At 70.1% G+C, this 113387-nt stretch carries 98 protein-coding genes, 7 pseudogenes and 1 riboswitch (1 of these 106 running past the window's edge); of the genes and pseudogenes, 49 read left to right on the forward strand and 56 right to left on the reverse strand.

The genetic code is table 11. The annotated features are described in order from the left end of the window. Window positions 1–632 (forward strand): IS3 family transposase (locus AB0I23_RS08400; protein WP_359108054.1); only part of this gene is annotated, 632 nt, incomplete at its 5' end. 320 nt (window positions 633–952) lie between these two features. On the opposite strand, the gene AB0I23_RS08405 is transcribed toward AB0I23_RS08400, so the two are convergent. Then, a complete protein-coding gene (locus AB0I23_RS08405) occupies window positions 953–1885 on the reverse strand; it encodes an aminoglycoside phosphotransferase family protein (RefSeq protein WP_359108057.1) in 933 nt (310 codons plus the stop codon). Between the two features lie 747 nt (window positions 1886–2632). On the opposite strand from AB0I23_RS08405, the gene AB0I23_RS08410 reads away from it, so the two are divergent. Further along, window positions 2633–3643, forward strand: a complete 1011-nt coding sequence (locus AB0I23_RS08410) for a metallophosphoesterase (protein ID WP_359108059.1) — start codon at window positions 2633–2635, stop codon at window positions 3641–3643. A 710-nt stretch (window positions 3644–4353) separates the two neighbouring features. Then, window positions 4354–4626 (forward strand): DUF6225 family protein, encoded by a 273-nt coding sequence (locus tag AB0I23_RS08415; RefSeq protein ID WP_359108061.1) that lies wholly within the window; start codon window positions 4354–4356, stop codon window positions 4624–4626. A 956-nt stretch (window positions 4627–5582) separates the two neighbouring features. On the opposite strand, the gene AB0I23_RS08420 is transcribed toward AB0I23_RS08415, so the two are convergent. Beyond that, a complete protein-coding gene (locus AB0I23_RS08420; RefSeq protein ID WP_359108063.1) occupies window positions 5583–6659 on the reverse strand; it encodes a glycerophosphodiester phosphodiesterase family protein in 1077 nt (358 codons plus the stop codon). A gap of 532 nt (window positions 6660–7191) precedes the next feature. Here AB0I23_RS08420 and AB0I23_RS41625 point away from each other — a divergent pair. Then, a complete protein-coding gene (locus tag AB0I23_RS41625; protein WP_436846895.1) occupies window positions 7192–7983 on the forward strand; it encodes a S1 family peptidase in 792 nt (263 codons plus the stop codon). Here AB0I23_RS41625 and katG read toward each other — a convergent pair. Beyond that, entirely contained in the window at window positions 7890–10121 is a 2232-nt protein-coding gene (gene katG, locus AB0I23_RS08430; RefSeq protein WP_359108065.1) for a catalase/peroxidase HPI, read from the reverse strand. The genes AB0I23_RS41625 and katG overlap by 94 nt on opposite strands. 33 nt (window positions 10122–10154) lie before the next feature. Further along, a pseudogene (locus tag AB0I23_RS08435) lies at window positions 10155–10593 on the reverse strand (Fur family transcriptional regulator). Between the two features lie 159 nt (window positions 10594–10752). Here AB0I23_RS08435 and AB0I23_RS08440 point away from each other — a divergent pair. Beyond that, window positions 10753–11163: a Fur family transcriptional regulator gene (locus tag AB0I23_RS08440; RefSeq protein WP_359108067.1), complete on the forward strand. Its 411-nt coding sequence runs from the start codon at window positions 10753–10755 to the stop codon at window positions 11161–11163. Between the two features lie 192 nt (window positions 11164–11355). Then, window positions 11356–11508: pseudogene (locus AB0I23_RS08445) on the forward strand (MerR family DNA-binding transcriptional regulator); the annotation flags it as partial. A gap of 548 nt (window positions 11509–12056) precedes the next feature. Here the strand turns inward: AB0I23_RS08445 and AB0I23_RS08450 are convergent. Further along, complete coding sequence (locus AB0I23_RS08450; RefSeq protein ID WP_359108069.1) at window positions 12057–12317, reverse strand: hypothetical protein; 261 nt, start codon at window positions 12315–12317, stop codon at window positions 12057–12059. Window positions 12318–12719: 402 nt separating this feature from the next. Continuing rightward, a pseudogene (locus AB0I23_RS41630) lies at window positions 12720–12863 on the reverse strand (IS701 family transposase); the annotation flags it as partial. Window positions 12864–13221: 358 nt separating this feature from the next. On the opposite strand from AB0I23_RS41630, the gene AB0I23_RS08455 reads away from it, so the two are divergent. The 5 genes and pseudogenes from AB0I23_RS08455 (at window position 13222) to AB0I23_RS08475 (ending at window position 16452) form a co-directional block, all read left to right on the forward strand. Further along, window positions 13222–14136 carry a class I SAM-dependent methyltransferase gene (locus tag AB0I23_RS08455; protein WP_359108071.1) on the forward strand — a complete coding sequence of 305 codons (915 nt, stop codon included), beginning with the start codon at window positions 13222–13224 and terminating at the stop codon, window positions 14134–14136. Window positions 14137–14147: 11 nt separating this feature from the next. Continuing rightward, a pseudogene (locus AB0I23_RS08460) lies at window positions 14148–14335 on the forward strand (transposase); the annotation flags it as partial. A gap of 54 nt (window positions 14336–14389) precedes the next feature. Beyond that, window positions 14390–15382: a dihydroxyacetone kinase subunit DhaK gene (dhaK, locus tag AB0I23_RS08465; RefSeq protein ID WP_359108420.1), complete on the forward strand. Its 993-nt coding sequence runs from the start codon at window positions 14390–14392 to the stop codon at window positions 15380–15382. 48 nt (window positions 15383–15430) lie between these two features. Beyond that, on the forward strand, window positions 15431–16045 hold the full coding sequence (dhaL, locus tag AB0I23_RS08470; RefSeq protein WP_359108072.1) for a dihydroxyacetone kinase subunit DhaL: 615 nt from the start codon (window positions 15431–15433) through the stop codon (window positions 16043–16045). Beyond that, on the forward strand, window positions 16042–16452 hold the full coding sequence (locus AB0I23_RS08475) for a PTS-dependent dihydroxyacetone kinase phosphotransferase subunit DhaM (protein WP_359108073.1): 411 nt from the start codon (window positions 16042–16044) through the stop codon (window positions 16450–16452). Before dhaL ends, AB0I23_RS08475 begins: the two co-directional genes overlap by 4 nt. Window positions 16453–16527: 75 nt before the next feature. Here the strand turns inward: AB0I23_RS08475 and AB0I23_RS08480 are convergent, their stop codons facing one another. After that, on the reverse strand, window positions 16528–19956 hold the full coding sequence (locus AB0I23_RS08480) for a phosphodiester glycosidase family protein (protein ID WP_359108422.1): 3429 nt from the start codon (window positions 19954–19956) through the stop codon (window positions 16528–16530). A gap of 222 nt (window positions 19957–20178) precedes the next feature. Here AB0I23_RS08480 and AB0I23_RS08485 point away from each other — a divergent pair, with 222 nt between their 5' ends. Together AB0I23_RS08485 and AB0I23_RS08490 are read left to right on the forward strand one after the other, a co-directional pair. Further along, window positions 20179–20676: an NUDIX domain-containing protein gene (locus tag AB0I23_RS08485; RefSeq protein ID WP_359108075.1), complete on the forward strand. Its 498-nt coding sequence runs from the start codon at window positions 20179–20181 to the stop codon at window positions 20674–20676. Window positions 20677–20993: 317 nt separating this feature from the next. Then, the gene (locus AB0I23_RS08490) at window positions 20994–22277 is read left to right on the forward strand and encodes an MFS transporter (protein ID WP_359108423.1); all 1284 of its coding nucleotides are present in this window, start codon (window positions 20994–20996) and stop codon (window positions 22275–22277) included. On the opposite strand, the gene AB0I23_RS08495 is transcribed toward AB0I23_RS08490, so the two are convergent. The 3 genes from AB0I23_RS08495 to AB0I23_RS08505 are packed head-to-tail and all read right to left on the reverse strand — an operon-like array spanning window position 22260 to window position 24009. Next, window positions 22260–22661 (reverse strand): glycoside hydrolase family 6 protein, encoded by a 402-nt coding sequence (locus AB0I23_RS08495; RefSeq protein ID WP_359108076.1) that lies wholly within the window; start codon window positions 22659–22661, stop codon window positions 22260–22262. The genes AB0I23_RS08490 and AB0I23_RS08495 overlap by 18 nt on opposite strands. Before the next feature lie 20 nt (window positions 22662–22681). After that, window positions 22682–23623 carry a M48 family metalloprotease gene (locus AB0I23_RS08500; protein WP_359108078.1) on the reverse strand — a complete coding sequence of 314 codons (942 nt, stop codon included), beginning with the start codon at window positions 23621–23623 and terminating at the stop codon, window positions 22682–22684. After that, window positions 23620–24009: a BlaI/MecI/CopY family transcriptional regulator gene (locus tag AB0I23_RS08505; protein ID WP_359108425.1), complete on the reverse strand. Its 390-nt coding sequence runs from the start codon at window positions 24007–24009 to the stop codon at window positions 23620–23622. The genes AB0I23_RS08500 and AB0I23_RS08505 overlap by 4 nt, the downstream gene beginning before the upstream one ends. Before the next feature lie 207 nt (window positions 24010–24216). On the opposite strand from AB0I23_RS08505, the gene AB0I23_RS08510 reads away from it, so the two are divergent. The 3 genes from AB0I23_RS08510 to AB0I23_RS08520 are packed head-to-tail and all read left to right on the forward strand — an operon-like array spanning window position 24217 to window position 26179. Then, a complete protein-coding gene (locus tag AB0I23_RS08510; protein ID WP_359108080.1) occupies window positions 24217–24885 on the forward strand; it encodes a DedA family protein in 669 nt (222 codons plus the stop codon). After that, a complete protein-coding gene (locus AB0I23_RS08515; protein ID WP_359108081.1) occupies window positions 24885–25487 on the forward strand; it encodes a phosphatase PAP2 family protein in 603 nt (200 codons plus the stop codon). Before AB0I23_RS08510 ends, AB0I23_RS08515 begins: the two co-directional genes overlap by 1 nt. Beyond that, window positions 25484–26179 carry a phosphatase PAP2 family protein gene (locus tag AB0I23_RS08520; RefSeq protein WP_359108083.1) on the forward strand — a complete coding sequence of 232 codons (696 nt, stop codon included), beginning with the start codon at window positions 25484–25486 and terminating at the stop codon, window positions 26177–26179. The genes AB0I23_RS08515 and AB0I23_RS08520 overlap by 4 nt, the downstream gene beginning before the upstream one ends. 436 nt (window positions 26180–26615) lie before the next feature. On the opposite strand, the gene AB0I23_RS08525 is transcribed toward AB0I23_RS08520, so the two are convergent. Together AB0I23_RS08525 and AB0I23_RS08530 are read right to left on the reverse strand one after the other, a co-directional pair. Continuing rightward, window positions 26616–28103 (reverse strand): FG-GAP repeat protein, encoded by a 1488-nt coding sequence (locus AB0I23_RS08525; RefSeq protein ID WP_359108085.1) that lies wholly within the window; start codon window positions 28101–28103, stop codon window positions 26616–26618. A 37-nt stretch (window positions 28104–28140) separates the two neighbouring features. Beyond that, entirely contained in the window at window positions 28141–28278 is a 138-nt protein-coding gene (locus AB0I23_RS08530) for a hypothetical protein (RefSeq protein WP_359108087.1), read from the reverse strand. A gap of 111 nt (window positions 28279–28389) precedes the next feature. Between AB0I23_RS08530 and AB0I23_RS08535 the strand changes: the two genes are divergently transcribed. From AB0I23_RS08535 to AB0I23_RS08545, 3 genes are all read left to right on the forward strand, one after another. After that, window positions 28390–28536: a hypothetical protein gene (locus AB0I23_RS08535; RefSeq protein WP_359108089.1), complete on the forward strand. Its 147-nt coding sequence runs from the start codon at window positions 28390–28392 to the stop codon at window positions 28534–28536. Window positions 28537–28765: 229 nt separating this feature from the next. Then, a complete protein-coding gene (locus AB0I23_RS08540) occupies window positions 28766–29302 on the forward strand; it encodes an XRE family transcriptional regulator (protein ID WP_359108091.1) in 537 nt (178 codons plus the stop codon). A gap of 302 nt (window positions 29303–29604) precedes the next feature. Then, complete coding sequence (locus AB0I23_RS08545; RefSeq protein WP_359108092.1) at window positions 29605–30486, forward strand: RNA polymerase sigma factor SigF; 882 nt, start codon at window positions 29605–29607, stop codon at window positions 30484–30486. A 428-nt stretch (window positions 30487–30914) separates the two neighbouring features. Here the strand turns inward: AB0I23_RS08545 and AB0I23_RS08550 are convergent, their stop codons facing one another. The 3 genes and pseudogenes from AB0I23_RS08550 to AB0I23_RS08560 form a co-directional block, all read right to left on the reverse strand. Next, a complete protein-coding gene (locus AB0I23_RS08550) occupies window positions 30915–31823 on the reverse strand; it encodes an NAD(P)-dependent oxidoreductase (RefSeq protein ID WP_359108094.1) in 909 nt (302 codons plus the stop codon). 67 nt (window positions 31824–31890) lie between these two features. Next, window positions 31891–32010, reverse strand: a pseudogene (locus AB0I23_RS08555) (adenosylcobinamide amidohydrolase); the annotation flags it as partial. A gap of 206 nt (window positions 32011–32216) precedes the next feature. Then, window positions 32217–32414, reverse strand: a complete 198-nt coding sequence (locus AB0I23_RS08560) for a hypothetical protein (protein ID WP_359108454.1) — start codon at window positions 32412–32414, stop codon at window positions 32217–32219. 216 nt (window positions 32415–32630) lie between these two features. Here AB0I23_RS08560 and AB0I23_RS08565 point away from each other — a divergent pair. Further along, window positions 32631–32951, forward strand: a pseudogene (locus AB0I23_RS08565) (PRC-barrel domain-containing protein); the annotation flags it as partial. Window positions 32952–33059: 108 nt separating this feature from the next. Here the strand turns inward: AB0I23_RS08565 and AB0I23_RS08570 are convergent. The 7 genes from AB0I23_RS08570 to AB0I23_RS08600 form a co-directional block, all read right to left on the reverse strand. Further along, window positions 33060–33854, reverse strand: a complete 795-nt coding sequence (locus AB0I23_RS08570; protein ID WP_359108096.1) for an ABC transporter ATP-binding protein — start codon at window positions 33852–33854, stop codon at window positions 33060–33062. Further along, window positions 33851–34945: a FecCD family ABC transporter permease gene (locus tag AB0I23_RS08575; RefSeq protein WP_436846896.1), complete on the reverse strand. Its 1095-nt coding sequence runs from the start codon at window positions 34943–34945 to the stop codon at window positions 33851–33853. Before AB0I23_RS08575 ends, AB0I23_RS08570 begins: the two co-directional genes overlap by 4 nt. Then, on the reverse strand, window positions 34942–35982 hold the full coding sequence (locus AB0I23_RS08580) for an ABC transporter substrate-binding protein (RefSeq protein WP_359108098.1): 1041 nt from the start codon (window positions 35980–35982) through the stop codon (window positions 34942–34944). Before AB0I23_RS08580 ends, AB0I23_RS08575 begins: the two co-directional genes overlap by 4 nt. 63 nt (window positions 35983–36045) lie before the next feature. After that, window positions 36046–36233: riboswitch (cobalamin riboswitch) on the reverse strand. Window positions 36234–36316: 83 nt separating this feature from the next. Beyond that, window positions 36317–37540 (reverse strand): beta-ketoacyl-[acyl-carrier-protein] synthase family protein, encoded by a 1224-nt coding sequence (locus AB0I23_RS08585; protein ID WP_359108100.1) that lies wholly within the window; start codon window positions 37538–37540, stop codon window positions 36317–36319. After that, window positions 37537–37797 carry an acyl carrier protein gene (locus AB0I23_RS08590; RefSeq protein ID WP_359108102.1) on the reverse strand — a complete coding sequence of 87 codons (261 nt, stop codon included), beginning with the start codon at window positions 37795–37797 and terminating at the stop codon, window positions 37537–37539. Before AB0I23_RS08590 ends, AB0I23_RS08585 begins: the two co-directional genes overlap by 4 nt. A 282-nt stretch (window positions 37798–38079) precedes the next feature. Then, window positions 38080–39945: an acyl-CoA dehydrogenase family protein gene (locus tag AB0I23_RS08595; RefSeq protein ID WP_359108104.1), complete on the reverse strand. Its 1866-nt coding sequence runs from the start codon at window positions 39943–39945 to the stop codon at window positions 38080–38082. Between the two features lie 76 nt (window positions 39946–40021). Beyond that, a complete protein-coding gene (locus tag AB0I23_RS08600; RefSeq protein WP_359108106.1) occupies window positions 40022–41251 on the reverse strand; it encodes a beta-ketoacyl-[acyl-carrier-protein] synthase family protein in 1230 nt (409 codons plus the stop codon). Window positions 41252–41616: 365 nt separating this feature from the next. Here AB0I23_RS08600 and AB0I23_RS08605 point away from each other — a divergent pair, with 365 nt between their 5' ends. Then, complete coding sequence (locus AB0I23_RS08605) at window positions 41617–42918, forward strand: hypothetical protein (RefSeq protein WP_359108108.1); 1302 nt, start codon at window positions 41617–41619, stop codon at window positions 42916–42918. Between the two features lie 46 nt (window positions 42919–42964). Here the strand turns inward: AB0I23_RS08605 and AB0I23_RS08610 are convergent, their stop codons facing one another. The 10 genes from AB0I23_RS08610 to AB0I23_RS08655 form a co-directional block, all read right to left on the reverse strand. Further along, entirely contained in the window at window positions 42965–43927 is a 963-nt protein-coding gene (locus tag AB0I23_RS08610; RefSeq protein ID WP_359108110.1) for a carbohydrate kinase family protein, read from the reverse strand. A gap of 14 nt (window positions 43928–43941) precedes the next feature. After that, the gene (locus tag AB0I23_RS08615; protein ID WP_359108112.1) at window positions 43942–44373 is read right to left on the reverse strand and encodes a hypothetical protein; all 432 of its coding nucleotides are present in this window, start codon (window positions 44371–44373) and stop codon (window positions 43942–43944) included. A 29-nt stretch (window positions 44374–44402) separates the two neighbouring features. Beyond that, window positions 44403–45917 (reverse strand): glycoside hydrolase family 32 protein, encoded by a 1515-nt coding sequence (locus tag AB0I23_RS08620; protein WP_359108114.1) that lies wholly within the window; start codon window positions 45915–45917, stop codon window positions 44403–44405. Between the two features lie 2 nt (window positions 45918–45919). Next, window positions 45920–46948 (reverse strand): ABC transporter ATP-binding protein, encoded by a 1029-nt coding sequence (locus AB0I23_RS08625; RefSeq protein ID WP_359108116.1) that lies wholly within the window; start codon window positions 46946–46948, stop codon window positions 45920–45922. Next, window positions 46945–47946 (reverse strand): ABC transporter ATP-binding protein, encoded by a 1002-nt coding sequence (locus AB0I23_RS08630; protein WP_359108118.1) that lies wholly within the window; start codon window positions 47944–47946, stop codon window positions 46945–46947. Before AB0I23_RS08630 ends, AB0I23_RS08625 begins: the two co-directional genes overlap by 4 nt. A gap of 3 nt (window positions 47947–47949) precedes the next feature. Beyond that, window positions 47950–48897 carry an ABC transporter permease gene (locus AB0I23_RS08635; protein ID WP_359108120.1) on the reverse strand — a complete coding sequence of 316 codons (948 nt, stop codon included), beginning with the start codon at window positions 48895–48897 and terminating at the stop codon, window positions 47950–47952. 23 nt (window positions 48898–48920) lie between these two features. Beyond that, a complete protein-coding gene (locus AB0I23_RS08640) occupies window positions 48921–49898 on the reverse strand; it encodes an ABC transporter permease (RefSeq protein ID WP_359108122.1) in 978 nt (325 codons plus the stop codon). Between the two features lie 82 nt (window positions 49899–49980). Further along, entirely contained in the window at window positions 49981–51672 is a 1692-nt protein-coding gene (locus AB0I23_RS08645) for an ABC transporter substrate-binding protein (protein WP_359108124.1), read from the reverse strand. A gap of 68 nt (window positions 51673–51740) precedes the next feature. Next, window positions 51741–52766, reverse strand: coding sequence for a LacI family DNA-binding transcriptional regulator (locus AB0I23_RS08650; protein ID WP_359108126.1), 1026 nt, complete (start codon window positions 52764–52766; stop codon window positions 51741–51743). Between the two features lie 182 nt (window positions 52767–52948). Beyond that, window positions 52949–53212: a type B 50S ribosomal protein L31 gene (locus AB0I23_RS08655; protein ID WP_277324506.1), complete on the reverse strand. Its 264-nt coding sequence runs from the start codon at window positions 53210–53212 to the stop codon at window positions 52949–52951. A gap of 368 nt (window positions 53213–53580) precedes the next feature. On the opposite strand from AB0I23_RS08655, the gene AB0I23_RS08660 reads away from it, so the two are divergent. Continuing rightward, window positions 53581–53769, forward strand: a complete 189-nt coding sequence (locus AB0I23_RS08660) for a hypothetical protein (RefSeq protein WP_356332274.1) — start codon at window positions 53581–53583, stop codon at window positions 53767–53769. Window positions 53770–53917: 148 nt separating this feature from the next. Here the strand turns inward: AB0I23_RS08660 and AB0I23_RS08665 are convergent, their stop codons facing one another. Both AB0I23_RS08665 and AB0I23_RS08670 read right to left on the reverse strand, forming a co-directional pair. After that, a complete protein-coding gene (locus tag AB0I23_RS08665; RefSeq protein ID WP_359108129.1) occupies window positions 53918–54802 on the reverse strand; it encodes a hypothetical protein in 885 nt (294 codons plus the stop codon). 84 nt (window positions 54803–54886) lie between these two features. Beyond that, window positions 54887–55768 (reverse strand): ABC transporter substrate-binding protein, encoded by an 882-nt coding sequence (locus AB0I23_RS08670; protein WP_359108131.1) that lies wholly within the window; start codon window positions 55766–55768, stop codon window positions 54887–54889. Window positions 55769–56210: 442 nt separating this feature from the next. Here AB0I23_RS08670 and AB0I23_RS08675 point away from each other — a divergent pair, with 442 nt between their 5' ends. After that, window positions 56211–56423, forward strand: a complete 213-nt coding sequence (locus AB0I23_RS08675) for a GNAT family N-acetyltransferase (protein ID WP_359108133.1) — start codon at window positions 56211–56213, stop codon at window positions 56421–56423. Window positions 56424–56543: 120 nt separating this feature from the next. Here AB0I23_RS08675 and AB0I23_RS08680 read toward each other — a convergent pair whose 3' ends face one another. Next, a complete protein-coding gene (locus AB0I23_RS08680; RefSeq protein ID WP_359108135.1) occupies window positions 56544–57170 on the reverse strand; it encodes a GNAT family N-acetyltransferase in 627 nt (208 codons plus the stop codon). A gap of 208 nt (window positions 57171–57378) precedes the next feature. Here AB0I23_RS08680 and AB0I23_RS08685 point away from each other — a divergent pair, with 208 nt between their 5' ends. Both AB0I23_RS08685 and AB0I23_RS08690 read left to right on the forward strand, forming a co-directional pair. Beyond that, entirely contained in the window at window positions 57379–57735 is a 357-nt protein-coding gene (locus AB0I23_RS08685; protein ID WP_359108137.1) for a YciI family protein, read from the forward strand. Continuing rightward, window positions 57735–59021 (forward strand): RNA polymerase sigma factor, encoded by a 1287-nt coding sequence (locus AB0I23_RS08690; protein ID WP_359108139.1) that lies wholly within the window; start codon window positions 57735–57737, stop codon window positions 59019–59021. The genes AB0I23_RS08685 and AB0I23_RS08690 overlap by 1 nt, the downstream gene beginning before the upstream one ends. 491 nt (window positions 59022–59512) lie before the next feature. Here AB0I23_RS08690 and gyrB read toward each other — a convergent pair whose 3' ends face one another. Further along, window positions 59513–61564 (reverse strand): DNA topoisomerase (ATP-hydrolyzing) subunit B, encoded by a 2052-nt coding sequence (gene gyrB / locus AB0I23_RS08695; protein ID WP_359108141.1) that lies wholly within the window; start codon window positions 61562–61564, stop codon window positions 59513–59515. Window positions 61565–62706: 1142 nt separating this feature from the next. On the opposite strand from gyrB, the gene AB0I23_RS08700 reads away from it, so the two are divergent. The 3 genes from AB0I23_RS08700 to AB0I23_RS08710 all read left to right on the forward strand — a co-directional run bounded on the left by AB0I23_RS08700 (window position 62707) and on the right by AB0I23_RS08710 (window position 64056). Then, complete coding sequence (locus AB0I23_RS08700) at window positions 62707–63144, forward strand: hypothetical protein (RefSeq protein WP_359108143.1); 438 nt, start codon at window positions 62707–62709, stop codon at window positions 63142–63144. A gap of 172 nt (window positions 63145–63316) precedes the next feature. Continuing rightward, a complete protein-coding gene (locus AB0I23_RS08705; RefSeq protein WP_359108145.1) occupies window positions 63317–63727 on the forward strand; it encodes a hypothetical protein in 411 nt (136 codons plus the stop codon). A gap of 104 nt (window positions 63728–63831) precedes the next feature. After that, entirely contained in the window at window positions 63832–64056 is a 225-nt protein-coding gene (locus AB0I23_RS08710; protein WP_359108147.1) for a recombinase, read from the forward strand. Here AB0I23_RS08710 and AB0I23_RS08715 read toward each other — a convergent pair. From AB0I23_RS08715 to AB0I23_RS08730, 4 genes are all read right to left on the reverse strand, one after another. Then, window positions 64047–64637 carry a DinB family protein gene (locus AB0I23_RS08715; RefSeq protein ID WP_359108429.1) on the reverse strand — a complete coding sequence of 197 codons (591 nt, stop codon included), beginning with the start codon at window positions 64635–64637 and terminating at the stop codon, window positions 64047–64049. The genes AB0I23_RS08710 and AB0I23_RS08715 overlap by 10 nt on opposite strands. 265 nt (window positions 64638–64902) lie before the next feature. Then, window positions 64903–65097, reverse strand: a complete 195-nt coding sequence (locus AB0I23_RS08720; RefSeq protein WP_359108149.1) for a hypothetical protein — start codon at window positions 65095–65097, stop codon at window positions 64903–64905. Window positions 65098–65401: 304 nt separating this feature from the next. After that, window positions 65402–65842, reverse strand: coding sequence for an SRPBCC family protein (locus tag AB0I23_RS08725; protein ID WP_359108151.1), 441 nt, complete (start codon window positions 65840–65842; stop codon window positions 65402–65404). Window positions 65843–65997: 155 nt separating this feature from the next. After that, on the reverse strand, window positions 65998–66969 hold the full coding sequence (locus AB0I23_RS08730) for a LysR family transcriptional regulator (protein WP_359108153.1): 972 nt from the start codon (window positions 66967–66969) through the stop codon (window positions 65998–66000). Between the two features lie 80 nt (window positions 66970–67049). On the opposite strand from AB0I23_RS08730, the gene AB0I23_RS08735 reads away from it, so the two are divergent. Beyond that, window positions 67050–68288 (forward strand): MFS transporter, encoded by a 1239-nt coding sequence (locus AB0I23_RS08735; RefSeq protein ID WP_359108155.1) that lies wholly within the window; start codon window positions 67050–67052, stop codon window positions 68286–68288. A gap of 2 nt (window positions 68289–68290) precedes the next feature. Here AB0I23_RS08735 and AB0I23_RS08740 read toward each other — a convergent pair whose 3' ends face one another. The 3 genes and pseudogenes from AB0I23_RS08740 to AB0I23_RS08750 all read right to left on the reverse strand — a co-directional run bounded on the left by AB0I23_RS08740 (window position 68291) and on the right by AB0I23_RS08750 (window position 70410). Next, complete coding sequence (locus AB0I23_RS08740; protein ID WP_359108157.1) at window positions 68291–68608, reverse strand: cupin; 318 nt, start codon at window positions 68606–68608, stop codon at window positions 68291–68293. Window positions 68609–68659: 51 nt separating this feature from the next. Beyond that, window positions 68660–69054: pseudogene (locus tag AB0I23_RS08745) on the reverse strand (alpha-glucosidase); the annotation flags it as partial. 159 nt (window positions 69055–69213) lie between these two features. Next, window positions 69214–70410, reverse strand: coding sequence for a S8 family peptidase (locus AB0I23_RS08750; protein WP_359108158.1), 1197 nt, complete (start codon window positions 70408–70410; stop codon window positions 69214–69216). A gap of 499 nt (window positions 70411–70909) precedes the next feature. Here AB0I23_RS08750 and AB0I23_RS08755 point away from each other — a divergent pair, with 499 nt between their 5' ends. Both AB0I23_RS08755 and pgm read left to right on the forward strand, forming a co-directional pair. Continuing rightward, window positions 70910–71644 carry a 4'-phosphopantetheinyl transferase family protein gene (locus tag AB0I23_RS08755; RefSeq protein WP_359108160.1) on the forward strand — a complete coding sequence of 245 codons (735 nt, stop codon included), beginning with the start codon at window positions 70910–70912 and terminating at the stop codon, window positions 71642–71644. 46 nt (window positions 71645–71690) lie between these two features. Next, window positions 71691–73331 carry a phosphoglucomutase (alpha-D-glucose-1,6-bisphosphate-dependent) gene (gene pgm, locus AB0I23_RS08760; RefSeq protein WP_359108162.1) on the forward strand — a complete coding sequence of 547 codons (1641 nt, stop codon included), beginning with the start codon at window positions 71691–71693 and terminating at the stop codon, window positions 73329–73331. A 99-nt stretch (window positions 73332–73430) separates the two neighbouring features. On the opposite strand, the gene AB0I23_RS08765 is transcribed toward pgm, so the two are convergent. Next, window positions 73431–73589, reverse strand: a complete 159-nt coding sequence (locus AB0I23_RS08765; RefSeq protein ID WP_359108164.1) for a hypothetical protein — start codon at window positions 73587–73589, stop codon at window positions 73431–73433. 226 nt (window positions 73590–73815) lie between these two features. On the opposite strand from AB0I23_RS08765, the gene AB0I23_RS08770 reads away from it, so the two are divergent. Genes AB0I23_RS08770 through AB0I23_RS08780 form a run of 3 tightly spaced genes read left to right on the forward strand, consistent with a single transcriptional unit; the run spans window position 73816 to window position 77960 of the window. Then, window positions 73816–76170, forward strand: a complete 2355-nt coding sequence (locus AB0I23_RS08770; protein ID WP_359108166.1) for an FHA domain-containing protein — start codon at window positions 73816–73818, stop codon at window positions 76168–76170. 15 nt (window positions 76171–76185) lie between these two features. Beyond that, window positions 76186–76875: a hypothetical protein gene (locus AB0I23_RS08775; protein ID WP_359108168.1), complete on the forward strand. Its 690-nt coding sequence runs from the start codon at window positions 76186–76188 to the stop codon at window positions 76873–76875. Then, window positions 76875–77960: a serine/threonine-protein kinase gene (locus tag AB0I23_RS08780; RefSeq protein WP_359108431.1), complete on the forward strand. Its 1086-nt coding sequence runs from the start codon at window positions 76875–76877 to the stop codon at window positions 77958–77960. Before AB0I23_RS08775 ends, AB0I23_RS08780 begins: the two co-directional genes overlap by 1 nt. A gap of 186 nt (window positions 77961–78146) precedes the next feature. On the opposite strand, the gene AB0I23_RS08785 is transcribed toward AB0I23_RS08780, so the two are convergent. Further along, a complete protein-coding gene (locus AB0I23_RS08785; protein ID WP_359108170.1) occupies window positions 78147–79427 on the reverse strand; it encodes a streptophobe family protein in 1281 nt (426 codons plus the stop codon). A gap of 144 nt (window positions 79428–79571) precedes the next feature. Between AB0I23_RS08785 and AB0I23_RS08790 the strand changes: the two genes are divergently transcribed. Beyond that, window positions 79572–80906 carry a DUF6777 domain-containing protein gene (locus AB0I23_RS08790; protein ID WP_359108171.1) on the forward strand — a complete coding sequence of 445 codons (1335 nt, stop codon included), beginning with the start codon at window positions 79572–79574 and terminating at the stop codon, window positions 80904–80906. 52 nt (window positions 80907–80958) lie between these two features. Beyond that, window positions 80959–83037, forward strand: coding sequence for a SpoIIE family protein phosphatase (locus tag AB0I23_RS08795; RefSeq protein WP_436846897.1), 2079 nt, complete (start codon window positions 80959–80961; stop codon window positions 83035–83037). 497 nt (window positions 83038–83534) lie between these two features. On the opposite strand, the gene AB0I23_RS08800 is transcribed toward AB0I23_RS08795, so the two are convergent. Together AB0I23_RS08800 and AB0I23_RS08805 are read right to left on the reverse strand one after the other, a co-directional pair. Then, the gene (locus AB0I23_RS08800; RefSeq protein WP_359108173.1) at window positions 83535–84197 is read right to left on the reverse strand and encodes a response regulator transcription factor; all 663 of its coding nucleotides are present in this window, start codon (window positions 84195–84197) and stop codon (window positions 83535–83537) included. After that, window positions 84194–85369 carry a sensor histidine kinase gene (locus AB0I23_RS08805; protein ID WP_359108175.1) on the reverse strand — a complete coding sequence of 392 codons (1176 nt, stop codon included), beginning with the start codon at window positions 85367–85369 and terminating at the stop codon, window positions 84194–84196. Before AB0I23_RS08805 ends, AB0I23_RS08800 begins: the two co-directional genes overlap by 4 nt. 207 nt (window positions 85370–85576) lie before the next feature. Between AB0I23_RS08805 and AB0I23_RS08810 the strand changes: the two genes are divergently transcribed. Both AB0I23_RS08810 and AB0I23_RS08815 read left to right on the forward strand, forming a co-directional pair. Then, entirely contained in the window at window positions 85577–86497 is a 921-nt protein-coding gene (locus AB0I23_RS08810) for an ABC transporter ATP-binding protein (RefSeq protein ID WP_359108177.1), read from the forward strand. Next, a complete protein-coding gene (locus AB0I23_RS08815) occupies window positions 86494–87348 on the forward strand; it encodes an ABC transporter permease (protein ID WP_359108179.1) in 855 nt (284 codons plus the stop codon). The genes AB0I23_RS08810 and AB0I23_RS08815 overlap by 4 nt, the downstream gene beginning before the upstream one ends. 325 nt (window positions 87349–87673) lie before the next feature. Here AB0I23_RS08815 and AB0I23_RS08820 read toward each other — a convergent pair whose 3' ends face one another. Beyond that, window positions 87674–88360 (reverse strand): lamin tail domain-containing protein, encoded by a 687-nt coding sequence (locus AB0I23_RS08820; RefSeq protein ID WP_436846898.1) that lies wholly within the window; start codon window positions 88358–88360, stop codon window positions 87674–87676. Window positions 88361–88822: 462 nt separating this feature from the next. Here AB0I23_RS08820 and AB0I23_RS08825 point away from each other — a divergent pair, with 462 nt between their 5' ends. Both AB0I23_RS08825 and AB0I23_RS08830 read left to right on the forward strand, forming a co-directional pair. Next, on the forward strand, window positions 88823–89461 hold the full coding sequence (locus AB0I23_RS08825) for a TetR/AcrR family transcriptional regulator (protein WP_359108181.1): 639 nt from the start codon (window positions 88823–88825) through the stop codon (window positions 89459–89461). A gap of 55 nt (window positions 89462–89516) precedes the next feature. Continuing rightward, the gene (locus tag AB0I23_RS08830) at window positions 89517–91217 is read left to right on the forward strand and encodes an acyl-CoA dehydrogenase family protein (RefSeq protein ID WP_359108182.1); all 1701 of its coding nucleotides are present in this window, start codon (window positions 89517–89519) and stop codon (window positions 91215–91217) included. 598 nt (window positions 91218–91815) lie between these two features. Here AB0I23_RS08830 and AB0I23_RS08835 read toward each other — a convergent pair. The 3 genes from AB0I23_RS08835 to AB0I23_RS08845 form a co-directional block, all read right to left on the reverse strand. Then, entirely contained in the window at window positions 91816–92928 is a 1113-nt protein-coding gene (locus tag AB0I23_RS08835; RefSeq protein ID WP_359108184.1) for an XdhC/CoxI family protein, read from the reverse strand. 5 nt (window positions 92929–92933) lie between these two features. Then, the gene (locus AB0I23_RS08840; protein WP_359108185.1) at window positions 92934–93125 is read right to left on the reverse strand and encodes a hypothetical protein; all 192 of its coding nucleotides are present in this window, start codon (window positions 93123–93125) and stop codon (window positions 92934–92936) included. Window positions 93126–93406: 281 nt separating this feature from the next. Continuing rightward, on the reverse strand, window positions 93407–93706 hold the full coding sequence (locus tag AB0I23_RS08845) for a DUF1876 domain-containing protein (RefSeq protein WP_359108186.1): 300 nt from the start codon (window positions 93704–93706) through the stop codon (window positions 93407–93409). A 269-nt stretch (window positions 93707–93975) separates the two neighbouring features. Here AB0I23_RS08845 and AB0I23_RS08850 point away from each other — a divergent pair, with 269 nt between their 5' ends. Both AB0I23_RS08850 and AB0I23_RS08855 read left to right on the forward strand, forming a co-directional pair. Continuing rightward, window positions 93976–94818, forward strand: coding sequence for a PP2C family protein-serine/threonine phosphatase (locus tag AB0I23_RS08850; protein WP_359108187.1), 843 nt, complete (start codon window positions 93976–93978; stop codon window positions 94816–94818). Window positions 94819–94901: 83 nt separating this feature from the next. Further along, window positions 94902–95897 carry an MASE1 domain-containing protein gene (locus AB0I23_RS08855; protein WP_359108435.1) on the forward strand — a complete coding sequence of 332 codons (996 nt, stop codon included), beginning with the start codon at window positions 94902–94904 and terminating at the stop codon, window positions 95895–95897. A gap of 15 nt (window positions 95898–95912) precedes the next feature. Here AB0I23_RS08855 and AB0I23_RS08860 read toward each other — a convergent pair whose 3' ends face one another. Then, the gene (locus tag AB0I23_RS08860) at window positions 95913–97178 is read right to left on the reverse strand and encodes an FAD-binding protein (RefSeq protein WP_359108190.1); all 1266 of its coding nucleotides are present in this window, start codon (window positions 97176–97178) and stop codon (window positions 95913–95915) included. Window positions 97179–97501: 323 nt separating this feature from the next. Here AB0I23_RS08860 and AB0I23_RS08865 point away from each other — a divergent pair, with 323 nt between their 5' ends. Further along, window positions 97502–99052 carry a sugar transferase gene (locus AB0I23_RS08865; RefSeq protein ID WP_436846902.1) on the forward strand — a complete coding sequence of 517 codons (1551 nt, stop codon included), beginning with the start codon at window positions 97502–97504 and terminating at the stop codon, window positions 99050–99052. A gap of 111 nt (window positions 99053–99163) precedes the next feature. Here the strand turns inward: AB0I23_RS08865 and AB0I23_RS08870 are convergent, their stop codons facing one another. After that, the gene (locus tag AB0I23_RS08870; protein WP_359108200.1) at window positions 99164–100147 is read right to left on the reverse strand and encodes a GDP-L-fucose synthase family protein; all 984 of its coding nucleotides are present in this window, start codon (window positions 100145–100147) and stop codon (window positions 99164–99166) included. Between the two features lie 112 nt (window positions 100148–100259). On the opposite strand from AB0I23_RS08870, the gene gmd reads away from it, so the two are divergent. Genes gmd through AB0I23_RS08895 form a run of 5 tightly spaced genes read left to right on the forward strand, consistent with a single transcriptional unit; the run spans window position 100260 to window position 107824 of the window. Continuing rightward, complete coding sequence (gene gmd / locus AB0I23_RS08875; protein WP_359108202.1) at window positions 100260–101273, forward strand: GDP-mannose 4,6-dehydratase; 1014 nt, start codon at window positions 100260–100262, stop codon at window positions 101271–101273. Then, on the forward strand, window positions 101270–104053 hold the full coding sequence (locus AB0I23_RS08880) for a LamG-like jellyroll fold domain-containing protein (protein WP_359108204.1): 2784 nt from the start codon (window positions 101270–101272) through the stop codon (window positions 104051–104053). Before gmd ends, AB0I23_RS08880 begins: the two co-directional genes overlap by 4 nt. After that, complete coding sequence (locus AB0I23_RS08885; protein WP_359108437.1) at window positions 104053–106305, forward strand: LamG domain-containing protein; 2253 nt, start codon at window positions 104053–104055, stop codon at window positions 106303–106305. Before AB0I23_RS08880 ends, AB0I23_RS08885 begins: the two co-directional genes overlap by 1 nt. Beyond that, a complete protein-coding gene (locus AB0I23_RS08890; RefSeq protein WP_359108206.1) occupies window positions 106302–107000 on the forward strand; it encodes a hypothetical protein in 699 nt (232 codons plus the stop codon). Before AB0I23_RS08885 ends, AB0I23_RS08890 begins: the two co-directional genes overlap by 4 nt. After that, complete coding sequence (locus AB0I23_RS08895) at window positions 106997–107824, forward strand: glycosyltransferase family 2 protein (protein ID WP_359108208.1); 828 nt, start codon at window positions 106997–106999, stop codon at window positions 107822–107824. The genes AB0I23_RS08890 and AB0I23_RS08895 overlap by 4 nt, the downstream gene beginning before the upstream one ends. A gap of 22 nt (window positions 107825–107846) precedes the next feature. On the opposite strand, the gene AB0I23_RS08900 is transcribed toward AB0I23_RS08895, so the two are convergent. Further along, on the reverse strand, window positions 107847–109013 hold the full coding sequence (locus tag AB0I23_RS08900) for a glycosyltransferase (protein ID WP_359108210.1): 1167 nt from the start codon (window positions 109011–109013) through the stop codon (window positions 107847–107849). A 106-nt stretch (window positions 109014–109119) separates the two neighbouring features. Between AB0I23_RS08900 and AB0I23_RS08905 the strand changes: the two genes are divergently transcribed. Further along, a complete protein-coding gene (locus tag AB0I23_RS08905) occupies window positions 109120–110634 on the forward strand; it encodes a hypothetical protein (RefSeq protein WP_359108212.1) in 1515 nt (504 codons plus the stop codon). Here the strand turns inward: AB0I23_RS08905 and AB0I23_RS08910 are convergent. Together AB0I23_RS08910 and AB0I23_RS08915 are read right to left on the reverse strand one after the other, a co-directional pair. Further along, entirely contained in the window at window positions 110603–111847 is a 1245-nt protein-coding gene (locus tag AB0I23_RS08910) for a hypothetical protein (protein WP_359108214.1), read from the reverse strand. The two genes, AB0I23_RS08905 and AB0I23_RS08910, sit on opposite strands and share 32 nt — an antisense overlap. Then, on the reverse strand, window positions 111844–113387 hold the 3' portion of the coding sequence (locus AB0I23_RS08915) for a lipopolysaccharide biosynthesis protein (protein ID WP_359108216.1). 151 nt of this gene lie beyond the right edge of the window; only the last 1544 of its 1695 coding nucleotides appear in the window; its start codon lies beyond the right edge, outside the window; its stop codon occupies window positions 111844–111846. The genes AB0I23_RS08910 and AB0I23_RS08915 overlap by 4 nt, the downstream gene beginning before the upstream one ends.

A 113387-nucleotide genomic window follows, 5' to 3' on the forward strand; every position in this document is an offset into this window, starting at 1 on the left:
GGATCATGCGCGAGCACCGGATCGCCGGCCACACCCGGCGCACGGGCCGCCGCAGCCTGACCAAGCAGGACACCAAGGCCGCCCCGGCCCCCGACCTCGTCGGCCGCGACTTCCACGCCGACCGCCCCGGCACGAAAATCGTCGGGGACATCACTTACATACCGACTTCCGAGGGCTGGCTCTACCTCGCCGGCTGGCTCGATCTGGCCACGCGCGAGGTCATCGGCTACTCGATGGCCGACCACCACCGCGCCGAGCTGGTCGTCGACGCCCTCGACATGGCCGCGAACCTCGGCCGTCTGCAGCCGGGCTGCGTGATCCATTCGGATCGAGGATCGGAATACACCTCGACACAACTCCGCGATAAAATAGGCGAGTTGGCTGGCCGCCAGAGCATGGGCAGGACCGGGATCTGTTACGACAATGCCGCGGCCGAGAGTTTCTGGGCCGTCCTCAAAGAGGAGATCGGCACCCGCTTCTGGCCCGACCGGGCCACCGCCCGCGCCGAGATCTTCACGTTCATCGAGACCTTCTACAACCGCCGCAGACTGCGCAAGCACATCCACTGGGGCTACCTCACGCCCCACGAGACACGCCTGCGTTTCCAGCAAGACCAGGACCTCGCGGCATAACAAGATCGTGTCCAAGATCACGGGGAAACTTCACGTCGCCAGGAGAACTCGTTTTCGCAGGAGGCGAATCCAGCCCTGGCGAACATCAGGCGCTTGAGCATCTTGATACGGTTGACGTGTCCCTCGGCGACGCCGGAGTTCCAGGGCAGAGTGAGGCCGGCTTCAGCCTCCTGCGCAGCGCGTTCTCCTTGGGTGAGAGGCAGCAGTGGCGTGAACAGGGACTCCTGTTGGCGGATTTCGCCGCTTGAAGTCCGGCCGCCGGCCTCGTCACCGGCGTGCCCCCGCCCGCGCCCGCGCCCGCGCCCCCGCCCGATAACCTTCTACGAACGTTCCGTGAGCAACTCCGCCAGGCGGTCTGCGAAATCCGTGAGCCAGTCCAACCGTGATCCACTGCGGGCAATCCGGAATCCGTGACGGCGGCCCCAGAACGCAGCCTGAACGGCATGGAACTGGGCCCACCGCTGGACGCGCTCGCGATCGAGTTCCGCAGCCTCGGCGAAGACGTCCAGGATGCGGTGCACAGCCGTGCGCAGGTCATCCGCTTCGAGGAGCGTCAACGCGCGAGATCTGAGCAGCGTGCCGCCGTCGTAAGCGGGATCTCCTGCGTACCCCTTGGGATCCACGGCCAGCCATGGCTCACGATCGGCGCGCAGGATGTTTCTGGCATGGAGATCGCCGTGAATGAGGACGTCCGGCTGGACACGGCCCAGCTCTCGGACGGTCGCCATAGCTGCGTCCATCACCTGACGCGACAGTGTGTGTGTCAGCTCCTCAGCATCCTTGCAGAGATGCTCCTCCCAAGTGTCGGCCTGTTCCCACAGCCGGGGCAGGCCAGGCGGCGCGGGGATGGCCAGTCGTCGATTGATCCGCCCTGCGACCGTCGCAATCTCATCGCCGTCTTCGACCTCCGCCAGGGTCGATGTTTGGACCCGCTCGAGCAGCATTGCGAAACGAGCGTCGTCGCGCTTGTGCAGCAGGACGGCTCCGCGCCCGCCCCACGCCGTGAATGCGTCCGGCTCATGGACGTTGCCGGGATGCGGAAACGAAACTTTCAGCACAGCGGTCCCCCCGCCCCGCCGCCACACCGGGACGATGACTCCTACACCCCCGTGCATGACCTCGCCGTCCGGCACGCACCCCCAGCGCCCCAGCAACTCGTCCACGATCCTGGGCAGTTCGGCGAGCCACGCCGCTCCGGGTTCTCCTTCTCGCTCAATGGTGCTGCGCGCGAACGCGCCTGGTATCCCGATCATCCGGGCACCGTACTCTCAGTTACAGCTCCACAGAACCTGAGCCAGAGCCAAAGTCGACGCCGGATGCCTGTATGTCCCTGGCCCAGCCTGGATGACGGTGGGCGACCCGATCAAACCGCCCCGTGAGGCGCGCGGCCGTCTGGACATAGAACTCTTCGAACACACGGTGACGGTGATCGCACAACCAAGCGCGGCGAACACGCGTCTTCCGCCACCAGTTCAGCCTCACGGCCCGCTGAGCGCTGAAGGCGTTACCCAACAGGGCCTGGGCCCGCACGCCATAGTGAGGTGGGTGGTGTGCTCAGCTTCCGTCGGCTCCCGCGGCCCTGGCCGCGAGCCGTCGGCGGCCATGTCGCCGATCACCCTCAGTCCCGCGCAACCGTACCGAGCCGTTGGGCAGCCCAGGTCTCCGCGGTGGTCATGCCCCACGCTTCCGATTCGGCGGCAAGAGTTTCACCTGATGCCCCGCAGGCTGAGCTTGTTCTTTGACTTCCGTCCATCGGCCGAAGGCTGAAGAACCAGAGGTGGGTCCGCACGTACTGTGGCCGACCACGACTCACGCGCGCCGGCTCGCGCTTGCTGCTGATCCGCGCAGCAGCACGCCGAACCAGCCACACCTGACCTTGCGTCACACCCGATCGACCACCGCGATAATGGCGAACGTTCATCCCCGCTCTGCCCGATCGTCGCACGTCAGTTCATGCGCTCGCACTCGGATGGGTCCACCCATGACCAGGAGGACTCGCGATGAAACCGTGGCGCCGCGCCGCATCCGCCGTACTGTCCGTCAGTGCGCTGGCACTGGCTCTCTCGACCGGGCCGGCAGCTGCCAAGGAAGCCCCCTTCACCTTTGCCGTGATCGGTGACGTCCCCTACGGCGACGCCCAGATCGCCAACTTCCCGAACGTCGTCAACCAGATCAATGCCGACCCCGATGTGAAGTTCGTCGATCACCTCGGTGATATCAAGAACGGTTCGACGGTCTGCAGTGACACCTACTTCCAGCAGATCAAGTCGGACTTCGACCAGTTCAAGGATCCGCTCGTCTATACCGTCGGCGACAACGAGTGGACCGACTGCCACCGGCCCAACAACGGTGGGTACAACCCGCTCGAGCGCCTGGCTGCGATCCGGCAGGTTTTCTTCCCTCAGCCGGGGCGGACGCTCGGGCAACACAGTGTGCACGTGGTCTCGCAGGCTGACCAGGGCTACCCGGAGAACGTCCGGTACACCCGGTCCGACGTGGCATTCGCCGCTCTGCACATCGTCGGCAGCAACAACAGCCTCGCCCCGTGGACCGGCAACACCGTGCCCACAAAGGAACAGGCCGCTGAGGTAGCCGGACGCGTCAACGCCGTGCTGCAGGAGATCCACAAGACCTTCGACGCGGCCAAGGACGACCACAACAAGGCCGTTGTCCTGCTCACCCAGGCCGATATGTTCGACCCGACGGTGGCCAACCCGGCCTTCGCCGACTACTCCGCCTTCCAGTCGATCGTCGAGGCGATCGCCAAGGAGTCGGCCACGTTCGGCGGCCCGGTCTACCTCTTCAACGGGGACAGCCACGTCCGCAACAGCGACAAGCCGCTGGACGCCGGCTCCAAGTGGCTCTCCTTCTACGGGGTCAGCACCGCCGCGCCGAATCTGACCCGGGTCACTATCGACGGGTCGACCGACGTCAACACCTGGCTGAAGGTGACCATCAACCCCGGGGACAAGGATGTCCTGAGCTGGACCCGGGTGCCTTTCACGTCCTGACCGGCCAGTGGGCGCGGTCCGCGCGGGAGTAGCTGGACCGATGCGCACCCTCGGCGGCGGTGAGCCGGCCGCCGAGGGTGCGCAGCGTGGTGGCCTGCGGGGCGCGGCGACGGGGCCTGTTGCCTGACAGCCCCGACCCGCCGGACGCGTCCGATTCGGCGAATCCGTGCGCTTTCGTGTGGGACCTGCTTCAGCAGCGGGATTCGCGGGTGTGTCGGCCTGCTGGATGCTGCTCATCAGCTTGGCGGCCCATCAGGTGATGCCGCCGTCATGCTGGTCCCGCTGGCCGCGGCCCGGTGGGCGCGGCCCCGGGCGACCGCGGGCTGGGAGCTCGCGAACAGGGCCGCGCTGCGGCAGGGCGTCCCCGGGCTGCTGGGGCCACGAGGGCCGGTTTTCCGCGTGTCGTCAGGCCCGGCGAGCCCCGCTCCGCAGTAGCGGCTGGACGATCGGCGACCGTGCCACGGACGCCGATGGTCCACTCCGGACGTCAACCACCGCAGCCGTACGAGTCTGCGTTCACCGTACGAGGATTGACACGGGAAGCCCCTTCCCATTTGCGGCTGTCAACACAGTTCTGACCGGGACCCCATCACGGTGTCTCCCTGCGGGTGGTCCGTTCCTTGCCTCACTTTTGCACCGGTTCAGCGCTTTGGCCCGATAAGCAGCCGTGTCTCCGCCTGCAGGACAGCTCACTGCGGCACCCTGTCAGCATGGCCGACACCTTCGAGCACGCCCCTCAAATCTGGAACGCCGCACAGCTGCGCGACGCCCTCAAAGACCTGCCCGATGACGCACCCATCCACATCGGTGTGGCAAGCGACCCCGGCGACTTCGACGGGTACCGCGGCTTCGTCCTTGTCGATGCCCATCAGGTGGAGAACTGGTGGCCGGCGACTTCCGTCACGCCGGAACGCACCGAGACGGAGAAGGCGCTGACGCTGTTCGCCGACTGGGAACCGGACAGGTACGACCATCTCGACTGAACCTACCGCGTTCCCACCGGACCGCCAGATACCGCTGCTGTACTCGCCGGACACGCCCACACGGGGAGGAGCAGCCCCGTGGATCTGAACCATGAACCGCAGACCATTGCCTACGCGGCCACCGAAGAGATCCGGACCCTCAACCACCGCACCCTGGGCGCTGCCTCGTTCCACGCCCGGTCCGGCATCTCTGGCATATCCGCCTGCATGGTCACGGGGGAGGCGGGAGGGACTCTGTACGAGCACAGCCCTGGTGTCACGTGTGTGTGTCTGCCCTTTACGGCTGCCACGGAAGTAACGTCGCGTCATGGCGGGGAGCGTAGAAACCGGAATGGCAGATCCCCCGGGACGCGACGCAATTTGCCCGATCGTGATCGCCTGGACTGCGGCCGGCAGCTCAGAGGCGGATGACGGCCCGGACGCGGCGACCGCGGCGGTGACGAGAAGCGTGGTGACGGTGTCGAGAGCGGTCCGGCCGGGCCGATAGCCCCACTCCCCCAGGTGCGTGCGTTGCGACACCTCCGGCCCACGGGGTCGACTCGAGGTTCCAGTGAGCGCCGCGCCGGTTCCGCATCCCCACATGCGCCGTGGCTTTGCCATCCCCGGGCCAGGGCCGACCGCCTCATAGGTGGCCGTGTCCGGGCGCGAAGCAGGACGGGACGGGCGCATCCCGCGGGGCGTGGTGCGGGCCCGGTGCCGACGCTCCATGCCCGCACCGGACCTGCACGGGTTCTGATGTTCAACCGACTTGAGATCAGTACGCTGCCACCGGGGCCCGGTGGCCCGGCACCACACGACTTGCCGCACGTGCGCGACCGAGGACGACGTCTCGGTCACTGCGCAGAACGCGGTGGCCGCCCTGTCGTGAGCAGTGGCGCCATCTCGCTGTGACTGCGTACGCCCCCGGAGCAACGGCGCTCCGGGATGCATACGCGTCTGTGGCGTGCCGCCACGCGTCAGTGGTGGTGCGGCGCGGGGTAGTCCTTGGGCAGGCGCATACCGCGCTCGGCCATGATCTCCCGCACGTGATCGGGGTAGTTGGTGATGATGCCGTCGACGCCCATGTCCATCAGCGCCTCGACGGTGGCGTTGTCGTCACAGGTCCACGGGATGACCTTCAGGCCGCGGGCGTGGGCCTCGGAGATCATCTTCTCGTCGGGGTAGAAGCGGAAGTTCGGGTCCGCGATGGTGCCGTTCTGCGGGAAGCCGTAGTTGGGGGAGAGCGCGGTGACACCTGGGACGGCGGAGGCGGCCTTGACGAAGTCGCCGTCGTAGTCGTCGGCGTCGATGCCGCCCAGCCACGGGGAGGCGCCGGGCTTGCCGACCTGGAGGAAGTCGTAGTTGGTCAGCGCCACCAGCGGGTAGGACGGTGCGAGCTTGTGCATCTCCTTCAGCGCACCCCAGTCGAAGGACTGGATGCTGACCTGCCGCTCGATCCCCGAGCGGTGGATCTCCTCATAGACGCGCCGGACGAACAGCTCGCGCGGCGCGGTCTGCTCGGGCGCGCCCGCCTCGACCTTGGTCTCGATGTTGAGCTTTACCTGCTTGGCGTTGTAACTCTTGACGAGGTTGAGGACATCCTTGAGCTCCACCATCCGGAAGCCCTTGACCTGCTCCTGCTCGGGGAAGCCGGGCAGTTGCTGGTAGCCGCAGTCCATAGTCTTGACCTGGGCCAGCGTCAGGTCCTTGATGTACTTTCCGACGTACGGGTACATCGGGTCGTCCGGCGTCACCGGCCCGGTGTCCTTGCACTTCTGGGCGCTGATCTGCCGGTCGTGGTTCACGACGACCTTCTGATCCTTGGTGATCTGGGTGTCCAGCTCCAAGGTGGTCACTCCGAGACGCAGGGCCTTGCCGAAGCCCTCCAGGGACTCCTCGGTGGTCATGCCGATGCCGCCGCGGTGGGCTTGGAGGTCGAAGTGGGTCTGCTGGGGCGGAATGTGGCCGTTGTGAGCCGTGGCTGCCTGGGCCGTCGCGGGGACCACGAGCGCGGGTACGACGGCCAGCGCGGCAACTGCATGCCGGAGGGACATGGAGACCTCATGTACATCGGAGGACTGGACCCTGTGACGCTAAGCCACAGTTCCAGCCCGTACGAAGCCCAGGCGTGAGGACTTCGTGAACGCCCAGGAAACTGTTGTTCACCGGACGCCGGAGCCAAACGGATCATCCTGGTCAGGACGACACTGATACGAACCGCCCCTGTCCCGCTTCCGACCGGTCCGGGGCACCAGCGCGAACACCTCGTCCACATCGAAAACATCGAACAGACGGGAGACCTCAGTCACTGCTGCTGAGGCCAGCACAATGGGAGGGCCGTCGAAGCCGTGCATTCCTGTGCTTCGGACGACGGCGTTTCGACACAGTTGCGACACCCGACTCCGACGGAGTCCCCGGCCGGCCTGCCGCTTCCGGTTGAGCCCGGCCACAATCTCGTTGAGTTGTGCGACGCGTTGTTGTGCACGGGCGGGCCGGTGACGACGCTGGTCGATCTCGTGCTTGCACCGGAACACCGTCGCCGCCCTGCGCCCCGACCACGTCCCTGAGCCGAGAGGTCCCAGGCTCATGCACCCGGGGTACGCCCAGAGCGAGGACGGCACCCCCAACCGGAACGACCTCGCGCTGGTACGCCTGGACCGCCCGGTCGCCCAGAAGCCCGTCCGGATCGCGAAGCAGGCGGGACCTGTGGGAACTCCCACCCGCATTCTCGGCTTCGGTACCGCCGTCGAGGGCGATTACCCGGAGAAGTGGGTGTTTCCGGAGCGGCTCCGGCAGTTGGACACCAGCAGGGGATCCGAGGCCGAATGCTTCGATCGAGCCGGGAGCACCCGGCTGTGCACGGTGAGCCTGAAGCCGGGTGCCATGGCGTGCAACGGGGACTCCGGCGGCCCGCAGTTGCAGCGCGCGAGGAACGGCCGCTGGGAGCTCATCGGTACGACATCGGGCAACGGTGACCCCGACCCGACCTGTTCGACCGGGCCGGGCCTCTACACCAACGTGCCGGTGTACTCGCACTGGATCCGGAAGACGGTCCACCCGTCCGGCCGACCCCCAGTAGGCGGGCAGGTCCCGGGACCGGGTGTGAATCCCGGGACCGCGCCCGCGGTACCGTCCGGGGATCGGCCAACCGCGCGGGGCACGCTCAGCGGTGCGCCCCCTGTTCGACCGCGAGTCTCGACGTCGCGCTGGAGGCGGACGATGTCGAGATCCTTCGGACTGAGGATGTCCAGGTCGGCCGGCGTCGGCCGACCTGGACGTCATGATCAGACGAGGTCGAACCGGTCGAGGTTCATCACCTTGTCCCACGCCGCGACGAAGTCGTTCACGAACTTCTCCTTCGCGTCATCGCTTGCGTAGACCTCCGCGAGCGCGCGCAGCTCGGAGTTCGACCCGAAGACGAGGTCGGCGCGGGTGCCGGTCCACTTGACCTCGCCCGTGGCGGCGTCACGGCCCTCGAACGTGTTCGCGTCCTCGGACGTCGCCTTCCATGTCGTGCCCAGGTCGAGCAGGTTGGCGAAGAAGTCGTTGGTCAGGGACCCGGGGGTCGTGGTGAAGGCGCCGAGCGACGACTGCTGGTAGTTCGCGCCCAGGACGCGGAGGCCACCGACGAGGACCGTCATCTCGGGCGCGCTCAGGGTCAGCAGGTTCGCCCGGTCGATCAGCAGGTACTCGGCCGGCAGCCGGTTGCCCTTCCCGAGGTAGTTGCGGAACCCGTCGGCGGTCGACTCGAGCGCGGCGAACGACTCCACGTCGGTCTGCTCCTGCGACGCGTCCACGCGGCCCGGTGTGAAGGGCACCTCGACGTCGAAGCCGGCGTCCTTGGCGCCCTGCTCGACGGCCGCACCACCGGCGAGCACGATCAGATCGGCGAGCGAGACCTGCTTGCCGCCGGTCCGGGAGGCGTTGAATGCCTCCTGGATCGCCTTCAGGGTGCGCAGCACCGTCGCCAACTGATCGGGGTCATTGCCCTCCCACCCGCTCTGCGGCTGAAGGCGGATGCGCCCACCGTTGGCGCCGCCGCGCTTGTCGCTGCCACGGAAGGACGAGGCCGACGCCCACGCGGTGGACACGAGCTGGGACACCGACAGGTCCGAGGCGAGGATCTGGCCCTTGAGGGAGGCGATGTCCCCGTCGTCGATGAGCTCGTACGTCACCGCGGGGAGCGGGTCCTGCCACAGCAGCGTCTCGGCCGGGACCTCCGGGCCGAGGTAGCGCACGATCGGGCCCATGTCGCGGTGGGTCAGCTTGAACCACGCGCGGGCGAAGGCGTCCGCGAACTCGTCGGGGTTCTGGAGGAAGCGTCGCGAGATCTGCTCGTAGGCCGGGTCGAACCGGAGCGAGAGGTCGGTCGTCAGCATCGTCGGGGCGTGGCTCCTCGACGGGTCGTGGGCATCGGGGACGGTGCCGGCCCCGGCGCTGTCCTTCGGCCTCCACTGATTCGCGCCGGCGGGGCTCTGGAACAGCTCCCACTCATAGCCGAAGAGGATCTCGAAGAAGCTGTTGTCCCAGGTCACCGGGGTGTTCGTCCAGATACCCTCGAGACCGCTGGTGATCGCGTCGCCGCCCCGGCCGGTGCCGAAGGAGTTCTTCCAGCCGAGGCCCTGCTCCTCGAGCGGGGCGGCCTCGGGGTCGGGGCCGACATTGTCCGCCGGGCCCGCCCCGTGGGTCTTGCCGAAAGTGTGACCGCCCGCGATCAACGCGACCGTCTCCTCGTCGTTCATCGCCATCCGGCGGAACGTCTCACGGATGTCGCGGGCAGCGGCGAGCGGGTCCGGGTTGCCGTTCGGGCCCTCCGGGTTGACGTAGATAAGGCCCATCTGGACCGCGCCGAGGGGGTTCTCCAGCTCTCGCTCGCCGGTGTAGCGTTCGTCGCCGAGCCAGGTGGTCTCGGGACCCCAGTAGACGTCCTCGTCGGGCTCCCACACGTCCGCACGGCCGCCGCCGAAGCCGAAGGTCTTGAAGCCCATCGACTCCAGGGCGACGTTGCCGGTGAGAATCATGAGGTCGGCCCACGAGATGCTCTGGCCGTACTTCTTCTTGACCGGCCACAGCAGGCGGCGGGCCTTGTCGAGGTTTCCATTGTCCGGCCAGCTGTTGAGAGGGGCGAAGCGCTGCTGGCCGGCGCCGGCGCCACCGCGGCCGTCGCTGATCCGGTAGGTGCCCGCGCTGTGCCATGCCATCCGGATCATGAACGGGCCATAATTACCGAAGTCGGCCGGCCACCAGTCCTGCGAGTCCGTCAGTACTTCCGCGATGTCCCTCTTCACGGCCGCGAGGTCGAGGCGATTGAACGCCTCGGCGTAGTCGAACTCCTCGCCGAGGGGGTTGGCCACGGCGGGGTTCTTGGCGAGGATCTTCAGATTGAGCCGATCCGGCCACCACTGGCGGTTTCCGCCGCCCTGAGTCGGGTGCGGGGCGCGCCCGTGCGCGACGGGGCAGCCATCTCCGCCCTCCGTTGTCGCGTCTACGACGATTGCGTCATGGTTCTCAGACATGGGAATCCTTCCGGACTGGGCGGATCACGGTGCTCAGGAACTGCGGGCGGTGGGACAGTCGGGGCACAGGCCCCAGTGAATGACCTTGGCCTCGTCGATCGAGAAGCGGTGGTCGTCCAACGCGACGGTCAGGCAGGGCGTCACGCCGACCGCGCAGTCGACGTCGGCGACGACACCGTACGACCGGCACACGACGTGGTGGTTGTCCCCCGAGGCGTCCCTCGAACCGGGTCGGCCTGCCGGCCTGTTCGATGCGGCGTACGAGTCCCGCCGCGGTGAACGCGTGGAGAGCCTCGCACACGACGTGCAGGGAGACAGGGCCCACGCGATCGCGCGCCCTGGAGGCGATCGCCTCGACGCCGAGGTGGTCACCGTCCCGGACGGTCTTGAGCAGCGCGACGCGGGCGGCCGTCACCCGCAGAGCGGCACCGCGCAGCTCCTCGGCGGTGGTCCCGTCACGTCTCTGTCTCATGCCGTGCTGAAGTCTTCCTGTCCCTTGGCTGTCGCCCAAACCGATCCTACGATGGACAGAGTCCAAGTCAAGAAGCGCGCCAACTCCATATCAAATCGGAACCCGGACGCCCGCTGGTAAAATTCCGGTATCCCACCGAACCTGAATAGGTGAACCGATATGAGTGACCTGCTGGAACGACTGCGAGGGAGTGGCTGGCGAATGACCTCCCAGCGGCGTGTCGTTGCGGAGGTCCTCGACGGTGACCACGTGCATCTCACGGCCGACGAGGTGCACGCCCGCGCGGCACAGCGGCTGCCCGAGATCTCCCGGGCGACCGTCTACAACACCCTGGGCGAGATGGTCTCCCTCGGCGAGGTCGTAGAGGTCTCCACCGACGGCCGCGCCAAGCGCTACGACCCCAACGCACACCACCCGCACCAGCACCTGGTGTGCTCCAACTGCGGCACCATCCGCGATGTCCACCCGACCGGCAATCCGCTGGCCGACCTCCCGGCGGTGGAGCGGTTCGGCTTCATGGTGTCCGAGGTCGAGGTCACCTACCGCGGGCTGTGCCCATCCTGTGCCTAGATGAGTGAGCCCAAGGGCTCGTGGCCATGGGCCGCCGGCGAGCGATGGCACATGTCGCTGCCATCGCTCGCCCAGCGCGTGCAAGGCCTGCCCGTCGTCCCGGCGGTCAGCGGAAACCACGTGCCGCGTGCTCAGCAACTCGGAGGACGTCTCGGTCGGGGGCCCATCTGGGGGGACAGCCTTGAGTTTCCAGTGTCTGAAGACAGCAGAGTTGGGGACATGGACGTGACGACCCTCAACTCGATCGGGGAGCTTTGCCGGCGGACCGGCTTGCCCGTGAGGACCATCCGGTTCTACTCCGATTCGGGGGTGGTAGCGCCGGCCACCCGAAGTCCCGCCGGTTATTCGAAGAGGCGCACGATCCCAGGGTGGACCGGTACTGGCCGGCCTGACCGATCCGGCAGCGGACGGCGGGACCTCGCCCCTTCCCGCGTCGCTGATGCCGATGCCCCGGGGCCCTCGCAGGTTCCGGGGTATCGGCATGTACCGAACGGTCAGCGCCGGGTCATGGGGCGGCCCAGAAGCAACTCCGACGCTATGCCCTCGAACACCTTGGTCTTCGCGCCGGCGGCCTCCACCGCGCCGTGCAGATGAGGTGCGCCCCCCCGGGAGCGGGTTGGTGAACTCCTCCCGGACCACGTCCTGGTAGCCGTTGTTCCTCGCCTGGCGTTCGGTTCCCCCGCGGGCCCGGCCGGAGTCGGCGATGGCTGTGAGGGCCCGTTGCCTCCCCTGCCGGGGCCACAGCGCGGATTGCGCCGCAGGCCGGTGATCCGCTCCGGCCTGCGGTGCTGGATGACGAACACGATCCTCGGCGTGCTCACGGATGTGCCCTTCTGGCCGTTTTCCGGTGCCCCGCTGCGGAGAGCTGCCCTGCGGCCTGGGTACGTACGCGCTCACTTCTGGCCGAGCTTGATGCGTCCGGTCAGGTCACCGACCTCGCTGGCGAGTTTCCGCACAGGGTCGGCGAGGGAGACCAGTGCGGACTCGATATCGACCGTTGCGGCTGTGTACTTGTCCACGATGGCCGCGTGCTCCAGCCGTGCCCATACGGCGGCTTCGGCCACCAGGGCGTCGCGCTGGGGACTGGCGATCGGGTGCTGGGTTGCCTTGGCGAGCAATTCGCGGGCCTGCCGGCCCGGGGCGCTGTCAGTCATGACCGGAATCCTTCCAGCGGGCCCGAGGCGACATGCGGGTTTCGGACGGTGGACACCACGAGCCGTGCGCCCTGCACCTGTTGTCCGGGTCACCCGCGTGTTCGAAGGTTCGCAGTTCCCCGCGCTCCTCCCTCCCTTCGAGGTCGGCGATCCGGTGCTCGGCGCCCTCCCAGGCCTTGGGGCCGGTTCGGACGTGGCGCCGGGGCGTCCTTGCTGGTCCGAAGCCCCCGATCCGGTGGCCGGTTTCGCGACCGGGCTGGGCAACCCCTGCCGACGACTTGGTTGCCTTGACCGGCAATCGCGCTGCCCGACGGGAGGCCACCGCAGAAGTCGGCGGCGGCCGACGTGGCCGGGCTGATCCGGGACGTCCGTCGGCTGACCGCCGATCAGGTTCGGCAGGTCAGCGAGATGGCGGAGTCCATACGACAGGAGTGACCGGCTCAAGTCGCCCCCATGCGCGCTTCGCCGGGGCGGCTTTGCAGCGTCGGGATCCTCCGTCCAGGACCTGGGCAGATACAACTCCCGGTCCACCAGGACCCGCCCCCGGTCGTGGTCGGCGAACTGGCACGCGACAGGCATTGCCCGGTCAGGGGTGGTGGGCTGCTTGCATACAAGCTGCCGCGGTGCGGCGAGTACGGCGCTCGCCACGCGGCCACATGAAGCCGACATCATCCACGCTCGAATCCAGTAGAGGAACGCCGGCCCAACACCATTCATCCGGAGTGTGACGGCCGGGGAAATCCTCGAATCCATCACCGGTTCTCGCCGAGCATCTCCGGCGAACGACGTTAATATCGCGACCCGTCCATCCGACTGAGACCGCGAGGTACCCGTGGCGCCCCTCAGCAAGCTCTACCTCCAGCTCGACGACGTTGAACTTCCGGACACAATCCCTTACTCCCAGGTGAGCACATGGGAATTGCGCTTTCTCTACCTGTTGGGGCGCCATCACCTGACTGGAGAGGGCAAGGTGATCGAGCTCGGGTCGGGCGGCGGCGGATCGACGTACGCGCTCGCACTCGGTCTGAGAAAGAACCCGGACTTCGACAAGAAGACCGACAAGCTGCACGCGTACGACTTCTTCCGGGTCGGGAAGGGCACCTTCGCCTCCGAGAAATTCTTCTCGGCCGGGGTCGCACCCGAGGACACCAACTCCTTCCTCGACGACTTCAAGGACAAGCTGAAGCCATTCATCGACTTCATCGAGCTGCACCCCGGTGACATCTGGCAGACCTCAGACCCCGAGGACCACAGCCCCATCGAGCTCCTGCACGTCGACATCGCCAAGACGGCGCGGGTCCACCGCTGTGTGGCCGAGCGCTTCCTGCCCCGCCTGGTGCCGGGCTCCGTGCTGCTGCACCAGGACTTCGCCAGCCCCCGGCTGCCGTGGCTGCACTACAGCACCGGTCTGCTGCTGCCGTACATCGAGATCGCCGGGCCGCCCATCCGCTCCACACTGGCCTTCGAGGTGATCAAGCCCATCCCGCAGGACGTGCTGCAGGCCATAGCCGCGGACGCCTTCGACACCGACGAGAAGCTGAAGCTGATGTCGGCCGTCCAGGATGTCGTCGACCGGGACTACACCGACGGGATCCCGTTCAAGGCCGTGATCGAACTCGCCAAGGCCTATGTCGCCCACTACGAGGGTGACCACCGCCGCGCCTGGAAGATAGCCAGGCCGCTGGCCTCGAACGAATACCTGAGCCGGACCCGCAAGGACCACTTCGCCCAGTTGGAGATGGCACTGAACGAGGCCGAGCCCAGCGACGGATCCTCCGGTCTTGCCCGGCTGGTCAAGAAGGTGACGCGCAGGGCATAGTCGCCCGGGCGGTGACGGAGGCGCCGAAGCGCTCTTGGGGTGGTGGCCGTCGCCGGCACGGAGACCGGGAGGTGCCGGCCGCGATCACCGTCGTGGCGATCACGGCTGTACCTGGGCACAGGCCCCGCCCGTGTTCGGCCCATCCGGAGCTCACCGCCAGTTCACTGAATGGTCGCGTGCCCGGGTATGGGCGAAGCTGCAAGGAGAAAGACATAGGGCAGAGCCACATTGCCAGCGTTGCCAGGAGATACCCATGAGGATGCTGATCAACGTCCCCGAGACCGTCGTAGCGGACGCCCTGCGCGGCATCGCCGCCGCCCACCCCGAGCTGACCGTGGATGTGGACAACCGTGTCGTCGTACGACGTGACGCGCCCGTCGCCGGAAAGGTGGGGCTCGTCTCCGGGGGCGGATCCGGTCATGAGCCGTTGCATGCCGGGTTCGTCGGGCCCGGGATGCTGTCCGCCGCCTGTCCCGGGGAAGTGTTCACGTCGCCTGTTCCGGACCAGATGGTGCGCGCCGCAGCCGCTGTCGACAGTGGTGCGGGGGTGCTGTTCGTCGTCAAGAACTACACCGGCGACGTGCTGAACTTCGAGATGGCTGCCGAGCTCGCCGAGGACGAGGGCGTGCAGATCGCCAAGGTGCTCGTCAACGACGACGTGGCGGTGACGGACAGTCTGTTCACGGCGGGGCGACGGGGCACGGGTGCGACGCTGTTCGTCGAGAAGATCGCCGGGGCGGCGGCCGAGGAGGGTGCGCCGCTGGAGCGGGTGGCGGCCATCGGCCGGCAGGTGAACGAGGCGTCGCGGAGTTTCGGGGTGGCGCTGAGCTCCGTCACCACGCCGGCCAAGGGCTCTCCCACCTTCGATCTGCCGCCGGGCGAGCTCGAACTGGGCATCGGTATCCACGGCGAGCCGGGGCGGGAACGGCGTCCGATGATGACGTCGGGGGAGATCGCGGACTTCGCGGTGGACGCGATTCTGGAGGATCTGCGGCCGGACAATCCGGTGCTCCTGCTGGTCAACGGGATGGGGGCGACGCCGCTGCTGGAGCTGTACGGGTTCAATGCCGAGGTGCAGCGGGTGCTGTCCGAGCGGCGTGTAGTCGTGGCTCGTACGCTCGTGGGGAACTATGTGACCTCGCTCGACATGGCGGGCTGTTCGGTGACGCTCTGCCAGGTGGACGAGGAGCTGCTGCGGCTCTGGGACGCGCCGGTCGAGACGCCCGCGCTCCGCTGGGGCCGTTGAGCAGAGCCCGTACGCCCATGACGTTGTTCCAGGGACAAGGAGATCCATGTGCTCGACGCCGACTTCTTCCGCCGGTGGATGGTCACAGCCGCGGCCGCTGTGGATCGTGAGGCGGACCACCTCACCGAACTCGACTCGGCGATCGGGGACGCCGATCACGGCAGCAATATGCAGCGCGGATTCGCCGCGGTGACCGCGGTACTGGAGAAGGAGGATCCGCAGACACCGGGGGCCGTACTGCTCCTTGCGGGACGGCAGTTGATCTCGACGGTCGGCGGGGCGTCGGGGCCGTTGTACGGGACACTCCTGCGGCGTACGGGAAAGGCGCTGGGCGATGTGCCCACCGTGACGGATCAACAGCTGGCCGAGGCGTTCGTCGCGGGTGTCGCCGCCGTGGGGCAGTTGGGCGGTGCGCAGGCCGGGGACAAGACGATGCTCGACGCTCTGCTGCCGGGCGTGGAAGCGCTCGGCACGTCGTACGCCGCTGCCCGGGACGCGGCCGAGGCGGGTGCGACCGCGACCGTACCGATGCTTGCGCGCAAGGGCAGGGCCAGCTATCTGGGTGAGCGCAGCATCGGGCATCAGGATCCGGGGGCGACGTCGTCCGCGCTGCTGATCGCCACGCTGGCGGAGTCGTACGAGCGCAGTGGAGGCGGCTCGTGAGCGAGGAGAAGCAGGTAGGGATCGTTCTGGTGTCGCACAGCGGGCCAGTGGCCGAGGCGGTGGCCGCGTTGGCCAAGGGGCTGGCAGCCGGTGGTGCGACGGCGCCGGTGGCCGCGGCCGGCGGTACGCCGTCGGGTGCGCTCGGGACCAGTGCGGAGCTGATCGCCGAGGCGGCCCGGTCGGTCGACGGCGGCGTGGGCGTCGCGGTACTGGTCGACCTGGGCAGTGCGGTGCTCACGGTCAAGGCGATGCTGGCCGCGGGGGACGAACTGCCGGACGGGGCACGGCTGGTGGACGCGCCGTTCCTGGAGGGCGCGGTCGCCGCACTGGTCACGGCGTCGGCGGGCGGTGATCTCGCCGCGGTGGAGGCCGCGGCGACGGAGGCGTACGGCTACCGCAAGCTGTAGCGGACCGGGAGTACGGGATCCCGTACCCGGTTCGTGGGACCGGGTACGGGACCGACGTGGGGTGCGCGTGTTCCGTCAGGCTGCCGAGGCGGTGCCCGCCGCGGCGATCCGGATCCGGGTCTGTTGCGTCGTGCCGTTGACCGTCACCGCGAGCGTGATCGTGCCCGTCCGAAGCGCCGTGAGGGTGCCGGTGGACGGGGCGAAGGCCGCCGTGTGCCGGTGGCGGGCGCCGTCCCGGTCACCGATGTGGACGTTCGGTGACCCGGTCCAGTCGGCGGCCAGCGGGAACGCGACCGGGACACTGCGGGCGCCCTGGGTGACGGTCGCCGTAAACCTCGTGGCGTGTCCCGCGCCGAGCACCGACGGGGCATCGAGTGTCAGTGCGTCAACATGTGCCCGGGTCTGCACCGAGACCCAGTCGGGCGCGCCCTGCCACGGCTTCTCCCGCGCGGCGGCCTGTTCGCCGGGCGAGACGTGGTCCGCGCCGACGAGGGACCAGCCGGTGAAGCCGCCCTCGTCCGCCGGTCCGGCCGGCCCCTTCCCGGAGTTGCCGTTGATCAGATACGGCACGCCGTCGACGTGCGAGGCGTGGAAGACCCCGACATGGCTGCCGATGAACGCGGCGCCCTTGCCCGTCGTACGGCGGAAGTCGGCGAGCCACTGTTCGAGCAGGGCCGCCTCCTTGCGGTCCCCGAGCTGGCTGCCCTTCTGGACGGTCGGGTCGCGTGGCGGGACGTGCTCGATCAGCATCACCGAGTCGACGTCCGGGTCCTTCGCCGCCGCGTCGAGCTGGGCGCGCACTTCCTTGATCTGGGTGAAGCCCCCGCCGCGCAGGGTGAGACTGGAGGTGTCGAGCGTGATGAACCGGGTGCCCTTGTGATCGAACGTCCGCTGGGCGGGACCGAATTGGGTGACGAAGTTGTCGATTTTCCCGCCCATCACTTCGTGGTTGCCGGGCACGTAGTACCAGGGCAGCGAATCGCCCAGTTCTTCGGTCAGGATCTGGCGTGCGAAGGCGAGGTCCGCGGGTGATCCCTCGTCGACGAGGTCGCCGTTGATGACCAGGAAGTCGGGCCGTGCCGCTTTGATCTCGCGCAGGGTGCGCCGTGCCTGGGTGACGATGGCGCTGTCGGGGTCGCGGGCCACGAACTGGGCGTCCGACATCACCGCGAACTGCCAGTCCCGGTGTTCGGTGACCGCGGCCGGATCGATCAACGGGTCTACCGTCGCGGACTGTTCGGGCAGGTCGACGGTGGGCGGCACCTGGGCGGTGAGGTCGTCGATGACGATCGCACCGGTGTACTGCTGGGCGGCCGCCGTCTCGGCGAGGTAGAAGCGGTACACCCTGAGCGGCATGGCCGCGCCCGCCGGCACGGCGAAGGTGACCTGCCGCCAGCCGGTCCAGGTGACGTACGGTCCGCGGAGCAACTGGTCGGAGCCCGCGGCGTCCTTGAGGTGCAGCGTCGGCCAGGCGCCCTTGCCGTCGCCCTTGATCCAGAGCTTGAACGACTGGGGCTGTCCGGGCACGGTGACCGGCTGGGGCGGGGTGGCGTACGCGGCGCGCGTCGCGGTCGACCGGGTGAAGTCGTAGGTGAGTTCGAGCCCGGTGCCGGTGTGGCCGTCGGGTGTGGCGGAGAGGGATCCGCTCGCCCGGGCCTGGCTGAACTTCCAGGACCCGGCGTCGCCGAAGTCGGAGACCGCCTGCTCGGCGAGGCCGACGCTGACGGCGAGGACGGTGGTGGTGCCCGCGACGGTCGCCTTGATCCGTCCGGCGCCGCTGCCGGTGCGTGAGGTGACGGTGAAGTTGCCCTTGCCGTCGTCGCGGATGTCGAAGAGCGCGTGGTCGTAGTCGAGGGTGACGTCGCGGGGTTCGACGGGGGCGCTGGTGCCGTGCGCGTCGAGTCCGACGACGCCGAAGGTACCGGTGGCTTCGGCGTTCGCGAGGCCCACCCGCTGTGTGGTCGGCTCGATCCGGGCCAGCGTGTCGAGGACGGTCAGTGCGGTGCTGCCGCGGGCGGATCCCTGTTCGGCGCGTGCCTCCGTGGTGCCGCTGTGGCGTGCCGTGAAGAGCCCGTTGCCGTCGACCGTACCGACGTTGTTGCGGGCGGTGCGCCAGTGCGGGGTGCCGGTGGCCGGGCCGTACGTCTCGTCGTATCCGATCGCGGTGAGGCTGCGGGTGAGTCCGGGGAAGACCCGCTCGGGGTGGCCGCCCTTGACGGGGTCGGTGCCCGGTGCGGTAGCCGCCGGGGTGCGGGTCTCGACCCAGAAGCCCTTGAGGCGTCCGCTGCCGTCGGGGGCGGTGAGGGCGAGGCCGTTGGGTACGGTGCGCTCGGTGCCGTCGGACGGGCTGTTCTCCACCTGCAGCGCGTCGCTGCCGGGTGCGCGGGCGACGAGGGTCGAGGAGCCGCCGCCGTCCAGGTTGAGTGCGCTGTACGAGCCTGCGCGCCGCATCATCCGGCCGAGTTCGGTGAGTGTGACGCCGCCGCTGTCGGCCTGCCGGCCGTCGATGGTGAGGATCTGCATCGTGCGGCCGTCCTGGGAGAAGCCGACGGCGGTGCGCGGGGCGGCGGTGTCGTTGCCCTCCCCGTCGTGGTTCTGCGCGACGCCGTCGACGACGAGGAGTTCCCGGCCGCCGACGGCGGTGCGGGGTACGTCTCCGCTGTCGGTGCGTGCCCGGTAGGTCAGCGACACGGGGTCGCCGGGCCGGAGCGACGTGAGTGCGGCGGCTCCGGCCTCGCGTCCGACAAGGATCGTGGTGTCGTCGGGGACGGCGCCCGAACCGGGGGTGCCCGACACGGAGACGACCTTGCCGTCGCGTACGACCGCTTCGGCGACCGGAGTCGCCTTGTCGACAGTGAGCGCACGGTCGGCGGTACCCCAGGCCGAGGTGTACGCGCCCACTCCCCCGCTCGGCACATTGGCGGCGTTGTACGCGGCGAGCGGCCGCTGCCCGGAGGGCACAGTGAGTGTGCCCTCGAAGTACAGATTCAGAATGCGGCCCGCGCTGCCGGGGCCGATGCCGACCGCCCGGTTGACTCCGGGCGCGGGTGACTGGACGGGCGCGCCGTCCTTGATACCGACACCTTCGGGCGCACCGGTCTGGTTGATGTCGAAGAAGTCGGCGTTGATCGCGGCAACGGTCCGGCGGCCGGGGCCCGCGTCGTGTCCGGCGGCGAGTTGCGAGACCGTGCGCCGGTCGGAGACCTTGCCGGTGGAGAGGTAGTCGGCCTGCACGCCACTGCCGTCGAGGTCGACGGAGAGGGAGTCGACACGCAGCCACTTGTCGGATTCGAGCCGGTCGTACGAGTTGAGGCGGACTCCGGGGGCGATCGGGCGCGAGGTGCGGGCGGTCTCGATGCCGTCGCCGTCCACGACGGATCGGGAGTCGCCCGCCGCGTTGCTCGCCGCCGGTGGGGCGACGGGTCTGAGGACTTCGGCGGAGTTACGGGGACGGGGGTCGGGGGTCGTATCGGCGACGGCGGGGACGATGGCTCCCACCGTCATCGCGGACACCGTCGCGAGCAGCACGAGCGGACGCGTTGCTTTGCCGACTATGCCAGGGCCCACAAATCCTCCTGGAATGACGATGGTTGCGCGGGCAGTAAGCGCTGTCGGCGGACAGCATGGCCGCGCGTACTGCCACGCACCAGAGGGCCTCCGGAACCTCAGGGGAAACAGGGTGCGTCGACTCGATGACACCCGTGATCATCGGGGAGACTTGACGGCATGTCGTCTCAGAAGCGCAGTGCGGGTCTTCTCCTGTTCCGGTCGGTGGACGGTGGCGCCGGCTTCGAGGTGTTCCTCGGGCACATGGGTGGCCCCTTCTGGGCGGCCCGCGAGGCTGCCGCGTGGACGGTCCCCAAGGGTGAGTACGGGCCCGGGGAGGAACCCGAGGCAGCTGCCCGCCGCGAGTTCGAGGAGGAGTTCGGCCGTCCGGCGCCGGACGGGGACTGGGTACCGCTCGGTGAGTCCCGCCAGACCGGTGGCAAGACGGTGGTGGTGTGGGCTCTGGAGGGTGATGTCGATCCGGCCCGGGCCGAGCCGGGGACGTTCACCATGGAATGGCCCCGGGGGTCGGGCGTGCAGCGGGAGTTCCCGGAGATCGACCGGTTCGCCTGGTGCACACCGGAGGAGGCGGCGGAGCGTCTCGTCGCGGGCCAACGGGTCTTCGTCGACCGACTGCGGGACCATGTGAGCGGCGGGCAGGCGCCGGACGGACCCTGAGCCGCTACGCACGGGCCGCCCCGGTCGCGGAACGGCGATAGGGAAACGGCGTAGCCGAAAGGGCGTTGGGACTCGCGGGTCACTTCCGTTGTTCACCGGCCGTGGTGGCGGGCAGTGTGCGCCTCGCGCTCTGCCCCGGGTCGGCGATCGAGGATCCGCCGTTCAACCGGGGGAAGGTCCCGGCTGCGGCCCGTCACAGCCCTCGGCCGAAGTGGCGAGAAAGCACAGCCGCGCGCCACCTGACACCCTCACAGAACAACGTGTTGACCTGCAGAAATCGGGTGTGCGTCGCACAAGTCCCCCATACGCTCCACGATATGTCTGAACCCGCCGCCAACGGACCTTCATCGGAAGGGTCACGCCCGCTGTGGCGTGACCGCAACTTCGGCATCTTCTGGGCGGCGCAGGCCCTCTCGGTCGTCGGGGACTCGTTCGCCCTGATTGCGCTGCCGCTGTTGGTGCTGCACGCGACGGGATCCGTGGCGCAGATGGGCTTGCTCACCGCCGTAGCCGGCGCGGCCTCGCTCCTCGCAGGGGTTTTCGCCGGGGTCGTGGTGGACCGTATGGACCGCAGGAAGCTGCTGATCGCCAGCGATGTCGTCCGCATGGTGCTGTACGCACTGATACCGCTGGTATGGACGTTCGGCCCGCAGACCTGGCTGCTCTACGTGCTGCTGCCTCTGGGTGAGGCTGTCGGGATGCTGTTCTCCGTCACGTACGTCACCGTCGTCCGGAGCCTGGTGAGTGGCCGGCGGATCACGGAGGCCAACGGCAGACTCAACGCCACGGCCGCGGCGGCTGGGGTGATCGGCCCGCTGTGCGCGGGCGTGGTGGCGGGTTGGTTCGGCCCGGCAGCGGCTGTCGGCGTTGATGCGGCGAGCTTTGGCGTGTCGGCAGCCTGCCTGAGCTTCGTACGGTTCCCGGGCGGCACGCGCGCGGCTTGGACCAGCGCGGCGCCGGAAGCAAAAGCGGCTCGGCCGAGGCTGCGGGACGACCTGCTGGCCGGGGTGACCTTCCTGCGCCGACACCCCGTGCTGCGGGCCTTGACCCTCCTTCTGACCGTCTTCAGTTTGCTGACTCTCGGCCTGAACGACCTGCTCATCTACCACCTCAAGCACGACCTCGGTCAGAGCGACAGCGCGGTCGGAACCGTCTTCGCAGCCGGAGCGATGGGCACGATCACCGGAGCCCTCCTCGTGGCCCCGGTCCGCCGCAGGCTCGGCTTCGGCGCAACATGGATCGGCACCGTTGCGGTCTGCGGGCTCGCCGTGGCGGGCATCGGCCGGGCCGACAGCGTGGCAGGCACTGCCATCTTGACCGCAGCATTCCTGGGCTGCACCAGCATGGCGGGCACGTGCTCGATGTCCTTACGCCAGGAAGTGACGCCTGAGCACTTGCTGGGGCGGGTGACCTCGGCGTTCTGGACCATCCATTATTCGGCAGCCCCGGTCGGCGCGGCCGTTCTCACCTGGGCCGCACAGCGCCATGGAACGGCCCCGGTGGGTCTGGCCGCCGGCGTCTGCTGCCTGCTCGTCGCGGCAGTGGCTCTGCTTTCCCCGGTCCGCCGGCCCCGTCCGGAGGGGTCACCTGGCCACCCCTGACCGGCATCGCGCATGGTCCGGAGAACCTCGGACGGCGTGCCCGTACGGCCGGACGTCCCGCGGATCAACGGTTCGACAACACTCGCTCGGTCTCAGGCCGTGCGCACCGCGAGCGCGCCGAACCCGTGGGCAGTGAAAGCACTCGGCTTCGGCCTGGCCGACGCGTCGGCCGGGCCGGGCGTCGTGGCTGCCGATGCCGCGGGTGACGGCGTCGATCCATGCCTTGTACTCGGCCGTGTCGGACGCCCCGCCCGCCGAGTAGGTGGCGCAGTCCCGGCCCGGGATGGTGCAGAGGGCGGGCACGGGCACCGCGTGCCGCCGCGTCGCGTCGCCCCGCGAGGGCTGCCGGCTTCTGGGGCGGATGGGAGCACGTGCGCCACGCACTCCGCAGGCGGCTCGCGCGGTCAGCGCTGGTGGACCTCGCCCTGTGCGATCTCGATGCTGCTGTGCAGATCGTTCGTCGCTTCGAGCGCGGCGGACCCGGACAGGATCAGGCAGGCCAGCAGCGCGGCCGCGGCCGCACGGCCGACGCCCGGCCGGTGGGTGGCCCGGCCGAGCAGCGCCGCGACCCGGCGCGGCACCGGGCCCGCTGCGGCGGCGAGCGCCACGCGGGGGCGCGCCCGCACCCCTTCCGCCGCCCGCGCCGCGAGGGCGGCGCGGCCGATCGCGCGCGCGGCGACCCGCCGGTCGCCGACGGCGGTGGCCGCCGCCTCGTCGGCGCAGCGCTCCAGGGCGTAGCCCATGGGTGCGCGCAGCGAACGCAGGGCGGGATGGCAGAGGGCGGCGAGCTCGGCGGCGGCGAGAAAGAGGTGGTGCCGACCCGCAAGATGGGCACGCTCGTGCGCAAGCAGGGCGTCGCGTTCGGTGGGGTCCAGGGCGCGCAGCATACCGGTGGTGACGACGATCCGGCCGGGGCTGCCCGGGAGCGCGGGCAGCGCGTAGGCGTCGGGGCGGCTGTCACGCAGGACGGCCAGTTCGCTTCCGGAGCAGTCGGCCGACTGTCCGGCGCGCCGCAGCTCCACCCAGTGGCGGCGGGCGGTACGAACGACCGCGGCGGTGCAGCCGGCCAGCATGACCATGGCGGCGAGGGCGAGCGGGACGGCCACGGCGGCGGGCGCGTCGGCGAGCGGCTTGACGAGTTCACCGACCGTGGCGACCGTGGACAGCTGGGTCGCGCCGGGCACCACCAGCAGCACCAGGGCGAGCGTGCTGCACAGGGCGAGACCCACGGCCGTCGAGGCGAGCAGCCGCACGGCACGCAGGGGCGGCAGGGCGTCCGCCAGCCGGCGGGCGGCGGGAACCGCGACGAACGGCATGAGCAGCGGGACCCATACAGCGTAGATCATCGGGCGTCTCCGTCGAGCAGTTCCCGGAGCAGCTGCTCGTCCTCGTCGGTGAGCTGCGAGACGAATCGGGCCAGCACAGTGCTGCGGTCCTCTTCCTTCTGCAGTTCGCTGTGCATCCGGCGGGCGGTGAGGCCGGGCGCGTCCTCGGTGGGGGTGTAGGCGAAGCCGCGCCCGGCGCGGGTACGGGCGACTGTGCCCTTCTCGTACAGCCGGGTCAGGATCGTGGTGACGGTGGTGCGGGCGAGGGGCGCGCCGAGGGCGGCCTGCACCTGTCCGGGGGTGAGCGGGGCGTCGGCCGCCCACAGAGCCGCGAGAACGGTGGATTCCAGCTCGCCGGCCGGTCGCCGTTCCGGCGCCGAAGAGGGCTCCGGTGCCGGGCCGGGCACCGGAGCGAAAGCCTGGTCCGGCTCACTGTCCGGCCCGGGGGTCGGCTCGCCGGCCGCGCGAGGGTTCGGATCCTCGCTCGATATCCCCTGCACCTGGAACTCTCCTCCCGCTCCGAGCGTCTACAGTGACATAGACCGTCTACAGCACTGTAGTCAGTCGGGCGTCCCGTCGGTGCGCCCAGTCACCATTATGGGAGGCCTTCCGCCGTGTCCGTATCCTCACTGGCGGCCGTGCCGCAGGCAGTGAACCTGCTGGACGCAGGGTCGCTGCTCGCCACGTTCGGCGCGCTCGGCATCGCGGTCGTGCTGTTCGCGGAGACCGGGCTGCTCGTCGGCTTTTTCCTCCCTGGCGACTCCCTGCTCTTCACGGCGGGACTGCTGAGCGTGCCCGGCGGCCACGGGGCGGTCCACCTCTCATTGTCACAGGTGCTCATCGCTGCCGTGGTCGGCGCGCTCCTCGGCGCGCAGACCGGGTACTGGATCGGGCGCCGCGGCGGTCGCACTCTGCTGGCCCGGAGCCGGGCCAAGCGGCTGCACGAGGGCGCCGCCCGCGCCGAGGAACTCCTCGAACGGTACGGACACGCGCGCGCGATCGTGCTGGCGCGCTTCGTCCCCGTGGTGCGTACGGTGCTCAACCCGCTGGCCGGGGCTCTCAACGTACCGGCCCGGATCTTCACGGTCTGGCAGATCGTCGGCGGACTGGTGTGGACCGTCGCACTGGTGCTCGCCGGCTACGGACTGGGGTCGTCGGTACCCAATGTCGACCGCTATCTGCTGCCGATCATCGCCGTCGTGGTCATCGTCTCCCTGATCCCCCTCGCCGCCGAGCTGATGCGCTCGCGCGGCCGCCGCACCGCTGAAGGGGACCCCAGCTGATGCTGCTCGCCTCTGCCGCCACCTCCCTCGACGGTGGCCTCTACACCTGGATCACCGAGCTCGCCCAGCGCTCCCCCGCCGCACTGGACTCCGCGATCCGCGTCTGGTCCGACGTCGGTCTCGCGCTCTTCGCCCTGCTGATGCTCGCCGCCTGGTGGCGGTCCCGCTCCGACGCCCCCGCCCGCCTGGCAATGGCGCTGTGTGCACCCCTGGTCGTGGTGGCCGCCTACGTGGCAAACGACCTGCTGAAGATGGCCGTCCATGAACAGCGGCCCTGCCAGACCCTGCACGCGGTCACAGTGGAAGCGTGCCCTCCGCTCGGCGACTGGTCCTTCCCCAGCAATCACGCCGCCATCGCCGCAGCCGCGGCGGTCGCGATCCTGCTGACCGACCGCCGGCTCGGTGCCATAGCCGTGCCCGCGGCGCTGCTGATGGCCGCGTCCCGGGTCTGGATCGGTGTGCACTATCCGCATGACGTGCTCATCGGGCTGGTCACCGGCGCGCTCGTGGCCTGGCCACTGACCATCGCCGCCCGGCGCTGCGCCCCGGTCGTGGTGCGGCTGCGCGAGACCAAGCTGCGCCCGCTGGTGGCGGCGCGGTGACCGAGGACGCGGCAGCCGGGCGCCGGTCTGTTGCGGGCCCGGTCGAACCCCGTATCCGTACGGCGCTCGGGGCCGTACTGATCGGGTTCGTCGGTCTCCTCGGCCTGACCGTGGTCGTTCTCACGGCCCGGCACGGGGCCGTGCTGCCCGTCGATCGGGCCGTGCACGCATGGTCCTTGCACCACCGGCCCTCCGCCCTGGTCTCGGTGGCCAGGGCGGTCACGGCGACGGGTACGGGCGTGTTCCCGTACGCCGCCGCAGTGGCCGCCGGACTCATCGCGGGCCGGGACATGCGCCGCCGTCTGGGGTACGCGACGGGGGCCCTGGTCTTCCTGCTGCTGGGGCAGGCACTGCGCTACGGGCTGATGGAAGCGATCGGCCGGTCCCGCCCGCCGGTGGCCGACTGGGCGACGCACGCCTCGGGGTTCGCCTTCCCGTCCGGGCACGCGACGACGTCCGCTCTCATGGCAGGCCTGCTGGTGGCGGCGATCGGCCACCGGGCGTGCGGGAGCCGGGCCGGCGGCATCGCCGCCGTCCTGCTCGGCTGCTGGGCCGCGGCCGTCGGGCTGAGTCGGGCTCTGCTCGGGGTGCACTGGGTGACCGATGTGGTGGCCGGCTGGCTGTTCGCCGCGTTCTGGCTGGGACTCGGGGCCACGGTGATACGGACGGCCCTGCCCGCACACCGCAGGTGACCCGCCGGTCCCGGTCCCACCCTCACAGGGGTCCGGTGCGATGCCCCGTCCGCCGGTCGTGCCTCTCGTCCGAGCCAACCGCGTCAAGCGTCCGCCCAGTCCTCGTCCGGAACGGCCTGCCGTCGGGTGAGCCGGGCAATGCGGAAGAGCTCTGGTCGCCGGAGCCCTTCAGTGCCCTCAGGACAGTGTTCGCCGGCACGGAGGCGGTCCGTGGCCTGTCCCGGTGAGTTCGGCACGGCGCTCGAGCGACGTGCCACGAAGGCCCTCGCTGCCGCACGGGAAGCGTCCTCCGGGAGGCCGCGCTGCGCTGCCAGTGCCTCAAACCATCTGCCCCGCACGCCGAACAAGCAGGGGGACGCATGATCGCCCGGACCGGTCCTCGCTGTTGATCACCAGCGTCGCCCACGCTGGTGATCAAGACAGTCGGCGGTCGTGGCTAATTGAACGTCGAACCGAGCTGCGCGCGCGTCGCGACCGTGCCGAGCGTGCCCGCGCCGAAGGTGAACGAACCGGTCGGCGTCACCCCGGAGGAGGTGGACCTGAACACCCACACCGAGCCGGCGTCGGCGTTCTCGCCGGGTGCGCCGACGATCAGCTCGGCGCGACCGTCGGCGTTGGTGTCGACCAGTTTGGCGGCCGCGCCGAAGCGGTCGTTGTTCTCCGCGACGCCGGGTACCCCCGACGTGTCCTGCGAGTAGCTCTTGGCGCCCTTGCCGGTGAGGCCGAAGGCCGTACCGCGCAGGATGACGACCGAGCCGGCCTGGTTCTTGCCGTCGAAGTCCTCACCCGGAACGCCGATCGACACGTCCTCGTAACCGTCGCCGTTGATGTCGGCGACCTGGACGGATTCACCGAATGCGTCGTTGTTCTCGGCGACACCCGGGATGCCCGCGCTGTCCTGGTTGAAGACCTTCGCCCGAGTACCGACCGGGCCCGACCTGCCGCCGGGGACGTAGGTGATCATGCCGCCGAGGGCGGTCGGTATCCCCAGGTCGCTGTCGTAGCCGTCGACCGCCCGCCCCACGACGATGTCCTCGATGCCGTCGTTGTTCACATCGCCGATGTCGAGGCTCTCACCGCCCTGGAGCCAGCGGCCGTTCGCACCTTTGACCGAATCGGGTCCGGTCAGTCCCGCTTTCGTGCCCGTCCAGTAGCGGATGTGCCGCCAGTCGTACTCGTCGAGGGAGTTGACCACCGCGGCAAGGTCGGCCACCCCGTCGCCGTTGATGTCTCCCGTGGCGAGGTCCAGGAGTCGCATGTCGTCCGTGTCGGTGATCCGGACCGTGCTCTGCGCGGAGCCGTCGCGGCCGAACGGCCCGGACAGCACGCGCAGATTCAGGTAGTTCTCGACGCCGACGACGTCCAGGTCGCCGTCCCCGTCGAAGTCCCCGGCCCTGACCGTGTTCCCGAGCCTGTCGTAGGACCCGTCGCCGACAGCCAGTGTCACGGAACCGGAACCCGACAGCCCCTTCGCGCCGCCCCAGATCACCGCGAGCGAGCCCGCGTCGGTGACGGTTCCGACATCCTCGCCGGAGGCGCCGATGACCAGATCCGCGTACCCGTCGCCGTCCAGATCACCGGTGGTGACCGAACTTCCGTACCCGTCCCCGGCCTCGGCGACGCCGGGAATGCCGGCGCTGTCCTGGTGGAACACCTGCTTGGTCGAAGTCTTCAGGCCCGTGGACGAGCCGTACATCACGGCCACATATCCGGCCTTCGCCTTGCCGCCGACGGTCGCCGAGGGCACGGGGATCGCCACATCGGAGTATCCGTCGCCGTTGAAGTCGTCCGGAAGTTCCATGCCGGGGGCGGCACGGCCGGTCGCGCTCCCCTGCGCGTGCGCGACCACAGGGGCGGTCACGGCGCTGCTCACCGCGAGCACGGTGACGAGTCCGAGGTTCCATCGCAGCGCACGTCTGTTCATGCCACTCCCATTGCTCTGTGCGGTGCATGAGTCGGGGTCAGTAGGTAGAGGCCGCGCCGAAGCAGGCCGGGGTCATGCCCGTGCCGACCGTGCCGCCGGGCGAGAAGGAGCAGGTGGTGATGCCGGAGGCGGTGGAGCGGAAGCCCCAGACCGTAGTCAACAAGACCAGCAGCACGGGCAAACGGTTGTACGCCTTCCCGTCACCTGCCGTTCGACCACCGCCGCCGCGCAGCCAGGCCTCCCCACGGCCGCGACCCCTGACAGGCGCGGCGCGGAAGGGGTGCGCGTGGCCCGAACACGCCGGCCGGAGCGTGAACCGGAGCCGGCCGCGGTGGACCAACTGGTCCACAACCCGGGCGATCTCGCGCGGGACGTGAACTGGGTGACCACCTCTTCGCGGCTCGGCACCGGGGGCTGCCGTTCACGCGGTTGAGCACAATGAATCCGGATCGAGCGGCACAGGAGCAGCTCGGAGCCGTCCCGCGGGCCCGACGGGCGGGGCTCGGGGCGGGCCGCCCGGATGCCGTGGACCCGCTGGTCTTTCCGGATCTCCACGCGCCGGTCAGCAGTCGCCCTGCGGGTGCGAGCCGAGGCCGAGTACGTCGAGCCGGCCTGCCCGCCCCCCACATCCGCCGGGCGCCCGGCAGCCCGGCGCGGCGACGGTGCGCGCGTCGCCGGCCGGAAACCTCAACCGCCGCCGCCTGGGCCGCGGTTGGAGTCTGCGCGAACAGCCCGCAGGCGACCGGCGTCAGCAAGGGACTGCTGTCCCGGATCGAGCGTGCCGAAGCCAATCCGACCGTCGACATGCTGGTGCGATCGCCGATGTACGGGACACCGGTTGCACGGATCTCCTGCGCCGGCCCCTGCTGCGGCCGGAGATCAACCGCGCCTCGTCGCTGGACGGACCGGATGAGGAGACCTCGGTCAATCGGCTGTTCGCCGACCATGAGCTGGGCCGTATCGAGATCTGCCGCACCCGTCCGCACCTTCACGCGCAGAGCCGGATCAGCTCGCACGGCGCGGACTCCGTGGAGTACGTGCTGGTGACGTCCGACCAAGGGACACTGGTGGTGGACGACGTCCCGTATCTGCCGGAGACGGGAGACGCGGCGCACTTCTCAGGGCTCAGCAGCCACTACTGCACGACGCGGGACTCCCCCGCCGTCACCCACACCGTCGTGGGATACCCGCGCGGCTGACTGCCCCCGCTGCCCCATCCGGAATCGATTTCGACCCAACTGCCTATCATTACATGTCGGTCGGCCACATTCCGCCGCCTGCTGTGGCAGTCTGATAGTGGCCGTCCCACCGGGCTCCCCCGTACCGGTGGGGCGGTTCTGTGTTCTCCCGCTCCTCACCTGCACAGTTGTGGCACCGGAACACGAACTTTCCCGGCCATTCGCACCGATTGGCCGGATCGACTCGTTCTCTCACGCATGGGTGCCCCTGCCGGGGGCAGGCGCATACACCTCATGGCCTACGACCAGGGGAGCGTGACAAGATGACGGCGCACAGTGCGCGGACGGCCGGTGCAGACGCCCCGGGCATGACCGGCTCCGCGAGCGAACTTCCGTGGATCGAGGATGCGGGGACGGTCACCCCGAAGGATGCGCGGGCTCTGTCGCGGCTGTTCTTCGAACGCCTCCAGCTCCTCGAGGAGGGCACCCCCGCCCATCAGTACGCCCGCAACACCCTCATCGAGATGAACCTCTCGCTCGTCCGGTTCGCCGCGGGCCGGTTCCGGAACCGCGGCAGCGGCGACATTGAGGACATCGTCCAGGTCGGCACGATCGGGCTGATCAAGGCCATCGACCGGTTCGACCTGTCCCGCGAGGTGGAGTTCACCTCCTTCGCGGTGCCGTACATCGTCGGTGAGATCAAGCGGTTCTTCCGCGACACGAGCTGGGCGGTCCATGTGCCCCGCCGAATGCAGGAGTTGCGGGTCGACATCGCCAAGGCCAAGGAGTCACTGGCCGCGGAGCTCGACCGCGACCCCACCGTGCCGGAGCTCGCCGAACAGCTCGGGATCGGCGAGGACGAGGTCGCCGAAGGGATCGTCGCCGCCAACGGCTACACCGCAGGATCACTGGACATGCCGTCCGATCCGGCGGGCGCGGGACGGCTCCACCCGCCGGGGCGGACGCTCGCCGACGCCCTCGGCGCCCCGGACCCCGGCATGGAGACGGTCGAGAATCTGCACGCCCTCGCCCCACTGCTGGGCCACCTCGACGCGCGCGAGCGGCGCATCATCGACATGCGCTTCGGTCAGGAGATGACGCAGTCGCAGATCGGCGTGGAGCTCGGTATCTCCCAGATGCATGTGTCGCGGCTGCTCAGCCGGATCCTGCGGAAGCTCCGCAGCGGCATGTTCGTCGAGGAGTGAGCGGCGAGGCATGGGGTGCGAGGAGTGAGCGGCCCGACGTCGTCGGGGCCCGCACATCACGTCCGAACGAAATCAACCGCGTCCCGGGCAACCACTGCCAGCCGTCCGGACCGGTCTCCGCAGACCTGCCTGCCTCGGAACAACAGCCCAGGTCACAGGCGCATCGTTCCGTACGGAAAGGCTCCGTCATGACCTCCGCGCCCGCCATGGACACCTCCGACGCCCCTCGCACCTCCGTCACCCTCCACAAGCTCGGCAGCCGTACCGGCGGCGTCGTGTCGGGTGTGCGGCTCGGCGGGGATCTCGAACCCGCCGTCATGGCAGCCGTCCGCGACGCGGCCGGGGGGGACACGAGCGCGCACCACGTTCCCGGCGTTCGGCGGAGCCACCCGGAGCGTGGCCCCGGCACCCGCCGCGACCGGGGACGATCAGTCGTCGTCCTTCTCCGCGGGGCGACCCGCGTAGTAGGTGGCGATCATGTCCTCGCCGCCGTGTCCCGCCGCCTCCGCTCGCTCGAACCGGGCCGCCGAGGCGGCGACGAGGTCCAGCGTCACCCCGGCCTGTTCGGCGGCTGCGAGGATGAGGCGGGTGTCCTTGAGCGCGGTGGAGAGGGCGAAGCTGGGGGTGAGGTCCCCGGAGAGGACCGCCGCGGACTTGCCCTGGAGATACGCGGAGTCCAGCGGGCCGCCCTTCATGACATCGAGGAACGACTGCGGGTCGATGCCCAGCCCCTCCGCAAGGTTCAGGCACTCGGCGACGCCGCCCACCATGTTGATCACCCAGGTGTTGACCACGAGCTTCAGCCGCGAGGCCGCGCCCGGTGATTCACCGACCCAGACGGTTCGCTGACCGATCGCGTCGAGCACCGGGTCCACGGACGGGCGGACGACGGACGGGCCGGATACGAAGACGGTCAACGCGCCCTGTTCCGCGGGCTGTTTGGTACCGGAAACCGGGGCGTCGAGATAGACGAGCCCCAAGTCCGCCGCCCTCTGGGCGAGTTCGGTGGTGGCATCGATCCCGACGGTGGAGCTCTGCAGCAGGACCTGGCCGCGGTGCACTCCCGACGCGGCGGCAGTGAGCGCGGCCGCCACGGAGAGTCCGTCGTTCAGCATCGTCACGATGACGTCGGCGCCGCGTACGGCTTCCTCCGCCGTTTCGGTGACCGTGGCGCCGTCGGCGGCGAGGGGGGCCGCCTTGGCCTGCGTACGGTTCCAGGCGCGGACGTCGAGTCCGGCGCGGAGCAGGCTCCGGGCCATCCCGGATCCCATGATCCCGGTGCCGAGAACGGCCACGGTCGGCCGCTTCGGGATGGTGTTGGCAGGGGTGGACGTCATGAGAGCAAGGGTCCCTTCGTCGGCGCGTGGGCGGTGCGAGGTCAAGGGTGCCGCAGTGCGCTTCCCGTACGGCGGTGTGCACGGCTCGGGCGAGTCGCGATCCCCACGTCGAGCGCGGGCCCGCGAACGGTTCCCCGGCCGCGCCGGGTCCAGGCTCCGGTGAGGCGATGCACACCGGTCCGTGGGGGTTGCGAGCTGCTGTCGGTTTGCTGAGCGAACCCGCCCACTCACAAAGGACCGTGCCCACGAAGGGCCGTCGCCGAATGGGAAGCGAAAGCGGGGAACCAGTGCATCCAAAACCGTTCGGGATGCGCCCAGAACGCAGCAGTGGGTCCAAGAGGATGATGCACCCCCGATGGCACAGCAGGACCACGGTCGGAAACGGCCTGTCGATCATATGCGGAAGGGGCGGCACGGCTCCGTGCGGATGAAGCTCAGCGGGATGCGGCCGATGAGCATCGCCACGAGCGCGCCGACCACGGACGTGTTGGCAAAGACGCCGAGTTCGGAGATCATGTCGATGCCGATGACGGCGGTACGGTCGGCGCACCGTTCGGCCGAACCGCCCGAGGTAGCCGTCCGCGATCCCACGTAATGCCTCCACACCGTCACGACCTCACTCGAACGGCCCAACGCCGGGTCTGTTCCCCCACCACCGGCATCGCACGCTGCCGCCCCGGACGCGACGGGCCACCGTTCCGGGCCGGGAAGTTGCATCGTCCCTCCGGGTGGGGCGCGATGGAAGCCGGACGTGCCCGCCTTGGTGGAGCAGCCCACAGGACGCGCCCGGGCGAGGAGGAACCGGTCATGGGAACCGCTGACGGTTTCACGGATTCCAAGGAGCTCGACGGCCTGACGGTGTACGACACCGAGGGCGAGAAGGTCGGCACCGTGGGACGGGTGTATCTCGACGACGCCACCGGCCGACCGGACTGGATCACGGTGAAGACCGGCCTGTTCGGCATGAGGGAGAGTTTCGTGCCCCTGGACGGCGCTCGCCGGGTGGGCTCCGATCTGCACATCCCCCATCGGAAGGACCGCGTGAAGGGCGCCCCCAGGGTGGACGCGGATGCGCATCTCTCCGTCTCCGAGGAGGAGGAGCTCTACCGTCACTACGACCTCACCAGGTGAGTTCCGCGCCCCCTCTCGGCGACCGGGCAGGCAAGGGCCCGGTAGCGGACAGGCCAGGGGGCGGACCCGCACCGTACCGGTCCGCCCCCTGCTCCGTATGTCCTGCTACTCCGCCCGTCCGGGCAGAAATCGCACCGAGGGACGCCCGTCCGGGCCGTCCTGGGTGACCACCGCCCGGACCCGGTACACATCCGCGATGAGTTCCTCGGTGATCACCTGCTCCGGGGCACCGGCGGCCACCACTCGCCCCTCCTTCATGACGACGATCCGGTCGCAGAACATCGCGGCCAGATTGAGGTCGTGCAGGGCGATGACGCCGGTGACGGGCAGCGAGGTGACCAGGGACAGCAGCTCCAGTTGGTGCTGGATGTCGAGATGGTTCGTCGGCTCGTCCAGCAGCAGTTCACGCGGCTGCTGCGCCAGTGCGCGGGCGATCTGGACACGCTGGCGCTCGCCCCCGGAGAGCGTGTGCCAGAACTGGTCGCCGCGGTCGGCGAGACCGGTGCGTTCCAGCGCCTCGCGTACCGCGTCGTCGTCCGCGCGGCTGGGCGCCGACCAGGCGCGGCGGTGCGGGATGCGGCCGAGCCCCACGACGTCCCGGACGCTCAACTCGACCTGGGTATCGGCATGCTGGTCGACCACGGCAACCCGCTGCGCGACGGTGCGCCGGCCGATCGCGGCGAGCGGTTCGCCGTCGAGGGTCACCACGCCCGCCACCGGCGTGAGGACGCCCGCGAGCACCCGCAGCAGCGTGGACTTGCCCGAGCCGTTCGGTCCGATGAGCCCGACGGTCGCGCCGGGCGGCGGGACGAGCGAGACCCCGTCGAGGACGAGACGGCCGCCCGCCTCCCGGGAGACCCGCTCGGCGCGCAGACCCGCGGCGGTGCCGATGGGTGTCATGTGGTCCTCCGGGTGCGGTACAGGACTGATACGAACGCGGGTACGCCGATGAGGGCGGTGACGACGCCCACCGGCACCTCCTGCGGATCGAGGACGGTCCGGGCGAGCGTGTCGACCCAGACCAGGAACACCGCCCCGGCCAGTGCGGTGACCGGGAGCAGCCGCCGGTGCCCGGAGCCGGTGAGCGCCCGGGCGGCGTGCGGCAGCACCAGCCCGACGAAGCCGATGGCGCCCGCCGAGCTGACGAGCGCGGCGGTCAGCAGCGCGGTCGCGCAGAGCAGCACGATCCGGGTGCGCCCGACATTGACTCCCAGGGCGGCGGCCGCGTCCTGCCCGAAGGCGAAGCCGTCGAGCGTACGGGCGTGCCCCAGGCAGATCAGCAGGGTCACACCGAGCACAGTGGTGCAGACCCATACATCGGTCCAGCCGACCCCGCTGAGCGAACCGAGCAGCCAGAACAGCACACCGCGGGTCTGCTCGGCGTCGGCCGAGGTCATCACCACGAAGGAGGTCAGCGCGGAGAACAGCTGCATGGCCGCGACGCCGGAGAGGACGACCCGGTCCGTCGTACCGCCGAGCGTGTGGCTGAGCAGCATCACCAGGGCGAACGAGCAGAGCGCCCCGACGAATGCCCCGGTGGAGATCGACACCGTTCCCCCGCCCACCCCGAGCACGACGACCACGACCGCGCCCGTCGACGCCCCGGAGGAGACCCCGAGGACGAACGGGTCGGCGAGCGGATTGCGAAGCAGGGACTGCATGACCGTGCCGCACACCGCGAGCCCGGCGCCGCACACGGCGGCGAGCAGGGTGCGGGGCATGCGCAGGTTCCAGATGATGCCGTCCCGGATCGGGGTGAGCCGCGCGTCGCCCACGCCGAGATGGGCGGCCACCGCGGACCAGACGTCGGCGACGGAGATCCGGGCGGGGCCGATGGTGACGGCGACGGCGACGGACAGCGCGAGCAGGGCGACGCCCGCGCCCCACAGCACACCGTCGCGCAGCCCCCGTGCGTCACCGGTCCGGCGGTGCGTTTCGGTTCCGGGTGGCTGCTCCGTCCGTACCGCCGCGGTCCGTCCGGTGTCCGTCACCCGGCGAGCCCGAACGTCCGCAGCCCGGCGGCGACCTGTTCCAGGCCCTCGACCGTCCGGATGGACGGGTTCATGGCCTGGCCGCTGAGCAGCACGTACCGCCGGTGTTTGACCGCGTCCATGTACTTCGTCGCGGGGTTGGACTCCAGGAACTCGATCTTCTTCGCGGCGCTCTCGGCGGTCTGTGCCCTGCGCGTCAGATCGCCGATGACCAGGACGTCGGGATTGCGGTCGGCGACGGTCTCCCAGCTGATCTGCGGCCATTCCTCATGGGTGTCGTCGAAGACGTTCTTTGCTCCGAGTTCCCTGGTGATGACGCCGGGTGCGCCGCAGCAGCCCGCCAGGTAGGGGGCCTTGGAGTCGGAGAACCAGTAGAGGAGGGTGGCGTCGGAGGCGTCGATGCCGTCGGTGGCCTTCCTCACCCGCTCCTGCAGCCGGGCGACGAGCTCCTCGCCGCGCTTCTGGACGCCGAACACCTCGGCCAGGTCGCGCACTTCACCGTAGACGCTGTCCATGGTCAGTGCTTCGGTACGGGCTCCGTCGCCGCCGCCGCTGTTGTCCTTGCCGGTGCAGTCCGCGGGCGACACGTAGGTGGGGACTCCGAGCTGCTCGAACTGTTCGCGGGGGGCGACGCCGCCCTTGGCGAGGGTCGATTCGAACGAGGCGCTGACGAAGTCGGGTTCCTGGTCGAGGACCTTCTCCGACGACGGCCGGTTCTCCGAGAGGCGTGGCACCTTCGCGTTGGCCTTCTCGAGCTCCTTCATCACCGGGTCGGTCCAGGTGGCGGTGGCGGCCAGCCGGTCGGCGAGGCCGAGGGAGAGCAGGATCTCCGTCGATCCCTGGTCGACGGAGACGGCGTGATGCGGTGCGGCTTCGACGGTGACGGTGCGGCCGCAGTTCCTGAACGTCACCGGATAGCCTTCGCCACCAACTGACTTGGCCGTGGAGTTGTGGGTCCCGCCGCCGCACGCGCTCAGCAGGAGGAACGCCGCCGAGAGCAGGGCGGCGGTGCGGGCAGGGCTGGCTATGGACGGCACGGAGTCCCTCTGCGTCTCAGGGCCCATGCGCGGGGCCCGGTGTACGGAGTGCTGCCGCCCGGTACCGGATGGCAGGTGCCAGCAGGTCTTCGGACTCGGGTTCCTTCGGACGGGACGCCTTCCCAGGACACCCGTGGATGTCCCAGTGGCCGTGGCCCCGCCCGTCCCCCTCACCGCTGCGCGTCAGCTCCGGATTCGCACCGGATTCCCTGACCCCTACGTGGAGTTTGACTGGCTTCGGCACGTTATCACGCTGGTCCGCGTGGCTCGGCGGCGGTGCGGTACGGCCGGGAGGCGCCCCGGCCGTACCGCACGGACCCGGTCCGCCCCGTGCCTACGGGCGCTGGAGGGCGACCACGGCGTTGTGGCCGCCGAACCCGAAGGAATGGCTCACGGCACGGCGAACGGGTCTGCGGAGGGGCTTTCTGGTGACGCAGTCGATGTCGAACTCGGGCGCCGGGGCGTCCAGGTTGGCGATCGGTGGTACGATCCCGTGCTGCAGTGTGAGGATCGTCAGCCCCGCCTCGATGGCTCCGGCAGCCCCCATGCAGTGGCCCAGTACCCCCTTGGGGGCGGTGACCGGTGGCCGGTGCGGGTAGACCCGGCTGATGAGTGCGGCTTCGGTGGCGTCGCCCAGCGGTGTCGACGTGCCGTGCGCGTTGACGTGTTCGACGTCCTCGGCCCGCCAGCCCGCGTCCCGCAGCGCGGCCTCGACCGCGGCCCGGGCGACGGCGCCGGACGGGTGCGGGCTGGTGGGATGGTGGGCGTCGGTGGTGGCGCCCGTCCCGGCGAGCAGCGCCCGCGGGACCGCCGCCCTGGCCCGTGCGTCGTCCGTCCGTTCCAGCACCATGACGGCGGCGCCCTCGCCCATGACGAGACCGGCGCGGTCGGCCGCGAACGGCCGGCAGAGGCGGGCCAGGTCGCCGTCCCTCGTGACGGCCGCGCCGGACCGGGCGAATCCGGTCATCGCGACCGGGAAGACGATCGATTCGGTGGCTCCGGCGATCGCGACGTCGCACTGCCCGGTGACCAGCAGGTCCCGGGCGACGGAGAGCGCGGTGACCCCGGACGCACAGGCGGTGCACGGCGCCAGGCTGGGACCGGTCGCCCCCATCTGGATGGCGATCTCCGCCGCGGGCATGTTCGGAATGGTGAGGAGGATCCCCGCCGGTGAAGTGGCCCCCGGTCCGCGCCGGTCGAGGGCGACGGCCTCTTCGGTCAGGCCCGCGGAGCCTCCGCTGCTGGTGCCGACGACCACGGCGACCCGGCTGCCGTTCCAGTCGGCCGGGTCCAGTCCGGCGTCCGCGACCGCTTCCCGTGCGGCAAGGACGGCGAGCTTGACGTATCTCCCCATCCGGAAGGCCGTGCGGCCGCCGACCGCTTCGTCCAGATCGATGCCGGAGACCGTGCAGGCGAAGTCGATCGCGCATCCTTCGAGTTCCGGGACGGTGCGGGCCGGTGAGACCCCGGCGCACACTCCGTCCCAGGTGGTGCCGGTGTCGTTGCCGACCGGGGTGATCATCCCCAGGCCGGTGACGGCGACGGCAGGCCTGTTCATCGGGCGTTGCTCATCGCGGGGTCGCCGCTCACCGCAGCATCGATGAACGTCGTGATGTCGGCGAGGGTGGCGTCCCTGTAGAGCTTGTCGGAGTCGGCCTCGACCCCCAGAGTCTCCTTGATGATGACGGCGAACTCGGCGACGGCGAGGGAGTCCATCTCCAGGCTGTCCATCGTGGAACCCGGAAGGATCTCGGCGGCGGGCACCTTGAAGGTGTTCGTGAGAACGTCGGTGATCCTGGGGTGAATCGCGCTCATGATCTTCCTCTTCGCTAGGTCGCGCAGGTCGTGCGAGTCATGTGGGTGCCGATACCCGGGACTGCGGAACGCACCGTCCCGACGCCGAAGTAACGGGCTTCCGATCTGCCGGTTACGCCTTGCGGCGAACCGATTCGCCAACGATCACCCGCGGCTTCGTACAGCGCCGGGAAAGGACGGATACGGTGCCCCAGTACGCCGGCAGAACGGCCCGGATTCCGAGGGCCCCGACGATGTCCCGTGCCCGGCGCAACTGCCCGGATGTGCGCTCGCCCGAAGCCGTCACCGCTCCCCCTCCGTCTCGGTGCCGGTGTGCCAGGACGCCTCCGGATCGTCGTACGCATCGACGTAGTCGGCCCCCGCGATGGGCCAGTCCGCCAGCACCTCGTCCGGCAGCGCGAAGGACTCGATCAGGGTGGGCAGATGCCCGGCGACGACGGCGATGAGTTGCTCGACGGCGTCCGGCAGGGCATTGGTCTGATCGGTGGTCAGATGACCGGCGGCCAGCAGATCACCGCTGTTGCGAGCCACCCACTGGAGGGCGAACAGCCGCTCCAGTTCGGCCAGTCTCTCGCGGCCCGGCCCTTCGGGCAGTCCTGCGACCGCCTCGGCGTACGCCTCGGCCGCCTTCCGGCGGGCGTGCGCCTCGACGCCTCGCAGGGCGGGCCCGGACGCCGCGTTCCACCGCGTCAGCGGATCACCGTGCGGTGCGTTGCTCATCCGCTCCCTGGCGCGGGCGAACCAGATGTCCTCCATCTGCGCATGCAGCCACCCCAGGAACCGGGGGTCGGCAAGCTGTCCGGTCGCTCGGTCCGCGGTGCCGCAGTCCGCGGCCGAGGAGGCGGCGAAGAGCATTTCGGCGGCGGCCTTGGCGTGGATGGCCAGATTGTCGCCCTCGGCGGTGATCACCGCCTCCGCACCGGTGATCAGCTCGGTCATGCCGTTGTTCTCCAACAGTGCCTGTGCTCCGCACCGTTCGCGGCATTCGAGGACGACGGTACGGGCCTGCCAGGTGATCCACCCCTTGGCGACGGCGACCAGCCGCTCCGCCTCGGCCCGTCCCGTCTCGGTGCCGGTCCCGAGCTGTTCCTCCCATCGGTCGAGGGCCCTGCGGTGCAGCAGGCTCATCGCGAACACCGTGGCCATGGCCTCGGCGAGCGGCCCGTGATGGCTGCGATGGGCGATCACCCGCACCCGTTCCGTGGTGCGCGTCCCTGAGATGAGCCGGTGGCCCCCGTAGCGCACGGCGACGGCGAGTGTCGCGCGCGCGGAACCGACCGCGCAGGCGCTCATGGAGATCTTGCCGACCGTGACGCGCGCGATCGAGGTGAGGAGGCGGCGCCTGCGATTGGGCAGAACACTGCTGAACTCCCCGTCGTCGCCGATCCGTCCGTGCTCACCGCCAAGGAGTGCGTCACGCCCCACGAAGACCCGGTCGAAGGAGGTCAGACAGTGGTCGACGGGGCTGCCCAGGCGCGCCGGGAGCCTGCGGACGCGTACCCCCGGAAGAGCGCGCGTGTCGTCGGTGAGCGGCACCAGGAAGAGAAAGACGCCGTGGTCGGCGCCGTCGGCGAGCAGGCGCGCCGCGACCAGCCCGGTCTTGGGGCCGCCGGCCGGACTGGTGTTGGACATGAACTTCTGCGCCCCGGCGTGCGGGGTCTGCAGCACGAAGCCGTCGCGTGCGCGGTCGTACGTCGCCGTGGTCTCGACGGCCGCCGCGTCGTTTCCGTGCGACACCTCCGTACAGAGGAAGGTGCCGATGCGCCGCAGCCGCAGAAAGTCCGACAGGTCACGGCTGTTGTCGCCGTCGTGGTCGAGGAGGCTGCCGAGGAAGAGGTTGTAGTGGATGCCCGCCACGGTGGTGAGCGCCGGATCGACGGGTCCGAGCCACTCGTGCAGCGCGGCGAGGGCGCGGGGGTCGGCGGCCGGCCCGGCCGCGCTCTCGAGCGCGCTGTTGAGGATCCTCAGCCGTTCGTACGTCAGGGAGAGACGTTCGCCGGGAGTGCCGCCGGCCGGGCGGCGGAACGGCTCGGTGGAGATCAGCCACCGCCAGGAGCCGTGCTCCTGGCGGAAGTTCGCGCCGAAGAGGACGCCTCTCAACAGATCAGCGGTGGAGTGGACGGCGGTGCTGTCGATCGTTGCGCTCATGAACATGAGAACGATGAAGGAACGGCGAGGACACACCCTCGCCGCTCCCACCGGGTCCGACGGGCGGTCCGACCGGTCAGACGCGCTGGAAGGCGAGTGCGACGTTGTGTCCGCCGAAACCGAAGGAATGGCTGACGGCGCGCCGGACGGACTGCCGGCGCGGCTCCTTGGTCACGCAGTCGAGCACGAACCCGTCCGGCAGCGCGTCCAGATTGGCGATCGGCGGCACGATGCCCTGCTCCAGGGTCAGTACGGTCGCCACCGCCTCGATCGCCCCGGACGCGGCGAGGGTGTGTCCGAGTACGCCCTTCGGTGCCGTGACCGAGGGCCGGTGCGGAAAGAGCCGGGAGATGAGCGCGGTCTCCATCGCGTCGTTCAGCGGAGTGGATGTGCCGTGCGCGTTGATGTGGTCGACCTCGTGGGGCGCCCAGCCCGCCTCGTGCAGCGCCGCCTCCACCGCCTGCTGCGCACCGCGCCCGTCGGGTGTCGGGGCGGTGGGGTGGTGGGCGTCCGTACTGGAACCCACGCCGGTCAGCAGCGCGCGCGGCCGTCCGCCGCGGGCGTGCGCGTCGGCGGTCCGCTCCAGCACCAGCACGGCTGCCCCCTCCCCGAGGACGAAACCGTCCCGGTCCGTGGCGAACGGCCGCGACGCGCCCGCAGGATCGCCGCTACGGGTGGAGAGCGCCCCCATCTTTGCGAAGGCCGCCACCACGAGCGGGGTCAGCGCGGACTCCGCACCTCCCGCCACCACCACATCGCATCGGCCCCTCGTCAGCAGATCACGGGCGACAGCGATCGCAGTCGCCCCGGACGCGCAGGCAGTGGCGGGCGCCAGGCTGGGCCCCTGGGCGCACAGCGCGATGGCGAGCTCCCCGGCCGCCGCGTTCGGGATCATCATCGGGACCAGGAGCGGAGAGACCGCGTCCGGTCCCGCCCCGTCGAGCTTGCGAAGGTTGTCGACGAGGACGGATACACCCCCCACGCCGACGCCGAGCACCACGCCGACCCTGCTCCCGTCCCAGTCCTCCGGCGAGAGTCCGGCGTCCGCGACAGCCTGCCCGGCGGCGATCACGGCCAGTTTCACGAACCGTGCCATCCGCCACACCGAGCGCCGGCCCACCGCCGCGTCCAGGTCGAGTCCGTCGACCGGGCAGGCGAAGTCGACCGACAGGCCGGCCAGTTCGTCACAGCGCCGCGCCACGGAGTGTCCCGCGCACAGCCCCGCCCAGAAGGCCTGTTCGTCGGCGCCCGCGGGGGTCACCAGCCCCACTCCCGTCACCGCGACCCCGGTGTCAGCCTGCGTCATGTGCCATTCCTTCCGTCGCGCACTGTGCGTGGTCCGTGCGGGTTCCTGGCCGGCGAAGTACGGCGGGACTCCAGGCCGGACCGCCCCCGAAGGCGGTGATTCCGCTCACCCGTAACCGCCCCCGCATCCGGCTGCACGCCGCCGTCGAGTACGTATCCCCTCGGCACTCGCTGCTCCGATCCCCGCAACCGGTCAGGCCCCGGCTGGCGAACGGCCGTCACCCCGGTGAGGATGCGTTCACTGGGCCGAACGGGGGCGCGAGGAGCCCGCGAGCACAAACGGCTCACGCCCCGCACGCGCCCCCGGCTCACCCGTCCGGAGCAACTCGCCGTGCTGCCCGGACGCGCAGGGCATCCCCTTGGGTCATGGCATCAGAGGACCACGACGAGTCACAGCCCCTCCCGGCCAACGACGAACTGGACGCGCTGCGTGCGCGGGTGACACAGCTGGAGGCGCGTACGCCCGTGCGGTCCCGGCCCCGGATCCGTTCGCTCTTCGCGGTGCTGCTGATCCTCGTCGCGGCCGTCCTCACGCCGCTGAGCGTCGTCGCCGTCTGGGCCAAGAACGACATCGGTGACACCGACCGCTATGTGGCGATGATGAAGCCCCTGGCGTCCGACCCCGATGTGCAGGCCGCGGTGTCGAACCGCGTCACCGACGTCGTCATGACGCATCTGGACGTCCATGCGCTGCTCGAACAGGTGGCCCCCGCGGACCGGCCGGTTCTCGACAAGGCGCTGGGGCGGCTGAGCGGCCCGCTCACCACGGGCCTCACGAACTTCGTGCACGGGACCGTGGAGAAGTTCGTGGCCTCGGACGCCTTCGAGAAGCTGTGGGTCGGCCTCAACCGCGACGCCCATGCGGCGGCCGTCAAGGCATTGACCGGCAGCGGGGGCGGGACCGTGAAGCTCACCGACGACAGGGTCGTCATCGATCTCGCCCCGGTGATCGACCGGGTGAAGCAACTCCTGGTCGATCACGGGCTGACGATCGCCGCGAAGATCCCCGAGATCCACACCGACTTCACCGTGCTGACGTCCGACGCGGTCGGCAAGGCCCAGAAGGGGTTCCGGCTGCTGCAACTGGCCGGGTTCTGGCTGCCGGTGGTGACTCTGGTGCTCGCCGCGGGCGGGGTGCTGCTCGCTGTGCGCCGACGCCGCGCACTGATCACGGCGGCCCTCGCGATCGCGGTGGGCGGTGCGGTGCTGGGCCTGGCGCTGTGGGTGTTCCGCGCCTTCTATCTGGACAGCCTTCCGGCGTCGGTGTCGCAGCCGGCGGCCGCCTCCGTCTTCGACGCCCTGGTCATCTATCTGCGCGCCGTGGTCCGGCTGGTGGTCACGCTCGGCGTGGTCGTGGCGCTCGCGGCCTGGCTCTCCGGCGAGGGCCGCGCCGCCACCCGGGTCAAGGCCATGTGGAACGACGGCATCGGCGCCGTACGCGACGCGGCCGGTTTCACCGGCGGTCCGGTCGGCGCCTGGGTGCACCGGGCGAAGCAGTGGCTCGACTGGACGGTCGTCGCGGTCGCCGCGGCGGTCCTGCTCGTGTGGGACCGGCCGACAGGACTCGTCACGGTGTGGATCGCCCTGGCGGCTCTGTTCGCCCTGGCGGTCGTGGAGTTCCTCGACGACGACAGCCCACCGCACATGCTCCCGTCACCGCACGCGTGACCGCAGGCCCCGCTGCGCCGTCGGGCGGGCGGTGGCACAGCCGTGCTCAGACGCGGGTCAGCGCCGCGCGCAGCTCCGCTTCGTCGGGCGGGTTGGCACCGGCGCGTGCGACGGTGAGCGCCGCGGAAGCAGCCGCGTGCTGCAGCACATCGGTGACGGTCTCCGGATCGATGGCACGCAGCCTGTCCCGTCCTGCGGCGCCGAGCAGCCCGTGCGAGGCGAGGGCGTGCAGCGTGCCCGACATGAACGCGTCGCCCGCCCCCACCGTGTCGACGACCTCGGTGCGGGGCGCGTCGACCCTGGTCCGCGCGGCCGGAGTGAAGGCCGAAGCGCCGTCGGCCCCGCGGGTCACGAGGACGAGGGCGGGTCCACCTGTGGTCAGCCAGCGCGCCGCGACGGACCCCGGGGACTCCCCCGGGTACAGCCACTGCAGGTCCTCGTCGCTGGCCTTGACCACATCGCTGAGTGCGACGCAGCGCTCCACCCGGCGAACGGCCTCGCCGTGGTCGCCCATCAGGGCCGCCCGCACGTTGGGGTCGTAGCTGACGGTCGCGAGGGTACGCAGCGACTCGACGGCGGCGAGGACGGTGGCCGCGCCGGGCTCCATGACCGTCGCGATCGAGCCGGTGTGCACATGGTGGGGCGGCCGCTCCGGTTCCACCGGGGAGAGCGTCCACGTGATGTCGAAGGTGTATGCGGCCCGGCCGACCGCGTCCAGCGCCACCGAGGCGGACGGGGTGGGCCCGGTGGAGCCGTCGGTACGCACCACTACTCCGGCGGACGCCAGATGGTCCGCGATCAGCCGTCCCTCGGCGTCCGGGCCGAGCTGGGTGAGCAGGGTGCTGGACCGGCCGAGTCTGGCGAGTCCGTACGCGACGTTGGCCGGGCTGCCGCCGGGGTGGACCCGGTCGTCCTCGCCCGGCAGCCGGACGATGTCGGCGACACATTCGCCGATGACCAGAAAGCCGGGCGAGCCGGGTGAGTCGAGGGTGTCGACCGTTTCGGGCATGGGTGCGATCTCTCCTAGAGTGCGCGTACGTACGTGTCCTGGTAGACGGCGCGGCCACCGAACACCTCGAGTCCGATCCTGCCTCGCGCGTGCCGGGTGTCGGTCACGTCGATGGTCGGCAGACCCTCGACGAACACCTCGATCCGGCTTCCCCGGGCGCCGATCCGCAAGGACAGCGCCGGCCCGGCGCGGACCAGCAACGGCGCGTCGGCCGGCACGGTCGTCACACCGCCATCCTTGCGGAAGAACCGGGTGGTCCGCAGGTTCGGGTCGAGGTTCACGGCGTAACCGTCCACGGCGCGGGGCGAGGTCACCGAGCCGACCCGCCGCTCGGCGCCCAGCCGGAACGGGGACGGAGGGCGCGGCCGACGCCCGGCCGGTCCCCCCGAGGGGGCCGGCAGCGTCGGACCGGCCGAGGACAGGAGCCCACGCCGGGAAAGGGACACGGTCGTCTCCTCAAGGTGGGGGACGTCGTTCAGGGCCAGAGCGGGCGCGGACCGTCGAAGACGGCGGCCATCTGCCAGGCGTCGAACCGCTCCACGGCGACTGCGCCGACGGCGGCGATGCCCACGCCGAGGGCGTCGGGGCGGGTCGGGTAGATCCGGGCGGCCAGCGCGCGCCCGTTGGCGAAGATCTCCAGCGCGGAGTGGTCGACGAGGACCCGGAGGTTCACCGTGCCGTCGCCGGTCAACGGCAGTTCCCCGTAACGGGGTTCGGTGTCGACAGCCGGGTCGAGGCTGCTGCCCTCCCGGCGCAGTCGCAGGGTGCCGGTGCCGTCCTCGGCGCGTGCCGCTTCGATGAAGGTCCGCTCCGAACCGTCCGGGGTCTCGCGCACCACGAGCCGGGCAACGGCCCCGGGGGCGAGGCGAAGCGTCGTCTCGATGTCGAACTGGTCGCCGCGGACGTCGTCGAGCTGGACGTAGGTCCCGTCGGTGACGGCGAACGCACCGGTGTGGACCGCGTCGCGGCGCAGGCGCGCCAGCTCCGGCAGCGGTGCCTGGGCGAGCAGGCCGTCGGCCCCCAGGGTGACCACGCGCGGCAGGGACATCACTCCGCACCAGCCGGCGTCGGCCATGGCGTCCTCGTCGCGGCCCTCCTGGAGCCAGCCGAGCATGATGCGTCGGCCGAGTGCGTCGCGGGTGGACTGCGGGGCGTAGAAGTACCTCTGTCCGTAGTCGAGTCGGTGAAGTTCGCGCGGTGTGAACGTGTCGCCCTCGTACTGTCCGGTCCAGTAGAGCGGGTGGTGCGTGGTGCCTTCGTCCCAGGCGGAGAACGCGAGGATGTCGGTGCCGTCGATCCGGAACAGGTCGACGCACTCCCACATGGTGCCGGTCCAGTCGAGGTCGGCCGCCGTGCCGGCGCTCGCGTCGCCCGTGAGGAGCGGGCCCACGTACCGCCAGCTGCGCAGGTCCTCGGACTCGTACAGGAACGCCGTGCCGCCGACGCCCCGGATACCCGAGCCGATGAGCTGGCGCCACGTGCCGTCCTCCTGCCACACGCAGTGGTCACGGAAGGCGGTGAGGTCGCCCTCCGGCGGGGCGGCGATCACCGGGTTGGCGGGGTCCTTGCGCCAGCTGCGCAGATCGGGCGATCCGGTGGCCACGCAAGGGAGTTCACGATCGCCGTGCCGACCGGAGTAGACGAGGGTCGGGGTGCCGCCGTCGTCGACGAGGACGCCGGACCAGCAGCCGTCACGGTCGGGGCCGTCGGTCCCGGGGACGAGGGCGACGGGTTCGTCGGTCCATGTGACGAGGTCGCGGCTGGTGGCGTGGCCCCAGTGGATGCGGTGGTGCGCGGCGGCGAGGGGGTTGTACTGGTAGAAGAGGTGGTAGACGCCGTCCCAATGGGTCATCCCATTGGGGTCGTTGAGCCAGCCGCCGGGAGCGGTGAAGTGGAAGCGGGGCCGGTGCGGGTCGAGGACGGCCCGTTCGGCCAAGCCCTTCGGCGCGTCCTGGTGGCGGGCGCGGGGCAGGGTGAGGTCATGGGTCATGATCAGACGTTCTCGGCTTCCGGGGTGGCCGCGGTCAGGACGCGGCGCGCGGTGGGGGTGGCGGGGGCGTACAGATGGCAACGCACCCAGTGCGGCTGTCCGTCGTCCTCACCGATGAGGTGACGGACGGGCTCCGTGCGGCTGCACGTGCCTTCGTTCTCGTACGGGCACGACTCGGGCGTCAGCACGGCGGCGCGCAGCCCGGCCCGCACAACCGGGTCGTAGCCCCCGGTGCGCTCCGGGTCGGGCACGGCCGACAGCAGGAGCTGGGTGTACGGGTGGGCGGGGCGGTCCATCAGGGCGAGCGAGTCGCCGCCCTCGACGAGTTCACCGGCGAACAGTACCTGCGTCGTGTCGGCGACATACCGGGCCGAGGCCAGGTCGTGCGTGATGTACAGCATGGAGATGCCGTGCTCGTCGCGCAGCCGCCGCATCAGGTTGAGGATGCCGACGCGTACGGAGACGTCGAGCATGGACGTCGGCTCGTCGGCGAGGACGAGCCGGGGGTCGACGGCGAGCGCGCGAGCGATGGCGACACGCTGACGCTGACCGCCGGAGAGTTCGTGCGGGTACGACTGGAGCATGTCCTCGGTCAGCCCGACCGTGGTGATCAGCTCCCGCAACTCGTCCTCGCCCGCGGGCCGCCCGTGCACGAGCAGCGCCCGACGCAGGAAGTGCTCGACCCGGTGAACGGGATTGAGAGAACCGAACGGGTCCTGGAAGACCATCTGGACGGTTGAGCGGTAGGCACGGGACGCGCCCCGCTTCTGCGTCTTCAGTACGTCCTCGCCGTCCAGCAGTACCTGACCGGAGCTCGGCTGTTCCAGCCGGGCCAGGCAACGGGCGAGGGTCGACTTACCGCTGCCGGACTCGCCGACGAGGGCGATAATCCGGCCGTGCGGGATGTCGAGGTCGACGGCGTTCAGTGCCCGGTGACGGTCACGGGAGAACAGCCCGCCCATCCGGAAGTCCTTGGTGAGCCCGCGCACGCTCAGCAGCGGGGCACGGGTCGCGGTGGCCGGGGCCGTCATCGCGCGCCTCCGCTGGTACGGGCGACGAAGCGGCCGGCGGCCACTTCGCGCAGGTCGGGGATGTTGGTCGAACAGTCGGACCGGTCGTCCGGGCAGTGGGCGTGGAAGCCGCAGCCGTGTTCCGTGCGTGGGGTGTCGGCGAGGCCGGTGAGCTCGACGCGCGGTCCGGTGAGCGGCGGAAAGGCGTTCATCAGCGCCTGGGTGTAGGGGTGCAGCGGTTGGGCGAAGAGTTCCTTCGCCGCCGCGAGCTCGACGAGCCGCCCCCCGTACATCACGCCCATCCGGTGGGACAGCTCGACCATCAGGGACATGTCGTGGGTGATGAACAGGACGGAGAAGCCCAGCTCGCACTGGAGGTCGCCGATCTGGTCCATGATCTCCTGCTGCACGACGACGTCGAGCGCGGTGGTCGGCTCGTCCATGATGAGCAGCGTCGGCTTCAGGGCGACGGCCATGGCGATGACGACGCGCTGGCGCATTCCGCCGGAGAGCTGGTGCGGGTACGCCTTCAGCCGGGCCGGGTCGATGCCGACGAGTTCGAGGAGTTCCCCGGCGCGGGCCCGGGCCTGGCGCTTCCTCGTCCGCTCGTGGGTGGTGAAGATGTCGCCGATCTGCTCGCCGATGGTGAGGACCGGGTTGAGCGAGTTCATCGCGGACTGGAACACCATGGCGATCTCGCGCCAGCGGAAGGCGCGCAGTTCGCGCGGGTCCATGGCGAGGACGTCACGGCCGTTGAAGACAACCGATCCGGCGGTGATCTGCGCGGGCGGCTTCAGCAGGCGCATCACGGCGTTGGCGACCGTCGACTTGCCGCAGCCGGACTCCCCGGCGAGGCCGAAGATCTCGCCCGCGCCGATGGTGAAGGAGACGTTGTCGGCGCCGACGACGGTGCGGCCGTCCCCGCCGTACTCGACGCGCAGGTTCCGTACGTCGAGGACGGGTTCGCGGGAGGGAACCGGCCGGTGGGGGGAGGCGGTCCGGTAGGAGGGCACGGTCATCGTTCAGCCCTTCTTCGTGGCGGTCCTGGGGCGGCGTGCGCGCAGCCTCGGGTTGGTGATCTCGTCGACCGCGTAGTTGACCATCGCGAGGGAGAAGGCGACGAGGGCGATACACAGGCCGGAGGGCACGAACACCCACCAGGCGCCGGTCATCAGCGCGCCGTCGTTGCCGGCCCAGTACAGGTTGGTGCCCCAGCTGACGACGCTCGCGTCACCGAGGCCGAGGAACTCCAGGCCCGCCTGGGCGCCGATGCCGAAGATGACGCAGCCGAGCAGCGTCGTCATGACGACCGACGCCATGTTGGGGAGGATCTCTCGGAACATGATCCGTACGGCGCGTTCACCGGTGACGACGGACGCGGCGACGAAGTCCTTGCCACGGATCGACTTGGCCTGGGCGCGCAGCACCCGGGCGGAGCCCGCCCAGCCGGTGACGACGAGGACCAGGATGACGGTCGTGGTGCCGGGCGGCATGAACGCGGCGAGGATGACCAGCAGCGGTACGCCGGGCACGAGCAGGAAGATGTTGGTGACGAGCGAGAGCACGTCGTCGACGAGCCGCCCGAAGTAGGCGGACGCCATGCCGACGAACACGGCGAGGGCGGTCGCGGCGATCCCGACCGAGAAGCCGACGAGCAGCGAGCTGCGCGCACCCCACAGGGTCAGTGCGAGGACGTCCTGCCCCTTGGCGGTCGTACCGAGCGGATGGGACGCCGACGGCGCGACGGCGCCCAGACTGTTGATCTTCGACGGGTCGCCGGGGGCGATCAGCGGCGCCAGCAGCGCGAGCAGCACGAACAGCACCAGGACGACGGCACCGAACAGCGCCTTGCGGTTGGCGAGGAGCGAGCGCAGCAGCCCGGCACGGGCGCGACGGACCTTCGGGGCGGCGGCGACCGGGGGCGCCGCCCGTGGCACGGCGAGCTCCGTGCGGGAGTCGAGGACACTCATGGGGCTTCTCCTTCTCCAGTCGTTCAGCGGACGCGCACACGCGGGTCGAGACGGACGTAGACGAGGTCGACGAGGAAGTTGGAGACCAGTACGGCGGCGGTGATGGTGAGGAAGATCCCCTGCATCAGCGGGTAGTCGAGGCCCTGGACCGCGGCGAGCAGCTGGAAGCCGACGCCCGGGTAGGCGAAGACGACCTCGGTGAGCAGCGCGCCGCCGACCACGAATCCGAGCGCCATGCCGAAGTTGGTGACCGACGGCAGCATCGCGTTGCGTGCGGCGTAGCGGAACATGATCCGGCTGGGGCTGAGCCCCTTGGCCTCGGCCATCGTGATGTAGTCCTCGGCGACCGTGGCGATCATCGTGTTGCGCATGCCGAGCATCCAGCCGCCGATCGACACGAGGACGATCGTCAGTGCGGGCAGCACCAGGTGCGAGGCAGCGTTGGAGACGAATGCCCAGGACAGGTCCGGGCTGAAGCCGACGTCGAAGGCGTGCCGCATGGGGAACCAGCCGAGCGTCATGCCGAACAGGTAGAGGGCGCCCATGGCGAGCCAGAAGTACGGGAACGAGCCGGCGAAGACGAGCAGCGGCGGGAACACCGAGTCGAGGACGCCACCGCGGCGCCAGGCGGCGAGGATGCCCAGCAGATTGCCGATGACGACGGCGACGACCAGGGCGGTTCCGCCGAGCAGCAGCGTCCAGCCGATCTGCGAGGCGATGACCTCGGAGACGGGGGTCGGGAAGCGGGAGATGGAGATGCCCATGTGCCCGGTGCAGACGTCCTTGACGTAGTCGAGGTACTGCTGCCACAGCGGCCGGTGGTCGAGGCCGAAGAGCCGGCGGAGCTGGTCGATCTGCTCGGGCTGCATCTGGCTCTGCGAACGCGCGAACATCCGGGAGACCGGGTCGCCGGGCATGAAGCGGGGCAGCATGAAGTTCAGGGTGACGGAGGCCCAGAAGGCCAGCAGGTAGAAGCCCAGGTTGCGCAGGAGGTAACGCACTGGTCCCTCTCCGATCTTGAGGGGCCGGTGGCCCGCCGCAGCTGTTGTCGGCGCGGGCGGGCCACCGGGGTGAGTGGGGACGTCAGTGCTGTCGGTTCTTGACGGGCTTGAGGCTCGTCAGGACGAGGACGGTGGTGTCACCGCGGTTGGTGAGCGTGGCGTACGGGTTGTCCGCCGTCGGCCAGCCGGTGAACCGGATGTCGGTGTACGCGCCCCACTCCGGGCCGGGAAAGAGCGGCACCACGGGCGCGTCCTCGGCGAACAGCCTCTGCAACGCGTCGGCCTTCGCCTTCTGACCGGCCTCGTCGGTGGCGGCGGCGAACTCGTTCAGCAGCCGGTCGGCCTTCTTGTCGCCGAAGCGGTGGTAGTTGCTGACCGCCTTGGTGCCGACGGGCTTCACCGACTCGGTGCCCATCGTGGTCCGGTAGAACTGGAACGGTGTGGCGCCGTTGTCGCTCCACACGATTCCGGTGTCGTAGTCGCCGGTCTCGTAACCGCTGACGACAGCGGCCCAGTCGGGGGACTTCACCTGGGCGGTGACGCCGATCCCGGCGAGGTTCTGCTTGATGATGTTGGCGACGGACAGCCAGTCGGAGGAGGCCGAGCCGACCGAGACGTCGAAGGTGAACGGCTTGCCGTTCTTCAGCCTGCGCCTGCCGTCCGAGCCCTTCGGGTACCCGGCCTCGTCGAGCGCCTTGCCGGCAGCGGCGGCGTCGTGCTTCGTCCAGGTGCAGGACGCGGCGAGGGCGGCGTCGCGCCACTTGTCGTAACCGCCGGACAGGCCGGTGCAGTCGGCCGGCTCCGTGTACCCGTTCATGCCGACCTTGGTGACGCTCTCACGGTCGACGGCCTGGCTGAGCGCCTTGCGCACCTTCGGGTCGTCGAACGGCGCCTTGGTGGTGTTCATGGTCCACTCGACCATCGACCCGGTCCGCGGGTACCAGAAGGCGTTGTGCTTCGGGTTCTTGTCGACGAAGCTCTTCTGCACGTCGGGGATGAAGGACTGCGTCCAGTCCGCCTCGCCGTTCACGAACGCCAGGTTGGCGCTGTCGTTCCCGGAGAAACCGAGCACCCGGATCCCGGCGACCTGCTGCTTCTTCGGCTGCCAGTACTCGGGGTTCCTGCGGAGCTCGTACGACTGGCTCTGGAAGTTGGCGACCTTGGTGTACGGGCCCGTGCCGACCGGGTTCGGGTTGGTGTCCTTCGCCGGGTCCTTGACCTTCTCCCACACGTGCTTGGGCACGATGATCTGCTTGCCCAACTCGAACAGGCCGGGCGAGTAGGGCTTGGTGAGGCTGAAGACCACCTTGTCCGCGCCCTCGGCCGTCGCCGCCTTCAGATACTCGTAGCCGCCGATCAGCTTCTTCTGCAGTGCGAAGGTGTACGCGACGTCCTCGGCGGTCAGCGGCTTGCCGTCGGACCATGTGACGCCGTCCCTCAGCGTGAACGTCACCGTCCGGCCGTCGGCACTGGTCTCCCAGGAGGTGGCCAGCCACGGCGTGGCCTTGCCGTTGGCAGGGTTGTAGACGAGCATCGCCTCGTAGATCGCCTGGGTGGTCAGGGGCGCCACGACCTGGCCGGGGGCGAAGGGGTTGAAGTTCCGGGTGAAGGTGGCGAAGTCCTCACGGGGAATGGTGAGGAGCTGGTCGCCGGAGGTGTCCCCCGCGGCGTTCGTACCGGTGCCGCTGCAGCCGGTGAGCAGCAGGGCCGCGGCGACGACGGGGGCGGCGAGTACGGCGGGCCGGAAACGCCGGGCACGTATGGTCGGTGCCATAATGTGGCTTCTTCTCTCTCTTCACTGTGCCGAAGACGGGTGAGGATCCCCGTCGGACTGATTCGCAGTCAGACCGACGAGCGTTCGATCAGCGGGCAGTCGACCGTCACCTGTGTGGTGGTGAGCGGCTGGCCCGCTGTGAGAGCGCCGAGCATGTCAACGCCCTTTGCTCCCATGGCTTCGAAGGGCAGGGCGACCGTGGTGAGGCCGGGCCGCAGGTAGGCGGCGATGAGTTCCTGGTTGTCGAATCCGATGACGGCGATGTCGTCGGGGATCCGCAGTCCGCGTTCCTTGATGGCGTCGTAGGCGCCCATCGCCATCCGGTCGTTACCGCAGAACAGGGCGGTCGGGCAGTGACCCGGATCCGCACGGTCGAGCAGTTCGCAGGCCGCCGCGTAGCCGCCGTCCGCGGTGGCATGCCCGGACACCACGAGGGTGTCGTCGATGTCGGCGCCGGCTTCGCGGAGCGCCTGCTCGTACCCCTGGAGCCGGCCGACGGCGGCCGGGATGCCGGTGTCGAGGTTGATGAACCCGATGCGCCGGTGGCCCGCGTCGATCAGCCGCCGGGTCGCGGTGTACCCGCCCGCCACCTCGTCGGGCACCACGGACGGCAGGGCGCCGTCCACGTCGAAGCAGTTCACCAGGACGACCGGCACCTCACGGGCGGCGGGCGGCAGTGTCACAGCGCGGTGCCAGGTCGTGGCGTACAGCAAGCCCTCGGCGCGCTGCTCGAGGAGCTTGTCGAAGGCTGCGGCCTCCATGGCGGGGTCGCTGTCGCCCGCGGTGATGAGGAGGAATTTCCCGTCGGCCCAGGCCCGGTCCTGAGCACCCTTGATCACATCGACGGCGAACGGCGCAGTAACGATCTCGGTGATGAGCCCGTACCACTCGCTGCGCTTGGCGGCGAGCGCGCGGGCTCCGGCGTTGGGCCGGTATCCGAGCTCCTCGATCGAGGCCCGGATGCGGGCCCGGGTGTCCTCGGGGATGGCGGCGTCGGCACGCTCGTTGAGCACGAAGGAGACGGTGGTCCGCGAGACGCCCGCATGGCGGGCGACATCGCTCATCGTCACGCGGCGCCCCTTGTTCGTAGCCATGTTCGACTGCCCCCTGCGTCCCGCCGGTGGCGGGCCACGCTCTGGTTACGCGCTTTAGTAACGCGCGTTAGTAGATGTTGCAGGCAAGTTACGAGGGGTGGGCCGACGGTGTCAAGAGGGGCGACGGCCGGTGTCCTTTGACACGCCTGAAAGGCGTACGGGGACTCCGGCGCGGTGGCGGATCAGGAGGCGTCCTCGCGCCCCTCCTCCCCGTACCGCCGCTCGAACTTCGCGACCTGCCCCTCGGTGTCGACGACCCGCGCCTTGCCGGTGAAGAAGGGGTGGCTCTCGGCGGAGATCTCCACATCGATGACGGGGTAGGTGTTGCCGTCGTCCCAGTCGATGGTCTGGTCGCTGGACGCGGTGGACCGGGTCAGGAAGGCGTAGCCCGCGGAGCGGTCGCGGAAGACGACGGGACGGTAGGAAGGGTGCTTGTCCTGCTGCATGCCTGCTCCTGGGGGACGTACGTACGGACTCGGCTCAGCCCAGCCTCGCGAACGAAGCCGGTGGGCGCGATCGCAGACGGTCCGTACGGGGGGCTGTGCCGTGCCACGGCTACGAACAGGTGCCTTCACGACTCCGGTCGAGTCACCGACTGCTTCACAAGGGCACGCAACCGTCTCGTGGGCCGTACCAGCCGCTGGATGTCACTCAGCATGATGTCACTCAGCATGCGCGGTCACCCTGACGTGGCTTCTACCGCGGTTCCGTGAACGCCCCGGGCAGTCGCTCCTGAGGCGCGACCGTGCACGACCCAAGAAGCTGGCACACTCTTCCCTGGCAAGGGGCGGGCGGGAACCACGGGGGACGAAGCATGGGTGCGCTGGGCTTCGTCTTCATCTCATTGCCCGTTCTCGCCATCGTGAGCTTCACCTGCTTCGCCGCATGCCGTGCCCAGCAAGCAAGAGCGTTGAAGATCCTGTCAGTTGTATTCCTGGCGACGGGGCTGCTCTGCCTCCTGACGCCCGTCGGTCTTGTGGGCTTCCTCTGGCTCACGCTGTAGGGAGCGGACCGGCCTTGTCGGACTGTTCGCGGCCGTTGCCCCGGTCTGCGGCCTCATGCCGGTAGCCCTACGGCTTGCGGTCACCGCACGGTCCAGCGCTCGGTGACGGACCCTCCGACCCGTCATGAGGCTCGGTACACCGGACAGATCACAGGCATCCCATCTGCTGCTTCATGGCGGGCCACGCCTCCACCCCGTCCGGGGTGCGGACATAGGCCCTGGACATGTCGTCGGTCAGCCACAGTTCCCGGTCGTCCAGGTGGTAGCCCGTGGACCGCGCATCGGCGGGCATCGTCACGTCACCGTCGTACGCCGAGGTGAGCATGCCCGAGGGCAGTACGCCCTCCGGATCACGCGCGTACACCTTCCGGTCGGCCGAGCCCTCCCCTCCCGAACCCGTACCCCATTCAAGGAAGTCCGCCTTCTGCCAGTCGCAGTGCGCCGAGCCTGCCGAGCTGCTCACCTTGGACACGGGCACCCGGCGGCCGTTCTTGTCGGTCCAGACCCGGTACGGCCGCTTGTCCGTATAGCTCGCCGGCAGCTCCGCCGGGTCGCACGTGGCGGTGGTCTCCGGACCCCAGCCCGGACGTCCCTTGAGGTCCTTGGCGACGATGATGGCAATCTTCGTCCTGCGGTCCACGTCGAACGAGTACAGGACCCGGTCCGCTTCCTTGCGTTCCACGCGGTAGCCGTACTGGGGCAGATCGGGCTGCTCGATCTCGAAGTGCAGCTTCAGCCCTTCCTCGGGGGTCGCCCCGCCGTCACTCTTGCTCCAGGGTTCGCTGCCGCCGCCGGAGTAGATGTCCCCGTCGCACTCCAGAGCGCGGCCGGCGGCCCCCGATTCCGTCCTCCTCGCCTGCGGGGTGTCGCCTTCGACGTTCGGGTGGGGCAGATGGAGCGGACCGCTGTAGGGCGCGGCCGGCCGGTTCCCCTCGGTCACAAGGTCGTCGGGGACACCCCCGCCGCACGCCACCGCCGACAGCGCGGTCACCAGGACCACCGCGATCGTTCCGCCCACCCTGTCTCTGTTCATGCCCCGCCCCTGTCCCCGCTCGGCCCGCGGCCGTTGCCGCTTGCCCGTCGGACGTACCGGGCGGTGCGACGGTTCCGGCGCGCGCTACCGGCCCTGCGCCGATTCGACCGCGTCCGCCACCATCGTCAGGAACCGTGCATGGGCTCGGGGACTGCAGACCGGTTCCGGATTCCACGGCACCACCGCGGCCTCCCTCTCCAGCGCCGACCAGTCCGCGTTCGACCGGAGCCGGTCCAGGGGCGCGGCGTTGGACCGGATGTCGGTGAGCAGAATCCCGGGCCGCAGTCGCGCCGCCTCCGCCCAGCGGACCGTGGACCAGTTGGCGCCGGGCCCCTCGGCCGGGTCCACGAGGTCGACGCCCAGCTCCGCCAGCACACGCAGCTCCGGCCACATGCGGGGACGGGCGAGATGCGCCTGGTCCTGCCCGGCCGGCGACAGGGCGAGGACCCGGGGCCGGGACGGACCGGCGGCGAGTACGCGCAGCCGCTCCCGGGCTGTTTCCAGGTCCTGCGTCGCCACGGCCCCTCCCTCGGTCCCGAGTGAGCGGGCCAGCTCGGCGAACCGGTCAGCGATGCCGGCGAGGGTGCGGGCCTGCCCCACATCGATGACGACGACCGGAACGTGCTCCTCCAGGTGCTTGGCGGTCTCCGGGGCCAGCCCGTAGACATGCCCTCCCCCGTAGCTGACGGCCACCACGAGGTCCGGCTCGCCCCGCAAGAGGGTGTCCACGTCCAGGACGCTGCCCGCACCGAGATAATCGACCTCGGTGAGCGGCAGCGATCCGGTCTTGGCCCGGTCGGGCGCCTCGCCGTCGTGGTCCGAGCCGAAGATCCCGCTCGGACGTATCCCGTGGTCCCACAGCGTGGCTCCGGCCTGGACATAGGCGAGCACACGCGCCGGGCGCCGCCCGGCACTCGACAGTTGTCCACGGTCGTCGGAGAACTGCCACTCGGTCCGCTCGCTCACATCGCACACCCTTCTGCGCGGCTGCCCGTCACTGGTCCGGCTACACGAGTACCTGCCCAGGTCCTTGCCTGGGCATCCCTCGGCGTGGCGGCGGCCCCGCACACGCCTCCGGCCGATCGATGACACGTCGCGGTATGTGATCCTGGCGCATGAGTGATCCAGCCCGGGTGGCCGTCGATCGTCACCCAGGTCACGGCCTCGCTCCGACCGTCGCGGACGAACCGACCGGCATGTTGGCGGCCTGCCGTCGGCAGACACAGGCCGAGAAGGGCGAGGCCGTCGTCGGTGTGACGGGGCTACCCGACCGGTGCCTGACGGAGATCTCGGATGCGCGGTCCGTGCTCCGTGACGATCCCGTCCTGACGGCCTGCATCGGGGACGCGCCCGTGGGCTGTCTCGTCGTGACGGCCGCGGTCGAGGGACGTACGGAGGTCGAGCGGCTGTGGACGGACCCGGGGTCCGGGGCCGAGGCATCGCGTCCGGGCTGTTCGGCGCTGCCCTTGCGTACGCCGAGGAGTGCGGGGTCCCGACGGTCCGTCTGTCCGCGTGGAGGTGGCGCACGGGCACCGTCGCCCTGTACGAGCGGCTCGGCTTCACGCACACGGAACCATGGGACGGACGAGACCAGTTGATGTGCGTGCAACGGACGCGATGAGCCCGGCGCCAGGGCGTTCCGCGGAGTCTCGCCCGGCATGCGGGTGGACGGCGAGACTCTGCGACACGTCCTCGGGTCCTTCTTCCGGATCGGGCCCGGCACGGTCCGGAAGGAAAGTCCCTACAGGTCCGACGCGGTGCTCCGTCCCAGATAGGTGACCGGTCCGGGGTCGGGAACCTCGATCTCGGCAAACCCCAGGCGGTCGTAGAAGGCTCTGGCCGAAGTGTTCGCCGTGAGCATGGACAGGTGCACGGCCCCGACCTCCTTGGCTCGCAGAGCAGCCAGGAACGTGCGCATCAATGCTCTGCCGTACCCCTTCCGCTGCCATGCGGGAAGCAGATCGATGTGCAAGTGGGCGGGGTGGGCGGCCACTTCGGGGACCATCATCCGTTCCGGGTTGTGCAGGAGGGCGGTCATCTCCTCGCTGGGGGTGCGCGGCGGGCCGTCCGGTTCCGGAAAGCGCTCCTCGACCAGGGGCAGCCACTGCTTCCGGAACGCCGTCACGAACTGCGCGGTGTCGGCGGTCCCCAGGATGTAGCCGACCGCCCGGCCCGTGCCGTCGTCGATCACAAAGGCCAGATCGGGCTCGAGGTAGGCGTAGGGCGTGGCAAAGATCGAGGGCACCAGTTCCGGGTCCGGATACAGATGCCGGGAGTCCCCGCCGTTGTCGGCCGTCCGGACACAGATGTCGGAAAGGGCCGGGTGGTCGTCGGGGTGGTAGGCCCGTGGGCCGGGAGGCTGGGTCATCGCCTCATCCTGCCGATACTGGGAGCGCTCCCACAAGTCTCCGTATGCGGAAACCAGCAGAACGCGTCGGGTCCACCGGCAATGACGCGGACTCCGGCAGAAAATTCCTCGGAACACGACGGGGTTGCGTGTCGATCCGGGCAGCAACCGTTCGTATAGAAGGTGAGACGCCGGCACGGTGCCGACGTCGCACCCCAGGAGGAACACCATGAAGCACTATCTGCTCAGCGTGATCACGCCGACCGAGGGAGAGATGCCCGCCCCCCAGGTGCTGGAAGGCATCATGCGGAACGTCGAGGCCTTCCACCAGGAGCTCCGGGAGGCCGGGGCCTGGGTGTTCGCCGGAGGTCTGAACGCCCCGAACACGGCGACCGTGGTGCGGGCGAAGGACGGCGGCACACTGCTCACCGACGGCCCGTACGCCGAGGGGAAGGAGTACCTCGGCGGGCTGTGCATCATCAAGGCGCCCGATCTGGATGCGGCCCTCGACTGGGGCCGGAAGGCCGCGCGGGCGATCACCCTGCCCATCGAGGTCCGACCGTTCGAGGGTGAAGTGGAGGGCTGATGCCCGGCGCTGTCCGGCAACCCGGCGCCGCCGAGCCGCCCCCTCCCACCGGCGCATCGACCGTACTCACCACGGACATCGAGCGTCTCTTCCGCGAGGAGTACGGCCGCTCGGTGGCCGTACTCGTGCGCGCCTTCGGTGACATCGACATCGCGGAGGAGGCGGTCCAGGAGGCGTTCGCCACCGCGTTGGACCGGTGGCCGTCGGCCGGCTTGCCGCCCGCACCGGCCGGCTGGATCATCACCACGGCGCGCAACCGGGCGATCGACCGCCTGCGCCGGGAGGCCTCCCGCGCCGACCGTCAGGCCCGGGCGGCGCAGGCGCAGTCCCTGAACGCCCGGAACGAACCGGTCGAGGAGGGTCCCGTGCATGACGACCGGCTGCGGCTGATCTTCACCTGCTGTCACCCCGCGCTCTCCACCGGTGCGCAGGTCGCGCTGACGCTGCGACTGCTGGGCGGGCTGAGCACGGCGGAGCTCGCGCATGCGTTCCTGGTGCCCGAACCGACCATGGCGCAGCGACTGGTGCGCGCCAAGGGGAAGATCCGTGATGCCCGGATTCCCTACCGGGTACCGGCCGACGCCGATCTTCCGGACCGGGTCCGGTCGGTGCTCGCCGTCGTGTATCTGATCTTCAACGAAGGGCATACGGCGAGCTCCGGCGACCAACTGGTGCGCAATGACCTCTGTGCGGAGGCCATCCGCCTCGGACGGCTCCTGGCCGGTCTGATGCCGGACGAACCGGAGGTGCGAGGACTGCTGGCGCTGATGCTGCTCACCGAATCGCGCCGCACCGCCCGTATCGGCCCGGACGGTGCGCTGGTGCCCCTCGCCGAGCAGGACCGAAGCCGGTGGGACAACGAGCTGATCGCCGAGGGTCAGGCGCTCGTACGGCAGTGTCTGCGCCGCGACCGGCCCGGCCCCTACCAGATCCAGGCCGCGATCAACGCGGTGCACAGCGATGCGCCGACCGCGGCCGACACCGACTGGGGGCAGATCCTGCGGCTGTACGACCAGTTGCTGGCGCAGGCACCGACGCCGGTGGTGGCGCTCAACCGTGCCGTCGCGGTGGCCGAGGTCGAGGGACCGGGCGCGGCGCTCCCGCTCGTGGAGCAACTCGCACTCGACCGCTATCACGTGTTCCACGCCGTACGGGCCGACCTGCTGCGGCGCCTGGGGCGTACCGCCGAGGCGGCGACGGCGTACGACGCGGCGGTCGCACGTACGCAGAACGCCGCCGAGCAGGAGTTCCTTCGCCGTCGGCGCCGGGCTCTGCCGGCGGGCTGAGCATGACCTCGTCGTAGGCCCTGTTCTCGTATGGCTACGGCCAGGTGGGGCGTGTAGCGCTGAGTAACTACTCGGGGCTGCGGTCGCGCTGCTGGAGCTGAGCTGATTGTCCGTACAGAGGGGACCGACGGCGTTCCGTGGGTCGCCGTGGCCGACTTGCCCGTGGCGAGCCCCGGGGTCGGAGCCGGGCCGCCGGGCGCCTGCGCGCCGCCGCTCGGTAAGGGCCCGGCGGCCGGGGGCGCCGCGACGGCGGGGCTGAGCAGCACCGATCCGTGTTGCGCAATGGGATCGAGGTGAATCGACGCAGCTCGGCAGCGATGTCGGGGAACCTATCAGGTGCCACAGGTGTGGCGCTGTCCTTCGCCGGGGTGCGGGAACGGGCGGAAGGCGGAGTGTTCACGCATTCGCTCCAAGTACAGAGGATGGGTGGGTGACGCGGCCGGGGCCCGCGGACGCGGGCCCCGTACCGGGAGGGTGCAACTGCCACCGGCTCAGATGTCGAGGAAGCGGACGTCCTTGGCGTTGCGCTGGATGAAGGAGCGTCGGGCTTCGACGCCCTCACCCATCAGCACCGAGAACAGGTCGTCGGCCTGCGCGGCGTCGTCCAGGGTGACCTGGCCGAGGACGCGGTGGTCCACGTCCATGGTGGTGATGCGCAGTTCCTCGGCGTTCATCTCGCCCAAGCCCTTGAAGCGCTGGATGGTGTCGTCGCGCAGGCGCTTGCCGCTGCCGGTTCCGCGCGTGACGAGTGCGTCGCGCTCGCGGTCGGAGTAGGCGTACTCGAAGTCGTCCCGGCCCCACTTGATCTTGTACAGCGGGGGGCGCGACAGGTAGACGTGACCGGCCTCGACCAGCGGCCGCATGAAGCGGAACAGGAAGGTCAGCAGCAGGGTGTTGATGTGCTGGCCGTCGACGTCGGCGTCCGCCATCAGGATGATCTTGTAATAGCGGAGCTTCTCGATGTCGAAGTCCTCGTGCACACCGGTACCGAAGGCACTGATCAGCGCCTGGACCTCGGTGTTCTGGAGGATCTTGTCGATGCGCGCCTTCTCGACGTTCAGGATCTTGCCGCGGATCGGCAGGATGGCCTGGTACATCGGGTTGCGGCCGGACTTCGCGGAGCCGCCGGCCGAGTCGCCCTCGACGATGAAGATCTCGCACTTCGTCGGGTCGTTCGACTGACAGTCCGACAGCTTGCCCGGCAGCGAAGCCGACTCCAGCAGCCCCTTGCGACGCGTCAGGTCACGGGCCTTGCGGGCCGCGACGCGCGCCGTGGCCGCCTGGATCGACTTGCGGACGATGTCCGCGGCCTCGTTCGGGTTCCGGTCGAACCAGTCGTTGAGGTGCTCGTGCACGACCTTCTGCACGAAGGTCTTCGCCTCCGTGTTGCCCAGCTTGGTCTTCGTCTGACCCTCGAACTGCGGCTCACCCAGCTTCACCGAGATGATCGCCGTCAAACCCTCACGGATGTCCTCACCCGCGAGGTTGTCGTCCTTCTCGCGCAGGAACTTCTTCTCCCGCGCGTACCGGTTGACCAGACCCGTCATCGCCGCGCGGAAGCCCTCTTCGTGGGTACCGCCCTCGTGCGTGTGGATCGTGTTCGCGAAGGAGTACACGCTGTCGGAGAACTGGGCGTTCCACTGCATCGCGACTTCTACCGACAGCAGGCGCGCGGTGTCCTCCGCCTCCAGCGAGATGATCGACGGGTGGACGGGGTCGCCCTTGCGCGAGTTCAGGTACTTCACGAAGTCGACGATGCCGCCCTCGTAGAAGTACTTCACCGTCCGCGCCACCGGCTCGGACACGTCCGCGTCCGGGTCGTCGGCGCCCACCGTGGCCTTCGCGGATTCACGCTCGTCGGTCAGCGTCAGGGTCAGGCCCTTGTTGAGGAAGGCCATCTCCTGGAAGCGGCGCGACAGCGTCTCGAAGGAGTACTCGGTGGTCTCGAAGATGTCGCCATCGGCCCAGAACGTCAGCGAGGTGCCGGTCTCGGAGGTCTCCTCGTGCTGCTTGAGCGCGGCGGTCGGCACGCCCTTCTCGTACTCCTGGCTCCAGCGGTGCCCGCCGCAGCGCACCTCCGCCTCCACCCGCGTCGACAGGGCGTTGACCACCGACATGCCCACGCCGTGCAGACCGCCGGAGACGGCGTAGCCGCCGCCGCCGAACTTGCCGCCCGCGTGCAGCACCGTCAGTACGACCTCCAGGGCCGGCTTTCCCTCGGACGGCACGATGTCCACCGGGATGCCACGCCCGTTGTCGACGACCTTGATCCCGCCGTCGGCCAGGATCGTCACGTCGATGCGGTCCGCGTGCCCCGCGAGGGCCTCGTCGACCGAGTTGTCGACGATCTCGTGGACCAGGTGGTGCAGACCGCGCTCGCCGGTCGAGCCGATGTACATGCCAGGCCGCTTGCGGACCGCCTCCAGGCCCTCCAGGACCTGGATCTGGCTGCCGGTGTAGGACGTGTCCCCCACGTTGCCCGTGGTGGGCGCGGGTGCGGTGGCGTCGGCCGAATGGTCGGAGGGAATGCCGGGATCGGTCACAGGGGCGCTCTCTTTTCTGGCACGACAAACCGTGCTCCCACCCAGTGGGGCGGGAGCGGCATGACGTCGGACGGAGGTCGGTGCAGGGGCCCCGCCGACCGGCCAGGCCCTGTTCCGCAAGGTTCACCATAGAACCGAGAACTAGGTTTTGCATACCCGACACGAGTATTTCAGACAGGGCCACAAGTCCCCTGGACGCCCCCTTGGCGACCGCGCAGCCATCCAGGCGATCCCCCCTACACATGGCGCACTAAAGCTCCTTAGATCGCCATGCATGGATTCTCTCGTCTGGTGTCGCGGTCCGCTGAAAAAAGGGACCCGGGCACGGCCTGGAATTGCTCCGCGGAGCCCCTCGAAGCCGCCTACGGAGACATGAGGCATCCACCTCAAGGTCATCTACCCGCAGTCCCGGGTGGAGGCGCCCACAGCGCATTGCCGCCGATTCGTGGGCGGCGGCGTGAAGGGCATCGAGCACGTCGCGGTGGCGGTAAAGGAAGGTGTGATCGACGCTGGCGGCGCGGGCGATGATCGAGCCTTCTCAGCCGCCTTTGGCGCGTACCTCTCACACCCCAACGAGGCTGCTGAACGGCCCAGACCATGGCCTGTCAGCACTTCTGACGCCGGTTTCCTGTGCCATTACTACTCCGACCTCACCTTCGCCTCCACCCCTCGCGACCACCGCCTCACCATGGCCGGGCTCAGCCCGGACCTGTGGGCGATCGGCCCCTCCACCACCACGACGGCCGCCGTCGTCCAGCAGGACGGCACGATCCTCGCCGACGCCCCCGACTCCCCGTCCCTGACCGTCCTGCGCGACTGGCTCCACCAGTGGAAAGAGGCCGGGCGCCCCGCCCCCGCCATCTACACCCCCGCCCTGGTCCGCGCAGACGACGGCTGGGACCCGCGGCCCTCCCGGCAGCCCCGCCACCCCTCACGCACGTTGCCCGGGACGCTTCGGTGTCCCGGGCAACGGTCCAGGTCGAGGTGGCTGTTCATGTCCAGCTCGAACCGGCCGTACGGATTGACGTGTGTCCAGAACAGCGGGGACAGCGCCCTGCGGTCCGCGGCGGTGAACTGCCGGCGGCGAACCGCTCGTTTTCTCACCGCACGACTTCCGCAGGATCTTCGTAACCGACGCCATCATGAACAGCCTGCCGCCGTACATCGCCCAAGTGATCTGCGGGCATAAGAGTCTTGATACGACGATGGGTTACAAGGCGATCTACCCGGCCGAGACGATCGAGGCCCATCGCGCCTTCATCGCCCGTCGCCGGGCCACCCGGCCCAGCGATGAGTATCGGACGCCCACCGAGGAGGAATGGGAGGCCTTCCTCGCGCACTTCGAGAAGCGCAAGGTCTCCATCGGCACCTGCGCTCGTGCCTTTGCAAGTCCTTGTGTTCATGAACACGCGTGTGTTCGTTGCTCGCTCCTCCGGCCGGACCCGGCCCAGCGCGGCCGGTTGGAAGAGACCCGCGACAACCTCGTCGCCCGCATCGCCGAGGCCGAGCGCGCGACTATGCGGCATTCGGTCCGTTCCGGTTTGACCGTCACCAATACGATGACGCCTTGCGGGTTCTGAGCTCGGTGGCCGGCTCCGACGTCGACAGCACGCGCGCACGAGCGCTACCGTGCGCGGCCTGCTGGACTAGAGGATGGGGAAGCGGTTCATGGAAAGGTTCGAGACAAAGAGTCTGGCGCTTATGCCTGGCCAGAAGGTTCGGGCCAGGGTCCTCAGCCAACACCCATGGGGTGTGGTCGTTGAGATCGTCGGTTACGAGAACGCCGGCCTGTCGGCCTCTATCGACATGATCCAGCAGTTCTCCCGGACCACAAGCAGCCATGACGAACTACTCGCGCTCTTTCCAGCGATCGGTTCGCAGATCGATGCAGTGATCGAGCAAATCCACCGCTGGCATCCGCCGGTATCAGTGCGGCTCAGCATCCGATATGCCGACCTGGAGTCGCTGGCCTGGCGCTGCGACTTCTGTGGTGAACGGATCACGTTGAGCCCAGGTGGAGACGCCCTCGTCCTGGACTCGCGGAGCAACGACGGTCCAGGAAGCCACACCATCATCTCCCACCGGCAGTGCCTGGCCGAGCGAATCCGCCCAGAGAACGCCGGAGAGCGGGCGCGAGCATTGAAGATCGGGAAGACGTACTGAGGGTCGTAAGGTTCGGACCTGACCGGCTACCGGCGTGACTGAGCCCGACAGCGCATTCGGCAGGAACCAAGCGGTAGTTCAGAGAAGCCTGCATCCGTTGTCCGATGCTCCAGGTCAACCCCAAGATGCTGCCCCGACTCGCCGAACTTGAGGCAGACCTGCTTGCTCGTCGCAAGCGCGCCGAGGCTGAGCAGTGGCTCGGCGAGATCGAAGGCATCGACCTGACCCTGACATTCCTTCGCACCAAGCAAGCCGAAGCCGCACGAATCACTCAACGCGCACCCGTACACCTCGGCCTTCCTCGGCCCCTGAGGCGGGATCAGCCGTGACCGACTTCATTCGCCACGCGCTCCAGTCGGAGCCGGTGGTTCTCCCACCACAACTGATCGCCTGGCGGCATGTTGTCGTTACCATCCCGCAGACCGACGGCCCCGTCGATGAGTTCCCGGACGATATCGGCGTGGCCGGCGTGCCGGTGGGTCTCGGCGATCATGTGCACCAGGATCTGGTGCAGTGTCACCTCGCTTCGTTCCTCGGGCCACCACGGCACGTGGCCGATCGCGTCAAGCGTCAGCCCGGAGATGGTGGTGTCCGAGTGCTTCCACGCCCGGTGGTACAGCCCGACGATCTGTTCGCGCGACTCGTCGGCAGTGGCCCACATGTCCGCGTTGGGTTCGGCGTCGTCTGCGAACCAGGGCAACGCCTCACCGGACGGCCGCCCGAACGTGTCGCCGAAGTAGCCCAGTTCCACACTGGCGACGTGTTTGACCAGCCCCAGCAGATTCGTGCCGGTAGGCGTCAGCGGGCGGCGGATGTCGTACTCCGAGAGCCCATCGAGCTTCCACAGCAGGGCTTCGCGAGCGGCTTGCAGGTAGCGGAGAAGGTCCGCTTTCGGTTTCGATTCGATCATGCCAGGCAGTCTCCCACCCGGCACTGACAGTCGGCGCTGGGAGCGATACCCGCCGTCTCGACGGCCCATCGTGATCCAACTTGACGAGGTGCAGAGAATGTTGCACTTCAGCTCCAGCGCGCCCAGCGGCGGCGAGAGCATCCGGCGCCAGTGCGCCGAATACGACGACCGCAGCACCGTGCGGACCCGGGCCTTGTAGCGGGCCTCGTTCGCCGCGGCCTCCGCCGCCGGCGCCTTGAGCGTCTTCTCCCCGCCGATTCACGGGTTAGATCACCCGCCGCACAGTGCCGGACGGCTCGGACAAAGCGCCCTCCGCGGCCCGCAGCCGCATGCCCTCCTTGCCCCGGACCTTCTTCAGCTCGGCGTTGAGCTCTTTGTCGACCTTCCGCTCCACCGCCGCCGCGGGCATCTCCCTGGCAGACTCCGGGAACCAGGCCTCCACCTCGAAAAACTTGAGCAAGAGCGCAAACCGTTCCTCACCAGTGTGCGTAAGTGAGTCCTGGACCCACTGTTGCGTACTGGGCGCATCCCGAACGGTGTTGGATGCGCTGGGTTCCCGCTTTCGCTTCCCGCTCGGCGACGGCCCTTCGTGGGCACAGTCCGTTGTGGTTGGGCGGGTTCCCTCACGCCCCCGGTCACCTGGCCTGGCCTGGACGGTCCGATGCCCCACACGATCACTCCGGTCGTGTGGGAGCGGTGCCGTCCGACGCCGGACCGGGTGTCGGGTGTGTCAATTCAACGGCTGATCTTGGTTGTTGAGTTGGTCAGTGGTCGGTGAGGTAGGAGCCGAGAGAGTCCAGGAGCATCGTGCTGCCCTGTTCTGCCAGGTCGCGTTCGTGGACGCTGTCGCAGCTCTGGGTCAGCGTGATGCGGGTGGTTGCCCCGTCGTGTTCGTCGAGGATCAGGGTCATGGTGGCGGGTGTGGACTTACCGGGCACGTCCATGCCGATGACCAGACGCTTGCCCGGCACCACGTCGAGGTAGGAGCCGGTGAGGGGGAACTGCTGCCCGTCGGGGGTGACCATCACCGCCTTCCACGTCCCGCCCGGCCGCGCGTCCATCTTCACCGTCCCCGGTGCGGCGCCGGCCCACTGCTCGTACTGCGCCGGTGTGGTCCAGGCTTCGAAGACCCGGGCGGCTGAGGCGTCCAGGTCACGGGTCAGCGTGTAGGTGTACTCCTGCGGCGGAAGGGTGCTCTGGCTCATTGACGTCTCCTTGGTGGGTAGCCGGAGATCCCGGATACAGGTAAGACGGGTCGGGCAGGTGAAACTCATCGCGTGCCCGGACACTTCTTCCGCCAGGGGTGCAGTGCTGCGACAGGGGACTTGTCGTCGACCGGTATCTGTGACATGTCGGCAATTCAGAGGTCTCCTTGACCGCTTCCGCAGTCGGACCTGCGACGGTGCGGCGCTGAGCGGGGAGAACCAGAACCATCCTCAGAGGGTTGTGGAGAGAGCTCGTCGTCCCCGATTCCCAGACCCGCCAGGAATGCCGCAGCCGCCGGTGTGGGGCGGAACCGGCTCCACACCAGCCGTTCCGTCCGTGCGGGCGCATGGCGCACCGGAAGGACGGTGAGACCCTTCAGTTCCGCCGCGAACGCGGCGGGCAGGAGAGCGACGACCAGTCCGCTGCGCACCAATCGGACGATGAAGTCGGTTCCGCTGACCTCGAACGCCACCTCCCGGGTGAGTCCGGACGCCTCGAAGGCCTCCTCCGACTGGGCGCGGGCCGCGGTGCCGGCGGGGTAGTCGACGAACGTCTCCCCCGCCAGCCGTTCCAGGTCCACCTGGGACTCGTCGGCCAGCGGGTGGCCGGGCGCCACCACGGCGGCGAGTTCCCCGCGCCCCAGTTCGCGGTCGCGCACCCCCTTCGGCCGGTAGCTCGGCAGTACACCGAGGAACGCCACGTCGAGCGTCCCGCCCCGCACTTCCTGGACGAGGTCCTTGCTCGCCCCTTCCCTCAGGTCGATGCGGACCTTCGGGTGGCGTAGATGGAACTCCCGCAGTGCGGCCGGGATGTCGACCGCGGAGAGCGTCGGGATCGCTCCGATCCCGAGACGCCCGCTGATTTCCCCCGCCGCCGCCGTCACCTCGGCGCGGGCCCGCTCTGCGGCGTCCAGCGCCTGCCGGGCCGCGGGCAGGAACGCCTCACCGGCAGCGGTGAGCCGGACCTGGCGGCTCGTGCGATCGAACAGCCGGGCTCCGAGCTCCTTCTCCAGACGGGCGATCTGATGACTCAGGGCCGACTGGACGACCAGGCATTTCTTCGCGGCGCGCGTGAAGTTTTCCAGCTCCGCCACCGCCACCACGTACCGCATCTGCTGAAGTTCCATACATCTATCGTGAATCACGATCGATCAAATGAAAAACATGTGTTGGACTCATGGATGTCCGGTCCCCGAAGCTGAGGGACATGGCTCACTCCACACAGGCGCCACGGCGCAGCACGGCCCTGCCGATCCCGCCCGAGGCGTCGCCCGTCCTCGGCCGCGGGCTCGTTCTCCTGATGGCCGTCGCGGCCGGGCTCTCGGCAGCGGGCAACTACTTCGCGCAGCCGCTCCTCGACGTGATCGAGGCGAATCTGCACATCGGTGTCACGGCGGCGGGCCTGATCGTGACCGCCGCCCAGGGCGGCTACGCGCTGGGCCTGATCCTGCTGGTTCCGCTCGGGGATGTCATGGAGCGCCGAAAGCTGGCGGTGGGCCTGTTCGCGCTCACGGCGCTCTTCCTGCTGCTGACCGCCGGTGCCCCCACCGGCCCTCTGCTGATCGTCGGGACGGCGCTCACTGCGCTCACCTCCGTCGGCGCCCAGGTCGTGGTGCCGTTCGCGGCGACGCTCGCGGCACCGGCCGAACGCGGCAGGATTGTCGGCCTCGTCATGTCGGGCGTCCTGCTGGGCGGCCTGGTCGGGCGCCTGGCCTCCGGCGCGCTGTCGGAGCTCGGCGGCTGGCGGACGGCGTACTGGGTGAACGCCCTGCTCATGGCAGCCATGGCGGTTCTCCTGCACCGCAATCTGCCCCGGCTGCCCCGCTCGGACAACACCGCCCCGATGCGTTACGCCGGGCTACTGCGCTCCGCCCTCTCCCTGCTGCGCACAGAGCCCCTGTTGCGCTGGCGGTCCGCCGTCGCCGCCTTCTCCATGGCCTCGTACAGCGTGCAGCTGACCGCGCTGACCTTCCTGCTGACCCGGGCGCCCTACAACTGGAACGCGGCCGCGATCGGACTCTTCGGACTGGTGGGCGTCATCGGTGTGGTGGGCATGAACTTCGCGGCCCGGCTGAGCGACCGCGGCCATGTGCAGGCGGTCTCCGGGGCCTCGGCCACCCTGCTCACCCTCTCCTGGCTGCCGCTCCTCGCCGGCGAGTCCTCGCCGCTGTGGCTCGCGCTCGGCATGATCGTGCTGAACGTGGCCCAGCAGGCGGCACTCAACAGCAGTCAGAACGTGATCTACGTGCTCCGCCCCGAGGCCCGCAACCGGATCAACTCCGTGTTCATGACCCTCTTCTTCCTGGGAGGTGCCGCAGGAGCCGCACTCGCCTCGGTGGTCTGGTCGCGCGCGGGCTGGACCGGCATCTGCGTCCTGGGCGGTTCGCTGGCCGCGGGCAGCTTCGTGCTCTGGGTACTGGAGCGGGTACGGGTCCGGGCGCGGTGAGATCAGTCGTTGACCGCGGTCAGCAGCACCACCGCGTCCTGCAGCGCCAGCAGTCCGTGCCGCCCGTGCGGGATGGGCTGCAGCCCTCCGGTGGTCACTTCCACGTCGCCGGAGGGGGCGGTGAGGCGGACGGACCCCCGCAGAACCTGGAGCGAGGCGGCGGGCGGCGCGTTGTGCTCGTCGAGGGCCGTGCCCGCGGTGAGCGCGATGACCGTCTGCCGCAGGGGCTCCTGCCGCAGCAGCAGGTGGGCGCTGCGGCCGTGCGGGGACGTACGGGCGGCGGCCAGATGCTCGTCGGCGAGGGCGTTGAGATCATCCATACGACCACTGTGCCGCAGCCTCGGAACCGCCGCGATCCGCCCGCGCCGCCGTCAGGCCCGCGGCCAGGCCGTGGTGTCCTGCGGGAGCCTCCCTCCGTCGGCCGGAGGAATGCTGGTGAGCAGAACCTCGGTGCGACCGGGCAGTTCGACGGTCTCCCCGGTGATGTTCACGACACAGATCGGCCCATTCGTACGGGTGAAGGCGAGCACCCCCGGCGCGGTCGGCAGCCTCGGCTCCACGGCGGATCCGAACCCGGCGTACGGTACCTGCGCCGACCAGGGCAGCGGCACCCGGCAGCCGTCGCGTCCGGGGTCGGTCCCGCCGGAGTGGAAGTGCATCGGGTCCTGGATCCGGTCCCGCGGTGTGTCCGCTTCCGGAAGGCCGAGCTCCTCCCCTGGTAGAGGTGGGCGGCGTCGGGCAGAAGATCAGTTCCTCGGCTTCGGCGAGGGTGCCGAAGGCGGGGTCGGCGGTGCGGTAGTCGGCCACGTCGTATCTTCCATCGGCGAGCGGCGAGAGGTCAGGAAGAAAGGACTGTGCACGGCACAGCAGCAAGCGGGGCCCGCGATGCGGACCCCGCCGGTCGGACGGCTCCAGCGGGTCGGGATCAGAGCCCCGCGGTGTAGAGGAGCCGGTTCGGCGAACCCGCCCCCAGGGACGACAGGACGTTCTTGGTCGACTGGTCGACAAGCCAGCGAGTGATGTCGTCCGGCGTGGCGCCCGGCTTCCACTGCTTGTAGAGAGCGGCGACACCGGCGACATGCGGGCTGGCCATGGAAGTACCGCTCAAGGCCACGGAACCGCCGCCGAGCTTGGCCGAGACGATCGCCGAGCCGGGGGCGTACATCGACACACAGGAGCCGTAGTTGCTGAAGTCGGTCTGCCGGTCCCGAACATCGCTGGCCCCGACCGTGACCACGTGTGCCGCGCGGGCCGGGGAAATGGTGCAGGCGTCCACCGAACTGTTCCCCGCCGCGACGACAGGCACGGTCCCCCTGGCCGCAATGGCGTTGACGGCGTCGTCGACCGCCGTGGACCCGGGGCCGCCGAGGGAGCCGTTCAGGACCGCGGGCTGCTTGGCATGCCCGGCCACCCAGTCGAATCCGGCCAGCATCCCGGCCGAGGTCCCGTTCCCCCTGCAGTTGAGAACGCGCACGGCGACGAGGGAGACCGATCGGGCGACCCCGTAGGTGGCGCCGCCGATCGTGCCCGCCACATGCGTGCCGTGGCCATGGCAGTCCTGACCGGCCCGACCGTCGCCGACTGCATCGAACCCGACGACCGCGCGTCCCCCGAACTCACTGTTCCGGGTGTCGATCCCGGTGTCGACCACGTACGCCGTGACACCCCTGCCGGTCGCCGTCACGTTGTACGCGTGGTCGAGCGGAAGGTTCCGCTGGTCGATCCGGTCCAGTCCCCAGCTCGCAGCCGTGAACGCGGAGCGCGACGGCGCGGCGACGGACGCGGCGGGCGGCTCGCTCACGGTGACCACGGAGTTCTCCTCGACCGCGGCCACATCGGGTGACGAACGGACCGTGGCCAGCTGAGCGGGGCTGAGCACGGCGGCGAAACCGCTCAGCACACTGTTGTACGTGAACAGGGGCTTCACGCCGAACTGTTGCATGACGGAGGACGCCGCGTACTCGGGCTGGAGGGTGACGATGTACTGCCCCGGAACGGCTCGCGGGGAATGTTCCACCACGACGCCGCCGTCACCCGGAGCGGCGGCTGCGGCGTAGGTGGTGCCGATCAGCGGTACGAGCAGCAGCAGGGCGGCCGACGCCCATCGTGTACGCAAACGCATGCATGACTCCTGGAATGCCTGGATCGAACGCGAACAAGAGCGGACACCTGTCCTTCGTCCGGGACCCACGGCCGCCTTGAGCGTGATCATCCGGACAGCGCAACAGGTCACGTCCACACCCGTACGAGGCGGTGCGTGCGGGACGACGCCGCCGGGCCGGTCGGTCAGCCCTGCGCGACCCACCGGTACATGACGTCGGGTTCCTTCTCCTCGTTGCGGCTGCCGTCGTGGCAGTCGTTGGCCGTCGTGCGGTGAACCGGTGCCGTTCGCAGAAGGCCCGTGCCTCGGATTTGCGCTGGGAGACGTGCAGGGTGAGCTCCGCCGGGGAGATCTCGAGAGCCTTCGCCAGGAGCAGCGACGCCTGCCCGGCGCGGTGAGTTGCTCACGCCGTGGACGAATCCACGCCGGGTCCTGTCGGGGTCTCCATAGAATTGGCGCTGCTCCCCACGCCGATGACACTCCCTCACGGCGTCCGCCAGATGATTGGATGATCAGACCGGTGCATCAGCCTATCGAGTTCGACCCGGCGGACGGCGCCCGGGGCGTGTCGCCCTCCTGGACCGCCGGGATACCCGCCCTGTGGATCGTGGACGCTGCGCGGCACGGCGATCCGGCAGAGCAGCTCGCACCCGGGATTCTCGACGCCGGGGAACAGCGGCGTGCCGGGGGATTCGTAGCTGCCGCCGATCGGCGCTGCTATGTCACGGCCCACGTGGCGCTGCGGATGCTGCTCGGGGCCCAGTTGGGTCTCGAACCGCGCGAGGTACGGCTGGTCCGTGAACCGTGCCCGTCCTGCGGTGGTCCGCACGGCCGTCCCGCGACCGACGGCGGATTGCATTTCTCTCTTTCGCACAGCGGCGACCTGTCGCTGCTGGCCTTCGCCGCCGCGCCGGTCGGGGTGGACGTGGAGGCGGTACCGAACGACAGGACCGCTGCGGACGTCGGGGCGATGCTGCATCCGGCGGAGGTACGGGAGTTGGCAGAACTCCGCGCGGAGGAGCGTCCCGTCGCCTTCGCCCGGGCGTGGGCCCGCAAAGAGGCGTATCTGAAGGGCGAGGGGATCGGGCTCGCACGCGAGCTCTCGCTGGACCATCTGGGCACCGGGCCCGTGCCCCAGCCCGGTCCCCCGGGCTGGACCGTCGCCGATGTGCTGGCCCCCGCCGGGTACGCCGCCGCCGTGGCGGTGCGTACGGCGGGGCAGCAGCAGGTCCACCTCGGCCGCCAGGGACACTGATCCGGCGGGCAGATCGCAACGACCGACCGATACGGAGGAGTGGGCAATGCCGCACGAACGAGCCGGACAGCAGGCACGTCCGGAGGACCTGACCGATGTGGCCCGGCTGGTGACGGCGTACTACACGCTGCACCCCGATCCGGCCGAGCCGGACCAGCGGGTGGCGTTCGGCACCTCGGGTCACCGCGGGACGTCGACGGCCACGGCGTTCAACGAGGACCACATCGCCGCGACCAGCCAGGCCATCAGCGAGTACCGGGCGCGGCAGGGCACGGACGGGCCGCTGTTCCTCGGGGCCGACACCCATGCGCTGTCGGAGCCCGCACGGGTCACCGCGATCGAGGTGTTCGCCGCCAATGACGTGACCGTGCTGATCGACTCCGCCGACGGCTACATCCCCACCCCTGCGGTGTCGCACGCCATCCTCACCCACAACCGGGGCCGTACCTCGGGGCTCGCCGACGGCGTGGTGGTCACCCCGTCGCACAACCCGCCGGGCGACGGCGGATTCAAGTACAACCCGCCGAACGGCGGCCCGGCCGGGTCCGAGGCGACCGGCTGGATCCAGGAGCGGGCCAACGAGATCATCGCGGCCGGGATGAAGGAGGTACGGAGGCTGCCGTACGTCCGCGCGCTGGCGGCGCCGACCACCTCCACGTACGACTTCCTCGGCACCTATGTCGCCGACCTGCCGTCCGTGCTCGACCTCGACGCGATCCGCGCGGCCGGGATCCGGATCGGCGCGGACCCGCTGGGCGGCGCGTCCGTCGCGTACTGGGGCCGTATCGCCGAGCAGCACCGGCTCGATCTGACCGTCGTCAATCCGCTGACCGACCCCACCTGGCGGTTCATGACTCTGGACTGGGACGGCAAGATCCGCATGGACTGCTCCTCGCCGTACGCGATGGCGTCGCTGATCGGTCAGCGCGACCGGTATCAGATCGCGACGGGGAACGACGCCGATGCCGACCGGCACGGCATCGTGACCCCGGACGGCGGCCTGATGAACCCGAACCACTATCTCGCCGTCGCCATCGACTACCTGTACGCGCACCGTGATCAGTGGCCGGACGCGGCGGGCGTCGGCAAGACCCTGGTGTCGTCGGGGATGATCGACCGGGTCGCCGCGGACCTCGGACGGCAGCTGGTCGAGGTGCCGGTCGGCTTCAAGTGGTTCGTGGACGGTCTGGTCGACGGGTCGCTCGGATTCGGTGGCGAGGAGTCGGCCGGCGCGTCGTTCCTGCGCCGCGACGGATCGGTGTGGACGACCGACAAGGACGGCATCATTCTGGCGCTGCTCGCCTCGGAGATCCTCGCCGTGACGGGGAAGTCGCCGTCCGAGCACTACGCCGGGCTCACCGCCCGCTTCGGCGAGCCCGCGTACGCCCACATCGACGCCCCCGCGAACCGTGAACAGAAGGCGGTACTCGCCAGGCTCTCGCCGGAGCAGGTCACGGCCGACACGCTGGCCGGCGAACCGGTCACGGCGGTGCTCACCTCGGCTCCCGGCAACGACGCACCGATCGGCGGCATCAAGGTGACCACGGAGAACGCCTGGTTCGCCGCCCGCCCCTCGGGCACCGAGGACGTCTACAAGATCTACGCGGAGTCGTTCCTCGGGTCCGATCACCTCGACCTGGTGCAGGACGAGGCCAAGGCCGTGGTCTCGGCGGCCCTGGGCGCCTGAGCGGTCGGGAGGCTGCCGCCCGTGCGACGCCGGCCATCGCGGGAGGCAGCCCCGTGCTCAGCGGACGACGTCCACGAACACCGGGGCCGTGCTCGCCGTTCACCGTGACGTCGATGCCGTCGAGAAGGTGCCCGTGGTCACCCGGACCCGGCCGGCCCGCAGTCCCTCCATCACATCGCGGTAGCCGTACCGGGTGTCCAGGACCGAAGGACCGGGGGCGCCCCCATGGTCCGTCGGCGGCCGACGGACCCGCCCCACCCGGCCGCCCTCCTCGCCGGTCTCGTCACCGAGGCCCGGAGGCCGAGTCCCTGCCTGCCCACAACTACCGGCACCCAAAGAAGACCGACGCCAACGGCGGAGTCCCCCTGGGCCCGTGAGCCTTGGGGGGACAGCGTGCAGGGTCCGGCGAGCCCGGCATGATCCGAAAGAGAGGTCCGAGGTGCACCTATGAGCATATATCCGTGCCAATAGATAGAATTCGACCATGCCAGAGAGGCCTGTCGCGCCGACTGCGCCCGAGCTCATTCTCGAAACCGACACAGGACCCACGGTGATGAGTCCGAGCCGGGACTACCACGTCGGCCGCGACCCGCTGAGCGACATCGTCATCGACGACGTCCGGGTCTCGTGGCACCATGCGGTGCTCCGGCCCGTGGCCGACCACTGGTCCCTGGAGGACGAGAACAGCACGAACGGTACCTACACCGGGGGCAGGCGCATCCATGAGTCGGGCGTAGGACCCGGCAGCGTCATCCGGTTCGGTCACCCCGCGAACGGGCCCTGCGCCGTTCTGGTCGGCCAGGAACCCCCGGCCCCCGCGCTGCATCCGGCGGACCGCCCGCCCACCGTCACCATGCCCGCGGCCACCGGTACGTTCCGGCAGCCGACCACCGTGCGGCCGCGGCCCATCCATACCGTACGCATCGGCCGCAGCGCCGACAACGACCTCGTCGTCGACGACCTGACCGTCTCGCACCGGCACGCCGAACTGCGGGCGCATCCGGACGGAACGTACGAGATCGTCGACCTCGGCTCGCACAACGGCACGTATCTCAACGGCCAGCTGGTCGGCCGCGCCCCGGTCGCCGCCGGCGACATAGTCGGCATCGGTCACTCCGAGTTCTCTCTGATCGGTGACGTGCTGCAGGAGTTCGTCGACACCGGTGAGGTCTCACTCGATGTACAGGACCTGACAGTCACCGTGGACGGGGGCCGCAAGAGCCTGCTCGACCGTGTCTCCTTCCCGGTGGGAGAGAAGTGTCTGCTCGGCGTGGTGGGTCCCAGTGGCTCCGGTAAGTCCACCCTGCTCAACGCACTGACCGGCCTCCGCCCGGCCGACGAGGGCAGCGTCCTCTACGACGGCCGCGACCTCTACCACGACTACGCCGAGCTGCGCCATCGCATCGGGGTCGTGCCGCAGGACGACATCCTGCACTCCCAGCTGACCGTGGGCCGCGCCCTCGGATACGCCTCCGAGCTCCGCTTCCCGCACGACACCGCCCCGTCCGAACGCCGTTCCCGGGTCGCCGAGGTGATCCTTGAGCTCGGTCTGGAAAAACGGACGAACCAGCCCATCCACAGCCTCTCCGGCGGCCAGCGCAAGCGCGTCAGCGTCGCGCTGGAACTGCTGACGAAGCCGTCGCTGCTCTTTCTCGACGAGCCGACATCGGGGCTCGACCCCGGAATGGACCGCTCGCTCATGCATGTGCTCCGTCGGCTCGCCGACGACGGGCGTACGGTCATCGTCGTCACACACAGTGTGCTCAGCCTCGACGTCTGCGACCGGCTGCTGGTCCTCGCACCCGGCGGGAAGACCGCCTACTTCGGACCCCCGGAGGACGCACTCGCCCTCCTCGGGTTCGAGCAGTGGCCGGAGGCGTTCGAGGCGTTCGAGAACGACCGGGACCGGGATTGGTCGGCGGAGTACCGCGCGTCTCCCTTCCAGCGGCAGTACATCGCGAACTCCGCCGCTCAGCCCCGGCTGCCGCACGCCGCGGTCGCCCCGGTCGCACCGCCGCCGAAGACCCGCAGCTGGGGCGCTCAGCTGTGGACGCTCGTGCGCCGGTACGCCGCCGCACTGAGCGCCGACCGGACCTTCCTGGCCGTCATGATCGCTCTTCCGTTCGTGATGGGCGCGATGACCCGGGCCCTGGCCGGCAGCCGGCTGACCCAGGACACAGCGATCAACGCGCTGCTGATCCTCTGTGTGGGCGGCGTGCTGACCGGCGCCGCCAATGCCGTGCGTGAACTGGTCAAGGAACGGGCGATCTACCAGCGGGAGCGGGCCGTCGGGCTGTCCAGATCGGCGTATCTGATGTCCAAAGTGGTTGTCCTGGGCACCATTACGGTGCTGCAGGCCGTGGTTCTGACCCTGGTCGGTCTGGTGGGCGTCGATCTGAACGCCCCGGGCGGCAAGGGCGTACTCCTGCCACCGCTGGTCGAAATCACGCTGGCCGTGGCCCTGTTGTCGTTCACGGCGATGATGCTCGGTCTGCTCGTCTCCGCGCTGGTACGCAAGGAGGAGGTCACGATGCCACTGCTGGTGCTCCTCGCCATCGTCCAGGTCGTGTTCTGCGGTGCGCTGCTGAAGCTGCACGGGGTGCCCGGGTTGGAGCAGCTGGCGTGGCTGGTGCCGTCCCGGTGGGCGCTCGCGGCCATGGGCGGGACCATCGGGCTTGCCAGGATCGTGCCGGGAAAGGTGAGCTCGGATCCGCTGTTCGAGCACTCCGCTGCGGTCTGGCTGCTGAACATCGGGATGCTGGGGGTGCTGTCGGTCGTGTTCGGACTTGCGGTGGCACGGCTGCTTCGCCGGCACGAGCCCGCCATCATGCGGAAGTAGCGGAGGCGGGAGTCCATGACGACACCGGAGTTCCGCCCCACACACGTGGTCCCCCCGGACGGGATGGCCGCCTGGGAGGCACCCGACGTGTCCCGGCCCGCCGAGCCGCTCGACCCGCTGCTTCCCGTCCAGCTACTCAGCCGGCGCGGCGACTGGGGGCAGATCCTCTGCGCGAACGGCTGGTCGGCATGGGTCGACGGCCGGCTGCTCGTCTCCGTACCGCACGGCCCGCCGGAGGCGGGACAGCCGCTCGCGCGCACCGCGGACCCCCGACCGCTGATGGCGCGGGTCCAGGAGTCGCTGGCCCAGTACCGGCGCGCCGCGGAGGAGCTGACCGAGCGCCGGATCGACGGGGAGACCTTCCGCCGCCGCACCCAGGGGCTGCGGGTGGGCATGGTCGTCGACGGCGAGGCGGTGTGGCTGTACGACGCCGAGCACGAGCGTTGGGTGTACTGCGACGGGACACAGCTGAGTACGTACGCCGCCTCGGGCGGTCCCGGCCGGCCGAGCAGGGCCCCCACTGAGCGCGGAACGGGCGAGAGGCACACACCGGAGCCCGAGCCGACGCAGATCGTCGACACCGCACGGGTGGCGGCGGACCGCCCGGAGGATCTCGCCGATGCCGAGCCGACGCAGCTCCTGCGGCACGTCGACCGGTCCGGGACGGACACCGCGCATCCACCCACCCGGACGGGTGACGCATGATGTCCCCCACCCCCGCGCCGGACCCCCCGCACTCCCCCGGCCCCCGGCAGGACACGGCGCTGCCCGCGGGCCGCCCGTCCGATCTGGTCGGCAGACAGATCGCGGGCTACCGGGTGGAGAGCGAGATCGGCCGCGGCGGCATGGCCGTCGTGTACCGGGCCAGAGATCTCCGGCTGGACCGCACGGTCGCCCTCAAGCTGCTCGCTCCCGAACTCGCCCGCAACGACACCTTCCGCAGTCGGTTCACCCATGAGTCGCGGGTGGCCGCCGCGATCGATCATCCGCATATCGTGCCGGTCTTCGAGGCCGGGGAGACCGAGGGCATCCTCTACATCGCGATGCGTTACGTCGCAGGGCAGGACCTGCGCGCCCTCATCGACCGTCAGGGGCCGTTGCCGATCGGGACGGCGGTCCGGATCGCCACGCAGGTCGCGTCCGCGCTCGACGCCGCCCACGACCACGATCTGGTGCACCGGGACGTCAAACCCGGGAACATCCTGGTCGCGGCGGGCACGGACAGCGACCACCCGGAGCATGTGTACCTCACGGACTTCGGGCTGACGAAGAAGTCGTTGTCACTGACCGGGTTCACCTCGGTGGGCCAGTTCGTCGGCACCCTCGACTATGTGGCACCCGAACAGATCTCCGGCCGCCCGGTGGACGGCCGGTGCGATGTCTACAGCCTGGCCTGTGTCGTGTACGAGACGATGGCCGGTACGCCGCCCTTCCAGCGCGACGACGACATGGCACTGCTGTGGGCCCATCAGTTCGACCCGCCACCACCGCTGACCGGCCGGCGCCCCGATCTCCCGGCTGCCGTCGACGACGTACTGGCGAAGGCCCTGGCCAAGAGCCCGGACGACCGGTACGACTCGTGTCTGCAGTTCGTGGCGGCGCTGCGCGGGGCGGCGCGGGCCGTGATGCGGGAGAACCATCCGCCGACACAGGTGGACATGCGGATCGGTGCGTGGGCCACGGGGGCGGGGGCCGAACCGCCGCCCGCGCCGCCGCGATGGGCACTGCCCGTGTTCCCCGGGCTGGTACGGGACGCAAAGTCGGTAACCGCCTCAGAGCCTGTCGGGTGACCTTCGATCGGAGAGCGGACGCGGCATGGTGCGTGCGATTCCAAGGCGCCGCGATGGCCTCGGACGGGGTCTCCCCTCCTCGAACGAAGCTGAGAGCTCGGGGAAGGAGCCACCAGGCATTTCGGCAACGCCGGAAGCGTGCGTGCCAGGGCGTGGCCGCCCGATCAGAGGTCACCCGACAGGATCTCAGCCGTCCGCCGGGACTTCTCCCCGCCGATGGACCCTTGAGGCGAGCAGGCTGCCGACGAAGCCGGTGACCAGCCCCCAGGCGACAGCGACAATGAGTGCGGATCCCAGTCGCGGGCGCAGCGTCACTTCCCCGCCGAGACCGCCGCCGAGGTCCCCGATGCCCAGCAGCGACAGACCGTAGTGCGCCGAGATCCTGGCGACGAGACAGATGGTCAGCACGGTGAGGACGAGCGCCACCGCCATGTGTACGGCGTGCTGCCACGGCCGCATCCGGCCGGGTGAGCGGACCGCCATGAGAAAGGCGGCGGCCAGGGTCAGCACGGCGGCGACGACGACCAGCCACCAGGCCCGGCCGTCATGATCGGCGAGCGTGGAGACGCTGAGAGTGGAGAGGTCCGGCGTACGCAGAACCGAGTCCAGCACCTGTGGCATGGGCAGCCCGAACGGTCCGTCCACCTTTCCCTCCCAGGACGCCCCGAGCCCCAGCGTGTACGCGAGCCAGACGAGGTTGGGCAGCCCCAGGAGGATCACGGCGAACGTCGCGGCCGGGTGTCCCTGGGTCACCACGACGACGAGTCCGACGATCACGCCCAGGACGACATAGGCGAGCAGCAGCGCCACCATCGCGTACGCGGCCGGGCGCACCGACTCCTGGAAGCGCAGCAGGCGGGCCGGGAGCGGGGCACTGCGCGACACGGCGAGAGCCAGGACGAGGACGCCGACAAGCCAGAGCAGACCGAACAGCAGGGTGAGCGGGACGTCTGTCCTGAATCCGACCGTCGGCGAGGCGTCCAGCAGGTCACCGACGACATCCCCGGGCGGTGCTTGGGCCGGAAGGTCGAAACTCTGCCTGGCCAGGAGCGACAGGCCGATCAGGACCAGCACCCACAGCACCGCCACCCGCGCGGCCCAGCCTGCCAGTTCGGTCGCGCCCGCGACGGCCCGGTGGCGCAGGGGCCGCAGAAAGCCGGCGGCGATGACCAGGGCCCCGGCCAGAGTCACCGACAGCGGAAGCACCGAGAATTCCGCATGGGTCCGGACCAGTTCCCCGGCGTTTCCCGAGAGAGAGACGGAGCCGCCCACCGCCATCACCACGACGGCCGCGACGACGCGTGGGAAAGCGCCCCCGGGGAGACCGGTCGCACCCGCCGCCCAGAGGCCGAGGGCCGCCGTGACGGCCATGACCACGAGTCCGGCGAGCACCGCCAGGAGGGCGTCACCCCAGCCGTGCGGGGCGCGCGGCGCTCCGCCGCGGTCGATGGATCCCTGGTGGCTCACGCTGCCACGCTAGGCAGGAGCGCGGCCATCCGCCCCCTGGGAGGGCCCGACGGCGTCAGCTTGCGGGCCGTCCGGGTACGGGGCAGACAATGAGCGGGTATCAGAAGAACCTGGGACTGATCCCTCCGTTGGGAAGAAGAGCCCGTGAGTGCCCAACCGCCGTCGTCCGGCCGCCCGACAGGCCCCCCTTCCGGCCCGCTCTCGGGCCCCTCGCAGCCGGGTTCCGTGCCGCCACCGCCCGATGTCCCGTCGGGCGGTGGCGGTACGGGTGGGCCGCCCGTACCGGGCGGGCCGGGGGGATCCGGTGGTCCGGGCCGCCCCTGGTGGCGTTCCGTACCCGTGGTCGCGTCGATCGGCACCGCCCTCGTGGCCGCGGTGATCCTGACCATCGTGCTCACCCGCCCCGGCGGCAGTTCGGTGGCGCCCGGTGAGGTGTTCCTGCAGCCGGCGGGATCGGCCGGGCAGGATCCGTTCACCGAATCGACGGCGCGCACCAGCGCCCCGGCGACTCCGACGGCGGTGCCCAACCCGTCGGAGACCCGGGCCAACGTCACCCAGGGCGTGGACGGGGCGACCCCCGGTCTGTACGGCGGAACCCGCAAGGTCGCCAGCTGTGACGTGGAGAAGCAGATCACCGCGCTGACGGCCGATCCGGGCAAGAACAAGGCCTTCGCCTCCGTCCTGGGCATCGATGCGTCCGGCGTCCCCGACTATCTGCGGGCGCTGACCCCCGTCCAGTTGCGCATGGACACCCGGGTCACCAATCACGGGTACCGGAACGGCGCCCCTACCAGCTACCAGGCGGTTCTTCAGGCGGGCACAGCCGTTCTCGTCGACGACCACGGTGTGCCGCGCGTGCGCTGCGCGTGCGGGAATCCGCTGCTCCCGCCGGTCGCGGTGAAAGGCGGAACACAGCTGAAGGGCACCCCCTGGCCCGGATTCAGCTCCTCGCACGTCGTGGTGGTGAAACCCGCGGCCCAGGTGGTGGACGTGTTCATCCTGTTCGACCCGAAGTCCGGGGGCTGGCTCGCCCGCAAGGCGGGTGACACCGGCGGCAGCGACAAGAAGACCGAGCCGCCCGCCGAGCACACACCGGTGCCCTGCCCGTCCACCGGCCCCTGCCCGTCTGCTTCGGCGACCTCGACGTCACCGTCATCGGTGTCGCCGTCGTCCGAGTCCACGTCTTCGCACTCGCCCGCACCCGAGTCGCCGTCGACCCAGCCGCCGAACTCGCCGTCCCCGCCCTCCCCGGAGCCGACGTCCTCCGCGCCGCCGCCCGTCACCGGGTCGCCCGCGTCCCGGTCTGCCCCGGAGCCGGCGAACACGGAGTCCCTGACAGCGCAGTCCTCCCCGGCGTCCTCCCTCCCCGGAAGCGCGTCCCAGGTCGGCTCCGTCTCCTCCTGGGCCCTTTCCCCCCTTTACGCCCTCACCCGTCCGCCACGCATCGGTGGCCGGGCGCGCGGGCAGCGCGGACGCTGATCCCGTACGTTCCGATTCACAGAGGTCAGCAGAGCGCGATCGGGGTGCAACCGTGTCGGACGAAGGTCCCACCGTCCCCGCTTCGATGCCGCCCGACACCATGGGGACCGCGCTCCTCGAAAGACTGTTCACCCAGTCGTCGGTGGGCCTCCATGTGCTCGATCCGCAGCTGCGGCTGGTGCGGATCAATGCCCTGTCCGACCCCGTCCACGCCCAGCGGCTGGTCGGGCAGCCCTTCTCCGACGCGTACCATCTCGAACAACCCGACGAGACCAGGGCGGTGCTGCAACGCGTGCTGGACACCGGCACGCCCGTGCGCGACCGCCTCATCCGGGGCCGCCTCCAGGACACGCCCGGTCCGGATCGCAGTCTCATGGTCTCCGTCTACCGCCTCGACGACGTACAGGGACAGACCCTCGGCCTGCTCGCCTCGGTCGTCGATGTCACCGAACGTGAGAAGGCCCGCGCACGGTCCGCGACCCTGGCCAGTGTGCTCAAGGAGGTGGGCCGGTCCCTCGATGTGGCGACCACCTGCGAGGGGCTCGTCGACGCGGTCGTGCCAGGGTTCGCCGACTTCGCCGTGGTCGAGGTGGTCGACGATGTGCTGCGCGGTGCGGATCCTCGGGTGGGCCCGTTGGGGCCCGAAGTGCCGTTGCGGCGGGCAGCGCTGCGAGGTGCCGACGGCACCGGTCCCCAGGACGGTCTCGTCGGCGACACACGCAGGCTGCCCGTTCGTACCCCGTTCGCCCTGGCGGTGTCCGACCTGCGGCCCCGTCGGATCCGGCTCGACGCGGACACTCCGTGGCTGGTCGCGGATCCCGAGAGCGCCCGGCTGATCCGGGCGATCGGGGCCCATTCGCTGATCGTTGCCCCGCTGAAGCTGCGTGGCGCCGTCCTCGGCCTGGTGAGCCTGTACCGCCGCGGAGGGTCGGAGCCGTACGACGAGTACGACGTCACCCTCGCGCTGACCGCGGCCGCCCATGTCGCACTGAGCATCGACAATGCGCGCCGGTTCGAGCACGACCATGTGATCGCGTCCACGGTCCAACGGCGGCTGCTGCCGCAGCACGAGAGCAGCCATGTCGCGGTCGACACCGCGCATGTCCTCCTTCCCGGCCGCAACAGCGGCTGCTGGTTCGACACCATCAGCCTGTCCGGCGCCCGCACCGCACTGGTCGTCGGCAATGTCGCGGGGCACGGTCTCCAGACGGCCATCACCATGGGGCAGTTGCGTACGGTCATCCATGCGCTGGCCGGTCTCGACCTGGAACCCGACGAGGTCCTGGCCCGGCTGAGCGACACCGCCGAACGTCTGGCCAAGGAGCGTGCCGCACTGCCCCCCGGCGACTCCCTGCACAGGGATCCTCTGACGGCGACGTGTCTGTACGGGGTCTACGACCCGTTCTCGCGCAGCTGCACGATCGCGCTGGCGGGGCATCCCGATCCGATCGTCATCGGCCCCGACGGCAGCACGCCGCCCTTCGACGTACCCGAGGGGCCTGCCCTCTTCTCCGCCGACAGCGCCCCGTTCGCCGCCGCCACCCTCCAACTCGAGGAGGGCAGCATCCTGGCGTTGGGCACCCGCGCGATGCTGCCCGACACCGAGACCGCCGCGCGGGTCCGGGACGCGCTCGCGCACCCCGGACGCAGCCTCAAGGACCTGTGCGACGACGTCGTCTACAGCCTGCCGGCCGGCAGCTACCCCGATGGCGCCGCCCTGCTCCTCGCCCGGACCGGCACTATCCCGCCCGACCACGTCGCCACGTGGGAGCTGGCCCACGACCGGACGACACCCGCCATCGCCCGTACGCTCGTGCGCGACCGGCTCGACGGCTGGGACCTCGACGACGAGACGGTCCAGGCCACCGAACTGATCGTCAGCGAACTGGTCACCAACGCCGTACGCTACGGCACCCCGCCCCTGCTCCTGCGGCTCATCCTGGAGCGCTCGCTGACCTGCGAGGTCCACGACAGCAGTCCGGTGGCGCCGCACCTGCACCATGCCAGGACCGTCGACGAAGGCGGACGCGGGCTCTTCATCGTCTCCCAGCTCGCCACCCACTGGGGCACCAGATACGGCCGGACCGGCAAGACGCTCTGGGCCGAACAGGAGGTCGCGGGCCCCGAATGACGAGGGGGCCCTCCGCTCGCCCCGATCCGCAGGAAGACGGAGCATACGGGCATGGGCACGCACACGTCCCACGGAGAACCGCACGCAAGCGGCGCAGTGCCGCACCGCTGCGCACCCTGGCCTTCGTCGTCACCCTGTGCACGCTGGTGATGGCCGTGACCGCCACGGCTCGCAGCACCGTGGTGTCCCCATCGCTCCAGCAGCCGGTGCTCGACGACGAGGAGACCTGCCACCAGCTGGACAACCACGTGCTCGTCGCCCCGGAGGCGTCTGGCGTCACCAGGGAACTCCTGGCGCGGCTTCCGGTCCCAAAGGCGGTGCTGATCCACTCTCAAGGTCGTGCTGCCGCCGGAGACCGTCCGGGAGTTCACCGACCAGCAGATCGACAGTGTGGTCGGGGACGACGAGGACGAGTGAGCTGGGCGCCGGCGGCCATGAAGGAGCCGATGCGGGGGCGAAACGACATGTCCGACTTCGCCATGGGCCCTGGGGCGCACTCAGCGGGGCAGCGTGACCAGCCCCATCTCGTAGGCGGTGATCACGAGCTGAACCCGGTCCCGGGCGCCCAGTTTGGTGAACAGCCGTGACACGTGCGACTTGGCGGTGCCCACCGTGATGCAGAGGTCCGCCGCGATCTCGGTGTTCGACCGGCCGCGTCCGACCAGGGTCAGGACTTCCCGTTCCCGCTCGGTGATGCCCTCGACCAGCCGTGGGGAGCGCTCCGGGGAAACTTCGGGGCGCCCGACGAAGTCTGCGATCAGACGGCGCGTCACACCCGGCGCGATCAGTGCGTCGCCGGCGGCGACCACGCGGATCGCCGCGAGGATGTCGTCCAGCGCCATGTCCTTGACCACGAAGCCGCTCGCACCGGCCCGGAGGGCGCCGTAGACGTGGTCGTCCTCGTCGAAGGTGGTCAGGACGAGGACGCGCGTCGTCGCCGCACCGGCCGTGATCCGGCGCGTGGCTTCGATCCCGTCCATGCCGGGCATCCGGATGTCCATCACCACGACGTCGGGGTTGACCTCCCTGACGAGTTGAACCGCTTCGGAGCCGGTGGCGGCCTCGCCGACGACCACCAGGTCGGGGTGCTCGGCCATGGTCATGCGCAGGCCGGACCGTACCAACGGCTGGTCGTCGGCGAGCACAACCCGCACGGTCATCGGACCTCCACCGGAACTCCGACGGGTTCGGGCAGCGGCAGCCGGGCCGCCACCCGGAATCCGCCCTCGGGACGCGGCCCGGCACTGAGCCGGCCGTGCAGCAGGCCGACCCGCTCCCGCATGCCCACGATGCCGAAGCCGTGGGCCGAGCCGTTCCCGGCGGCGCCCCGTCCGTCGTCGACGACCTCCACGGACAGCTCCTGGTCCCCGTAGTCGATGGCCACCCGGCAACGCCCGGTGCCCGCGTGACGGACCACGTTGGTCAGCGCCTCCTGGACAATACGGTAGGCGGACAGATCGATGTCGGCCGGCAACGGACGCTGCTCCCCACTGCGGCACACCTCGACGCGGATCCCCGCGTCCGCGGTTGCCGCCGCCAGCCGTTCGACGTCGTCAAGTCCCGGCGAGGGCCCGAGCGGTGACCGTCCCGGGGCCGCCTCGCCCGGGTCGGCCTGGCGAAGCGCCACCAGCGTGCGCCGTAGGCCCGACAGGGTCTCTCTGCTGGTGGCCTCGATGGCTCGCAGCGCCTCGTGGGCCTCTGCGGGCCGTGTCTGTATGATCCGGCTCCCCGCCCCGGCCTGGATGGCGATAATGCCGATACTGTGCGCGACCATGTCGTGCAACTCCCGTGCGATCCGCAGCCGTTCGGCGGTCACGGCCTCGGCCACCTCCTGCGAACGCAGCGTCACCGCGTGCTCGCGGCGCTCCCGGCGCAGCAGACCGACCATGCAGGATGCGGCCATCGCCAGGAGGGCGATCACGCCGTTGACGGTCAGGTTGTCCCCGTGCGCAAAGCCTCCGATCACGAGGAGTTGCACGGCGAAAGATACGGCCACGGCGACGATCGAAGCTCGCCGCGTGCAGGTAGCGACAATGAAGCCCAGGACGAGATCCACCGCCAGATACGACAGGAACTGACCCTGATACGACACCGACAGGCTCGTACGGGCGGATCCTGGAGTGCCCACCACCACGGCGGTGGATCCGGAGAGCGCCAAGGCCAGAGCCAGCAGCGGCATCCGTCGCAGCACACCGACAAGCAGACTCAGAGCCAGCAGCGACCCGACAGCGTGGACCGTGCCCGAAGCCCGCGGCGCGCCCCCCAGTAGCAGAAGCAGCATGAAGAGGTACAGGACGCCGCCCGCCCAGGACATGCCCTTCGTTCTCGTCATCGGCGGTGTGCCTTCTCGGGAAGGGGCGCGCGATGCGAAACGCGCGCAGGCAACGGGGTGGTCGGTGTGGCGTCCATGCCCCGAGAGTAACCAGTCGCCGCCCGCGCGGCATCGGCCCGAGGATGTATGCCCACGGGCCAACCCGGTCGCACGATTGCCTTCCACGGCCCCATGCCCGGACGGGGACCTCCCGGCAGGGTTGTTCTTGTGATCGAAGTCAACGACCTCACCAAGCGCTACGGCAGCAAGACCGCCGTCGACCATGTGTCCTTCACCGTGCGGCCGGGCCAGGTCACCGGATTCCTCGGCCCCAACGGAGCCGGCAAGACCACCACCCTGCGGATGATCCTCGGCCTGGACGCACCCACCGGCGGCGCCGCCACTGTCAGCGGCGTCCCCTTCCACAGCCACTCACGCGGACTGCGGCACGTCGGCGCTCTGCTCGACGCCGGCCAGGTCCACGGCGGACGCAGCGCCGCGGCCCACCTGTCCGCCCTGGTCCGCAGCAACGGCATCCCGCTGCGCCGGGTGGACGAGGTGGTGCAGGAGGTGGGACTGGCCGAGGCGGCGACCCGCCGCATCGGCGGGTTCTCGCTCGGCATGAAGCAGCGGCTCGGTATCGCCACCGCCCTGCTCGGCGACCCGCCCGTGCTGGTGTTCGATGAGCCGATCAATGGCATGGACCCGGAGGGCGTGCTCTGGGTGCGCCGCCTCTTTCGGCGTCTGGCGGCCGAGGGCCGCACGGTCTTCCTCTCCAGCCATCTGATGTCGGAGATGGAGAACACCGCCGACCAGCTCGTCGTCCTCGGCCGGGGCCGACTCATCGCCGCCGAGTCGGTTCGGGACTTCGCGGCCCGCAGCACCCGGCTCAGCGTCGTGGTGGGCACACCGCAGGCCGCCGAGCTGGCAGCGGTGCTGACCGCCGCAGGCGCGTCGGTCGAGCCGGAGGGCTCGGCGGGCACCGAGAAGCTCGCCGTGACCGGGCTGCCGGCGGACCGGATCGGAGCACTCGCCTTCGAGAACCGGATTCTGCTGAACGAGCTGACCACCCGAACCGCCTCTCTGGAGGAGGCATTCATGGAACTCACCGCCGACAGCGTCGAATACCTGGCAGGACAGCCCCGATGACCCCACTCGCCTCCGCCCCCATGACCACCTCGGCCGCACCCGTCGCCGAGCCGCCCGCCCGCTTCCGCGACCTGCTCGCCTCCGAGTGGATCAAGATGCGGTCCCTGCGCTCCACCCCGTGGACGATCGCATTCACCACCCTGTTCGTCATCGGGTCCGCCGCCGTGGCCGCGCTGGCGGACTACAACAACCTCGCGGGCTCCAGCCCGAGTACGAGGCAGCCCCCCGACTTCCTGCCCTTCGACGCCTATCCACCCGCCGGCCACTGGACGCTGATGCTCGTCGCCGGCAGCATCGGCGCCATCACAGTCGTGAGCGAGTACAGCAGCGGCCTGATCCGCACCACCACCGTGGCCGTACCTGCCCGCAGCTCGGTTGTGCTGGCCAAGGCGGTCGTCACCGCAGCGCTCTGGGCCGCGGTCGGCACGGTCTTCTCCACCGGTTCCTTCCTGGTCTCCCAGGCCATCCTCAGCGGGCGGCACGCCGGGGTCACGATCACCCATCCCGGGGTGCTTCGGGCGCTGGTGGCTTCCGCGCTGCTGGCCCCGGTCTGCGCACTGATCGGCCTCGGCCTCGGCGTCCTGATCCGGCACAGCGCCGCGACCATGGTCACCAGTACCTTCACGCTTCTGATACTGCCCCAGCTCTTCTCGAACACCAAGCCCTGGTCCGCCCACGTCAACCACGCGATGGTCCTCACAGCCTGGAGGCGCCTCGTCCAGAACTGGCCGCCGGATCCTGCATCCCGGACGCTCAGCGCCACGATCCCCGGTTCCTGGATCGTGTACGCGCTCTGGCCACTGATCGCAGTCGCACTCGCCGTCATCGTCGTACGGCACCGCGACGTGTGAACGTGCCTCCAGGGCGCGCATATCGGCGTGGATCGCACCCGTCCCGTCGTCGATGACATGTGGATCCGGTGGCCTGCCTCCCGACCGGCGAGGAAGACAACTGGCATTGCCGGCCCGAGGGGTTCCATGACGAGGCGGGCGGGGTGCTGCGAGCTCGCGCCGCGGACGGTTTCCGGCACACGGGCCCGTGGACCGCTGCTCGCGACTCAGGCGGCGCACCGCGGCCGAGGGGGGCCGGGGTGCGCCGCGGACGGAAGGGACGAGGTCCCGCTCCCGGGTCAGGGAGCGGGGTCAGAGGGTCAGGGCAGGGGGGTGGCGCAGGGGATCAGCGACGACCGTCGTGGCCGCGGTCGTCGTGCCGGCGGTCATCGTGCCGACGGTCATCGTGCCGACGGTCGTCGTGACGGCGGTCATCGTGCCGACGGTCATCGTGACGGCGGTCATCGTGACGGCGGTCATCGTGACGGCGGTCATCGTGCCGGCGGTCATCGTGCCGGCGGTCATCGTGCCGGCGGTGGTCGTCGTCACGTCCGTGGCCCCACCACCCGTCGTAGTGACGGCCCCAGGACTTCGAGTCGACCTTGTAGCCGTCCTCGTTACGCAGCGTCGCCGTGTCGGTGTTGTCCCAGACGTAGCGGCGGAGGTCCTGGTAGACGTCCGAACGGCTGTCGCGGCCGTAGCCGGTGTGGACCCGCACCGAGGAGCGGCCGGCCAGACTCAGGTCGAACCGGTAGGTGCGGCGGCTCTCGTCTCTGAGGGTCCAGCCACGGAGGTCGACCGTATGCCGGCTGGTGTTGGTGACGGTGACCCACTCGTCGTTGAGGCTGCGGTTGGTGCCGTTGTCGTGTCCGGGGCTGTCGTACTGGATCTCGCCCAGGACGACGCCGGAATACGAGGATTGCCGGCCGTAACCGCGGTCGTGGTCGGCGGCGGCTGCCGGGAAAGCGGCGACGGCCACCAGCGCGCCGGCAGCGATGACGCTCGCGGTGAACCGCCGTGCGGAACGGGACATGAAAACCCCTCAGGTGCAGGCCCGGGCCGTATGGTCCGAGCGTTGATCGATCCCGGCGTGATGCCGAGAGCGCACACTTTGGCCCGATCGCCCGATTTACGACAGACACCTCGATACGTGTTACGAAATGCAGACATTTCCGTCACACGCACATGCATTAGGCACGCATTCAACTACCTGGGCACCCGTCAATCACTGACCGTTGCACCCACCCGTTCGGCACCGGCACAACCGACACGCGCGCGCCGCGTCAGCCGGCGCGCGCCACGGGTCACCCCTGGGGGATCGGCACAGAATTCTGTAACAGCCGCTGCTCGCTCGACCTCGAACGACCTTTCTGCTATCCGAGCGAACGAGAAAGGAAGTTCTACCTCCCCGCCCCTGGCGGCTGCCGATCATTGCGCGGCGAGCACAACGGTGGTTCAGTGGGAGCTGAAGTTATGAATCGAGGTTCAGAACATCATGGCCTACCGCCCCACCGCCCGCACCGAGGCGACCCGGCTCGCGCATCGCCAGCGGCTGCTGGACGCCGCGCGGCAGCTGCTGGCCGAGGGCGGATACGCCGCGGCCAGCATCTCCGCGCTCGCCGAGCGGGCCGGAGTCGCCACCGGCAGCGTCTACAACCACTTCGCCTCCAAGCAGGAGCTGCTCGCCGCGGTCTTCCGGCATGTCGCCGGTCATGAGCTCATCGCGGTGCAGCATGCCGTGGGCGCCACGAGCGGGACGGCGGACCAGTTGCGCACCCTCGTCGAAGTCTTCGCCTTCCGGGCGCTGCGGACGCCCCGCACGGCCTGGGCACTACTGGCCGAGCCGGTCGATGCGCTGGTCGAGGCGGAGCGGCTGACCTATCGCCGCGGCTACCACGCCCTCGCCGAGACGGTCATCGCCGCGGGGATCGACGCCGGTGAACTGCCCGCGCAGAACGCCCGGCTCTCGGCCGCCGCCGTGATCGGCGCGATCAGCGAGGCGCTGCTCGGCCCGCTCTCCCCGATGGGCGAGCGCACCGACCCGGAGCCGGTCGTGGCGGACATCGCCACGCTGTGCCTGAGAGCGGTGGGAGCGGGCGGCACCTGGCCGCTCCCCCGCACCGCACCGCCGTAGCAGACCAAGCTCTCGGCCGAAATTCCCATCGCCGACGTCAGACAGGACCGCCGCCATGACCGTCACCGCACACCCCACCGGCCTGCGGCCGGGGGCTCCCGCACCGCACACCACCCACGAGGTCACCAATCAGGTGCCGCCCCGGACCGGCCTGGACGAGTACGGCACCAATGCGCCGCTCGTCGAGGCGGTACGGGCATTCGGCGCGGCCTGGCACGAGCCGGAGCTCCACGAGATCGGGAGCCTGGTCGGCTCGGAACCGTTCCAGAACAATGCGGAGCTCGCGCACACGTCACCCCCCGTGCTCCGCACCCACGACCGGTACGGCAATCGCGTCGACGAAGTCGAGTTCCACCCCGCGTACCACGAGGTCGTCGGCGCGGCCGTGGGCTACGGCACGCACACCGCGGCCTGGGCGGATCCGAAGCCGGGTGCCGCGGTCGCACGGGCGGCGTCGTTCATGCTGTTCGCCCAGATCGAACCGGGCCATGCCTGCCCGATGTCGATGTCGCACGCCGTGGTCCCTGTCCTGCGGCGCGACGGCGAGGTGGGCCGGGACTGGCTTCCGGGTCTGCTCAGCCGCTCGTACGACCCGCGGCTGATCGCCCCGGGCAGCAAGTCGGGGCTGACGTTCGGCATGGGCATGACGGAGAAGCAGGGGGGGTCCGACGTCCGCGCCAACACCACCCGCGCGGTTCCGGTGGCCTCCGACCCCGACGGCCGGGCCCATCTGCTGACCGGCCACAAGTGGTTCTTCTCGGCCCCGCAGTCGGACGCCTTCCTCGTGCTGGCCCAGACCCCGGCCGGGCTGACCTGCTTCCTGGTACCGCGGGTGCTGGCCGACGGCACCCGCAACAGCGTCCGTATCCAGCGGCTGAAGAACAAGCTCGGGAACAAGTCGAACGCATCGTCCGAGGTGGAGTTCGACGGAACCTGGGCGGTGCGCGTCGGCGAACCCGGTCGCGGCGTTCCCACCATCATCGACATGGTCAACCACACCCGTCTGGACTGTGTCCTCGGCACCACCGCGGGCATGCGCCAGTCGGTGTCCGAGGCGATCTGGCACACGCAGCACCGCAGCGCCTTCGGTGCCAGGCTGGTCGACCAGCCCGCCATGACAGCGGTCCTCGCCGATCTGGCCCTGGAGACGGAGGCCGCAACCTGGACCTCGCTACGCCTCGCCCGTGCGTACGAAACCGGCAGCAGCGAGTCCGAGACGATGTTCCGCCGACTGGCCACCGCGGTCTCCAAGTACTGGATCTGCAAGCGCGGTCCGCACCACGCGTACGAGGCGCTGGAGTGTCTGGGCGGCAATGGTTACACCGAGGACTGGCCGCTCGCCCGGCGCTACCGCGAGCAACCGGTGATGGCGGTGTGGGAGGGCTCCGGCAATGTGATCGCGCTCGATGTGCTGCGCGGCATCGCCAGGACCCCGCAGTCGCTGGATGCCTTCTGGGCCGAGTTGGAGACCACGGCCGGTGCCGGTGCCGTGCTGGACGCGCATGTGCGTCGGGTACGTCAGGAGCTGGCCGCGGATCTGCGCGATCCGCTCGCCGCGGAGCTCCGTGCGCGGGCGACGGTCGAGGGCATGGCGCTCGCCCTGCAGTCCTCGCTGATGCTCCGGTACGCTCCGGCGCCCATGGCCGAGGCGTTCGTCGCCGCACGCCTGGGCGAGGACCGCGGCCACCAGTACGGCATCCTGCCGCGCGGCACCGACACCACGGCTGTCGTGGAGCGGCACTTCGGCGCGCGTTAGCTTGGTTCCCATGGAGTCGAGATCCCGCACCCTGTGGCTGCGTACCGAACCGTTCCTATCCAGTGCGCATGAGTGAGTCCTGGACCCACTGTTGCGTACCGGGCGCATCCCGAACGGTGTTGGATGCGCCGGGTTCCCGCTCTCGCGTCCCGTTCGGTGACGGCCCTCCAGGGGACCGGTCCGTTGCGGGTGGGCGGGTTCCCTGACGTCCTCGGGTGCCTGGTCCGGCCTGGGCGGTCCGATGCCCCGCACGATCTCTCGGTTCGTGTGGGGGCGGTGCCGTCCGACGCCGGACCGGGTGCCCGAGGACGCGTCGTCCGATCGCGATGCCGACGGCATCGTGACGAGACACGGTCGGGCTCCGCGGCACCGTTCCGCGGGACGGGATCGCGCGCAGCCGGTTCCGTGGCGCCGGTCTGCGCTTCGGGTTCGCGCGCAGCCGCTGGCGCCTCCGGCAGCCGCGCGGAGAGGCAGTCCGCGAACGGCTCGACGAACCTGTGGCCGACGTCGCCCGTCACGCCGCGGCCGAACCGGGCCGGCCGTCGACCGGGATCGGCATGGTGAATGAGTTGTGCGGTTGTGTGGTCCTGGTCCCCCCTCACACGTACTTCGGTCCCGGCCGGTGGATCGCCCCGGCCGAGTCCGCCAGGGGGGCACCGGTACCGCCCCAGCGCAGCGCGACGATCTCCGCGGCAATCGAGACGGCCACCTCCTCGGGGGTACGGGCGCCGAGATCGAGACCGATGGGCGCGCGCAGTCTCGCGAGTTCCGCCTCGCCGAGTCCGGTCTCGCGCAGCCGGGCCAGGCGGTCCTCGTGGGTGCGGCGACTCCCCATCACGCCGATGTACGCCGCCGGGGAGCGCAGGGCCACCTCCAGCAGCGGGACGTCGAATTTCGGATCGTGGGTGAGTACGCACATCACGGTCCGCTCGTCGATGTCCGTGCCGCGCAGGTAGCGGTGCGGCCAGTCGACGACAACCTCCGCCCCGGCCGGGAAGCGGCGGGGATCGGCGAAGGCCGGGCGGGCATCGCACACCGTGACCCGGTAGCCGAGGAACGCACCGATGCGGGCCACGGCGGCGGCGAAGTCGATCGCACCGAAGACGAGCATGCGCGGGGGCGGCGCGAACGACTGCAGGAACACGGTGACGTCGTCCTCGCGACGCTCGCCGCGCGGTCCGTAGTGGCGCAGGCCCGTTGCCCCTTGGGCCAGTTCGCCCCGGGCGTCCGCGGTGACGGCGACGTCGAGGCCGCTGGTGCCCAGGGAGCCGGACACCCTGTCCGGCCATACGGCGAGCGCGGCGCCGCGCGGGGCGGGACCGTCGGTCACGGTGGCGACCACCACCGGGCCCTGTGCGGCGACCGACGCGGCGACCTCGCCGAACGCGGGGTCGGTGGCGGCCGACACGGGGCGTACGAGCAGGGTGACCTCGCCTCCGCAGGTGAGCCCGACAGCGAAGGCGTCCTCGTCGCTGTAGCCGAAAGTGCGGAGCCGTGCCCGTCCGGTCTCCACGACCTCCTTGGCCAGGTCGAAAACGGCGCCTTCTACGCAGCCGCCGGAGACACTGCCCACGACTTCGTCGCCGGGGCCCACCGCCATCGCCGCCCCGGGACCGCGGGGCGCGCTGCGGGTGACCGCGACGACTGTCGCAAGTCCGAACGGTTCACCCGAGGCGTACCAACGGCTGAGCGCCTGGAGGATCTCACGCATGGTGCTCACCGCCGCCCGGTGCCGGCTCCGCCGACGGCCGCCGGCTGCCCCAGGGCCTGCGGACTGTGTCCCTCGACGAACGCGTGCGCGTCGGGCAGCGCGGCTGCCATGCCGGCGGCCAGTGGTTCGTAACCCGGTCCGGCGTTGAGCGGGTCGGCCCGCACCACCCGGTGTGCCGGCCGGTGCAGCCGCCGCATCCGGGCTGGAGCAGCGGGGGCCGCCGCGCCCCCAGCCGCCGGACGGCACGACGACCGCGGCGCCACGTGCCGTGGCGCGCTGCCCCTATGTGTCGATTGCGCCCGGGGAAGACCCTCCGCCCGCGTTGTCGCCGGTTCACAACTCCCCGCAGTCCTGAAGGCATACGGGAAACCCGTCCGGTTTGCCTCCCCCTCCGCCCTGCGGCAGCGCGCATCACGCGGAGACCAGCCGCATGGCGGCGGGCCACCTCCCTGATCCGGTCCGGTCCGAAAGGCACTCCCTAACTCGACACGTCGGTCCAGGCGTACGGCTTGCCGAGGGGACCCTTCGGGGGGCCGGCGCCCGCCGCCTCCATTTCGCGGTCCGCCTCTCTCATCAGCTGGCCCGCGACATCCTTCATCGCGCGGCTCGCCGCAAGTTCGTCACCGATGCTCGGGATGTCCACATCCGTCGGGTTGCAGCGCGCCACCCCGTGACCGGTGAGCTTCTCGGAACCGGTGTCCAGCACGGCTTCCGCCTTGGTCGTGCCTTCCTCCTCGGAAAGATCGAGGCGGAGCTTCCATTCCAGCGTGTGTGTCATCGCGCACCTCCTCGCCCGCGTCAGCCCACCGTGAGCCGCCACGACGCGTCCTCCCTTCAGCATCTCTCCTCCCGCGTCCACGCGCGCGTTGCCGGCCCGGCCGGATCAGGGTGGCACGAGGCGATCCCCCGACGGCGGCTCGCACTGCGGGGTGTTCAACGTCGAAATATGATGCAGGGGGCAGCCGGAAGACGGGTCTCACGGATACGTCCCGCCACGTCAGGCCCTGTGTGTTGCGGCTCGCGAACGAATGCACTGCGGAGCGGCCCATGAACCGGCGTCGTCCTCCCACTTCGGTGAGCGCGGAGGAACTGCTCACCACGTTGCAGAGGCTCACCGCCCGGGCGCGGCAGGAGGTGCAGCTGCACCAGGCGCGCGTGGAGTTGGCCGAGGCGCTGCAGCGCGAGATGCTTCCGGCCACCCTGCCCGCCCGCCCCGGTCTGCAGACGGCGGCCCGTTACGCGCCGGCCCGCAGCGGCCTGGACATCGGTGGTGACTGGTACGACGGCTTCCCGCTTCCGGACGGCACGCTCGCCTTCGCCATCGGGGACGTACAGGGCCATGACGTCGAGGCCGCCGCGTTCATGGGGCAGATCCGGATCGGGATGCGGGCGATCGCCGCCACGAGCCCGGAACCGGGCGAGATACTGAGCCGCACCAATGACCTGTTGCTGTCCGTCGACAGCACGCTCTTCGCGACCTGCACATTCGTCCGTCTCGACCCGCGCACGTGGGTACTCGACACCGCGCGCGCCGGACATGTCGCCGCGGTGTGGGCGACGGTCGACGGACGCTCGGGCATCTCCGAGGACGCGGGAGGTCTGCCGCTGGGCATTCAGGCCGGTCCGCAGTATCCGGTCACGCGGCACCGGCTGACCACCCCGGGGGCGTTCGTGCTGCTCACCGACGGGGTGGTCGAGGGGCCGTCGTTCCCGATCGAGGAAGGCCTGGACACGGTGGTGCGGCTGGTGGCCTCCCGCGCCGCGGCCGACGCCGACGAGCTGGCCGACGCGGTGCTGCAGGCGGCGGAACGCACCGGGCACGAGGATGATGCCGCCGTACTCGTCCTGCGCCACCACACGTCACCGGACGCACAACGTGACGACCGGTGACGTCGGGCAGCACAACGTGAGCATCCCCGGGCCGAGCGTGTCACACGGCCGCCGCCCCGGGCCGGCGGTGTCTCATGAGAGCTGTGATCCGCAGTGAGGGAACCAGAGGTACGGCGGTGACCGCCCTCAGCATCCTGGCGGTTGCCGCCGCCTACTACGCGGCAGGACAGATCGGTCTGCTCAGGCAGGTGACCATCCACGGAGCCAGAGTCACCCCCCTCTGGCCACCGACGGGCATCGCACTGAGTGCTCTGCTCTATCTCGGCCTGCGTATCTGGCCCGGTATCGCTCTCGGATCCTTGCTCGTCGTCGCCACCGTCACCGGCCCGGTCGATCTCGCCACCCCCGGCATCGTCGCAGGCAACACCCTCGCGCCGGTCTGCGCGTACCTCATGCTCCGCCGGGCCGGGTTCCGGAAGGAACTGGACCGGCTGCGCGACGGGGCGGTCCTGGTCTTCCTCGGTGCGATGGCCGGGATGCTGATCAGCGCCACCGTGGGCACAGGCATGCTGGCACTCACCGGCAGGCTGCCGCTCGGCCACTTCTGGCCGGTCTGGGCGGCCTGGTGGGCGGGGGACGCCATGGGCGTCCTCATCGTCACCCCCCTGCTCCTCGTGATGCGCAGAGCCCGGCTGCCGCGGAGGACCGACCGGTGGGCAGAGGCGACCGCGCTGGCAGTCGTCTGCGTCGTGCTCGGCCTGGTGGCCACCAGAAGCTCACTGTCGATGCTCTACGTGGCGTTCCCGGTGCTCATCTGGGCCGCGCTGCGCTTCCAGCTCGCGGGCAGCGCGCCGTGTGCCCTGGTGCTGTCCGTGCTGGCGATCCTCGCGGGCAGCGAGAAGGTGGGACCGTTCACCGGTCACACGATCCTTGAGATCATGCTCAATCTGACGATCCTCAACGGCTCCATGGCCCTCACCGCACTGCTGCTGGCCTCGATCGTCACCGAGGACATGAATATCCGGCGCAGAATCGAGCAGGCCTGCGAGGAGCTCGCCGAGGTGGTGGACCATCTCGCACCGGGAAGATCGGCGACCGCGTGGCCGTCCCGGTACCGGGACGAGCGCGACGGCCGCTGACCTTCACGCTGTGCGTCACCGCGGGAAGTGGCGGTCCAGGAAGTCGTTGCGGAAGGTGCCGGCCGGGTCGTACCGGGCCATCAGCTTCTCGAAGTCGGCGTACTGCCCGTACAACGCGCGCAGCGTATCGGGCGCGGTCGTGAACACCTTGCCCCAGTGCGGCCGGGCGCCGAACGGTGCGAGCGCCTCCTCGACCGCACCGAGCACCGGTGTGACGGCGGCCGTGTCCGGGACCCAGGTGAAGTGGAAGGCCACCGCGTCGATGCCGCTCGCCGGGCTGAGCCACAGGTCGTCGCGGGCCACGGTGCGGATCTCGCCGACCTGCAGCAGCGGGGCGATTCGGTCCCGGATCCGGTCCAGTGCCGCGTACGCCGCCGCGGCGTCCCGCCGTGCCACGAAATACTCCGACTGCAGCTCGTCCCCGTTGCTGGGGGTGAACTCCAGCCTGAAGTGCGGAAGGCGCCGGTGCCAGGCGCCGGGGACGCCCTGCTGCCGGGTGCAGTTCTGGGCGGGCATGCCGTGGATCGGGTGGCGCGGGCCCTCCGCGAGCCGCGCGCCGAGCCATTCGGCGGGTGCCTGCCGCGCTCCTTCGGCGTCCACCCGCTGCTTGAGCCAGACCTGGTTCACCGGGCCACCGCGCCAGTCGGTGAAGAGGCTGACGCTGTACGCGGCGGACATCACCTCGTCGAACCCGTCCGGGTCGCCGAGCCGGGACCGCGGCAGGTCCTCGTAGACCCACTGCTGTACGTCGAAGGCGGGCACCAGGTCCAGGGTCAGCCGGGTCACCACCCCCAGGGCGCCCAGGGCGACCACGGCCCCGGGGAAGTCCGCGTCGCCGCGCTTCAGCTCCGCGGTCCCGCCGTCCGCCGTGACCATCTCCAGCGCCCGGACCGCCCCGGCGATCGACCGGTTGCCCATGCCCGAGCCGTGCGTGCCGGTCGCGCAGGCGCCCGCCACGGAGATGTGCGGCAGCGAGCCCAGGTTGTGCAGGGCACAGCCGTTCTCATGGAGGACATCGGCGAACTCCCCGAAGCGCAGCCCCGCGCCGACGGTGACCGAGCCGGCCGCCCGGTCGATCTCGACGACGCGGTCCAGTCCCGCCAGCGACACAAGGTCTCCGGCCGTGTCCGCGACGGTGCTGAAGGAGTGCCGGGTGCCCAGTGCCCGTACCGTGGTGCCGGAGGCCACGATCTCCTGGATCTCGGCCACCGAGCGGGGGGCATGGAGGCGCCGCGCCCCGAAGGTGATGTTTCCGGCCCAGTTCTTCTCCGCGGGAGTCACCGCACGCCTTCTTTCGCTTGCTTGTCGGCGCTCGCCGCCATCGGCGCATTCTCCCAGATGGGGGTGCGGCATCACGATAACGTGACATGTCCGCACATAACCTCAGTGCGGAACCTGTCAAATGCCAACAGCCGACCGCAGACCTCCTGATCCAGCGCGGAACGGGACGAGATCCGAGCCATCGCGTATGTCTGAACTTCACGAGAACTCCAGCGAAATGGCACGTGTGTGGATATCGTGCACCGAGCGAGGGCGCATCCGTCAGTCCATGGGATCGGCGGATGCGTCCCGTTTGTGGAGATGCAACTGTGACTGGGGGGTTCATGGGGCATGTCGAGCTACCCGAATCCGACATACCTGGATCCGTGGGACTGGCGGGGGCGCCACGACCACGAACCACTTCAAATCGGCCTCGCAGCAAGGAACTTGAACAGCTGTGGAGCGCCCCGACCGTACAGCGCGAACGTTCTGACCAGACGCCCATCCCGAAGAGAAGACCGGGCCGGTACCTGCCGCTCGTCGTCGCGACCGATCTCCTCGGGCTGGGGCTACCGGCCTGGCTCGTCCTTCGCGCCGGCGCGCTACCACAGGCCCAACTTACGGCATCTGTCGCCGCGTTGGTGTGGTGCGGAGCCCGGCTGGTACGTGGCCGGTACACAACCAGGCGGCCGGGGGGCCTCAGAGATGCACTGACCGCTCCCGGCGACTGGCTGCTGCTGATCGGCGCACTGGCCGTCCTCAGCACGGTGTTCGGCGAGCCGGTACGACCGGTGACCGCGGTCGTGGCGCTGCTGCCCGGCCTGCTGGTGACCGTGACCGTGTCGCTCGTGCGCCAACTCCCTTGGCCAGGAGGGCGACAGACCGCCGAGCACCGCGTGCTGGTGGTCGGCGAGGCTTCGGGGGTGGAACGGGCGGTGCGGCTGCTCGGTTCCCGAACGGACCACGCATACAGGGTGGTTGCGGCCATCCCCGTCGGGGAGACACCACTCGACTGCGAGGCTCCGGTGCCGGGGCACCTCGCACCGGCTCCCGCAGACGACGACGTGTCGACGGTGCTGGGCGGAGCCTTCGCCCATGAGGCGGACCTGGCGCTGGTCATACCAGGGCCACAGCTCTCCGGGGAACGGGTCCGGCAACTGTCCTGGGGCCTGCACGACGGGGGCCTGCAGTTGTCCGTTCTGTCGGACCTCTCGGAGATCGCGGCAGGCCGGGTCAGGCCGGTCTCAGCGGCCGGGCTGACGCTGCTGCACATCGTGCCCCCGCTGCGCCAGGGTCCGCAGATGGCCCTGAAGGGTGCGGTGGACCGCACGGGTGCGGCGCTCGGACTGGTGCTGCTGGCACCATTGTTGCTCCTGATCGGGGCAGCCGTACGGCTCACCTCCGACGGCCCGGCGTTCCACCGTCAGACCCGCCAGGGCCGGCACAACCGGCCGTTCACCATGTGGAAGTTCCGCACCATGGTGGAGGACGCCGAAACGCACAAGGCGGAGCTCGTCGCGGCGAACGAGAACGACGGTGCGATGTTCAAGATCCGCAGTGATCCCCGGGTGACACGGATCGGCCGGCTGCTGCGCCGGAGCTCGCTCGACGAGCTGCCGCAGCTGCTCAATGTCATCCGTGGCGAGATGTCCCTGGTGGGTCCTCGTCCGCCTCTTCCGGAGGAGGTGTCCCGCTACGACGAGCACGAGCTCCGGCGGCTCGCGGTCCGGCCGGGCCTGACCGGGCTGTGGCAGGTCAGCGGACGTTCCGACCTCTCCTGGCAGGAGACCGTTTCGCTCGATCTGTGGTATGTCGACAACTGGTCGGTGGCCACGGACCTGGGACTCATGGCCCGTACGCTGCGCGCCGTCACCGACGGCCGCGGGGCGTACTGAGAGCGGCGGGGCCGGATGCGGAAGATCGACCTCGACCGGCAGCGCGGGGCCGGACGGGCGGGCCGCCGTCGCTCTGCGGCGGCCGGCCCGGCCCGGCGGGCCGGGGCGCGGTCAGCCCTGGGCGCCCTGGTGGTCCAGCCACCAGGCGTAGGTGCGGGCGATGCCGTCGCGCAGTGGAATCCGCGGCTTGAAGCCGAGGGAGGAGAGGCGGGTGACGTCGAGAAGCTTGCGCGGGGTGCCGTCGGGCTTCGTCGTGTCCCACGAGATGCGACCTTGGTACTCCGTCACATCCTGGATGATGGAGGCGAGTTCGTGGATCGTCAGATCCTCGCCGCAGCCGACGTTGACGGGTTCGTCACCGTCGTAACGCTCCAGGAGCAGGAGGCACGCGGCGGCCAGGTCGTCGACGTGGAGGAATTCGCGCCGGGGGCTGCCGGAGCCCCAGAGGGTGATCTCCGGCGCGCCGTCCCGTCGCGCCTCGTGGAAGCGGCGGATCAGGGCGGGCAGGACGTGCGAGGACTCCAGGTCGAAGTTGTCGCCGGGCCCGTAGAGATTGGTGGGCATGGCGCTGATGTACGACGCGCCGTACTGCCGCCGGTACGACTGGGTCTGCACGATCCCGGCGATCTTGGCAAGCGCGTACGCCTCGTTGGTCGGCTCCAGTGGGCCGGTGAGCAGGGCGTCCTCCGGAATCGGCTGGGGGGCTCGCTTGGGGTAGATGCAGGACGAGCCGAGGAAGAGCAGTCGCTCGACCCCGGCGGCGTGCGCACCGGCGATCACACTCAGCTGGATGCGCAGGTTGTCCTCGAGGAACTGCACCGGATACGTGCTGTTGGCCATGATCCCGCCGACCTTGGCGGCGGCCAGCACCACGGCGTCCGGGCGGATGTCAGACAGAAAGGCCTCGGTCGGTGCGGCGTCGCGCAGATCGAGCCGGTCACGGCCGCGGGTGACCACCTCGTGGCCTTCGGCGATGAGGCGGCGCACCACCGCCGAGCCGACGAGACCTCGGTGTCCCGCGACGAATATGCGGGCGCCGCGGCGTAGCAGGGGGCGGACGGATTCCTGGGGAGGGCCGGGGAGATCAGTCGTCATGGTTCGGATTGTGCCAGCAGCTGTACGTCACGGTGACGTTTTGCCGCAGATCACTCACATCACGAAATTTCGGTGCACAACAGCCTCGCAGGCGACCACAGAAGGGGGAGTCGTGGCGAAGACCGCGCTCATCACCGGCGTGACCGGACAGGACGGCTCGTACCTGTCCGAGCTGCTGCTCGACAAGGGGTACACGGTCCACGGCCTCATACGCCGCTCATCGAGCTTCAACACCGAGCGGATCGACCACATCTACCAGGGCCCGGAGGAGGAGAACCGCTCCTTCGTCCTGCATCACGCGGATCTCGCCGACGGAGTCGCGCTGGTGAACCTGCTGCGCGACATCCAGCCCGACGAGGTCTACAACCTGGGTGCGCAGTCGCATGTCCGGGTCTCGTTCGACGCGCCGCTGTACACCGGTGACATCACCGGACTCGGCACCATCCGTCTGCTGGAGGCGGTCCGCGCCAGCGGTATCGACACCCGGATCTACCAGGCGTCGTCGTCCGAGATGTTCGGCGCCACCCCGCCGCCGCAGAACGAGACGACCCCGTTCCATCCGCGCAGCCCGTACAGCGTCGCCAAGGTCTACTCGTACTGGGCGACGGTCAACTACCGTGAGGCGTACGGGATGTTCGCGGTCAACGGGATCCTCTTCAACCATGAGTCCCCGCGTCGCGGCGAGACCTTCGTGACCCGCAAGATCACCCGCGGCGTCGCCCGGATCAAGGCGGGGCTCCAGCAGCACCTTCACCTCGGCAATCTCGATGCCGTCCGCGACTGGGGTTACGCCCCCGAGTACGTCGACGCGATGTGGCGGATGCTGCAGTGCGACTCCCCGGACGACTATGTGGTGGCCACCGGTGAGGGGGTCAGCGTCCGGCAGTTCCTGGAGTTCGCCTTCGAGCACGCCGGGCTGGAATGGCGGGACCATGTCCGGTACGACGCGAAGTACGAGCGTCCCAGCGAGGTCGACGCCCTGATCGGTGACGCCACCAAGGCCGAGGAACTGCTCGGCTGGAAGCCCGTCGTGAAGGCGCAGGAGTTGGCCAGGATCATGGTCGAGGCGGACATCCGGCAGCTCTCCGACCAGCTCTCCGGGGCAGCCGTGCGGGTGGACCGATGAGAGCGCCAGGACGTCTCGGACGCAGTGGTGTGTGCGCCACCGTTCTCGCGCTCGCCGCGGGCGTACTCACCGCCTCGGCGGTCGCCGCTCCCCCGGCCGCGGCTCTGACTCCGCCGGTCGGCTTCACCGCCGACAACCTGACCACCTATCAGACCAACGGGATCGTCTGGGCGCTCGCCGAGGCGAACGGGGTGGTGTACGCGGGCGGCACCTTCGCCAACGTACGGCCGGCCGGTGCCCCGGCGGGCAGCAGCACGACGCCCGCCGTCAACTTCGCCGCGTTCAACGCGGCCACCGGGGCGCCCACCGGCTGTTCGCTCTCCTTCACCCGCAGCAGCGGCACCGCCACGGTCCGGGCGTTCGCGCTCTCCCCCGACAAGTCCACGCTGTACGCGGGTGGTTACTTCAACGCGGTCAACGGGACGGCTGCCAACGGACTGGTAGCCATCAACACCGCGACCTGCACTCTTCGTTCGGGGTTCGCGCCGAACTTCGGAGCGACCGTGCGTGCGCTCGACGTGGCCGCGAACGGCACGGTCTACGCGGGCGGCGACTTCCAGACGGTAGGCGGTCAGACCCGGCGCTTCTTCGGCGCCGTCACCGCGGCCGGTGCCGTCACCGCGTGGAACCCGGACGCCGACGATCCCGGCCGGGCGCTCAAGGTCACCCCTGACGGCCGGAACGTCCTGATCGGCGGCGACTTCTTCACCGTCGGTGGCGCCGACTCGCACGCTCTCGCGGTGACCGACGCCGGCTCGGGCGCACCGACCCGCACCTACACGGGCAACTTCATCCCGTCCACCGCGGTCATCAAGGACATCGTCACCGACACCGCATCCGACGGCTGGTACGTCGCGGGCGAAGGCACGGGAGGCGGCTCCTTCGACGGCCGGCTCGCGATGCGGCTCGGCACGTTCGACCAGCGGTGGCGGGACACCTGCCAGGGGGCGACGCAGACACTGCGGGTCTACCGGGGTGTGCTGTACGCGGGCAGCCATGTCCACGACTGCTCCACCATGGGCGGCTTCCCCAACCAGGTCCGCAAGCACCTCACCGCCCAGTCCGTCGACGATCCGGCGATGCTCGGCTGGCTCCCGGACACCAATGACGGGATCGGTGAGCCGGTCGGGCCGCGCGCCCTGACCGTGTCTTCCCGCGACGGACGCGACTTCCTCTGGGTGGGCGGCGAGTTCACCACGGTCAACGGGCTCGCCCAGCAGTCCCTGACCCGGTTCGCCAACACGCCGGACACGGGCGCGCCGTCCGTGCCCGCCGTCAGTGTGTCCGCTCCCCGGGCCGGTGAGGTGAAGGTCCGGTGGCGGTCCGGCCTGGATCTGGACGACAGCCTGCTCACCTACCGGGTCTACCGCGACGGCGGCTCGACACCCGTGTACACGACGCAGGGGTCCTCGCTGTTCTTCAGCCGCCCGCAGCTGACGTTCACCGACACCGATGTGGTGGCCGGCCGGACGTACTCGTACCGGATCACGGCGAGCGACGGGACCAACACCAGCGCCCTGTCGGCCATCACCGCCGTCACCGCGGCCTCCTCGGCGAGCCCGTACCAGGAGCGGGTGCTCGCGGACGGCGCCGGTCTGTACTGGCGCTACGACGAGGCGGGCGGGGCGTTCGCCGCCGACGCCTCGGCCGGCGACGACGGCGGGGTGTACATGAACGCGCCGACGTACCGGTCCGCTCCCTCCGCGGTCGCGGGTTCGACGGCACTGTCGCTGAACGGCACGGACGAGTACGTGTACAGCGACCGATTGCACCACTACACCTCGCCGACGCCGTACTCCATCGAGACATGGTTCCGGACCAACACCACGCGCGGCGGCCGGATCGTCGGCTACGGCAACAACATCGGCACCGCCCAGGGCCACACCAGCAGCATCTCCGACAAGCTCGTCTACATGACCGATGACGGCCGCCTCGCCTTCGGCGTCCAGGTCGGCAGCACCAGCAGCAGGCCCACCCTCACCACGACGGCTTCCTACAACGACAACACCTGGCACCATGTCGTCGCCACCCAGGGACCGTCCGGCATGCGGCTGTACGTGGACGGGGTGGCAGTCGGCTCCAACACGACCGCGGGCAACCGCTCGTACAACGGGTACTGGCGGGTGGGCGGCGACGCGATGCCGACCACCTGGCCGAACCGTCCCACCAGCACCTACTTCGCCGGTCAGGTCGACGAGACCGCGGTCTACCCATCGGCGCTGACCGCCGCCCAGGTCGCCGCGCACCACGCCCTGGCGGACACCCCGCCCGGGCCCGGCGACACCACCGTGACGCTCACTCCGGACGACGACGCGTACGTCAACAGCGTCGCCCCGAACACCAACTACAACGACAGCCAGCTCGCCTCGCGCGGCAGCACGGCGTATCTGAGCTATCTGCGCTTCACCGTGCCCTCGGCCCCGGCCGGACAGTTCCTCAAGAGCGCACGGCTCACATTCCGCACGTCGTCGGACTCGACGGCGGGCTCCTCCGACAGCCACACCGTGGTGCCGGTCACCGGCACCTGGACCGAGTCGGCGGTCACCTACAACACCCGGCCGTCGCTCTCCTCGACCGTGCTGGGGACCATCACCGGCGCGACCTCGGTCTCCACCGACCAATCGGTGGAGCTGAACGCACCGGCGCTGGGCGGAGCACTCGGCTCCGTCTACTCACTCGCCCTGACCAGCAGCGGGACGGACAGTCTCCGCATCTGGTCGAGCGAGGTATCAACCGCGGCCTACCGGCCGAAGCTTGTTCTCACCTTCGGAGCTGAATGATGAACGGAAATACGGAGCGCAGACGCGCGGGACGTGGCCGGGTGCGTGCCGCGTCCGCCGCGCTCTGCCTGCTCGCCGGAGCCCTGGCCGCGACCGCGGTCGGGGCCTCCCCGGCGGCGGCTCTCACGCCGCCGGTCTCCCTCACCGCGGACAACCTCTCCACCTGGCAGACCAACGGCATCGTGTGGTCGATGGCGGCGACGGACGGGGTCGTCTACACCGGCGGCACCTTCTCCACCGTCCGTCCCCCGGGCGCGGCGGCGGGCACGTCCGAACAGCCCGCGGTCAACTTCGCCGCGTTCGACGCGGCGACCGGCGCACCGACCGGCTGCAGCCTGTCGTTCACCCTCTCCTCCGGAACAGCGACCGTTCGGGCCCTCGCTCTCTCCCCCGACAACACCACGCTGTACGCGGGTGGGCAGTTCGGTGCGGTGAACGGGGTCGGCGTCAGCAATATCGCGGCGATCGACACGGCGACCTGCACCCCGCGCCAGGACTTCAAGGTCGCCGTCTCGGCGACTGTACGGGCCCTGTCCGTCACGGATGACACCGTCTATCTGGGCGGTGACTTCAACACCGTCGCCGGTCAGACCCGGAACAAGTTCGCCGCGGTCACCACCGGCGCCCAGCTGAAGCCGTGGACGGCCAACACGGACGAGGTGGGCCGAGCCGTCCAGGTGACGCCCGACGGGCAGCATGTGCTCATCGGCGGCGACTTCTTCACCGTGAACGGCACCGCCTCGCACGCCCTCGCCGTCGTGGACGCCACCACGGGTGCGATCACCAAGAGCTACCCGGGCTTCATCCCGAACACCTCCACGGTGCAGGACCTGACCACGGACGCCACCGGCTTCTACACCGCCAACGAAGGCACCGGAGGCGGTGTCTTCGACGGGCGGATCGCGCTGAACCTCAGCAACTTCGAGCAGCGCTGGCGGGACACCTGCCTCGGTGCCACGCAGGCCGTGCTGGTCCACGAGGGGGTCCTGTACAGCGGCAGTCACGCCCATGACTGCTCCAGTATGGGCGAGTTCCCCGACCAGCCGCGCAAGCATCTTCTCGCGCAGTCGGTGAACGACCCGAAGCTGTTGCCGTGGTTCCCGGACACCAACGACGGCATCGGGGAGCCGGTGGGACCGCGGGTGATGGCCCAGACCGACCAAGGAGGACATCACTACCTGTGGGTCGGCGGCGAGTTCACCACCGTCAACGGCTCCGCCCAGCAGGGCCTGACCCGGTTCGCCGACGGCCCGGACACCGGGGCTCCGTGGGTGCCCAACGTCAGCCTCTCCACGGTCGCCGCGGGCAAGATCGAGGTCAACTGGCAGACCAGCTTCGACACCGACGACGGCGAACTCACCTACCGGATCTACAAGGACGGGGCGAGCACCCCCGTATACACGACCACGGGGAGCTCGGTGTTCTGGGACCGGCCGCAGCTGAGGTGGACCGACACCGACGTGGCTCCGGGCGAGACACACACGTACCGGATCAGCGCGGGCGACGGCACCAACACCAGTGCCAAGTCTCCCGCCCAGAGCGCCACCGTGGCTTCCGCCGCGGAGAGTTACCCGGCCAGGGTGCTCGCCGACGGTGCGTCGCTGTACTGGCGGTACGACGAGGGGACGTCGACGTTCGCCGCGGACACCGGGGCCGGTCTGGACAACGGCTTCCTGCGCAACTCCCCGGCCTACCGACAGACTCCGGCCGCGGTCTCCGGGCCGTCGACCGCGATCGGTTTCAACGGCACCACCCAGTACGCGTACAGCAACAATCGGCACGCGCAGCCGACCAAGTTCTCGGTGGAGACCTGGATCAAGACGACCACCACCAGGGGAGGGAAGATCATCGGCTTCGGCAACCTGACCATGCAGAACAGCAACCAGTACGACAAGCATGTGTACATGCTCAATGACGGGCGGCTGACCTTCGGCGTCTACAGCGGCGGCACCCGGACCATCACCACCTCCGGGGCCTACAACGACGGCGCCTGGCACCATGTCGTCGCCACGCAGGGCAGCTCCGGCATGGCGCTGTACGTGGACGGACAGCTGCGCGCGTCCAACATCCTGTACACCGCCAACGAGAGCTACAACGGGTACTGGCGGGTCGGCGGGGACAACCTGGGCAGCTGGCCGAACCGTCCGACGAGCGACTTCTTCGCCGGGCAGATCGATGAGACCGCCGTCTACCCGACCGCGCTCAGCAGCTCCGCGATCAGTGCCCACTACGCCCTGAGGACGGGTGGATGAGGTATCCGATCCTGGCCGGCGCCGCCGTCGTCGTACTGACGGCGGCGCTGGCCGCCTGCGGCTCGTCCTCCGACGGGAACCACCGGGAGGCGGGCGGCACGAAGCCGTCGGCCGCCGAGTCCCCCGTCGCCGGGCCGGCGGCCGCGCCCGACGCCGGCGCGTCCGCCGGCCCGTCGGCGAAGAAGACGAGCGAACCACCGAAACTGCCCACCGACGAACTCACCCCGGCCACCGGCTCCTTCACGAGGAAGCAGAAGGAGTACCTGGTCGACCGGGTACCGAAGGGCATGGACCCAGCAGCGGTGCTCCAGACCGGCCAGGAGACCTGCGACAAGCTGTCGTACCTGGTCAAGGTCGACAAGGACACCGCGGTCGCGGCCATCGTCACCGGTGAGGTCGCCGGTGCGAAGCCCGCTGTCGCGCACCTCTGTCCCGGCCACCAGGACCTGGTGGACCGGGCCGCTCTGGGATATGCCGACGGCACGTACAAGAACCAGCAGATCCGGCCGGGCCGCTACTACGCCGTCACCCCCACGAAGAGCTGCACCTGGCAGGTCACGGGGGCGGGCGGCAAGAACCTGACGTCGGGCACCTCCGGCTCCGGGAAGCGGGTGGGGATCACCGTCGCGACGACGGCCCGCGCCTTCACCTCCACAGGCTGCTACGCCTGGCTGCCCGAAGGAGACAAGGGATGAACAAGCTGCCGATAGCCGTGGCGATCCCCACGAAGAACGAGGGCCTCAACATCGCCGAGGCGGTGAAATCGGTCCTTGGCCACTTCGAGGCGGTCGTCGTCGTCGACTCGCACAGCACCGACGACACGGCGAAGATCGCCGAGAGCTGCGGCGCCGAGGTGGTCACCTACACCTGGGACGGCGGCCATCCGCGGAAGAAGCAGTGGTGCCTGGAGAACGTCCGCACGGACCTCGACTGGATCCTGCTGCTCGACGGCGACGAGCGGCTCAGCCCCGGTCTGCTGGCCGAGCTGCGGCAGATCTTCGCCGATCCGGCGGCGCCGAAACCGGCGGCGTACGACATCCCGCTGGGCTACTGGTTCTCGGGCCGGAGGCTGCGCCACGGGTACACCATCCGCAAGCGTTCCCTGACCGACCGGACCCGGTGTCATTATCCGGAGGTGGGGGATCTGGCGGCGCCGGGGATCGGCGAGGTCGAGGGGCACTACCAGCCGGTCGCGCCGACGGCGGGTGCGCTCCGCAACCCGATCGAGCACCAGGACCTCGACCCGGTGACGGCGTGGTTCGAGCGGCACAACCGCTACTCGGACTGGGAGGCGTGGCTGGAGCACCATCCGGACGTCAAGGAGCAGGTCCGGAAGGTGAAGTCGCGCCAGGGGCAGCTGTTCCACAAGGCGCCGTTCAAGCCGCTGGTGTCGTTCGCGTACATGTACGTCTACCGGCGGGGCTTCCTCGACGGGCGGGCGGGCTTCGACTTCGCGCTGGCGATGAGCTTCTACCGGTGGCAGATCGCACTCAAGTCCCGTGAGGGCAAGGTGGGGTGAGCCTCCCGCACCGCCTCCGGTGTCAGCGGGCCGCGGCCTCCCGGCGGACCACGTCCTCATAGGTCCGCCGGAGGGTCTGCGTCACGGCCCTGATGGTGAAGTGCTCGGTGACCAGCTGCCACGCGGCGTTTCCTGCTTCGGCGTTGGCCCGGGGCTCCAGGAGTTCGAGGATCGCCTGCGCGACCTTCTGGGCGTTGGCCTCGTCCTCGCCGACCCGGCTGTCGATCACCCGGCCCGCCCCGGCCTCCGCGACATCGGGGCCCAGCCCGCAGGTACGGGTGATCACCACGGGCGTGCCGACCGACATCGCTTCGAGGACCGAGACCCCGAGGGGTTCCTCGATCGACGGCAGTACGTACACGTCGGCGCGCCGCCCGGCGGCGAGAACCTCTTCGTGGCCGAGCGGTCCCACATGGTCGAGCGACTCCAGCACTCCCAGTCTCGCGGCCAGTCCCAGCGTTCCGGGGAGTGCTCCGGTGTCCGGTCCTGCCAGCACGAACCGGGCGTCCGGGTACTTCGCGAGGACTGCGGGCATGGCGGCGACGAAGTCCTCCGGGCGCTTGCGCTCCTGGATCCGGGCCAGGAAGAGCACCGTCGGCGGCTGCCCGGGGTCCCGGGCGGGCTTGCGCTTCTGCGGGCGTACGCCGTTGACCAGCCGTACGGTGCGGGTGAGCGGCACGGGGGCGGCCACGGCATTCACATCGAGGCGCTCCCTTTCGGTCAGGTGCAGCACCGCGTCGGCGCCACGCAGCACCTTCCGTACACCGAGCAGATCGGTCAGCTGGGCGACGCGCTTCTCGGTCGGGTCCACCATGCCGTGTGTCTGGACGACCAGCGGCCGGCGCAGGGCCAGTGCGAGGAGAGCGGCGGGCAGCGTCACCAGGTCGCGCATGAGATGGACATGGACGAGATCGGCCCCTCGCATCATGCGCCGGGCGGCCAGCAGCAGCGCGCCCGAGGTGATACCGCTGACCTCGAACATCGGCAGCAGGTGACGGGCCTGGAAGAGGTGGGCGGGCACGCCCTCGACCTCGCTCGGCAGCTTGCCGTCGAAGCCGTCGCCGAGCGCCATGATCCGGGCGTCGTCGCCATGGGCGCGCTGGACCTTCGACAGATTGAGCGCCACCCGGGTCGGACCGCCGAACGCATGGTCCGGAGTATGCAGCGTGACGACGTGCAGGATTTTCACCAGGGTTCCCCTCGACCTCGGCCTACTCTTCACAGAATAGTCATCCTGATTACCCCAAGTGGGTTGATTCGTTAGAGTGTTCACCGGTCCACGGAACGGGGGGCGTATGACGTCCGTGCACGAGACAGCGCCGCCCGTACCCCTACGGCGGGGCGGCGGTGTCCGGCCGGTCCAGCCTCCGGCGAAGCCGATGTCCTGGGCGATGCTCTCGCGGGCGCTGGCCGTGCCGCTCATCCTCGGCCTGGTCTGCTTCCTGCCCGCGGTGATCGCCGCCCAGCCGGGCACGGGCGTCCGCGACACCGCCTACTGGCTGCAGCTCGTCCTGACCTGCTATGCGGGTGCGCGGCTGGCCACGATGATCCTGTCGACCGGACGACGGCTGCTCCAGGGCGTCTTCTGGATGTTCGTGTACATCGCGATGGGGGTGGCGCCGTTCGCCCAGGCGGTCATCGGCCAGACCCCGACGCCGATGGTCGGCCCCCGGTCGGACCTGGTGACGGCGATCTCGCTGATCCTGGTGGGCTGCGCGGCGTTCGACCTCGGTGCGCTGCTGGCGTCCCGGCGGCCGCTGCGCCGTCGCACAGCGGCGCGCGGCAGGGGCGGCCCTGCCACCGTCCACCGGATCAGGCTCCGGCTGCTGGTGCTGCTCGCGTTCGCCGCGAGCGGGTACTACATCCTGAAGCTCGGCGGGCCCGCCATCTTCTTCACCAGCCGCCAGGAGATCAGCGCCACCGTAGCCGTCAGCTCGGTCGCGTCCTCGGAGTCCAACGTGGGCTCCGCCTTCCTCAAGGGCTTCGGTACGGTGCCCGCTTTGTTGGCGCTGCTGTTCTACACCCGTCGGCTGGTGACCTCGCGGCGGGCCCGGCGCTCCCCCTCGACGGTCCTGGTCTGGCTGGCGCTCGCGATTCTCAACATCATCGTCAACAACCCGATCTCCAATGCACGTTACTGGTTTCTGACGGTCCTGGTCTCGCTCCTGTTCACCGCGTTCCCGAGCAGCGCCGCGATGTACCGGTCGGTGCTCGCGATGGGGGTGGTCGGGGCTCTGGTGCTGTTCCCGTACGCGGACCGGTTCCGGTACGACGACGCCGGGTACCGGCCGGTGCAGTCGTCGTCCGTCTTCGAACCGCTGGCGACGAAGGACTACGACCAGACGGTGATGTTCGCGAACACCATCTCCTGGGTCGACACCCGCGACCACACGTACGGCCGTCAACTGGCCGGCTCCGCACTGTTCTTCGTGCCACGGGCGGTGTGGAGCGGCAAGCCGGAGGACACCGGGGTGCGGGTCGGCCAGTGGATGGGGATGAACATGACCAACCTCTCGGCGCCGCTGTGGACCGAGTTCTGGGTCGACTTCGGTGCGCCGGGGATGGTCGGCGGTCTCGCACTGATCGGGTACGCCGCCGCGCGCACCGACCGCCGATACGCGCTGGCGGTCTCCCGGGACGGTCCCGGGCCCGGAAGTGTCCTGGCCATCGCGGCGCCGCTGATCGCCGGGTACACATTCATCCTGCTGCGCGGACCGCTGCTGCAGTCCGCCGGGAAGCTGGCCGTCGGAGCGCTCTGTCTGCTGCTGGTCACGAGCTTCAGGGGCCGGGGCGGGCCGCGGACACGCTGACCGGAGGCCGCGCGGGTGCGGTGCGCCGGTGCAGCCCGGCCACCCGGATCCAGGTCGCGACCGCCTTGCCGACGGATCCCAGGCACAGCCCCCAGGCAGCACCCGGCACGCCGCCGACCGCGTAGCCGCCCGCCAGGAACGCTACGGCGGCGAGCGAGAACACCACCTGGATGGAGAGGGTGGTACGCGGGTCCAGCATCCGCAGCGCCAGCAACCCGCAGGTGCCGACGGCCATCGCCGTGTACTGGCTGCCGGTCGCCGGCAGCAGTGCCGCCGCCGTGGGCCAGGTGTCACCGAGCAGATGGCGGCCGACGCCGTCGGGCAGCAGCGCGAGTGCCGTGGCCCAGACCGCGGCGGTTGCCGCCAGGACCGCGGCCAGACCGGCGGTGGCGCGGATCCGGCGCCGCTCGGAGCCGAGCCGTCCGAGCAGGGGTGGGCCGAAGCTGGTGGCTGAGGTGAACAGCACGTTGAGCGGTCCGAAGAGCGTGGTCGCGCCGCGCAGCGCGCCGACGACCAGGGGGTTGCCGAACACACCGAGGCCGAGAACGGAGAGCTGGCTGGTCGCGTTCCCCACGCCGAACTCGACCACGAACCGCCGCCCGAGGTGTCCGCGCCCCATCAGAACCTTCAACCTCCGCCGCGTACCGGCGACATGGCGGCGCAGCAGGACGGCGGAGAGCAGCAGTGCGGGCAGCGCGGACAGCCCCCAGACAGCGACGAGCCGTGCGGCCGGGGCGCCGTACGGCTGAACGGCCAGGGCGCCCAGCACACCGACGAGCCGCAGCACGTCGCTCGCCAGCGCCAGGTGCGGCCGCTGCAGGGTGGAGAAGGCGTAGCGCATGGTGTCCTGTCCGAGGACGACGGGCAGGACGAGCCCCAGCACCATCAGGGCGCGCGCGGTGTCCCCGGGCACGAACAGGCAGACCGCGGCCAGCAGCGTGCCGAGTGCCGACGCTGCGAGCAGGGCGAAGGCGACCGCCGACCTGCAGGCGCCACGCACGTCCTCGCTGTCCCCGCGCCGCAGCACGAGCGGCTGTCCGGTGTAGGCGCCGGAGATCCCCAGCAGCACCGTGAAGACGAGATACACGGCCGAGAAACGGGCGAAGTCGGCGACGGTGGAGAGCCGTGCGGCCGCCACCAGCATCAGGATGTTGGTGAGGGCCGCCACCCCTTGGTCCGCGACGGAGCTGACGACCGCGGTGCGTGCTCTCACCTGCGCCCTGCGGAGGTGTCGAAGGTGCGCAGCCCGAGGGTTTCGGTGGGGTCGCCGGTGCGTTCGGAGCCCTCGGGTCCACCGCCGTCGGCCTGGCCGTCCTGCCCCGGCCGGCCCCCGTTGGTGCGACGTCTGCCGGACTTCCGGCGCGCCCTGCGCTCGAAGCGACCGCGGCCGGGGTGCAGCAGGGTGCCGAGTACGGTGCCGCCGGCCGCGCCGATGATCTCGCGGATCCGTTCCAGGTCGCTGCGGTGGACTTCGCGCGGGTCGCAGACCACCACGACCCCCTCGACGCGGTCGATCAGGGCGACGGCGTCGGCGTACGACAGCACGGGTGGGGCCAGCACGATGACCACGGAGCCGGGGCGGTCCCCCTCGGCGACGATGCGGCTGACGGGCGCCGAGGTCAATGCGCGCGGCACATTGTCGATCCGGCGTCCGGCGATCAGGGTGAAGGCGCCGGAGCCGGGCACGTCCACGTTCATACGGCTGTCCGACGGCCAGGCGCGGTCATCGCCGTCCGCGGCCCAGCGGGGCCTTCCCTGTACGGCCGGGCCGAGGTCGCGGGCCAGGGACGGGGTACGGAGATCGGCCTCGACGAGAAGCACGTCACGACCCATTTCGGCGAAGGCGGCTGCCAGATTGACCGCCGCGGCGGTGGCCGCTTCGTTGTCCCCGCGCGGCGCCGTGACGAGGAGCCGTCGGCGCTGTTCGAACGAAGGGTCGTAGGCGAGCCGGAACGCCACCGCCCGGTACTCCTCGGCGAGCCTGCTGCCGCTGCGTCCGATGGCGAGCAGCGCCCCCTGGGAGGGGCGTTCCCTCGGCAGGGTGCCGAGCAGCGGGGCGCCGAGCGAGCGGACCAGCTCCCGGGTGGAACGGACCGCCGGGTCGAAGACGAGACGCACCCAGGACAGCAGCAGACCGAGCGCGAGTCCGACGACGCCGCCGAGCCCGAGCAGCAGAGGCAGTCCCGCCCCCGTGGGCCTCTCCGGCGCGACGGGCTTCTTGTTGAGATAGCCGGGTGTGGTGTCCAGAGCGCGCAACTCCGATATCTTTCTGCTCAGTTCGGAGATTGCGACCACCAGGTTGGCGCGGGCGCTGGTCACGTCGTCGCCGCTGGTCCCGGTCGACTCGCCGGCCAGCTTGTCGCGCTGTTCGGTCAGCGGCTTCAGCTGGGCGCGGTAGCCGTCGACCATGTTGCCGATGCTGTTCTCGGTGCGCTCCCTGCGTATCTCCAGATAGGCGTCGGCGAGCGCCTCGGCCCGCTGCTTGGCCAGGGCGGGGGTGCGGGCGGTGTAGGAGAAGCGCAGCACGAGGGTGTTGGGCGGGTTGGTGACCTGAAGCCCGGCGAGCAGTTTCCCGACCTTCACCCGGTCGTCGCGCCGCGCCAGGGAGCGGGCGGCGATGGTGCCCACCGCGTCGCTGACGGCGGTCTGCCGCTCGGAGCCGATGTTGATCCCCTTGTCGGCGGAGGCGCCGGTGGCGAAGGGATCGGAGGTGGCGTTGCGGACGAACACCTCGCCGGTGGCCGTGTAGCTCG

Origin of the sequence: Streptomyces atratus, from assembly GCF_040655115.1 — a bacterium.
Lineage (GTDB): Bacteria > Actinomycetota > Actinomycetes > Streptomycetales > Streptomycetaceae > Streptomyces > Streptomyces atratus_D.

What these genes read in the sequence shown, in the direction of transcription:
- AB0I23_RS08500 (WP_359108078.1), bottom strand. Translation starts at nt 23,623, where the DNA reads ATGATCTACGCTGTATGGGTCCCGCTGCTCATGCCGTTCGTCGCGGTT.
- AB0I23_RS08840 (WP_359108185.1), bottom strand. Translation starts at nt 93,125, where the DNA reads ATGCGGCGGCTGCACCGGCCGGCACACCGGGTGGTGCGGGCCGACCCG.
- AB0I23_RS08865 (WP_436846902.1), top strand. Translation starts at nt 97,502, where the DNA reads ATGGGGCATGTCGAGCTACCCGAATCCGACATACCTGGATCCGTGGGA.
- AB0I23_RS08595 (WP_359108104.1), bottom strand. Translation starts at nt 39,945, where the DNA reads ATGAGCGCAACGATCGACAGCACCGCCGTCCACTCCACCGCTGATCTG.
- dhaK (WP_359108420.1), top strand. Translation starts at nt 14,390, where the DNA reads ATGAGGATGCTGATCAACGTCCCCGAGACCGTCGTAGCGGACGCCCTG.
- AB0I23_RS08485 (WP_359108075.1), top strand. Translation starts at nt 20,179, where the DNA reads ATGTCGTCTCAGAAGCGCAGTGCGGGTCTTCTCCTGTTCCGGTCGGTG.
- AB0I23_RS08515 (WP_359108081.1), top strand. Translation starts at nt 24,885, where the DNA reads ATGCTGCTCGCCTCTGCCGCCACCTCCCTCGACGGTGGCCTCTACACC.
- AB0I23_RS08630 (WP_359108118.1), bottom strand. Translation starts at nt 47,946, where the DNA reads ATGACCGTGCCCTCCTACCGGACCGCCTCCCCCCACCGGCCGGTTCCC.
- AB0I23_RS08570 (WP_359108096.1), bottom strand. Translation starts at nt 33,854, where the DNA reads ATGACACCCATCGGCACCGCCGCGGGTCTGCGCGCCGAGCGGGTCTCC.
- AB0I23_RS08730 (WP_359108153.1), bottom strand. Translation starts at nt 66,969, where the DNA reads ATGGAACTTCAGCAGATGCGGTACGTGGTGGCGGTGGCGGAGCTGGAA.
- AB0I23_RS08610 (WP_359108110.1), bottom strand. Translation starts at nt 43,927, where the DNA reads ATGCCCGAAACGGTCGACACCCTCGACTCACCCGGCTCGCCCGGCTTT.
- AB0I23_RS08830 (WP_359108182.1), top strand. Translation starts at nt 89,517, where the DNA reads ATGACCGTCACCGCACACCCCACCGGCCTGCGGCCGGGGGCTCCCGCA.
- AB0I23_RS08850 (WP_359108187.1), top strand. Translation starts at nt 93,976, where the DNA reads ATGAACCGGCGTCGTCCTCCCACTTCGGTGAGCGCGGAGGAACTGCTC.
- AB0I23_RS08600 (WP_359108106.1), bottom strand. Translation starts at nt 41,251, where the DNA reads ATGACGCAGGCTGACACCGGGGTCGCGGTGACGGGAGTGGGGCTGGTG.
- AB0I23_RS08660 (WP_356332274.1), top strand. Translation starts at nt 53,581, where the DNA reads ATGGGTGCGCTGGGCTTCGTCTTCATCTCATTGCCCGTTCTCGCCATC.
- AB0I23_RS08870 (WP_359108200.1), bottom strand. Translation starts at nt 100,147, where the DNA reads ATGACGACTGATCTCCCCGGCCCTCCCCAGGAATCCGTCCGCCCCCTG.
- AB0I23_RS08635 (WP_359108120.1), bottom strand. Translation starts at nt 48,897, where the DNA reads ATGAGTGTCCTCGACTCCCGCACGGAGCTCGCCGTGCCACGGGCGGCG.
- AB0I23_RS08770 (WP_359108166.1), top strand. Translation starts at nt 73,816, where the DNA reads ATGCCAGAGAGGCCTGTCGCGCCGACTGCGCCCGAGCTCATTCTCGAA.
- AB0I23_RS08805 (WP_359108175.1), bottom strand. Translation starts at nt 85,369, where the DNA reads ATGACGAGAACGAAGGGCATGTCCTGGGCGGGCGGCGTCCTGTACCTC.
- AB0I23_RS08820 (WP_436846898.1), bottom strand. Translation starts at nt 88,360, where the DNA reads ATGTCCCGTTCCGCACGGCGGTTCACCGCGAGCGTCATCGCTGCCGGC.
- AB0I23_RS08700 (WP_359108143.1), top strand. Translation starts at nt 62,707, where the DNA reads ATGAACAGCCTGCCGCCGTACATCGCCCAAGTGATCTGCGGGCATAAG.
- AB0I23_RS08715 (WP_359108429.1), bottom strand. Translation starts at nt 64,637, where the DNA reads ATGATCGAATCGAAACCGAAAGCGGACCTTCTCCGCTACCTGCAAGCC.
- AB0I23_RS08650 (WP_359108126.1), bottom strand. Translation starts at nt 52,766, where the DNA reads ATGGCTACGAACAAGGGGCGCCGCGTGACGATGAGCGATGTCGCCCGC.
- AB0I23_RS08665 (WP_359108129.1), bottom strand. Translation starts at nt 54,802, where the DNA reads ATGAACAGAGACAGGGTGGGCGGAACGATCGCGGTGGTCCTGGTGACC.
- AB0I23_RS08845 (WP_359108186.1), bottom strand. Translation starts at nt 93,706, where the DNA reads ATGACACACACGCTGGAATGGAAGCTCCGCCTCGATCTTTCCGAGGAG.
- AB0I23_RS08775 (WP_359108168.1), top strand. Translation starts at nt 76,186, where the DNA reads ATGACGACACCGGAGTTCCGCCCCACACACGTGGTCCCCCCGGACGGG.
- AB0I23_RS08585 (WP_359108100.1), bottom strand. Translation starts at nt 37,540, where the DNA reads ATGAACAGGCCTGCCGTCGCCGTCACCGGCCTGGGGATGATCACCCCG.
- AB0I23_RS08625 (WP_359108116.1), bottom strand. Translation starts at nt 46,948, where the DNA reads ATGACGGCCCCGGCCACCGCGACCCGTGCCCCGCTGCTGAGCGTGCGC.
- AB0I23_RS08490 (WP_359108423.1), top strand. Translation starts at nt 20,994, where the DNA reads ATGTCTGAACCCGCCGCCAACGGACCTTCATCGGAAGGGTCACGCCCG.
- AB0I23_RS08440 (WP_359108067.1), top strand. Translation starts at nt 10,753, where the DNA reads ATGAGTGACCTGCTGGAACGACTGCGAGGGAGTGGCTGGCGAATGACC.
- AB0I23_RS08685 (WP_359108137.1), top strand. Translation starts at nt 57,379, where the DNA reads ATGAAGCACTATCTGCTCAGCGTGATCACGCCGACCGAGGGAGAGATG.
- AB0I23_RS08420 (WP_359108063.1), bottom strand. Translation starts at nt 6,659, where the DNA reads ATGTCCCTCCGGCATGCAGTTGCCGCGCTGGCCGTCGTACCCGCGCTC.
- pgm (WP_359108162.1), top strand. Translation starts at nt 71,691, where the DNA reads ATGCCGCACGAACGAGCCGGACAGCAGGCACGTCCGGAGGACCTGACC.
- AB0I23_RS08885 (WP_359108437.1), top strand. Translation starts at nt 104,053, where the DNA reads ATGAACGGAAATACGGAGCGCAGACGCGCGGGACGTGGCCGGGTGCGT.
- AB0I23_RS08890 (WP_359108206.1), top strand. Translation starts at nt 106,302, where the DNA reads ATGAGGTATCCGATCCTGGCCGGCGCCGCCGTCGTCGTACTGACGGCG.
- AB0I23_RS08690 (WP_359108139.1), top strand. Translation starts at nt 57,735, where the DNA reads ATGCCCGGCGCTGTCCGGCAACCCGGCGCCGCCGAGCCGCCCCCTCCC.
- AB0I23_RS08680 (WP_359108135.1), bottom strand. Translation starts at nt 57,170, where the DNA reads ATGACCCAGCCTCCCGGCCCACGGGCCTACCACCCCGACGACCACCCG.
- AB0I23_RS08525 (WP_359108085.1), bottom strand. Translation starts at nt 28,103, where the DNA reads ATGAACAGACGTGCGCTGCGATGGAACCTCGGACTCGTCACCGTGCTC.
- AB0I23_RS08825 (WP_359108181.1), top strand. Translation starts at nt 88,823, where the DNA reads ATGGCCTACCGCCCCACCGCCCGCACCGAGGCGACCCGGCTCGCGCAT.
- katG (WP_359108065.1), bottom strand. Translation starts at nt 10,121, where the DNA reads ATGTCTGAGAACCATGACGCAATCGTCGTAGACGCGACAACGGAGGGC.
- AB0I23_RS08450 (WP_359108069.1), bottom strand. Translation starts at nt 12,317, where the DNA reads ATGACTGACAGCGCCCCGGGCCGGCAGGCCCGCGAATTGCTCGCCAAG.
- AB0I23_RS08800 (WP_359108173.1), bottom strand. Translation starts at nt 84,197, where the DNA reads ATGACCGTGCGGGTTGTGCTCGCCGACGACCAGCCGTTGGTACGGTCC.
- AB0I23_RS08740 (WP_359108157.1), bottom strand. Translation starts at nt 68,608, where the DNA reads ATGGATGATCTCAACGCCCTCGCCGACGAGCATCTGGCCGCCGCCCGT.
- AB0I23_RS08410 (WP_359108059.1), top strand. Translation starts at nt 2,633, where the DNA reads ATGAAACCGTGGCGCCGCGCCGCATCCGCCGTACTGTCCGTCAGTGCG.
- AB0I23_RS08750 (WP_359108158.1), bottom strand. Translation starts at nt 70,410, where the DNA reads ATGCGTTTGCGTACACGATGGGCGTCGGCCGCCCTGCTGCTGCTCGTA.
- AB0I23_RS08735 (WP_359108155.1), top strand. Translation starts at nt 67,050, where the DNA reads ATGGCTCACTCCACACAGGCGCCACGGCGCAGCACGGCCCTGCCGATC.
- AB0I23_RS08815 (WP_359108179.1), top strand. Translation starts at nt 86,494, where the DNA reads ATGACCCCACTCGCCTCCGCCCCCATGACCACCTCGGCCGCACCCGTC.
- AB0I23_RS08415 (WP_359108061.1), top strand. Translation starts at nt 4,354, where the DNA reads ATGGCCGACACCTTCGAGCACGCCCCTCAAATCTGGAACGCCGCACAG.
- AB0I23_RS08895 (WP_359108208.1), top strand. Translation starts at nt 106,997, where the DNA reads ATGAACAAGCTGCCGATAGCCGTGGCGATCCCCACGAAGAACGAGGGC.
- AB0I23_RS08545 (WP_359108092.1), top strand. Translation starts at nt 29,605, where the DNA reads ATGACGGCGCACAGTGCGCGGACGGCCGGTGCAGACGCCCCGGGCATG.
- AB0I23_RS08480 (WP_359108422.1), bottom strand. Translation starts at nt 19,956, where the DNA reads ATGACGGTGGGAGCCATCGTCCCCGCCGTCGCCGATACGACCCCCGAC.
- AB0I23_RS08905 (WP_359108212.1), top strand. Translation starts at nt 109,120, where the DNA reads ATGACGTCCGTGCACGAGACAGCGCCGCCCGTACCCCTACGGCGGGGC.
- AB0I23_RS08655 (WP_277324506.1), bottom strand. Translation starts at nt 53,212, where the DNA reads ATGCAGCAGGACAAGCACCCTTCCTACCGTCCCGTCGTCTTCCGCGAC.
- AB0I23_RS08605 (WP_359108108.1), top strand. Translation starts at nt 41,617, where the DNA reads ATGGCATCAGAGGACCACGACGAGTCACAGCCCCTCCCGGCCAACGAC.
- AB0I23_RS08780 (WP_359108431.1), top strand. Translation starts at nt 76,875, where the DNA reads ATGTCCCCCACCCCCGCGCCGGACCCCCCGCACTCCCCCGGCCCCCGG.
- AB0I23_RS08725 (WP_359108151.1), bottom strand. Translation starts at nt 65,842, where the DNA reads ATGAGCCAGAGCACCCTTCCGCCGCAGGAGTACACCTACACGCTGACC.
- AB0I23_RS41625 (WP_436846895.1), top strand. Translation starts at nt 7,192, where the DNA reads ATGCACCCGGGGTACGCCCAGAGCGAGGACGGCACCCCCAACCGGAAC.
- AB0I23_RS08590 (WP_359108102.1), bottom strand. Translation starts at nt 37,797, where the DNA reads ATGAGCGCGATTCACCCCAGGATCACCGACGTTCTCACGAACACCTTC.
- AB0I23_RS08550 (WP_359108094.1), bottom strand. Translation starts at nt 31,823, where the DNA reads ATGACGTCCACCCCTGCCAACACCATCCCGAAGCGGCCGACCGTGGCC.
- AB0I23_RS08645 (WP_359108124.1), bottom strand. Translation starts at nt 51,672, where the DNA reads ATGGCACCGACCATACGTGCCCGGCGTTTCCGGCCCGCCGTACTCGCC.
- AB0I23_RS08405 (WP_359108057.1), bottom strand. Translation starts at nt 1,885, where the DNA reads ATGATCGGGATACCAGGCGCGTTCGCGCGCAGCACCATTGAGCGAGAA.
- AB0I23_RS08835 (WP_359108184.1), bottom strand. Translation starts at nt 92,928, where the DNA reads ATGCGTGAGATCCTCCAGGCGCTCAGCCGTTGGTACGCCTCGGGTGAA.
- AB0I23_RS08880 (WP_359108204.1), top strand. Translation starts at nt 101,270, where the DNA reads ATGAGAGCGCCAGGACGTCTCGGACGCAGTGGTGTGTGCGCCACCGTT.
- AB0I23_RS08620 (WP_359108114.1), bottom strand. Translation starts at nt 45,917, where the DNA reads ATGACCCATGACCTCACCCTGCCCCGCGCCCGCCACCAGGACGCGCCG.
- AB0I23_RS08710 (WP_359108147.1), top strand. Translation starts at nt 63,832, where the DNA reads ATGCTCCAGGTCAACCCCAAGATGCTGCCCCGACTCGCCGAACTTGAG.